The 115343-nt window shown below is 57.1% G+C and carries 99 protein-coding genes and 1 CRISPR repeat array (1 of these 100 running past the window's edge); of the genes, 52 read left to right on the top strand and 47 right to left on the bottom strand.

Annotated features, from left to right (window positions below; translation table 11 throughout):
* The 3 genes from B1C80_RS00485 to B1C80_RS00475 form a co-directional block, all read right to left on the bottom strand.
* On the bottom strand, positions 1-266 hold the 5' portion of the coding sequence (locus B1C80_RS00485; RefSeq protein ID WP_077919090.1) for a hypothetical protein. It extends 235 nt beyond the left edge of the window; 266 of the gene's 501 nt are visible here — the first part of the coding sequence; the start codon lies at positions 264-266; its stop codon lies beyond the left edge, outside the window.
* 74 nt (positions 267-340) lie between these two features.
* A complete protein-coding gene (locus tag B1C80_RS00480; protein WP_077919089.1) occupies positions 341-790 on the bottom strand; it encodes a DoxX family protein in 450 nt (149 codons plus the stop codon).
* A 26-nt stretch (positions 791-816) separates the two neighbouring features.
* A complete protein-coding gene (locus B1C80_RS00475; RefSeq protein WP_077919088.1) occupies positions 817-1302 on the bottom strand; it encodes a YHS domain-containing (seleno)protein in 486 nt (161 codons plus the stop codon).
* Between the two features lie 364 nt (positions 1303-1666).
* Between B1C80_RS00475 and B1C80_RS00470 the strand changes: the two genes are divergently transcribed.
* Both B1C80_RS00470 and B1C80_RS00465 read left to right on the top strand, forming a co-directional pair.
* Entirely contained in the window at positions 1667-4015 is a 2349-nt protein-coding gene (locus tag B1C80_RS00470) for an ATP-binding protein (protein WP_236648541.1), read from the top strand.
* A complete protein-coding gene (locus B1C80_RS00465; protein WP_077919086.1) occupies positions 4012-5526 on the top strand; it encodes a sigma-54 dependent transcriptional regulator in 1515 nt (504 codons plus the stop codon). Before B1C80_RS00470 ends, B1C80_RS00465 begins: the two co-directional genes overlap by 4 nt.
* 111 nt (positions 5527-5637) lie before the next feature.
* Here the strand turns inward: B1C80_RS00465 and B1C80_RS00460 are convergent, their stop codons facing one another.
* Both B1C80_RS00460 and B1C80_RS00455 read right to left on the bottom strand, forming a co-directional pair.
* The gene (locus B1C80_RS00460; protein WP_077919085.1) at positions 5638-6645 is read right to left on the bottom strand and encodes an NmrA family NAD(P)-binding protein; all 1008 of its coding nucleotides are present in this window, start codon (positions 6643-6645) and stop codon (positions 5638-5640) included.
* Between the two features lie 94 nt (positions 6646-6739).
* Positions 6740-7324 (bottom strand): Crp/Fnr family transcriptional regulator, encoded by a 585-nt coding sequence (locus B1C80_RS00455; protein WP_077919084.1) that lies wholly within the window; start codon positions 7322-7324, stop codon positions 6740-6742.
* A 204-nt stretch (positions 7325-7528) separates the two neighbouring features.
* Between B1C80_RS00455 and B1C80_RS00450 the strand changes: the two genes are divergently transcribed.
* The 11 genes from B1C80_RS00450 (at position 7529) to B1C80_RS00405 (ending at position 15489) form a co-directional block, all read left to right on the top strand.
* A complete protein-coding gene (locus B1C80_RS00450) occupies positions 7529-8413 on the top strand; it encodes an AraC family transcriptional regulator (RefSeq protein ID WP_077919083.1) in 885 nt (294 codons plus the stop codon).
* Between the two features lie 63 nt (positions 8414-8476).
* Positions 8477-9022 (top strand): YceI family protein, encoded by a 546-nt coding sequence (locus B1C80_RS00445; protein ID WP_077919082.1) that lies wholly within the window; start codon positions 8477-8479, stop codon positions 9020-9022.
* Positions 9019-9627, top strand: coding sequence for an SDR family NAD(P)-dependent oxidoreductase (locus B1C80_RS00440; protein ID WP_236648540.1), 609 nt, complete (start codon positions 9019-9021; stop codon positions 9625-9627). The genes B1C80_RS00445 and B1C80_RS00440 overlap by 4 nt, the downstream gene beginning before the upstream one ends.
* Entirely contained in the window at positions 9587-9940 is a 354-nt protein-coding gene (locus B1C80_RS28605) for a hypothetical protein (protein ID WP_236648538.1), read from the top strand. Before B1C80_RS00440 ends, B1C80_RS28605 begins: the two co-directional genes overlap by 41 nt.
* 159 nt (positions 9941-10099) lie before the next feature.
* Positions 10100-10822 carry an NRDE family protein gene (locus tag B1C80_RS00435; protein ID WP_077919081.1) on the top strand — a complete coding sequence of 241 codons (723 nt, stop codon included), beginning with the start codon at positions 10100-10102 and terminating at the stop codon, positions 10820-10822.
* Positions 10809-11918, top strand: a complete 1110-nt coding sequence (locus B1C80_RS00430) for a hypothetical protein (protein WP_077919080.1) — start codon at positions 10809-10811, stop codon at positions 11916-11918. Before B1C80_RS00435 ends, B1C80_RS00430 begins: the two co-directional genes overlap by 14 nt.
* 52 nt (positions 11919-11970) lie before the next feature.
* Complete coding sequence (locus B1C80_RS00425; protein ID WP_077919079.1) at positions 11971-12666, top strand: phosphopantothenoylcysteine decarboxylase; 696 nt, start codon at positions 11971-11973, stop codon at positions 12664-12666.
* Between the two features lie 23 nt (positions 12667-12689).
* A complete protein-coding gene (gene msrB, locus B1C80_RS00420; RefSeq protein WP_077919078.1) occupies positions 12690-13199 on the top strand; it encodes a peptide-methionine (R)-S-oxide reductase MsrB in 510 nt (169 codons plus the stop codon).
* Between the two features lie 12 nt (positions 13200-13211).
* On the top strand, positions 13212-13856 hold the full coding sequence (msrA, locus tag B1C80_RS00415; protein ID WP_077919592.1) for a peptide-methionine (S)-S-oxide reductase MsrA: 645 nt from the start codon (positions 13212-13214) through the stop codon (positions 13854-13856).
* Between the two features lie 99 nt (positions 13857-13955).
* Positions 13956-14630, top strand: coding sequence for a Crp/Fnr family transcriptional regulator (locus tag B1C80_RS00410; protein ID WP_077919077.1), 675 nt, complete (start codon positions 13956-13958; stop codon positions 14628-14630).
* Between the two features lie 34 nt (positions 14631-14664).
* The gene (locus tag B1C80_RS00405; protein ID WP_236648537.1) at positions 14665-15489 is read left to right on the top strand and encodes a hypothetical protein; all 825 of its coding nucleotides are present in this window, start codon (positions 14665-14667) and stop codon (positions 15487-15489) included.
* Positions 15490-15604: 115 nt separating this feature from the next.
* Here B1C80_RS00405 and B1C80_RS00400 read toward each other — a convergent pair whose 3' ends face one another.
* Together B1C80_RS00400 and B1C80_RS00395 are read right to left on the bottom strand one after the other, a co-directional pair.
* Positions 15605-16666, bottom strand: coding sequence for an NAD-dependent epimerase/dehydratase family protein (locus tag B1C80_RS00400; RefSeq protein ID WP_077919075.1), 1062 nt, complete (start codon positions 16664-16666; stop codon positions 15605-15607).
* An 84-nt stretch (positions 16667-16750) separates the two neighbouring features.
* Positions 16751-18694: a KUP/HAK/KT family potassium transporter gene (locus tag B1C80_RS00395; RefSeq protein WP_077919074.1), complete on the bottom strand. Its 1944-nt coding sequence runs from the start codon at positions 18692-18694 to the stop codon at positions 16751-16753.
* Between the two features lie 197 nt (positions 18695-18891).
* Between B1C80_RS00395 and B1C80_RS00390 the strand changes: the two genes are divergently transcribed.
* Positions 18892-19614, top strand: a complete 723-nt coding sequence (locus B1C80_RS00390; RefSeq protein ID WP_077919073.1) for a DUF2064 domain-containing protein — start codon at positions 18892-18894, stop codon at positions 19612-19614.
* A gap of 465 nt (positions 19615-20079) precedes the next feature.
* Here B1C80_RS00390 and B1C80_RS00385 read toward each other — a convergent pair whose 3' ends face one another.
* From B1C80_RS00385 to B1C80_RS00345, 9 genes are all read right to left on the bottom strand, one after another.
* The gene (locus tag B1C80_RS00385) at positions 20080-21345 is read right to left on the bottom strand and encodes a glycosyltransferase family 1 protein (RefSeq protein WP_077919072.1); all 1266 of its coding nucleotides are present in this window, start codon (positions 21343-21345) and stop codon (positions 20080-20082) included.
* A 395-nt stretch (positions 21346-21740) separates the two neighbouring features.
* Positions 21741-22262 (bottom strand): hypothetical protein, encoded by a 522-nt coding sequence (locus tag B1C80_RS28280; RefSeq protein ID WP_077919071.1) that lies wholly within the window; start codon positions 22260-22262, stop codon positions 21741-21743.
* A 13-nt stretch (positions 22263-22275) separates the two neighbouring features.
* Entirely contained in the window at positions 22276-22629 is a 354-nt protein-coding gene (locus B1C80_RS00375; protein WP_077919070.1) for a PadR family transcriptional regulator, read from the bottom strand.
* Between the two features lie 189 nt (positions 22630-22818).
* A complete protein-coding gene (locus B1C80_RS00370; protein ID WP_077919069.1) occupies positions 22819-23622 on the bottom strand; it encodes a metallophosphoesterase in 804 nt (267 codons plus the stop codon).
* Positions 23619-24689 (bottom strand): ACR3 family arsenite efflux transporter, encoded by a 1071-nt coding sequence (gene arsB, locus B1C80_RS00365; RefSeq protein ID WP_077919068.1) that lies wholly within the window; start codon positions 24687-24689, stop codon positions 23619-23621. The genes B1C80_RS00370 and arsB overlap by 4 nt, the downstream gene beginning before the upstream one ends.
* A gap of 9 nt (positions 24690-24698) precedes the next feature.
* A complete protein-coding gene (locus B1C80_RS00360) occupies positions 24699-25787 on the bottom strand; it encodes an ArsO family NAD(P)H-dependent flavin-containing monooxygenase (RefSeq protein WP_077919067.1) in 1089 nt (362 codons plus the stop codon).
* Between the two features lie 31 nt (positions 25788-25818).
* A complete protein-coding gene (locus tag B1C80_RS00355) occupies positions 25819-26715 on the bottom strand; it encodes an arsenite methyltransferase (protein ID WP_077919066.1) in 897 nt (298 codons plus the stop codon).
* Positions 26716-26762: 47 nt separating this feature from the next.
* Positions 26763-27089: a helix-turn-helix transcriptional regulator gene (locus tag B1C80_RS00350; protein ID WP_077919065.1), complete on the bottom strand. Its 327-nt coding sequence runs from the start codon at positions 27087-27089 to the stop codon at positions 26763-26765.
* Between the two features lie 378 nt (positions 27090-27467).
* Positions 27468-28802 carry an Nramp family divalent metal transporter gene (locus B1C80_RS00345; RefSeq protein WP_077919064.1) on the bottom strand — a complete coding sequence of 445 codons (1335 nt, stop codon included), beginning with the start codon at positions 28800-28802 and terminating at the stop codon, positions 27468-27470.
* Positions 28803-29008: 206 nt separating this feature from the next.
* Between B1C80_RS00345 and B1C80_RS00340 the strand changes: the two genes are divergently transcribed.
* From B1C80_RS00340 to B1C80_RS00305, 8 genes are all read left to right on the top strand, one after another.
* The gene (locus B1C80_RS00340) at positions 29009-29662 is read left to right on the top strand and encodes a metal-dependent transcriptional regulator (protein ID WP_077919063.1); all 654 of its coding nucleotides are present in this window, start codon (positions 29009-29011) and stop codon (positions 29660-29662) included.
* Between the two features lie 205 nt (positions 29663-29867).
* Positions 29868-30944, top strand: coding sequence for an LptF/LptG family permease (locus tag B1C80_RS00335; RefSeq protein ID WP_077919062.1), 1077 nt, complete (start codon positions 29868-29870; stop codon positions 30942-30944).
* A 96-nt stretch (positions 30945-31040) separates the two neighbouring features.
* Positions 31041-31958, top strand: coding sequence for a DMT family transporter (locus B1C80_RS00330; RefSeq protein ID WP_077919061.1), 918 nt, complete (start codon positions 31041-31043; stop codon positions 31956-31958).
* A gap of 10 nt (positions 31959-31968) precedes the next feature.
* The gene (locus B1C80_RS00325) at positions 31969-33411 is read left to right on the top strand and encodes a DUF6056 family protein (protein ID WP_129600231.1); all 1443 of its coding nucleotides are present in this window, start codon (positions 31969-31971) and stop codon (positions 33409-33411) included.
* Positions 33412-33415: 4 nt separating this feature from the next.
* Positions 33416-35137, top strand: a complete 1722-nt coding sequence (locus tag B1C80_RS00320) for a hypothetical protein (protein ID WP_077919060.1) — start codon at positions 33416-33418, stop codon at positions 35135-35137.
* A gap of 40 nt (positions 35138-35177) precedes the next feature.
* Positions 35178-36146, top strand: a complete 969-nt coding sequence (locus tag B1C80_RS00315; protein WP_077919059.1) for a glycosyltransferase — start codon at positions 35178-35180, stop codon at positions 36144-36146.
* A 109-nt stretch (positions 36147-36255) separates the two neighbouring features.
* Positions 36256-37773: an MBOAT family protein gene (locus B1C80_RS00310; RefSeq protein ID WP_077919058.1), complete on the top strand. Its 1518-nt coding sequence runs from the start codon at positions 36256-36258 to the stop codon at positions 37771-37773.
* A gap of 41 nt (positions 37774-37814) precedes the next feature.
* Positions 37815-38780, top strand: a complete 966-nt coding sequence (locus tag B1C80_RS00305) for a glycosyltransferase family 2 protein (RefSeq protein ID WP_077919057.1) — start codon at positions 37815-37817, stop codon at positions 38778-38780.
* Positions 38781-38953: 173 nt separating this feature from the next.
* On the opposite strand, the gene B1C80_RS28600 is transcribed toward B1C80_RS00305, so the two are convergent.
* The 8 genes from B1C80_RS28600 to prmC all read right to left on the bottom strand — a co-directional run bounded on the left by B1C80_RS28600 (position 38954) and on the right by prmC (position 48457).
* Positions 38954-40042, bottom strand: a complete 1089-nt coding sequence (locus B1C80_RS28600) for a RagB/SusD family nutrient uptake outer membrane protein (RefSeq protein ID WP_255376553.1) — start codon at positions 40040-40042, stop codon at positions 38954-38956.
* Positions 39997-40722, bottom strand: a complete 726-nt coding sequence (locus B1C80_RS28595) for a RagB/SusD family nutrient uptake outer membrane protein (RefSeq protein WP_139361562.1) — start codon at positions 40720-40722, stop codon at positions 39997-39999. Before B1C80_RS28595 ends, B1C80_RS28600 begins: the two co-directional genes overlap by 46 nt.
* On the bottom strand, positions 40707-41387 hold the full coding sequence (locus B1C80_RS00295) for a RagB/SusD family nutrient uptake outer membrane protein (RefSeq protein WP_236648534.1): 681 nt from the start codon (positions 41385-41387) through the stop codon (positions 40707-40709). The genes B1C80_RS28595 and B1C80_RS00295 overlap by 16 nt, the downstream gene beginning before the upstream one ends.
* A 105-nt stretch (positions 41388-41492) precedes the next feature.
* A complete protein-coding gene (locus tag B1C80_RS00290; protein ID WP_077919056.1) occupies positions 41493-44831 on the bottom strand; it encodes a TonB-dependent receptor in 3339 nt (1112 codons plus the stop codon).
* A 78-nt stretch (positions 44832-44909) separates the two neighbouring features.
* Positions 44910-45794, bottom strand: a complete 885-nt coding sequence (locus tag B1C80_RS00285) for a hypothetical protein (protein ID WP_077919055.1) — start codon at positions 45792-45794, stop codon at positions 44910-44912.
* A gap of 211 nt (positions 45795-46005) precedes the next feature.
* The gene (msrB, locus tag B1C80_RS00280) at positions 46006-46518 is read right to left on the bottom strand and encodes a peptide-methionine (R)-S-oxide reductase MsrB (protein ID WP_077919054.1); all 513 of its coding nucleotides are present in this window, start codon (positions 46516-46518) and stop codon (positions 46006-46008) included.
* 32 nt (positions 46519-46550) lie between these two features.
* Positions 46551-47528, bottom strand: a complete 978-nt coding sequence (locus tag B1C80_RS00275) for a MoxR family ATPase (RefSeq protein WP_077919053.1) — start codon at positions 47526-47528, stop codon at positions 46551-46553.
* Positions 47529-47608: 80 nt separating this feature from the next.
* Positions 47609-48457, bottom strand: coding sequence for a peptide chain release factor N(5)-glutamine methyltransferase (gene prmC / locus B1C80_RS00270; protein WP_077919052.1), 849 nt, complete (start codon positions 48455-48457; stop codon positions 47609-47611).
* Between the two features lie 149 nt (positions 48458-48606).
* Here prmC and B1C80_RS00265 point away from each other — a divergent pair, with 149 nt between their 5' ends.
* A complete protein-coding gene (locus tag B1C80_RS00265) occupies positions 48607-48993 on the top strand; it encodes a hypothetical protein (RefSeq protein WP_077919051.1) in 387 nt (128 codons plus the stop codon).
* A 77-nt stretch (positions 48994-49070) separates the two neighbouring features.
* On the opposite strand, the gene B1C80_RS00260 is transcribed toward B1C80_RS00265, so the two are convergent.
* Positions 49071-49544, bottom strand: coding sequence for a hypothetical protein (locus tag B1C80_RS00260; RefSeq protein ID WP_077919050.1), 474 nt, complete (start codon positions 49542-49544; stop codon positions 49071-49073).
* A gap of 103 nt (positions 49545-49647) precedes the next feature.
* Here B1C80_RS00260 and ribD point away from each other — a divergent pair, with 103 nt between their 5' ends.
* Positions 49648-50679 carry a bifunctional diaminohydroxyphosphoribosylaminopyrimidine deaminase/5-amino-6-(5-phosphoribosylamino)uracil reductase RibD gene (gene ribD, locus B1C80_RS00255; protein ID WP_077919049.1) on the top strand — a complete coding sequence of 344 codons (1032 nt, stop codon included), beginning with the start codon at positions 49648-49650 and terminating at the stop codon, positions 50677-50679.
* A 264-nt stretch (positions 50680-50943) separates the two neighbouring features.
* On the opposite strand, the gene nagA is transcribed toward ribD, so the two are convergent.
* Positions 50944-52122: an N-acetylglucosamine-6-phosphate deacetylase gene (nagA, locus tag B1C80_RS00250; protein WP_077919048.1), complete on the bottom strand. Its 1179-nt coding sequence runs from the start codon at positions 52120-52122 to the stop codon at positions 50944-50946.
* Between the two features lie 121 nt (positions 52123-52243).
* Between nagA and aroA the strand changes: the two genes are divergently transcribed.
* The 3 genes from aroA to B1C80_RS00235 all read left to right on the top strand — a co-directional run bounded on the left by aroA (position 52244) and on the right by B1C80_RS00235 (position 55119).
* The gene (gene aroA, locus B1C80_RS00245; RefSeq protein ID WP_077919047.1) at positions 52244-53521 is read left to right on the top strand and encodes a 3-phosphoshikimate 1-carboxyvinyltransferase; all 1278 of its coding nucleotides are present in this window, start codon (positions 52244-52246) and stop codon (positions 53519-53521) included.
* A 144-nt stretch (positions 53522-53665) separates the two neighbouring features.
* Positions 53666-54010 carry a DUF4260 domain-containing protein gene (locus tag B1C80_RS00240; protein WP_077919046.1) on the top strand — a complete coding sequence of 115 codons (345 nt, stop codon included), beginning with the start codon at positions 53666-53668 and terminating at the stop codon, positions 54008-54010.
* A gap of 221 nt (positions 54011-54231) precedes the next feature.
* Complete coding sequence (locus B1C80_RS00235; RefSeq protein ID WP_077919045.1) at positions 54232-55119, top strand: hypothetical protein; 888 nt, start codon at positions 54232-54234, stop codon at positions 55117-55119.
* Positions 55120-55184: 65 nt separating this feature from the next.
* Here the strand turns inward: B1C80_RS00235 and B1C80_RS00230 are convergent, their stop codons facing one another.
* Together B1C80_RS00230 and B1C80_RS00225 are read right to left on the bottom strand one after the other, a co-directional pair.
* Entirely contained in the window at positions 55185-56237 is a 1053-nt protein-coding gene (locus B1C80_RS00230; RefSeq protein ID WP_077919044.1) for an AraC family transcriptional regulator, read from the bottom strand.
* Entirely contained in the window at positions 56237-56986 is a 750-nt protein-coding gene (locus tag B1C80_RS00225; protein ID WP_077919043.1) for a helical backbone metal receptor, read from the bottom strand. Before B1C80_RS00225 ends, B1C80_RS00230 begins: the two co-directional genes overlap by 1 nt.
* A 120-nt stretch (positions 56987-57106) precedes the next feature.
* On the opposite strand from B1C80_RS00225, the gene B1C80_RS00220 reads away from it, so the two are divergent.
* Genes B1C80_RS00220 through B1C80_RS00210 form a run of 3 tightly spaced genes read left to right on the top strand, consistent with a single transcriptional unit; the run spans position 57107 to position 61665 of the window.
* Positions 57107-57991 carry a GLPGLI family protein gene (locus B1C80_RS00220; protein WP_077919042.1) on the top strand — a complete coding sequence of 295 codons (885 nt, stop codon included), beginning with the start codon at positions 57107-57109 and terminating at the stop codon, positions 57989-57991.
* Positions 57992-58050: 59 nt separating this feature from the next.
* Entirely contained in the window at positions 58051-61011 is a 2961-nt protein-coding gene (locus tag B1C80_RS00215) for an outer membrane beta-barrel family protein (protein ID WP_077919041.1), read from the top strand.
* Between the two features lie 45 nt (positions 61012-61056).
* The gene (locus B1C80_RS00210) at positions 61057-61665 is read left to right on the top strand and encodes a hypothetical protein (protein ID WP_077919040.1); all 609 of its coding nucleotides are present in this window, start codon (positions 61057-61059) and stop codon (positions 61663-61665) included.
* Between the two features lie 128 nt (positions 61666-61793).
* On the opposite strand, the gene B1C80_RS00205 is transcribed toward B1C80_RS00210, so the two are convergent.
* From B1C80_RS00205 to B1C80_RS00195, 3 genes are all read right to left on the bottom strand, one after another.
* Complete coding sequence (locus B1C80_RS00205) at positions 61794-63413, bottom strand: hypothetical protein (RefSeq protein WP_077919039.1); 1620 nt, start codon at positions 63411-63413, stop codon at positions 61794-61796.
* A gap of 33 nt (positions 63414-63446) precedes the next feature.
* Positions 63447-64157 (bottom strand): hypothetical protein, encoded by a 711-nt coding sequence (locus B1C80_RS00200; RefSeq protein ID WP_077919038.1) that lies wholly within the window; start codon positions 64155-64157, stop codon positions 63447-63449.
* A 303-nt stretch (positions 64158-64460) separates the two neighbouring features.
* On the bottom strand, positions 64461-65531 hold the full coding sequence (locus tag B1C80_RS00195) for a M42 family metallopeptidase (protein WP_077919037.1): 1071 nt from the start codon (positions 65529-65531) through the stop codon (positions 64461-64463).
* A gap of 191 nt (positions 65532-65722) precedes the next feature.
* Here B1C80_RS00195 and B1C80_RS00190 point away from each other — a divergent pair, with 191 nt between their 5' ends.
* On the top strand, positions 65723-67009 hold the full coding sequence (locus B1C80_RS00190; protein WP_077919036.1) for a sialidase family protein: 1287 nt from the start codon (positions 65723-65725) through the stop codon (positions 67007-67009).
* Between the two features lie 84 nt (positions 67010-67093).
* On the opposite strand, the gene B1C80_RS00185 is transcribed toward B1C80_RS00190, so the two are convergent.
* From B1C80_RS00185 to B1C80_RS00165, 5 genes are all read right to left on the bottom strand, one after another.
* Positions 67094-69454 (bottom strand): TonB-dependent receptor, encoded by a 2361-nt coding sequence (locus tag B1C80_RS00185; protein ID WP_077919035.1) that lies wholly within the window; start codon positions 69452-69454, stop codon positions 67094-67096.
* A gap of 68 nt (positions 69455-69522) precedes the next feature.
* On the bottom strand, positions 69523-71457 hold the full coding sequence (locus B1C80_RS00180) for an STN domain-containing protein (RefSeq protein WP_077919034.1): 1935 nt from the start codon (positions 71455-71457) through the stop codon (positions 69523-69525).
* Between the two features lie 60 nt (positions 71458-71517).
* Positions 71518-72555, bottom strand: a complete 1038-nt coding sequence (locus B1C80_RS00175; RefSeq protein WP_077919033.1) for a FecR family protein — start codon at positions 72553-72555, stop codon at positions 71518-71520.
* Complete coding sequence (locus tag B1C80_RS00170) at positions 72555-73136, bottom strand: RNA polymerase sigma-70 factor (RefSeq protein WP_077919032.1); 582 nt, start codon at positions 73134-73136, stop codon at positions 72555-72557. The genes B1C80_RS00175 and B1C80_RS00170 overlap by 1 nt, the downstream gene beginning before the upstream one ends.
* Positions 73137-73251: 115 nt before the next feature.
* Complete coding sequence (locus B1C80_RS00165) at positions 73252-73662, bottom strand: helix-turn-helix transcriptional regulator (protein WP_077919031.1); 411 nt, start codon at positions 73660-73662, stop codon at positions 73252-73254.
* Positions 73663-73896: 234 nt separating this feature from the next.
* On the opposite strand from B1C80_RS00165, the gene B1C80_RS00160 reads away from it, so the two are divergent.
* The 8 genes from B1C80_RS00160 (at position 73897) to argB (ending at position 81728) form a co-directional block, all read left to right on the top strand.
* Entirely contained in the window at positions 73897-74574 is a 678-nt protein-coding gene (locus B1C80_RS00160) for a ClpP family protease (protein ID WP_077919030.1), read from the top strand.
* 383 nt (positions 74575-74957) lie between these two features.
* Complete coding sequence (clpX, locus tag B1C80_RS00155) at positions 74958-76190, top strand: ATP-dependent Clp protease ATP-binding subunit ClpX (protein WP_077919029.1); 1233 nt, start codon at positions 74958-74960, stop codon at positions 76188-76190.
* A gap of 164 nt (positions 76191-76354) precedes the next feature.
* Positions 76355-76960, top strand: a complete 606-nt coding sequence (locus B1C80_RS00150) for a hypothetical protein (protein ID WP_077919028.1) — start codon at positions 76355-76357, stop codon at positions 76958-76960.
* 191 nt (positions 76961-77151) lie between these two features.
* The gene (locus B1C80_RS00145) at positions 77152-77775 is read left to right on the top strand and encodes a hypothetical protein (protein ID WP_077919027.1); all 624 of its coding nucleotides are present in this window, start codon (positions 77152-77154) and stop codon (positions 77773-77775) included.
* 71 nt (positions 77776-77846) lie between these two features.
* Positions 77847-78578, top strand: a complete 732-nt coding sequence (locus B1C80_RS00140; protein ID WP_077919026.1) for an alpha/beta fold hydrolase — start codon at positions 77847-77849, stop codon at positions 78576-78578.
* Positions 78579-78693: 115 nt separating this feature from the next.
* Positions 78694-79833, top strand: coding sequence for an aspartate aminotransferase family protein (locus B1C80_RS00135; protein WP_077919025.1), 1140 nt, complete (start codon positions 78694-78696; stop codon positions 79831-79833).
* 70 nt (positions 79834-79903) lie between these two features.
* Positions 79904-80863, top strand: coding sequence for an N-acetylornithine carbamoyltransferase (locus B1C80_RS00130; RefSeq protein ID WP_077919024.1), 960 nt, complete (start codon positions 79904-79906; stop codon positions 80861-80863).
* A gap of 79 nt (positions 80864-80942) precedes the next feature.
* The gene (argB, locus tag B1C80_RS00125) at positions 80943-81728 is read left to right on the top strand and encodes an acetylglutamate kinase (RefSeq protein WP_077919023.1); all 786 of its coding nucleotides are present in this window, start codon (positions 80943-80945) and stop codon (positions 81726-81728) included.
* Positions 81729-81778: 50 nt separating this feature from the next.
* Here argB and B1C80_RS00120 read toward each other — a convergent pair whose 3' ends face one another.
* On the bottom strand, positions 81779-82372 hold the full coding sequence (locus B1C80_RS00120) for a C40 family peptidase (RefSeq protein ID WP_077919590.1): 594 nt from the start codon (positions 82370-82372) through the stop codon (positions 81779-81781).
* Between the two features lie 264 nt (positions 82373-82636).
* Positions 82637-83071 carry a cytochrome B gene (locus B1C80_RS00115; protein ID WP_077919022.1) on the bottom strand — a complete coding sequence of 145 codons (435 nt, stop codon included), beginning with the start codon at positions 83069-83071 and terminating at the stop codon, positions 82637-82639.
* An 86-nt stretch (positions 83072-83157) separates the two neighbouring features.
* Here B1C80_RS00115 and B1C80_RS00110 point away from each other — a divergent pair, with 86 nt between their 5' ends.
* Together B1C80_RS00110 and B1C80_RS00105 are read left to right on the top strand one after the other, a co-directional pair.
* The gene (locus B1C80_RS00110; RefSeq protein WP_077919589.1) at positions 83158-83460 is read left to right on the top strand and encodes a DUF4286 family protein; all 303 of its coding nucleotides are present in this window, start codon (positions 83158-83160) and stop codon (positions 83458-83460) included.
* 101 nt (positions 83461-83561) lie between these two features.
* Positions 83562-85625 carry a sialate O-acetylesterase gene (locus B1C80_RS00105; RefSeq protein WP_077919021.1) on the top strand — a complete coding sequence of 688 codons (2064 nt, stop codon included), beginning with the start codon at positions 83562-83564 and terminating at the stop codon, positions 85623-85625.
* On the opposite strand, the gene B1C80_RS00100 is transcribed toward B1C80_RS00105, so the two are convergent.
* The 4 genes from B1C80_RS00100 to B1C80_RS00085 form a co-directional block, all read right to left on the bottom strand.
* Positions 85626-87980: an RND family transporter gene (locus B1C80_RS00100; RefSeq protein ID WP_077919020.1), complete on the bottom strand. Its 2355-nt coding sequence runs from the start codon at positions 87978-87980 to the stop codon at positions 85626-85628.
* 85 nt (positions 87981-88065) lie between these two features.
* Entirely contained in the window at positions 88066-88578 is a 513-nt protein-coding gene (locus tag B1C80_RS00095; protein ID WP_077919019.1) for a DUF2306 domain-containing protein, read from the bottom strand.
* 114 nt (positions 88579-88692) lie between these two features.
* Entirely contained in the window at positions 88693-91404 is a 2712-nt protein-coding gene (locus B1C80_RS00090) for a M4 family metallopeptidase (protein ID WP_077919018.1), read from the bottom strand.
* A 59-nt stretch (positions 91405-91463) separates the two neighbouring features.
* Positions 91464-92798, bottom strand: a complete 1335-nt coding sequence (locus tag B1C80_RS00085; RefSeq protein WP_077919017.1) for an OmpA family protein — start codon at positions 92796-92798, stop codon at positions 91464-91466.
* A gap of 253 nt (positions 92799-93051) precedes the next feature.
* Here B1C80_RS00085 and B1C80_RS00080 point away from each other — a divergent pair, with 253 nt between their 5' ends.
* The 9 genes from B1C80_RS00080 (at position 93052) to wrbA (ending at position 107634) form a co-directional block, all read left to right on the top strand.
* Positions 93052-95064: a histidine kinase gene (locus B1C80_RS00080; protein ID WP_236648533.1), complete on the top strand. Its 2013-nt coding sequence runs from the start codon at positions 93052-93054 to the stop codon at positions 95062-95064.
* On the top strand, positions 95061-95819 hold the full coding sequence (locus tag B1C80_RS00075) for a LytTR family DNA-binding domain-containing protein (protein WP_077919016.1): 759 nt from the start codon (positions 95061-95063) through the stop codon (positions 95817-95819). Before B1C80_RS00080 ends, B1C80_RS00075 begins: the two co-directional genes overlap by 4 nt.
* Before the next feature lie 240 nt (positions 95820-96059).
* Positions 96060-98459 (top strand): glycosyltransferase family 4 protein, encoded by a 2400-nt coding sequence (locus B1C80_RS00070; protein WP_077919015.1) that lies wholly within the window; start codon positions 96060-96062, stop codon positions 98457-98459.
* Between the two features lie 106 nt (positions 98460-98565).
* Positions 98566-100074 (top strand): glycoside hydrolase family 130 protein, encoded by a 1509-nt coding sequence (locus B1C80_RS00065; protein WP_077919014.1) that lies wholly within the window; start codon positions 98566-98568, stop codon positions 100072-100074.
* Between the two features lie 540 nt (positions 100075-100614).
* On the top strand, positions 100615-103878 hold the full coding sequence (locus B1C80_RS00060) for a SusC/RagA family TonB-linked outer membrane protein (protein ID WP_077919013.1): 3264 nt from the start codon (positions 100615-100617) through the stop codon (positions 103876-103878).
* 60 nt (positions 103879-103938) lie between these two features.
* Positions 103939-105429: a SusD/RagB family nutrient-binding outer membrane lipoprotein gene (locus B1C80_RS00055; protein WP_077919012.1), complete on the top strand. Its 1491-nt coding sequence runs from the start codon at positions 103939-103941 to the stop codon at positions 105427-105429.
* A 364-nt stretch (positions 105430-105793) separates the two neighbouring features.
* On the top strand, positions 105794-106345 hold the full coding sequence (locus tag B1C80_RS00050; RefSeq protein ID WP_077919011.1) for a hypothetical protein: 552 nt from the start codon (positions 105794-105796) through the stop codon (positions 106343-106345).
* A 123-nt stretch (positions 106346-106468) separates the two neighbouring features.
* Positions 106469-106921 (top strand): hypothetical protein, encoded by a 453-nt coding sequence (locus B1C80_RS00045; RefSeq protein ID WP_077919010.1) that lies wholly within the window; start codon positions 106469-106471, stop codon positions 106919-106921.
* 101 nt (positions 106922-107022) lie between these two features.
* Positions 107023-107634, top strand: coding sequence for an NAD(P)H:quinone oxidoreductase (wrbA, locus tag B1C80_RS00040; RefSeq protein ID WP_077919009.1), 612 nt, complete (start codon positions 107023-107025; stop codon positions 107632-107634).
* A 54-nt stretch (positions 107635-107688) separates the two neighbouring features.
* On the opposite strand, the gene meaB is transcribed toward wrbA, so the two are convergent.
* The 4 genes from meaB to B1C80_RS00020 all read right to left on the bottom strand — a co-directional run bounded on the left by meaB (position 107689) and on the right by B1C80_RS00020 (position 111094).
* A complete protein-coding gene (gene meaB / locus B1C80_RS00035; RefSeq protein ID WP_077919008.1) occupies positions 107689-108660 on the bottom strand; it encodes a methylmalonyl Co-A mutase-associated GTPase MeaB in 972 nt (323 codons plus the stop codon).
* A 155-nt stretch (positions 108661-108815) separates the two neighbouring features.
* On the bottom strand, positions 108816-109517 hold the full coding sequence (locus B1C80_RS00030) for a 2-C-methyl-D-erythritol 4-phosphate cytidylyltransferase (RefSeq protein WP_077919007.1): 702 nt from the start codon (positions 109515-109517) through the stop codon (positions 108816-108818).
* A 55-nt stretch (positions 109518-109572) separates the two neighbouring features.
* Positions 109573-110616: a tRNA preQ1(34) S-adenosylmethionine ribosyltransferase-isomerase QueA gene (gene queA / locus B1C80_RS00025; RefSeq protein WP_077919006.1), complete on the bottom strand. Its 1044-nt coding sequence runs from the start codon at positions 110614-110616 to the stop codon at positions 109573-109575.
* 112 nt (positions 110617-110728) lie between these two features.
* Positions 110729-111094: a hypothetical protein gene (locus tag B1C80_RS00020; RefSeq protein ID WP_077919005.1), complete on the bottom strand. Its 366-nt coding sequence runs from the start codon at positions 111092-111094 to the stop codon at positions 110729-110731.
* Between the two features lie 101 nt (positions 111095-111195).
* Between B1C80_RS00020 and B1C80_RS00015 the strand changes: the two genes are divergently transcribed.
* On the top strand, positions 111196-112185 hold the full coding sequence (locus B1C80_RS00015; RefSeq protein ID WP_077919004.1) for a gluconolaconase: 990 nt from the start codon (positions 111196-111198) through the stop codon (positions 112183-112185).
* Positions 112186-112283: 98 nt separating this feature from the next.
* On the top strand, positions 112284-113273 hold the full coding sequence (locus B1C80_RS00010; protein ID WP_077919003.1) for a gluconolaconase: 990 nt from the start codon (positions 112284-112286) through the stop codon (positions 113271-113273).
* 84 nt (positions 113274-113357) lie between these two features.
* On the opposite strand, the gene B1C80_RS00005 is transcribed toward B1C80_RS00010, so the two are convergent.
* Positions 113358-114002 carry a DUF1080 domain-containing protein gene (locus tag B1C80_RS00005; RefSeq protein WP_139361561.1) on the bottom strand — a complete coding sequence of 215 codons (645 nt, stop codon included), beginning with the start codon at positions 114000-114002 and terminating at the stop codon, positions 113358-113360.
* Between the two features lie 98 nt (positions 114003-114100).
* Positions 114101-115326: a CRISPR direct-repeat array (repeat unit 30 nt; unit sequence ATTTCAATTCCACTCAGGTACGATTAGAAG).
* Between the last annotated feature and the right edge of the window lie 17 nt (positions 115327-115343).

The raw sequence follows: 115343 nt of genomic DNA, 5'->3' as shown, positions 1-115343 counted from the left end.
GACCGGTCGATCGAGCCAATGCGCCGGATGGCTTCGTCGGGGTTTACTTCGAGCCGCAGGTCGCGCTGCCGTTGGTCATAGTTGAGCAGGCCCGTTCGGGCGCTGTTGACCAGCAGTTCGTAGAATTCCAGAATGTGCCGAACGTGCTTGCCGATGGTGTTTCCCGACAGTACGGACAGTGGGCGGGCGTAGTCATGATCGGTTAATTGGCCGATTACGTCGGCGAGTTGCATCATAATGTCGGTACTGGCAGATTTCAGACACATGGTAAGAAAAGCGGATGGGTGAATGAATGAGGTGTTTGTTGATGAGGCACTACGGCTATACCAGGCGGCTGCGTTTACATAAACTGCCTGACGCGGGCTCCCCCGACGGTTTTCTTGCCAGGGGCGTTGCCCAGTAGAGTGAACACGATGGGCACCCACTGCTGACGGGTCAGGAGGAGGATAACGACACAGCTTACGGCCACGACGACCCCCAGAAAGAACAGATACCCGCCGTCGCCCAGAATGTCGATACCCAGCACCGTCAGGTGCGACAGGATAGCGCCCGCCATGACGCCCAGGCCAATACTGGCTCCGATCCAGCTCGTGCGGGGAATCAGGATGAGTAGAGCTGCAACCAGCTCAACAACGCCCGACCCGATGCGGCCCCAGGGCTCGACGCCCAGCTTGGCGAAGATGTACACGGATTCGGCTTGTGCGCCAAACTTGAAATACAGCGTCTGGAGCAGGATGATGGCGGCTAGCAAACGAGCGGCCCAAAGGACATAAAGAGTGATGGTGTTCATGATTGATAAGGGGTTTACGAATTGTGTTAGGACTGGATGAATTTCGACCAGCTGGCGTCGGCTTTCCGGTGCAGCGCTGGCTCGTCTTTGTTCCACTTGGTGAGGGTGTTGTTGATGAAGGTGTGGTAAAACAGGAAAAGCTTACCGTCGGTGATTTTGAAGGTTTCGGGGTCGACCTCAACTTTTTCACCCGCGGCCCCCATGGCGTAGGCGCACCAGCCACCATATTGCGGTTCGTACTGGCCGGGGTTCTCCTGAAACGCCTTCAGGTTGGCGGCTGAAGCGAAGCGGTACGTTACATTTCTGTGCGTGAATGTGTGGGCGGCCGACCCCTTTACGGCCTTGTTCTGGGTGAAGTAAGCCACTGGATCGTAGCCCTGAATGGCGACCCCTTTATCGAGGTTGAAGTGCTTTTTACGAACAGTCGGGTCCGATTGAACCAGGCCCGACCCGGCCTGGCTCGGCTGCATAAAAAAGGCGAAAGCGATGAACAGTATTGAAAGCGTTTTCATGATCTTGTTTTGACGATTGATGGTCGAGTGCTTGGCGCAAACTCCCTGACTCAATTGCCAAATACCGTTCCAGCCGTGCCAGGCCGGCCAAAAACGCGCTCACTGGCCGGAAAACGCCTAAAACGCGCAGAGAGCACGCTTCCTTGCCAGCGGGTAAGTCCCGATATTTCGTAACTTTCACGAAATGACCGGGACTTACCCGCCCGTTATGTGTCAGACCCGTGATGAGTATGGCGCAAAAGGGCCCAATCTGGCTCATATAGCTGTTAATCCCGGCCAGCGGGCCATTCGGACCAGGAATTGCAGGCGTACTTATCGTGTATGAGCCGGTCAACGGCATACCGCAACGACTTTTCACCCGATCATGATGGAAAACGAAACCGCTGTCATCTCCCCCAAGGTGCTTCGACTGTCGCACTTCACCGTCGAAAACGCCCTGGAACCCATTCTTCTTTTCGACCAGCGCGGTCAGGTGAAGCGGGCCAATGCAGCGGTCTGCCGGCAACTGGGCTATGGCCCTGACCAATTCAGCACCCTGCATTTTTGTGCCATTCACCCCGACTACAGCCAGGAGCAATACGCCGACCTATGGCAGCGGCTGAAACAGGCGCAGACACTGACGCTGGAGATGAGCCAGCTCCGGCAGAATGGGACGCTACGACAGGCTGAGATTGGCATGAACTTTATCCAGCTCGACGAACAGGAATACCTGTGCTGTTTCGTGCGCGACGTGACCGAACGCTCGCAGCTGGACGATACGCTCCGCCAAATCTCGGAAGGAACGGCTGCCAACATCGGCATCGACTTTTTTCAGTCGCTGGTGCAGCAACTGACTACCACGCTGAACGTGCAGTTCGCGATGGTGACCGAGTGCACCAACGTCGAAAAGACCCGCGTCCGGACCCTGGCCTTCAGCGTACATAATGCGCTGCACGAAAACGTCGAATACGATCTGGCCGGTACGCCCTGCGACATTGTCATGAAGGGCCGCGATTTGTACTTTCCCACCGATGTAGCCGACAATTTTAGTAAAGGTGTCGGCCTCGAATCGTACCTGGGGGTGCCGATCTACGATAAACTGGGTGAAGTAGTTGGCCACCTGTCGGTGAGTGACACCCGCCCGATGGCCGACCACCACAAGTACATCGGTATTCTGCGGGTACTGGCTGCCCGCTCGGGGGCCGAAATTGCCCGTAAGGTGGCCGAAGAGCGGCTGCTGCGTATTCAGGAGCAGCTCGAAGCCACCGTCATCGAGCGAACCCGCGAACTGGCCGAAGCCAAGGAAGAAGCCGAAGCTGCCAACCGGGCCAAGAGCGATTTCCTGGCAACGATGAGCCACGAACTACGCACCCCCCTCAACGGTATTCTGGGCTATACCCAGCTGTTCAAACGGGACCCGATGATGACCGAAAGCCAGCAGAAAGGCGTGAAAATCATGCACGACTGTGCCGAGAGCCTGCTCTCGCTTATCAACGACGTGCTGGATCTGTCGAAGATCGAAGCCCGCAAGATGGACGTGCTGTCGGAGGTGTTCTACCTGCCCGAGCTGTTGCAGCATATTGCGCAGCAAACGCAGGTTCGGGCCGAACAGAAGGGGCTTCGATTCGAGACGCACCTGTCTGACAACCTGCCGGCATGGGTGGTAGGCGACGAGCGTAAACTCCGGCAGGTGCTGTTGAATCTGCTCGGAAACGCGGTGAAGTTTACGCCAACGGGTACAATTACGTTCCGGGCCGAGTGGAACCCCGACCGGCTGGATCACGCCCGTCCGGAAACACCGTCCCCCACCATCCGCTTCATGATCGAAGACACCGGCGTGGGCATTGCCAACGAACAACTGTCCAGTATTTTTCAGCCGTTTCAGCAAATCCGCGAATCGAACGACTTTGTGGAGGGCACCGGCCTCGGCCTGTCCATCACCGACCAGCTGGTCCGGCTCATGAACGGCGATCTGTACGTATCGAGTCAGGCGGGGCAGGGTACCCAGTTCCGCCTGTCGCTGACCTTGCCCGAGGCCACCGGTGCCCCCGCTTTGGGGCAGAGCACCCAGTCCGATCAGCCGATCATTGGGTACGAAGGGGCGCGCCGAACGATTCTGGTGGCCGACGACGGCTGGGAAAACTGCTCGGTGCTGACCAACCTGCTGACCCCCTTAGGCTTTACGGTTATCGAAGCCCGCAACGGTCGCGAAGCCGTTGAGCAGGCTATGCTGCACCAACCGGACCTGATGCTGCTGGATCTGGTGATGCCGTATCTGGATGGGTTTGGCGCCCTGAAGCAGATTCGAAGCAATCCGGCTACGAGTCAGGCCACCGTGTTTGCGTTTTCGGCGAAGGTGTTTGAGCAGGATAAGCAACGGAGCCAGCAGGCCGGATTCGATGATTTCGTGCCCAAACCCGTTCAGCTGGATTCGCTGCTGACCAAAATCGGCAGGCATCTCAACCTGACGTGGCAAACCCGGCCCGGCGCGGACCCGGCAGCCGCGCCAAAGGCGGGTGGCGCGCCGACGCAACTGCCCGAACCGACCCAGCTGGAAGCGCTGTATGAACTGGCCCGCCTGGGTGATATTCAGGGGGTATTGACGATGATTGCGGAGGTTGAAAACGCCAACCCGGCCCACCAGCCGTTTGCCGACCAGATCCGACAGGCCGCCAGTGAGTTCGATACGCGCCGGATTAAAAAATACCTTCAAACCTGTTTAGAAACGGTATGAGCGCGCTCATTACGAACCACGCGGCTACGGACGACATGGACAGCATCGGCACCGGCCGCACCATCCTCATCGTAGACGACATGCCCAACAACATCAGCGTGTTGTACGAAACCCTGACCCGGTTCAAGTACAAAGTGCTGGTGGCCCGCGACGGCAAAAGTGCCATCGAGCAGGCGCAACTGGCCCAGCCCGATCTTATCCTGCTCGACGTGATGATGCCCGGTGTGGACGGCTTCGAAACCTGCCGCCGACTCAAACGGGCAGACACCACGCAGGCTATTCCGGTGCTGTTCATGACAGCCCTGGCCGAAACGATCGATAAGGTCAACGGCTTCAACATGGGCGCGGTGGATTATATCACCAAACCCTTTCAGCTGCAGGAGGTACTGGCCCGCATCAACACGCACCTGGCCCTGCGCGGGTTGCAGCACGAACTGCAGGTTGCCAACGCCCTGCTCGAACAACGCGTTGCCGAACGAACCGAGTCGCTCTCGAAAGCACTGGCCGAAGTCGAGCAGCTGAAAAACAAGCTACAGGCCGAGAATACGTACCTGCGCGAAGAAATCAAGCAGACCAGCAACTTCGAGGAAATCGTCAGCCAGAGCAAAGCCTTCGGGAAGGTGCTCCGGCAGGTCGAGCAGGTTGCCCCCACCACAACGTCGGTCCTGATTCTGGGCGAATCGGGTACGGGCAAGGAGCTACTGGCGCGGGCCGTGCACAACCGGAGCAGCCGCCGGAATAAAACGCTGGTGAAAATCAACTGCGCTGCCCTGCCCGCCACCCTGATCGAGAGTGAACTCTTTGGCCACGAGAAAGGCGCGTTCACCGGGGCCACCGCCCAGAAAATCGGTCGCTTCGAACTGGCCGACGGGGGAACGATTTTCCTGGACGAGATCGGAGAAATGCCGATCGATTTGCAGGCTAAACTACTGCGGGTGTTGCAGGAAGGCGAACTGGAGCGGGTGGGGGGCACAAAAACCCTCAAAGTCAACGTGCGGGTCATTGCCGCTACCAACCGTGATCTGGACAAAGAAATCAGCGACGGCCGCTTTCGGGAAGATTTATACTACCGGCTCAACGTATTCCCTATCCAAAGCCTGCCCCTGCGCGAGCGTAAAGAAGATATTCCGCTGCTGGTCCGCCACTTCTGCACCAAACACGGCCCCGGTATTGGTCGCCAGATCGACGTTATTCCACCAGACGTGATCGATACCCTGATGGAGTACCACTGGCCGGGCAACATCCGCGAGCTGGAGAACGTCGTCGAACGCTCACTGATCATCTCGTCGGGCCGGAAACTGGAACTCGGCGACTGGCTCCGGCGGAAACAATCGGTCCCCAAACCCACCGGACTCATAACCATGGAAGAAGCCGAGCGCAACCATATCCTGGCCGTGCTGGAGCACACCCGCTGGAAAGTCAGCGGCAAAAACGGAGCCGCCGAAATCCTGGGGATGATACCAACCACGCTGGACTCGCGCATGAAAAAACTGGGTATCCAGCGGCCGTAGACAGTGGCCCCCGGTCGTTTACGCCAGGATTTCGACGTGGCGGCCGACAGGACAAAGTTGCCAACCAAAAGCAACCAGAGGATGGTTGAGGGGCATGCGGTGGTGCTGCGCTCAGGGTTGGTTCAACGCGGCAAGCTGCCGTTTGGTGGGCAGGGCTGTAAAGGGCATTGTCATAAACTTCGTGACGGCCGAGAGCCAGCGGGAGAAACTGCGTTGTCGGTAAGGCGACTGCTCGATGAACCGGCGGGCAATGGTCTCAAAATCTTCGGGTTCGCGGCCGGTCAGTTCCTTAACAACGGTGGTTGGCCCGCCCACATCGAATCGGTTTAGTCGGAACTGCCGGTTGTAACAATTAGCCTGAACAATGCTGAACGCGTCATAGCCGAATTCCTCTCCGGTCATGAAGCCGGCTTTCAGAAACAGCTGGTCGGGCAGGGGCAGGAGTCTGACTTTCCGACCACGGATTCTGGAAAAAATGGCCGCCATCTGCTCCGCCGAAACCGACTCCGGACCCGTCGGGTGTATTTTCAGGCCGACGTAGGGGGCCGGATTCCTGAGCAAAGCCGCAGCTGCCGCCCCCAGATCCCGACTCGAAACCCAGGGACATTTCCCGGCCCCGTACGGCGAAGGCATAATACCCAGCTGAATAATAAATTCGAGAAACGGGATAACCACCTCCGCAAAGTATCCCGGATTGAAATAGATGACAGGCAGACCGGAGTCTTCGAGCAGCTGGTAAGCCGTTTTAATGTCGTTGGTGAGCCGGCTTTCCTGATCGGCAAATTCGGCCAGCCACTGTCCCATAAAGACAACGGCCTCCAGTTGGGCTTCCCTGGCTGCCCGGATAAACAGGGCTACGTTCTGCGGCATACCAGGCATGATCGGGTAACAGTAGTACACCCGCCTGACGCCTTTTAGCGCCTTCGCCAGCGACTCGTACTGGCTAAACGCACCGATGGCCACCTCGGCCCCGCGTTTTTCCAGTTCCAGCGCCCGTCTGTTGCGGGATCGGACAAAGATCCGGACGGCATATCCGTCGTTCAGCAACTGAAGGGTGGTTTCGTAACCCGTTTTTCCCGTCGCTGACGTTATCAATACTGGCTCATTCCTTTGTATCATAATCGTGTCTGTTTACGATACAAAGGACGCGGGCCAGGGCTGGGCGCAGCTTCGCAAATGGAAAGAACGTACTTGCCAAATGGCAAGAAATGGGTCAGCCCTTTTTGGCGTATTCGCGCCGGATTCGGCTCAGCGATGTGTCGGTAATGCCGAGGTACGAAGCAATGTGCTTCAACTGGGCGTATTGAAAGACCTCCCGGTTGGTGCGGATGAGATCGGCATAGCGTTCCTCGGCGCTTTGGTTAATCAGGGCCAGCGTGCGTTGTTTGAAGGCCGCAAATTCCCGGGCCAGCATCGCCCGCCCAAACTCCCGAAATTCGGGCATGGTATGGAATAGCTGGTTTAACTTGTCGAAGGTCAGCACAAAGCCCCGGCAGTCGGTCAGGGCCTGAATGTTTTCGTCGGAAATCCGACGCATAAAAAACGATGACACCTCGAACACGACCCGGTTTTTAACGTAAAATCCGGTGGTCACTTCCCTGCCGTCGGTATCGAGGGTAAAGGCCCGCATAACGCCATCGGTCAGGAACAGATAGTCATTGCTGACTTTACCCGCCCGGACGAAGTACTCATTTTTGGCAAACACACTATCGTCAAACTGGTTGGCTATGCGTTCGACCGTTGCCCGGGAGATGGGCAGGATTTGCTCAATAAACAGGATTAATGGTTCTTTATCCATCGGTTGACAACCAGCAGCCTGGGAGCGTTAGCCAACAACAGATCGACTCCCAAACCGGTGAAACGCTAAGTTAACCGACCGAACCGCAGAAAACACAGACCGGCTACACAAGACGCTTCTCAACCGGAGGCAGAGACGGCCTGACCCGCGCGCCAGCCACGCTAAACCCGCGCCTGAAAAAACTAGGCACCCAGCCACCGTACTATGCAAACTACTTTCCCACTCTATTCCATTGGTCACTTTATCAACCAGCCCGAGAACCGGACTGAGTTCGAGATTCTGCGGTTTGAGCAGATGGAGGAGCCCGACGTTGATGATCCGCACAAACACACGTTCTACGAAGTTATCTGGATTGATTCGGGAAAAAGTCGTCAGACCATCGACTACACCGATTATGAATTAAGCCCGCAATCGCTGTTTTTCATCTCACCGGGGCAGCTCCATTTTTTTGAAGAGTGGGAGCCGCTCACGGGCGGAAGTATCCTGTTCACCGAGAGTTTTTTTCTGCTCAATCATCAGGATAAGGATAAGCTGTTCGAGCTGAGTTTTCTGGATAACTTCTATGCCAATCCACTGCTGAAGCCGAGCGCCGGGAACTTTGCCGACATCCGGCACACCATTGACCTGCTTTGCCGGGAACAGAGCCGAAACGACCGGTCAACCGCCATCGGGCAATCGCTGCTGCACGTGTTGCTCGCCCAGATTCAGCGGTGCGTCGATGGCCAGACAGAACAGGCATCGTCCCGGAAATACGTGATTCTGTACAAGAACCTAAAGAACCTGCTCGATCAGCACTTCGCCCAGAATTGGCCGGTTAGTTTCTACGCCGACCAGCTGAATATTACGCAACACCACCTCAACGTGGTTTGTAAACAGGTAACCGGAAAAACGGCCAGCGACGTTGTCCGGTCGAGAAGTATGCTGGAGGCCCGGCGCCTGCTTACCTTCTCCGACCTGACCATTACGGAAGTAGCCACGCAGCTCAACTTTCTCGACTCGTCTTATTTCGCCCGCGTTTTCAAGAGCGAAACGGGGCTGTCACCTGCTGCCTTCAAACAGACAATGTCCGAAAAGTACCGGGTAAAGTAAGTCCCGTTCTAACCCCGTCGGGTAGGGGCAGGATACCTTTGTGTCCGTCAAATAACTACCATAATGACACAACAGGAACAACGCACAAAATGGGTTTTTGAACCTGCACACTGCAAAATTGGCTTCTCCGTTACCCACTTCGGCATCACCGAAACCGAAGGCCATTTTACCCGGTATGATGGAACCGTTACGGCCGAATCCGACGACTTTTCGGATGCCACCGTGACGATGCACGTTGATGTAAGCAGCGTTGATACGCTGGACAGGCAGCGGGATGACCACCTGCGCTCGGCCGACTTCTTCCACGCCGAAAAACATCCGCAAATGACCTTCGTCAGCACCGGTATGCGCGTCGTGGAGAAAAATCGGTACAAAATGGCTGGCGACCTAACGCTGCTGGGCATCACACGACCCGTTGAACTGGATGTTCAGTTCATGGGCATCGTACTGAAAGATCCGTTTGGCAACACCAAAGCGGGGCTTAAAGTAACGGGCGCTATCAACCGCAAGGATTGGGGCATGACCTGGAACAATATCATGGATTTTGGCGGTCTGGCTGTTGGAGAGACGGTCAGAATTAGCTGTCAAATCGAGTTGCTGAAGCAGTGAAGACAAGCGATCAACTCAAAATCTGGTTCATCACAGGCGTATCCAGTGGCTTAGGGCAGGCCCTGGCCGAAGCGGTGATGAACAGCGGAGACGTTGTGATCGGTACGTTCCGTCAGCAGGCCCAGGCCGATGCATTCAGCGCAGCAAACGCGGGCAAAGGAATCGGGATGCTGCTGGATGTAACCCAGCCGATGCAGCGGGAAGCGGTTGTACGCATGGTTCTGACGCAATTCGGCCGCGTTGATGTGCTGGTCAATAATGCGGGATTCGGGTTTGCAGGTGCCGTGGAGGAAGCGTCAGACGAGGAAATTCGCGACGTGTTCGAAACCAACTTCTTCGGAACAACTGCCCTGACACAGCTGCTGCTGCCCCAGTTTCGGCAACAACGCAGCGGGCACATCATTCAAATGTCGTCGCACGGGGGTTTTAAAGCGTTTGCGGGCTTTGGTATTTACAACGCCAGTAAGTTTGCGCTGGAGGGACTCAGCGAAGCCCTGGCCGGCGAGCTGGCTCCCCTGGGTATTCGATTGACGATTGTTGAGCCGGGCCCCTTCCGAACCAACTTTGCCGGTACCGCCTTCCGGGAAGGTAGACGTCGGCGTTGATCCACCGCTCCGGCAGACTGACTTCCGAACCAACTTTGCCGGTACCGCCTTCCGGGAAGCCGTGCGTCAACTTGCCGATTATCAGCCAACGGCGGGCCTCTTTCGTAACCGGATGAAACAGGGGAACGGCCAGCAGGAAGGAGACCCGGCGAAGGCGGCCGAAGCCATTATCCACATCGCCCGGATAGATAACCCACCGCTGCGGTTACCACTGGGCCGCATCGCCATCCAGACCATCAGCACCAAACTGGACAGTGTTCAGGCTGATCTAAACCGCTGGCGCGAGGTTGCCGAGAATGCCATTCTGCCATAGCATGTTACGGCTTGCCGGAAATCTCACGAAATATCGTAACCGGCCTGGCTGGTCTATGCAAAATCAAGAAGCCCAAACCGCTGTAAACCAGTTGTTTGGGCTTCGTGCAAAGGCTGGTACGTTGCTTGACTATAAAACAGATAATCAAGCAGCCCGATCATGTGTACCGCCACCTATGTACCCCTTGCCACCAACGGCTTTATCCTGACTCACAGCCGGGACGAGAAAGCGATTCGGCCGGCCGCGCGACCACCCAAAGCGGTTTCGATTGGCGACCAGGCCGTAATCTTCCCGCAGGACCCGCAGAGCCAGGGTACCTGGATTGCCAGCTCAGCCCGAACCACCGTTTGCCTGCTTAACGGTGCCTTCGTACCGCACCAGGTGCAACCGGCCTATAAACAGAGCCGGGGGCTGGTTATTCCGCACTTCTTCACTTATCCGTCCATCAACGCGTTCTCGGCCGCCTACGACTTCGACCACATCGAGCCGTTTACCCTGCTGGTTGCCGAAGCAGAGCGTCTGACCGAACTCCGCTGGACTGGACAGCGGCTGTTCACGCACGAAAAAGACCCCAACCGCGCCCACATCTGGTCGTCGGTGACCCTCTACACGCCCGACATGATCAAGAAGCGCGAAGGCTGGTTTGGAGACTGGCTACCGCAACATCCCAACCCGACGGTTGATGACATCCGGCATTTTCACCAGTCGGCCGGTGATGGTGACGCCGAAACCAGTATCCGTATGAATCGGCAGCATGCGTTGCTGACCATCAGCCTGACGAGCATCGTGCAGCAGGACGGGGACGCCGAGTTTATCTACGAAGATTTTACGCAGTCTACGTTCAGCCAGCAAACCATCCGACCCGCTTATGCAATCGCTTAGTTCACTCGACCAACGCCCCGGGGTGTCTGCCTCGCTCGGGCAACCGTTGCGGGCCCGGTTAGCCCGGCTGCGGCCTGCTACCCCGTTTTTTATCCGCCTGCGGTCGTGGGAGTACTGGCCGTTTGCGGTGGTGTATTTCCCGGTATTCATCTACCACATCTGGCTGTCGATTAGGGCCCGGTCGCTGTTTTTCTTCTCGGCTGCCAACCCATCCATCGAAACGGGTGGGCTGCTGGGTGAGTCGAAGGTCGGTATTCTGGACCGCATCAGCGCCGAATTCAAGCCGAAGACGCTGTTCGTTCCGGCCTCCACGCAGCTTGATACCGTTTTTGCGCAGATGGCCGATCAGGGCCTGACCTACCCCTTAATTGCCAAACCTAACGTGGGTGAACGCGGCTGGCGGGTCGAGACGATCGGGGACTGGGAGAGCCTGGTCAACTACAGCCAGAGCAGCCCCGGCGATTTTCTGATTCAGGAATATGTCGACGAACCACTCGAACTGGGGGTGTTTTACTACCGGTTTCCCGGGCAGCTACAGGGAGTAATTTCGTCGATTGTTCAGAAAGAATTTCTGACCATTCGGGGGAACGGACGCGACTGCATCGAAGCCCTCATCCGACAAAACGAGCGGGCCATTCTGCAGCTACCCGCCCTGACGGCCCGCTACGGTAACCGGTTCCATGAGATACCGGCCCCGGGCGAACTGATGACGCTGGTGTCTATCGGCAACCACAGCAAAGGAACCAAATTTCTGGATGCCAACCACCTCATCACGCCTGAGCTAACCCGCGTATTCGACCGCATCAGCCAGCCCATTGAGGGGTTCTATTATGGCCGATACGATCTGCGCTGCCGGACTGTGGCTGATCTGTACGCCGGTCGGCACATCCGGATTCTCGAGCTGAACGGGGCCGGTGCCGAACCCGCACACATCTACCAGCCCGGCTTCTCGCTGTGGGAGGCCTACCGGGTGCTGTTTCACCACTGGCGTGTGCTGTATGACATCAGCCGCGAAAACCACCAGCGGGGTGTCGCCTATATGACCCTTTGCGAAGCCGTCGGCATCTGGAAACGGACTCAGCACGATAAACAATAAGCGCCTGGTCTCACGGGCCTGGCCCCGTCAAACACGCATAACCAACAAACGAATGGACTCTTTATTTGCACCCATCAACACAAGCCTGACCGGCCTGAACGTCCTGCTCACGGCCGGACCCACCCAGGAAGACATCGATCCGGTCCGGTACATCAGCAATCATTCGACGGGCAAAATGGGGTACGCCCTCGCCGACGTGCTGGCCGAACGCGGGGCCAGCGTAACGCTCGTGAGCGGTCCTACCCACCTGACCGTTGCGTATCCAACCATCCAGGTGGTGCACGTTCGCTCGGCGGCCCAGATGTACGCAGCCTGTCTGGACCACTTCCCAACGGCCGCCATCACGGTACTGGCTGCGGCCGTGGCCGACTACACGCCTAAAGTAGTAGCCGACCGGAAAATCAAGAAGAAAGAGCCGGACTTTAGCCTGGAGCTTGTCAGGACCGTCGACATTGCGGCCAGCCTGGGTGCCCGGAAGCGCGACGATCAATGTATGGTTGGTTTTGCGCTGGAAACCGACAACGAACTGGCTAACGCCCGGGCCAAACTGGTTCGTAAAAACCTCGACCTGATTGTTCTCAATTCGCTCAAAGATGCCGGAGCTGCCTTTGGCCACGACACCAACCAGGTAACCCTCATACACCGCAACGGCGCGATCCACCGCTTCGGGCTGAAGTCCAAGCGAGCCGTGGCGCACGACATTGCCGATCAGGTAAGCGTGCTGCTACCCGTCTCGGTATTGTATTAATTCCATGAACAAACCCATACATCATGCATCGACAACTCATATCGAAACGCTTAGCCGTACTGCTCCTGATCGGTTTTGTCGGGCTGCTGGCATCCGCTTTTGGGCCGGTAGCCTATAGCGTCTACGATGGTAAACCGCCCCGGCGGTACGAAAAGACCGAGGCTGAGTGGCAGAAGGTACTGACGCCCGCTCAGTTCGCCGTCATGCGCAAACGCGGAACCGAGCGCGCCTTTACGAGCGCGCTGGCCAGCAACCATGCGCATGGCGTATATCGCTGCGCGGGTTGCCACGAGCCGCTCTTTAGCTCCGACACCAAATTTGAGTCAGGAACCGGCTGGCCCAGTTTCTACAAACCGATCAGTAAATCCATCGTGAAAGACGTAAGTGACACCAGCTACGGCATGGTTCGGACCGAAGTGCAATGCGCCGTGTGCGATGCTCACCTGGGGCATGTTTTTGACGACGGTCCGGCGCCCACCGGTCTGCGGTATTGCATAAACGGGGTGGCGCTGGAATTTGTCAGAAAACCATAAATGGCTTATACCATGCGACTTAGGCAATTAATTATACTGGGGTTTTGGCTCGCGAGTCAACCGGGCTGGGCCCAGGAGCCGGACGCAGCACCGGCGGGTTTGCCCAGGCTTAAACCCGGCGAAGCCGTCGCCACGTTTGCGGGTGGCTGCTTCTGGGCGCAGGAAGAAGGCTTCGAGCAGCTGCGGGGTGTTCGAGAGGTAGTGTCGGGCTATTCGGGCGGTCATGTGGCCAATCCGACCTATCAGCAGGTGAGTACCGACCAGACGGGTCATGCCGAATCGGTGCAGGTGTACTACAATCCCGACCTCATTAGCTACCACGATTTGCTGGATGCATTTTTTGCGGGCCACGACCCAACGACGCTTAACCGCCAGGGGCCCGATGTGGGGCGGGATTACCGGTCAGTGGCGTTTTATCGCACTCCCGCCGAGAAGCAGGAGATTCTGGCGGCCATTCAGCGGGTCAATGCGGCTCAGCACTACGCTGGCCAGGTTGTAACGGAGGTTGTCCCCTTCGCCGTGTTTTACCCCGCCGAGCGGTATCATCAGAATTACTGCAAACGGCATCCTAACCAGCCCTACATTCAGCGCGTATCGATGCCCAAAGTCGAGAAGCTCCGCCACGCCATGCACGGCAAACTGAAACGGGAAGGGTAAGCCCTGCCGTCTGAACCGATTACTAAACCAGGTGCAGCTGTATGTCTTGCCGGTACGTGTCTGGCAGGCAACCAGCTCAGCTGTTAACCGATCTTCATTATGACTTTTGAAGCAAAATACTGGTACTTACACAATCATCAGCTTTTCGATGAATTGTCACGTAATCACCTGAATGAACTGACCTACCTCAGCCACTTTCGTACTGGTCGTAAAGGCGACGTGATTACCCTTCCGCAGGAAGAAAAACGCATTTTCACCATTAAAGTGGGGATACTGAAGCTGGTTGAGCTGGACAATGACGGAGACGAACAACTGATTGAGATTCTACGGCCGGGCGATCTGTTCGGTCAGTTTACCCTAACCCCCCACGCCAGCAATCAGTACGCCGTAGTGCTGTCCGATTATGTTACGTTCTGTAGCTTTCTGGTGTCTGATTTTGAACAGATCATGCGGCAGAACCCGGCGCTCGGCATCCGGTATACCAAACTGATTGGCCTGCGTTTTCGGCAGCTTCAGAATCGGTACGCCAACCTGATGTTCAAGGATGTGCGGACGCGGCTGCGGTTGTTTCTGAAAGAGTGGGCCGACAAAGACGCCAAGCCGGGCCAGCCAAATGTGCTTACCAATTACCTTTCGCACAAGGATATATCCCGGATGATTTGCAGCAACCGGCAAACCGTTACCGAGCTTTTCAACGAGTTTCGGCTGGCGGGCATGCTGGAATACGACCGTAGCCAGATCCGGATTACCGACCCGGCTTTGCTCAATGTGTAACGGCCAGCGCGCCACTGCCCCAATGATCGTACCAATGAATGCGGTAAACCAGGCGGACCAGACCCTGCACAGCCTCGCCCAGCTCCTGGCGCTGACGGCTATGCAGTGGTTGCCGTCCCGACCCGACGACAGCCAGACGAACCTGTGCTGGAACAGCGACCGGCACCGGCTCGAAGGCCGGCCCTTTACCCACAACGGGCACCAGCTACGGCTGGTCATTGACATGAACACGTTTACGTTGCAGTTCATCGACGAACGGGAACATATCTCGGCAACCTTCTCGCCCGAAAACCGAACCCCGGCCGACGCCCTGATTTGGTGGACGAGTCAGATGCAGGCCTGGGGTATGGCTGGCGGCAACCCGCTCAACTACCAGCTGGATCAGCCGCCCGTTGCCGCACAGGCCGTTTACAAACGACCCGCTGAGTTGCTGACTTGGGCGCATTGGCGAACAACCGCCAACGCAGCGTTAAAGACCCTGAACGAATGGAGCGGTCGGGAGAGCGACATTCGGATTTGGCCGCACCACTTCGACACGGGTGTGTACTACGCCCAAATCGACCCCGACGGACGCGAAAAAGCAGCCATCTGGGCCGGCTACGCCATCGCCGATTCGGTGTGCAGCGAACCTTATTTTTACCTGTCGGACTACCAGCGTGGGCAAGCCGTCGGGTTCAGGGCCGCACCGGCGCTTTCGGCAGGCCAGTGGCGCGACGGGCCGGACTGGCAGGGGGCGCTGTTGCCTATTTCAGAGGCCGCCGATACCGCCCAGATCGCGCTGTTTTTTCGGGAGAGCTACAGCTGGCTTGCAGAAACAGGACTGCCAGACTGGATCAACAGCGTCGAAAACAGGAAATAATTGGTCGTTATAATCAGAGAAGGCCTTGGGCGTGATCACGCTCAGGGCCTTCTCTGATTATAGTGTGCTAATCTGAACCAGTTGTTGTGCTGCCCAAGTAGTAATAGCCGAAGGCTTAGCGCAGAATGGGTTCCAGAGCGGCCCGGTTTTCGTTGAGCCAATCGTGGATGTCGGTGACAATCTCGCGGATGCCTAATTCGGGCTTCCAGCCGGTCAGGTTCGTTACTTTCGTATTGTCGGTGATGTAAAGCCGGATGTCGGCGGCCCGGTTTTCGGTTACGGCGTTGATGGGAATGGTTTTGCCCGTTACTTCCTGACAAATCGCTGTCAGCTCCTGCAGGGAAGCCGAGCTTTCGTTGCTGCCGCCGGCGTTCAGTATTTCGCCGTTGACGGCGTCGAGGTTGTGCAGCTCCCAGTCCACCAGTCGGTAGAGATCGGCGATATGGAGCATGTCGCGGGTTTGTTTGCCGGTGCCACCGTACCCTATATACGCCAGCTGCTGTTCGAAGTAATGTTTGGCAATCCAGAGCACCATGACGCCCTGATCGACCTTGCCCATCTGCCACGGACCGGTAATGACGCCACAGCGGTTAATAACGGTTTTCAGCCCGTAAAACTCGTTGTACTCCTGAATGAGCAGTTCCGAAGCTAGCTTGGTTGTTCCGTAGAGCGAGCGCGCCCCGTCGAGCGGGAAATTCTCGGCGATCCCTTTCGACGAAACGCCCGGAACCGGCTGATCGTCGGTCAGCACGAAGCGGGTTTCGGCTTCGGCAAAGTTTAAGGTTTCGATCGTTTTGATCGGGTATACGCGGCTTGTTGACAGAAAAATGAAACTGGCTTTATGTTTCAGCGCGTAGTTGAGGCAATTGACTGTACCGAACAGGTTGGTATTGATGAGGTAGTCGGGCGTACCGTCGAGGCCGGCCAGTACACTCGGCTCGGCCGATGCTTCAATGACCGCATCAACAGCAGGCAGGGCGTCGAAGTCCTCTTTGTTGCGAATGTCGCCGTGTAAAAACTCGATACCAGCCGCTTTCAACCGCGCCAGACTCAGCTCGGAGCCGCGTCGTTTGAGGTTGTCGAGGGCAAAAATCTGGTAGTTGGGGTAGTTCTTTTTTAGCGAGATGGCGATCGAGGAGCCAACGAAACCGGCCCCGCCGGTGATGAGAAGTTTCATAAAATTGACTAAAATGACCGGGTGGAAGGGCAAACGAGCGGTTCGTACGGGGCTCGTTCACCCTTCCACCCGGTCGTTCTGTAGTTAGGATGCAATGCGTTTGAGTTTCACGTTTTCGACCGGGCGAATAACGAGGGGGACTTTTTCTACCTTGACCGAGCTGCTGTCCAGACCAAACCAGCGGTCTTCGGGCGTGGTGAAGCCCTTAATGGTGAAGTAAATGTTCATGATCAGCCGTTCGCGGGCGGGCAGCTCATTTTCGAACGACAGGAATTTCTCGAGTACTACGAACCGGAAATCGCCGATTACGTTCTGCCGGCTGAGCGATTCGTAGCGGCTGGTGATGTCCACTTCCTTATTCTTCACCATGTCTTCGATTACCTTCCTGAAGAACAGATTGATCCGCTGCTCGACCCGGAACCCCAGTTTAAAGGTGATTTTATAGGCGTCGTCGGGAGCGATCGTGTTTACCTTGTACTCCATCGTATACGGATCATCGGTCGTATCGACGTGTACGAACCAGTAGATATCGGCCCGTTTCGGCCGCTTCTGAAAGATCGAATAAATGATTTTCGACTCGATCTCCGACTGACGGGCCGCGTTGCTCATGAATACCAGATGGGTGGCATATTTGGGAATGCTGATGTCGCGGCTCAGCTCCTTGATGGCCTGAATGTACTGGTCGATACGAACGTACTCCGTCAGGCGAAGTTTGATCTGGAACGCCTGCAGCCAGATGTACATTACGCTGGCAATCGAAGCGCCGATGAATACCGATACCCAGCCTCCGTGCGGGAATTTGATCAGGTTGGCAATCAGGAACGACCCTTCAATACCCAGATAAACCGTTAAAAAAAGTACTACTCCCCACGCCTGGTACTTGTGCGTATACAGATAGTAGGTCATCAGCAGGGTTGTCATCAGCATGGTCAGCGTGATGGCCAGCCCATAGGCGGCTTCCATGTTGCTCGACTCCCGGAAGTACAGAACGACCCCCACGCAACCCGCCCAGAGCAATAAGTTGACACTGGGTACGTACAGCTGCCCTTTCTGGACGCTGGGGTAACGCAGCCGTACCTTGGGCCAGAAGTTGAGCCGGATGGCTTCGCTGATCAGCGTAAACGAACCACTAATCAGCGCCTGGCTGGCAATAACAGTGGCCATCGTGGCAATGCCAATGCCAATTGTCAGGAACCAGCCGGGCATCACCTGGTAAAAGGGAATGCGTTCGGAGAGCTTCTGCCCTTCGATGCTCAGCAGCCAGGCTCCCTGACCGAAGTAGTTCAGGAGAAGGGCCGTTTTGACGAACACCCAGCTCACACGGATGTTGGAGCGGCCGCAGTGGCCCATATCTGAATAGAGCGCTTCGGCACCGGTAGTACAGAGGAACACCGATCCCAGCAGCCAGAATCCGTCCGGGTATTGAGTTAGCAGCCACCAGGCGTAGTAGGGGTTAAGGGCAATCAGAATCCCCGGAGCCTGTACCAGCTGAGCAATACCCAGCACGGCCAGCATCGAAAACCAGATCAGCATGATCGGACCGAAAGTCGTACCGACCACACTGGTGCCGAAGGCCTGAATCAGGAATAGTATTGTCAGAATCGCAATGACGATCGGAATGGTTTCTATATTGGGGTAGAGCTGCCGCAGGCCTTCGATGGCAGAAGACACGGAGATAGGCGGGGTAATGATCCCATCGGCGAGCAGGGCCGATCCGCCAATGATAGCCGGTAAGGTAAGCCAGCGGGCATGCCGACGAACCAGGGCGTACAGCGCAAAGATGCCACCCTCACCCCGGTTGTCGGCCCTCAGGATCAGGATCACATACTTGACGGTGGTTTGCAGGGTAAGTGTCCAGAAAATACAGGATAAAGCGCCGTATATAACATCAGCCCGGATAACATTATCGGCGCCGATAATAGCCCGAAGCGTATACAGGGGCGAGGTGCCGATGTCGCCGTAAATGATACCCATCGCCACCAGTAGACCGGCGGCCGTTACGGTGTCTGAATGCTTCTTATCTTCCATAAAACAGGCTTACGCCTTTCGTTACAAGAACGGAATAAAACGGGGCAAAGATAGCCGATGTTTAGTTTGATTGACGTCAGGCCGAACTGAAAGTTACCCGCCGAGGAAGGCGAATAAACTACCGTTGCCTAGGTTTGTCGGGCAGATGATATAATTTACAGATTTACATCGTTGATTTGTGGCCTTTATTTGTTCACATGCCTGTTTTTCCGTTGTCAACAGCCGTTTTATTGTTCTCGCGCCCGGCGTGCTGGACGGCTGCTGGCAAGAAGCTGGCCGGAAGCCGTATGGCTCGCAACCAGCGGCTGTGGGAGCGTATGACGGAACTGACCGGGGCCAAGATACAGGCGGCCGGTCTGGTGTGCGTTCGATCGGGTACCCTGCTTACCGCAGCCGACTACACCCGTCCGTTCGGAGAGCAGCTTCAGCTGGCTATGTCAAGAACCCTGGCCAGGGGCTATAACCAGCTTATCATTGTGGGTGACGACTGCCCCGATCTGCGGGTAAGTGATCTGCTGACGGCTGCCACGCGGCTACAGCAGGGGCAATTGCCGATTGGGTACGACCGTCGCGGAGGTATTTACCTGCTGGGTGTTGATCAGCGGTTTCTGAACCCGGACTCATCCGAAGGCTTCAGTGCGCTGCCGTGGCAGAACGAAGGGCTGGCGTCGGCGCTGACCCATTTTCTGACCGACCGCTTCGGCCCCGTAGCCGAATTGGCAGCCGTCTGGCGGGACTGGAATGAACGGACCGATGTTCATGTTGGGCAATGGCTGTCCGGCTCATTCGCCTATTTAGCGGGTCCAATCTGGTCGTTGCTCATATCAATCCGAACCCATTATTTTTTGCCGACCCGGTACGTAATCACAGGCCGTCTTGTACAAGGCGCTCTCCGGGCTCCACCGGGTTTTGGGCGCTGACACCTCATCACGCATCCCGATACTACCTGATAAGAAGCAGGCTGTGCGTCAGCTGCTACCCCTGTCTTTCTTGGGCCATGCCAACTGAAACATTTGGTGCCTCCCTGATATTATATCATTATACACCCTACAGAATGAGATGAATCAAAGATGGGTGGGGTGCGCAAGCCGGGTTTGCGGCATAGGCAGACCGGAACCTCAGCGCCTAAGAAAATTATAAGGTCGTACCGATGACTCTGAACGCACGAACTCGTCTGATAAGACCCGACTGAAACGGTCTTGGTAAATCAGCTGTTAAATCGAGGGAGCAAAGTCGGAATTGCTTTAGTCTACTGAAATCGAAGAGATAGTTTTTAACGTAGGTATAGCTTAGTGCCAATCATGCCTACCAGGATTTGTTTAATTAGGTGTGTTTAGCAGACGGCCCGCTCATTGAGTGGGCCGTCTCTTTTATAAGCGGGTAAATTAGCTTGCTATCCGCCGGTACAGGGCTACATGCTCGGCTACGAATCGGCTCCACGAAAACAGGCGAGCCCGCTGCAGGCCCTGCTGAGCCAGATCGGCGCGGAGGGTATCCGAACTGACCAGCTTCACCATAGCCTGGCATAAATCATCGGTATCGGTGGGGGAGACGTACAGGGCAGCCTCGCCAACTACCTCCCGAATGGCGGGTATGCGGGAGGTGATAACCGGCAAACCGCATTGCATCGCTTCCAGCGGAGGCAGTCCAAACCCTTCATACAGCGACGGGTAAACAAACCCCGTTGCCCCCGAATACAGGGAGGCCAGCTCGGCATCAGGAACGAACCCGGTCACGACGATCCGGGATTGCAGCGCCTGGTGACTGGCCAGTTCGTTCAGAATCTGATCCAGTTTCCAGCCCCTGGCGCCAACGAGTACCAGTTTGACCTCGGCCGGTAGATCACCACTTTGTGCTGTTGTTACAAAAGCCCGAATCAGCCGATCCAGGTTTTTTCGGGGCTCGAACGTGGCCAGGCTAAGCAGGTAAGGGGCATCGCCCAACTGATAGCGCTGGCGAACGCGTTGCCGGGCGTCAGGATCCGTGACGGGGTAAAACAGGGCCGGAGAGGCCGCCAGATGAATGGGAGTTACCCGCGCCGGGTCTGTTCCGGTATGCTGGCAAAAGTCATTACGGGTTGCTTCCGATATAGTGACAATATGGGTTCGGGGGTTCAGCCGGGCCAGCATACTCCGCACACTGTTATCGCCAGCGGGAAACCATTCGGGATGAAAAATCGGAATCAGGTCATGGATCGTCTGGACGCTCTGTACTGCCCGGCTTTGCGCAATGGCTTCCGGAATTTCGTAGAAAGGGCTGTGATAGATGCGGCCCTGCCAGGACCGGGTGTCGAATCGGGCAGTATGGGAGCCGGTACGTTTCCGAAGCTTGTACGCGCCCGCCCGAATAGCTTTGCTGGGTACACTGCCAACAGGAAACGGGCTCAGTACCCCGTTCTCTAGCCTGGCTACCGTTCGTTCGGCCGGGCGATTCACGAAGGCGGGGGCTGATGGGCCAAAATGCGCCCGGGCGTAGCGCATTGCTTCGGGCAGATGGGTAGGAGCCGCCAGGGAAAGCTGGATGTCGTCGGTCTGCCACAGACCATCAAGCAGTTGTTCGGCTACGCGACTTACGCCCGTCTTGGCCTGTCTGTGATAAAAGCCAATGCCCAGCATGCTGACGTCCAGAATAACGTTCAGGTTAGAATTCATGAGGCTGTATAAAAACAAATCGGGTATATGAATCGGCGGCAGGTAGTCCGGAGCGTTGAAACCACGACGACCAACTCCGGTTGGCTGACTGTCGAAAATGACTGGGTGAGACCATCAGATGGCTGGTAGGATTGGTGACCTGTCAATAAGCCTGGTCAGTAGAAAAAAGTTGGCTAGTGGGCAAAAAACTCGTAACCGGTAGGTTGATCTGCTCCGTTTAAGCCGGTAATAAACCAAAATTACGGCAGGTAGGCAACCCAAAACCGGCAATCGGCAACGCCAAAAAGCCTGACCCATGAGGGGGCAGGCTTTTTGGCGGGTGGTAAACGGCTGGCTACCAGCCAAGAGAGGAAGACATCGATGCCCGATTGAACGAACGGGCGTTTAGCTGTTGATTACCCAAGCTGAATGCGCTGGCGTTCGTTTTCCAGGTACCAGCTTAAACTGGCCAGGGTAACCGCAACGAGGCCACCGAGCCAGAGCGCCCCCCAGATGCTGAAATAGGAAAACGAACCCCGACCGATCATGTGCATCAGCCCGATCAGCATCATAAACAGGCCCAGCGTCAGACCAAAGGCATTGCGCAGCGCCGTGGGGTAGGCCTGCCGGAGGTAATAGGCTCCGTAGGCCTTGTTGCGGAACTGGAAGAGGATGTCGTCCTTGCTGGCTGACTCAAGTTGCAGACCGCTCAGGCTTAGTTCCCGCTGGTAGGTCTGGCGCAGGGTCTGAACCGCATTGACGTCGGCTTCCATCAGTGCTTTGTCCATGGCCGACTCGAACGGCAAACCAAGCCAGATGTAGTATTCGACTTCGCAGGCGAGATGGTCGAGTAGTTCAGAGAGCAGGTCGGTATCCGTGCCGGAGCGGACCAGGTGGTCGTAGAGCCGGGCAACCTGTTGTGGGTTTAGCTTTTCCATAACCGAGATTCGTTTATAAGTTGTTAAGGGCCAGTTTAGGCGAAGGAAGGAGTAAGCGCATCAAGGAAACAAATCGTTCGAACTCAGAAACTTTTTGCTGGGCCGCCTGGGTACCGCTGGGCGTGAGCGAATAATACTTGCGCAGCCGGCCTTCTACTTCCACCGATTCGGTGATGAGCAGCCCCTCCTGCTCCAGCTTGTGCAGAACGGGGTAAAGCGCGCCAAAGGTGAGCACGAGCTGCCCCCGCGTACGCTCTTTCACGGCCTGCGTTATTTCATAGCCGTACATGCGTTCCTGGTTCGTTAGCAGCGTCAGCACGATTGTCTTGAGCGTTCCGCGCAGAAATTCACTCTGGGTTGGTTCCATATAAACTCATGAAGCACGGTTAGTAATAAGCGAATGTATATATAAGAAAGCTATATATGCAAGAAGGATACTGTATTTTTTTCATGTGTCATATCCACCGGCTTCGATTCCCTGACTTTGCGCCCAAAAAAAGCCCCGTTCGGCGCAGGAGTGCGTCAGAACGGGGCCTGGGTATGAACAGAGAATGGATTAGCGCGCTGTACGCAGCATGTCGGCGTAGGGGTCAGGCAGGATGCTATCCTCAACGGCGCGGGCTGCTTGTTCAACGTCGTATTCGACCCGTACAAAGTCGACCTGAATGCCTTCTTTAGCGCCCGGCCGGGCCGTTTCGTCGATGGTCAGCAGGACATAGCCGGCGCGGGGGTCGCCATCTTTCGGCTTACCCACCGACCCGATATTGATGGCATGCCGAAAATAGGTTTCCTGGCCTTCGGGTTCGCCACTGACTACTTTATAGAACGGTTTGTGGGTGTGGCCAAAGCAGAGGACGTCGGCTCCGGCCCCTTCCAGTACCCGGCCCAGACTGCGGTCGCCCCGGTCGGCAAACAGGTATTCATTGACGCGCCGGGGGCTGCCATGTACCAGCATCACGACAAAGGGCGTTTGCTGATGCCAGAGCTGATCCGGGTTGAAGCCGAGTTCAAACTCGAGCCGGATGTGGGTGGGCAGGGTGCGCAGGTACTGGCGTTCGCTGGCACCAACGACCTGGTTGGTGTAGCTGATGGACACGTTGCCCATCGCTTTTTCTGCGTCTTCGCGATAGGCGCAGCCGCAATCGTCGCTCTGCCGGCCAATACCGTAGTCGTAGTTGCCGGCAATGGTGGGAATACCCCGCTGGCGGATGGTGTTGATGACCTCGTTGGGCCAGACATTATAGCCTACCAGGTCGCCCAGGCAATAGACGGCATCGACGGCCTGCTGGTCAATATCGGCCAGCACCGCTTCCAGCGCGGGCAGATTGGCATGAATGTCGGAGAAAAGAGCAATTTTCATTGGGATACCGGGTTAAACGAAGCGCGTTGTTTAAGGGCTACATGGACGAGTAAAATCAGGACGGGGACTTCGATGAGGGGACCGATTACGGCCGCGAAGGCAACCCCCGAGTTGATGCCGAAGACGGCAATGGCCACGGCTATGCCCAGCTCAAAGTTGTTACCGGCTGCGGTGAAGGCCAGTGAGGTGCTTTTGGCGTAATCGGCACCGGCCCGCTTGGCCAGGTAAAAGGCCATAAAAAACATCAGCACGAAGTAAATGACCAGGGGCAGCGCAATCCGCAGCACATCGCCCGGAATCTGTACGATCAGCGTTCCCTTCAGGCTGAACATGAGCACAATCGTGAACAGTAGCGCCACCAGCGTAATAGGACTGATGAAGGGCAGGAAACGGGTCTCGTACCACTCGGTACCGAACAGCCGGGTTAGCAGGAGCCGCGAGAGCAGCCCGGCCAGGAACGGAATACCCAGGTAGATGGCCACACTTTCGGCAATCTGCCCGATACTGATGGCTACCGTGGCGCCGGGCAGGCCAAACAAAGGCGGCAGCACCGTTACGAATACATACGCGTAGACCGAATAGAACAGGACCTGGAAGATGCTGTTGAACGCTACCAGCCCCGCTACGTATTCCCGATCGCCGAGGGCCAGGTCGTTCCAGACGATGACCATCGCGATGCAGCGGGCAATGCCGATCATGATCAGGCCCGTCATGTAATCCGGCTTGTCGGGCAGGAGCAGAACGGCCAGGCCAAACATCAGCACCGGGCCAATGAGCCAGTTCTGCACGAGCGACAGCGTCAGGATTTTCGTGTTTCGGAATACCGCTGGCAGTCGATCGTAGCGTACTTTGGCCAGGGGCGGGTACATCATCAGAATCAGTCCGATGGCCAGCGGCACATTGGTAGTTCTGGACTGGTAGGCACTGAGCGACTGTTCGATTTGCGGAAACAGGTTTCCCAGCAGCACGCCCAGCGCCATGGCGCCGAAAATCCACCCGGTTAAAAAGCGGTCGAGAAACGACAGGCGGGGCGGCTGGGTCGTTTCTGTTACAGAAGGGTTGTCCATACGAATGGGTTAAATGGATGGTTGAGGCTGGGGTAGATACGCGTTAATTTCTTCGGCGGTCTGCCGGGCCGACCGGCCAACGCCGATCAGGGTGGCCGAGGCAAAGCCTGTCCAGTTGCCGTACCCCACCAGCCAGAGACCCGGTGCGTCGATAGCCCGGGTTCCGTCAGTAGCCACACGTCCCTCCCTGTCTACGATCCCCAGCGGACCGAGCAGGTCGGTGGCCGGGCGGAAACCCGTGCACCAGATGATGGTATCGAACGACTCTGACTGACCGTCTGGCCAGACAACCCCCTGGGTCGTTATCCGAACAAAGGGCCGACGTGCCTGCAATACGCCCCGACTACGGGCGGCCTGCACCGAAGGAACCATGACAATATCGCCGAGACGACCGGTCGGCGCCGGCGACTGGCCAGCCTGGGTGGCATGATACCGCTCCGTAGCCCGGCTAAACAAAACCCGCCCATCGACGTCGTCGGGCAGGAACGTTGGCTCGGTCAGGGTTACCCAAACGGTATGGGCTACCTCCGATACCTCGGCCAGAATCTGGGCTGCCGAATTACCGCCCCCGACAATCAGCACCCGCTGGCCAGCCAGCGATTCGGGCGAGTGGTAATGGGCCGAATGAAGTTGCAGGCCTCTGAAATCGGCCTGACCCGGATACGCCGGTAGAACGGGATTTGTCCAGGCGCCGGTGCTGCAAACCACGGCCGGTGCCCGCCACGTACCCTTGTCCGTCCGGATTGTGTATCCGTCGGTATGGCGCGTAAGCTGTTCTACCCGGACAGGGCGCCGGAGGGGTAGCTTGTAGCGGGCTTCGTAGGCGTCCAGGTAGTCGATAACCTGCTGCCGGGCCGGGAAACCGGCATCGGGGCCCGCCGGTCGCGGCATAGGCCAGCCGGGTAACGACGAGGCTTCGGCCGGTGAGAACAGCCGGAGCGAGTCCCAGCCGTGCAGCCAGGCACCCCCCGCCCGTGGCTGGTCGTCGAGAATAACGAATGAACGACCGGTCCGGCGCAGGAAATAGGCGACCGACAGGCCGCTTTGTCCGCCACCGATCACCACGATGTCGGTTTCCTGAATAGGTTCTTCAGCCATACGATAAAGAGCGGGTGAGCAGCTGAATCTGTTACCCGTTGCAGCAGGTTGGTCCGCAGCAGGACTCAGCCGATGGGCTGGCCGGTTTCGGGTCGGTGAGTGGTTTGCGGGCAAAGACGGTGATGCTGTAGATACCGCGGCCATCCTGTCGGTACGCAGCCAGCTCGTCGGCGGTGATGTAGGTCCGGAGTAGCTCGGTCGGCAGGTTGATTTCTTTCTTCTTCTGTACCTGCAGGGCCGTAAAACCCGACCGGGTAACGATATCAAGGTAGTCGCGCTCCTGGATGGCTCCCGATACGCAACCTGCATACAGCTCGGCGTCCCGCTGCAGCCCCTCGGGCAGGTCGCCCACGAGGACGATATCGGAGATGCTGAAATGACCACCGGGTTTCAGAATCCGGTACGTTTCCTGAAAGGCGCGTGCTTTGTCGGGCACCAGGTTCATAACGCAGTTGCTTACTACAACGTCGGCCAGGTTATCGGGCAGGGGTATGTCTTCGATGTCGCCATAGACGAATTCGACGTTCGTGTAATTCAGGGCTTTCGCGTTCTTCCGGGCCCGGTCAATCATACCCGGGGTCATATCCAGCCCGATAACCCGGCCGGTTTCTCCGGTTTCGGCGCGGGCTACAAAGCAGTCGTTGCCCGCGCCGGACCCGAGGTCAACGACGGTGTCGCCGGGTTTTATCTGCGCAAACTGGGTCGGCAAGCCGCAGCCCAGCCCCAGATCCGCATCGGCCACGTAGCCGTCGATGGTTTGGTACTCGTCGTTCATCAGAATGCTGTACGAGGCATCCGTAGCGGCCGGACCACAACAGGACGAAGGCCCGCAGCCACCATCGACCGTTACGCCCTGGGTTTCTTCCTGACGCGCGATGTCGCCGTATTTCTGACGGACAATCGCTTTGAGTTCCTCGGCAGTAGTCATGCTCTTATTGGTTTAATGTAATATTGCGATTGGATCGGGTAAAAAAATCAGCAGCAGGTGTTCTGGGTGAATGACGCGAGCAGATCGCCGAAGGTAGCCCGGGCTTCTTCCCAAACGGGTTCGTTGATGCAGTAGCACACGCGCGGGGGCTGTACGTTTCCTTTGATGATCCCGATCCGGCTCAGCTCTTTCAAATGTTGGGAGACGGTAGCCTGAGAAAGGGGCAGTACATCGACCAGATCACCACACACGCAGGCCTTCGTTGCAACCAGGTACTGAAGAATAGCTACCCGGGCCGGATGCGCAAAGGCTTTGGCCAGGTCGGCAATCCGGTTCTGCTCCGTTGTAAATACTTCTGTTTTCGTGACGCCCATATCGCAAAGGTATACATGAATTGGTTAATCGCAATATTGCGATGATTAATTTTTTTCGCGCCTATTGCACGGGAGACGCCAGGGGCCGGACGGTCGCGTTTCTGCACCGTAGTCCGTGTTCTCACAGGCTATTTCTGCCGGTCGTTGTTGCTGTCGCGCGGGAGACGCGAGGGGTCGGGGAGACGCGAGGGGTCGCGTCTCTACATGTCGTGGTCCGTGCGATCGTCACAGCGGTCTGTGCCCTCACCGAGACGCGTAGTCCGGGACGCGTAGTCCGGCCACCCGCGCGGCAGCAAAAGCCATCGGGACAGGAGACGCCAGGGCCGGGCCGCTGTCGCGTCTCTACGCCGTAGGCGGACCATTCGTTAGGGTAGAGGCTTAGAAAACTGTGTCCCAGAGAAGATAGCCGTTCAGGGCGATGATGATGCTGGCTACGGCCCATGACGTGATGCGAACCCAGGCGGGGTTGACAAAACGGCCCATTTTCAGCTTATCGTTCGTGAAGGTGACCAGCGGTACAACCGCGAAACTTAGCTGTAAGGACAGGATAACCTGACTCAGTACCAGCAGTTCGGACGTGCCCCGCTCGCCGTACAGAATGGCTACCGTCAGGGCCGGAACAATAGCTACGAGCCGCGTAATGATTCGGCGGAGCCAGGGTTTTAGCCGCAGGTTCAGGAAGCCTTCCATAACGATCTGCCCCGCCAGGGTACCGGTCACGGTAGAGTTCTGGCCAGACGCCAGCAACGCAACGGCAAACAGAATACCGGCCACTTTGGTACCCAGCAGCGGGTCGAGTAGTTGGTGGGCGTCGGTGATGTCGGCCACGTGCTGATTGCCGGAATAGTGGAACGTAGCCGCCGACAGCATCAGAATGGCTGCGTTGATGAAGAAAGCCAGAAACAGCGATACCGTTGAGTCGATGGTGGCAAACTTGATAGCCGATTGCCGACCTGTATCGTCGCGGCTGAAATCGCGGGTTTGTATGATGCTGGAGTGGAGGTACAGGTTGTGGGGCATAACCGTGGCACCCAGGATACCAATGGCGATATAGAGCATACCCGGATTGGTGACGATTTCGGGGCGGGGTAGTAATCCGCCCATCACCTCGCCCAGGTCGGGCCGGGAGACGAGCAACTCGTAGCCGAAGCAGGCCAGGATCAGAAAAATCAGGCTAGCCACGATTCGTTCCAGTACCCGGAAGCCTTTGTTCTGCAGGTACAGCAACAGCATGACATCAACGGCCGTGATCAGGATACCGATCGTGAGCGGCAGACCGAACAGGAGGTTCAGCGCAATGGCCGAGCCAATGACTTCGGCCAGGTCTGTAGCGGCAATGGCAATTTCGGCCAGTACCCACAGGCCAATACCCACCGGGCGACTGTAATGGTCGCGGCAGGCCTGGGCCAGATCGCGGCCGGTAGCGATACCCAGCTTGAGCGCCAGGTGCTGCAGCAGCATGGCGAAGAGATTCGAGATCAGCACAACGGACAACAGCCGATAACCGAACTGAGCCCCCCCGGCAATATCGGTGGCCCAGTTGCCGGGGTCCATGTAGCCTACTGCTACCATAAGCCCGGGGCCGACATAAGCCGCCAGGGTCTTGAAAAAACCAGCGTTTCGGGGTACATGAACTGACCCATGCACATCGGCCAGCGACTTTGACGATGGGTCCTGACGCCAGCCTTTCATAAATGTATTGGTTACTTCCATTCGTTAGTTGAGCATGCTAACCCCACCGTTAACCGACGGGGGTACCTACCTGCCGCTGTCATTGAGCGGTCTGCTGAAGCAAAGGTAATAATAGTTGAAATAAAAATTTAGACTAGTCTAAATTTTTAGAAAGTTTAACATAAAAACTATCTTTGCCACCAAACTGTTTGCCTGATTTTAGATGTTTTATCGGGTAGCTGTCGCCTATGCAGTCATTCACGGAAGAGAACTATCTGAAGACCATCTATTACCTCGCCACCCGTCAGGAAGGGGAGGTGACAACGAACGCGCTGGCCGAAATGACGGCCACCCGGGCGGCTTCGGTTACGGATATGCTGCGGAAGCTGGCCGATAAACAGTTGATCCATTACAAGAAATATCAGGGCGTTCGGCTCACCGAAGAGGGTGAGCGGCTGGCGTTGCAGATCATTCGCCGGCATCGGCTCTGGGAGGTGTTTCTGGTCGAAAAGCTGGGTTTTGGCTGGGACGAGGTGCACGACATTGCCGAAGAGCTTGAGCATGTGCGGTCTGAGGAGCTGGTAACACGTCTGGATACGTATCTGGGCTACCCGCAATTTGACCCGCATGGTGACCCGATTCCTACGCCGGCCGGTCAGATGCCGGAAACCGGATACCGGAAACTGTCGGAAGCGGGGCCTGGCGATAGCATCCGGCTGATGGGTGTACTGGAACACTCGACGGAGTTTCTGCAACACCTCGACCGGTGTAACCTTACGTTGGGGTGTCTGGTAACCATAGCCGAGATCAACGCCTTCGATAAGTCGGTGCTGGTACAGATTGAAAGCGGCCGACCGGTATTCGTGAGCCACGAAGTCGCCAAAAACTTGCTGGTAAACTGAGGAACCGGTTTATCCTGCCAATGAGTTTGCAGGCGCAAATGCGTGAGGCTACGGACCATGGGTGTAGAGACGCAACCCTTGCCGTCTCCTGTCCGAATGGCTTTTGCCGTCACCTTAGTCTGTGGGGACACGGACCACGGTGACGACCATACCAACTACAGTAAGCAGGACCACAGAAAACGTAAACAGACTAGGATAAAGACCCATGAAATTACTCGACTGGTACATACTGAAGCGTTTTTTGCAGACCTACATCTTCGTGGTGCTGGTCATTGTGCTGGTCGTGGTGATGATCGACTATACCGAGAAAGTTGACAACTTTCACAAGCACAATGCGCCCGGCAGCAAAATCCTGTTCGACTACTACCTGAACTTCATTCCGTACTGGGCCAACTACATCAGTCCGCTGATGGTCTTCATCGCCACCGTATTCCTGACCTCCCGGCTGGCGGCTCGTACCGAAATTATTGCCATCCTCAGCAGCGGGGTCAGCTTTATCCGGCTGCTGTTCCCCTATGTGCTGGGGGCGTCGGTGCTGGCGGTGCTGACCTATTTCATGGTCAACTACATCATTCCGAAGGCGAACAAAACCCGGATTGCGTTCGAGGTGGCTTACATCAACGAAGCGTATACCTATACCGGTCGGAATGTGCACATCAAAATTGCGCCCGACACCTACGCCTACCTCGAAAGCTATAACAACCTGAGCAACACCGGCTATAAATTCACCCTGGAGCAGGTGCAGGGCAATCAGCTCCGGCAGAAACTCTCCGCCGACCATATCGAGTGGGACGCCAAGAAGAAGAAGTGGACCGTCTACGATTACAAGATCAGAAGCATCGACGGCCTACGCGAAACCCTGACCCCCGGTACCCGTATCGATACCACGCTGAACCTGAAGCCCGACGACTTCAGTTCCGATTTCAACCTCTACGAAACTCTGACCCTGCCCGAGCTGAACCAGCATATCGACCTGCTCCGCAGCCGGGGGGCCGACGGCGTTGAGGTATACCTGCTCGAGAAGTACAGCCGCGATACCCGCCCGTTCGCCATCCTGATTCTGACCGTTATCGGCGTGATCATGTCGGCTCGCAAAAGCCGGCGGGGCGTGGGCTGGCAGGTAGCGCTGGGCTTCTTCCTGGCCTTTACGTACCTGCTGTTTTTCATGCTGGCCAAAGGCATCGCCGAATCCGGTAACCTGAATCCTATTGTGGCGGTCTGGCTTCCGAACGCTATTTTTGCGGCCATCGGCGTCTTGCTGTACAATACAATACCTCGATGACAGTGATGAGTGAAGAGTTAGGAGCGATGAGCATAGCCGTTTTGGGTAACACATCGATACGACATCATTCATCATTCATCGCTCATCGCTCTCTGCATGAAGCCTTCCCTTACTGATTATTTTCAGCTTCATTTCATTGTCCTGATCTGGGGATTCACGGCCATTCTGGGTAAGCTCCTGGCTCCGCTCGACTCGTCGGCGCTGGTCCTGTACCGGACGGGGCTGGCCGTGCTGGGCATGGGCGCCGTGTTGTGGTTTCGGAACCAGTCGATCGGCGTACCCGCGCGCGACCGCTGGCGGCTGCTGGCAACGGGGGGGATTATTGCGCTCCACTGGGTTTTGTTTTTCTGGGCTGCGCGCGTGGCCAACGTGTCGGTCTGCCTGGCTGGTATGGCTACCAGTTCGCTCTGGGCCAGTGTGCTGGAGCCGATCCTGCTGCGTCGGCGGATGCGGGCTATTGAAGTCATTCTTGGCTTCGTGGTCATGGCCGGGCTGTATCTCATCTTCCGCTTCGAGTTCGATAAAGGCATGGGACTGGCGCTGGCGGTGTCGTCGGCCATGCTGTCGGCGCTGTTTACGATCATCAACAGTCGATTTACCCAACGGTACGACGCCCTGGTTATCTCCCTCTATGAGATGATGGGCGCCTTTGTCGGATCGGCCGTGCTGGTGGGGGTATTTTGGGCTCTGGAGCCTGATTCGGCCCTTTTTTTATACCCGACGCGCCCGGCCCAGTGGCTGTGGCTGCTGGTGCTGTCGCTGGTCTGTACGGTCTATGCGTACTGGGTAGGGGTTCGGCTGTTGCGTAAGTTTTCGCCGTACTTAGCTATCCTGACTGTAAATTTGGAGCCAGTCTATGGAATTGTGCTGGCGGTGCTGATTTTTGGCGACGACGAGCGCATGACCCCGGGCTTTTATATCGGTACGCTCGTCATACTGGCGGCTGTGCTGATATACCCGTTTTTAAACGACCGACTGACCAAAGCGCAGACCCACCTGCCTACATCGACTTAACCGTGTCAACATGATTCGTTCCGCACCGTTGCTGCGTCTTGTTACTCTTGTTTTAGCTTCTCTGTCGCTGGTGCTGACTGTACCACTGGTGGCTCTTTCCTTCTATAACCATCCATCGCCCGCCGACGATTATTGTTTTGCCAACACGGCTATGCAGTACGGCTTCTGGGAGGCCCAGCAGTTTTATTACGACGGCTGGAGCGGTCGTTTCTTCCATAATTTCGTTGTTCACTCCAGTCCGCTGACCATTGGCTGGTATACCGGCTACAAAGTATACCCCATTCTGTTGCTGGCGCTGCTGCTGCTGAGTTTCTACGCCCTGGCGCGGCAGTGGGTGGCCGATAACGCATCGGGCGGCTCGGGTCGGCAAACGGCTTCGCTGGCGCTGGCTGCCGGCCTGTTTGTGGGGTTCATAGCCTCGCTGGCGGGTTTGCCTGAGTTCATGTACTGGTATGCCGGTATGGCCTGCTACAGCATGTCGGCGGTGTTTTTTCTGGCTCTGCTGGCAACGCTGATCGCGCACCAGCGGCAGGGGTTTGGCCTTTTGCCGGGTTATCTGCTGGCCGAGAGCCTGCTCATTGCGGGTATCGTGGGGTCGAGCGAAACGAGTATGGTCATGGTTATGTCCGTGTTGGGGCTGATTGCGCTGGGTGAGCTGATTCAGCGTCGGCGGTTGTCGGCCACGGTCCTGATTCTGCTGGGGGTAGGCGCCGTGAGCTGCTATTACCTGATGGCCGCGCCCGGCAATGCGGTGCGGATGGCGTCGAACCCCAACAGCAGTAATATTCCGCATACGGTGCTGTCGTCACTGCGGTATGCGGTGGGGTATTTGTCGCATCAGCTGCTGAAAACGCCACTGCTGCCGCTGTCGCTGCTGTACCTGCCGCTGGCCTGGCAGCTGACGGCCAAACCGCTTCCGGCCTACCTGAGGCTGCATCCGATCTGGGGGCTGCTGCACGGTGGCGCTACGGTACTGGTGCTGATTTCGCTGCACTTTTACGGCGTTGGCATTCCGCCCGTTACGCGCCTGGTCAACCTGATCAATCTGCTGTTCTGGTTAAGCTGGGGTTACAACCTAACGTTATTGATGGTAGTTTTGCGCCACCGCTTTGCGACCAGCTTCCCGAAATCATATGCGCAGCCGCTGGCTGTGGCCGCGCTGGGCTGGGTACTGATCGCAACGGGTGTATGGTCTGTGATGCCCGTAGCCTATGGCGACTGGCTGAGTGGCCGGGCCGCCCAGTATGACCAGGCCATGCAGCAGCGCTACGCCCAGTTTGCGCAGACCGACGCTACCAACGGTCAGGTGGCTCCGCTGCCCGTTTATCCGGCTTCGTTATTTCTGGAAGACGTTAAAAACGATCCCAAACACCTCTGGAACCGGTGCTGGGCCGATTATTATCACAAAAAAACAGTTGTACTGACCGATCACTCAACCGAAGCGGTACAATAGCTTTATGAAATCAACGCTTACTGCTGAACCCCAGGTCCTGGCCCCCGATCGATATCGAACACTGGCTCGTGTTGGCGTTCTGGTTCCCGTACTTTGCTTTGCGCTGCTGCTATGGACCTATGCCGTCAACATCCCCTGGATGGACGATTTCGACGCGTTTTTCCGGTTCATGATCAACTACGCCGACGGTAAAACCGTGGGTGATAAGATCTACTGGCTGCTGGCGCCCAACAACGAGCACCGGATCCTGACAGCCAAGCTGGCCACGCTGGCCCTGTATAACCTGACGGGCGAAGTCAATTTCCGATGGCTGATCTTTGTGGCCTACGGGTTTCAGTTCGGCATCTTTGCGATAGTCTACCGGGTGTTTCGGTCCATGAAACTACCGCTGATTGCCTTCGTGCCCGTTGCGTTTATTTTCTGGCAACCCCAGTACCACCTGACCAGCGTATGGGCCCTGACGGGTTTACAGCACGAGGTGTCGATCTTCGAGATTCTGTTGTCGATCTACCTGCTGTCGGCTAACGAGCGCAACCGGTTTGGCGCGGCCGTTGGTGTACAGCTGCTGGCGTCGATGTCGATGGGGAATGGGGTATTTGGCTGGGTGGCCGGTGCGGTTGTGCTGTTCGTACAGCGGCAGTGGCTGCGGCTGGGTATCTGGCTCGTGATGGCGGCTGCGGCTATCAAGTTTTACTTTCACGACTTCCCCGACCTGCAGGGCAACGAGAGCAGTGTCGATTTTTTTCTAAAATATCCGTACCTGGTTTTCTCGGGCTTCTTTACGTTCTCCGGTGCGCTGATGGACTTCCTGCCCGACGCGCCGATTTTCTGGCGGAGTGTGCTGCCCACCCTGTTTGGGCTGGTCATTATCCCGATTATGGTGTGGCTGCTGTGGCGCATGAACTGGCCACTCTGGCAGAACAGCCGGGCCCCGATGACCCCGGCTCAGCGCCGGCGGTATTTCTTTACGGGCTGTTACGCCTTCCTGATGGTCAACGCCGTCATTATTGCGTTTCTGCGCCCGCGCATGGGCTACTGGGTCATGATGGTGAGCAACTACATGATCTACCCGGCCGTGCTGACGGTGCTGATCTACCTGAATGGACTGAGCGAGCTGAGCGCAACGAAGGTGCCCACCCGCTGGCTGCGCATCGGCCTGGGGCTGGGGCTGGTGGTCTGGACGCTCTCCTACACGGTACACTGGCCCAAAGTCGCTTTCCGGAAGCAGATGTTGCTGACGTCGGCCTTCAACCACCGGCTGAACGACATTGGTCTGGGCCCCAGCTGGGGGACGCCCTTCGCCGATTTTGCCCGTCAGATCATGCGCGAGACCATGAAACGAGGGCTGTACCATTACCCGGAAGGGTATTTTAGCCCCTACGAAACGCAGATACGGCAGGCCGCTGCGGTACCCACCGAACCGGCCCTGTCGATCCGTCTCAACAAAGGGGGCTACAGCACCCTGGCCGACTTGCCGCCGGGCAGCCTGCCCGAACCGATCGGGCAGGGCGCGGTGCTGGTACAGTCGGATCGGCATGTATTTCTGTTTCCGTCCGAATCGCCGTTTACGTTCGGCGCGTTTTACCTGAATCGTCCCGTACAGGAAGTGCAGGGCGAAATTCTGAATGCCACGCTGGCGCCGGGTACCTATCGCGTTGGGGTACTCGCCCCGCCGGGCAACGGTCGCCCGATCCGGATCAGTAACCAGCGCCTGTCGTTCCCCTAAAATCGCCTGCGTGCCATTCGCCATTTAGCTGCCATCATTCATGACTACCCAATCCAGTGAGCTTCCCGATCGTATCAATATCGTCATCCCGCTGTTCAACGACTGGCAGGCCCTGAGCCTGTTGCTCGAGCGCATCCGGGCGGTTGTCGATCCGGCGCTGGTGAGCCGACTGGCGTTCCTGATCGTCGACGACTGCTCGGCCACGAACTACGAAACCCTGCCGCAGGGCATCGGTCAGTCGCTGTCGGTGCTGCGGTTGTACCGGAACGTCGGCCACCAGAAAGCCATAGCGCTGGGCCTGTCGCACCTGGCCTCGCTGCCCGATCAGTACCCGGCTATCGTGATGGACTCCGACGGAGAAGACCGGCCCGAAGATATTCCAACGCTGGTGCAGACCGGTGCCGCCCATCCGGGCCGGGTCGTGTTTGCCCACCGCTCCAAACGGCACGAGGGGCTCGTTTTTCGGGTGTTTTATGAAGTGTACAAGACCGTTTTCCGAATCCTGACCGGTAAGGTCATTACCTTCGGCAATTTCAGCCTGATACCGGCCAGACAGCTGCGGAAGCTGGCCCATGTGTCCGAAATCTGGAATAACTACCCCGGTGGGGTAATCCGGTCGCGGCTACCCTATACGGCCGTACCGCTGGAGCGGGGGCGCCGGCTGGCGGGTGAGTCGAAGATGAACTTTGTTTCGCTCGTGCTGCATGGCCTGAGTGCGGTGTCGGTCCTGATGGATACTACGGCCGTCCGGCTGGCGCTGTTCTGCGTCATTATGGCCGGGGCCGCCAGTCTGGGTATCGGGGTGGTGCTGGCCCTGAAGTTCTTTACCAACACGTCGGTACCGGGCTGGACCAGCTATCTGGTGTCGTCGTTCCTGATCGTGATCTTACAGGCTTTTTTGATTTCGCTGTTGCTGGTGTTCATCGTGCTGTCGTACCGAACCCAGCCGCAGTTCATCCCGGCCCGGCAATTCAGCGATTTTGTTGAGCGGGTCGAGGAAGTTTATTGAGGTATTCGATTTTTCGTTTTCGACTGTCGGCCTGTTGCTACCACCGGCGTCGGCTACCCGAAACCGATTACTGAAAACCGACTAAAAAGTACCGGATACCACCAAACCAATGCTATTTAACTCCGTCCAGTTTTTACTGTTCTTTATTGTTGTCACGCTCAGCTACTTTGGCTTGAAATGGCAGGGGCGGTGGATGTTACTGCTGGTAGCCAGCTGCTACTTTTACATGGTGCTGAAGCCGCAGTACATCCTGATTCTGCTGCTGACCATCATTATCGACTACATAGCCGGCATCTGGATCGAGAAGACCACCGGCCCGGCCAAACGCTGGCTGCTGATCATCTCGCTGATTTCGAACCTGGGTATTCTGGCGTTTTTCAAGTACCTCGGCTTTTTCACCGAAAACCTGTCGCTGCTGTTCGATCAGCTCAGCATGCCGGGGGTGGCGCAGAAAGTGATGGCCATTGGGAACCGACTGTTCGTGGGGGTGCTGCACCTGTTCGGCGAGAGCGGTGTCTCGTCGTTCAAAGACAACAAGAGCATTTTGCCGGTTGGGCTGTCGTTCCATACGTTTCAGGCCATGAGCTATACCATCGAGGTATACCGGGGCAACCAGAAAGCCGAGCGGCACTTCGGCATCTACTCGCTCTACGTCATGTTCTACCCGCAGCTGGTAGCTGGCCCGATCGAGCGTCCGCAGAACGTGTTGTGGCAGTTTCATAAAACCTTTCCCTTCGACGCCGAGAACGTAAAAGCGGGCCTGATGCAGATGGCATTCGGCCTGTTCAAGAAAGTGGTCATTGCCGACCGGCTGGTCATGATGACCGACTACGGCTTCAACGACCCGGGGCAGCATAACGGCCTGACGCTGCTGGTGGCCACGTTCTTCTTTACCTTCCAGATATACTGCGATTTCTCGGGTTATTCGGACATGGCCATCGGAGCCGCCCGGGTGATGGGCTTCACGCTTATGGAAAATTTCCGTACGCCCTACATCGCCCAGTCGGTGTCGGAGTTCTGGCGTCGGTGGCACATCTCGCTCTCGACTTGGTTCCGTGATTACCTCTACATTCCGCTCGGCGGTAACCGGAAGGGTAAGGTGCGGCAGTACATCAACATGCTGATCGTGTTTCTGGCCAGCGGCCTCTGGCACGGACCCAACTGGACCTACGTGATCTGGGGCGGTCTCAACGGGTTGTATCAGGTGCTGGCGGTGCTGCGCGACCGGGTGCTGGAAAGGCTGGGTTTCGCGCCGAAAGTATCGACGGCCGAGCGGCTCGAAGCCCCCGTTTCGCCCCTGCGGGTGGTGGGCAACGTGCTGTTTACCTTCGTGCTGATCATGCTCACCTGGGTATTCTTCCGGGCCCGTACCGTTGGCGATGCATTCCTGATTCTGCAGCGCATTGCCACCCTCTCGTTCGATCAGCCGGTGGGTAGCCCGATGAACGCGACCGAAATGGGTTTCAGCGTGTTTCTGATCGCGTTCCTACTGCTGAAGGAATATTTTTACCTGTACATTCCTACCCGCAATACGGCCCGCTTTACCATTCTGTTTGTGCTGATCACCTTTGCCACCTACCTGTTCGGGGTGTTCTCGTCCAACCAGTTCATTTATTTTCAGTTCTGAGCCGTTATCTTTAACCAGCGATGCGCCGGTACCTGTAGCCCATGAATGCACATTCCATCTCTGTCATTATTCCCTGTTTTAACGAACAGCAGGTCATTCGCGAAACGTACATGCGCCTGACCCGGGTGATGCAGGCCAACTTTTCGGCCTACGAACTGCTGTTCGTCAACGATGGCAGTCGGGACTATACCCTGTCCATCCTGAAAGAGCTTGCCAGCCAGGATGAGCACGTGCATATCATCTCGTTATCGCGCAATTTCGGGCACCAGCCCGCGGTATCGGCCGGTATCGAAAACTGCACCGGCGACCTGGCTATCATCATCGATGCCGATCTTCAGGACCCGCCCGAGCTGATTCCGGATATGGTGCGTATGTACGAAGCCGAGGGGTGTAACGTAGTCTATGCCGTTCGAAAACAGCGGCAGGGCGAAACCGTCTTCAAACGCGTTACGGCCAAATGGTTTTATCGCATCATCAACTACCTCTCCGAAGTGCCGCTGCCGGTCGATACGGGCGACTTCCGGCTCATTGACCGGAAGGTGATCGACGCGTTCAACCGGCTCGAAGAACGCAACAAATACATTCGGGGCCTGATCAGCTGGGTGGGTTTCAAGCAGGTGCCGATTTATTACGAGCGGGCCGAACGCTTTGCCGGCGAAACCAAGTACCCGCTCTCGAAAATGCTGAAGTTTGCCCGGACGAGCCTGCTTTATTTCAGCAATAAACCGCTGCGACTGGCCTCATCGATCGGTATTTTTTCGGTCATCATAGCTCTGTGTCTGACCATGTGGGTGCTCTACACGACTTTCTTCCTGCCCGACCGGCTGGTTCAGGGCTGGTCGTCGACGCTGATCGTGGTGATGTTCTTCGGGGGGACGCAGATGCTTACCGTCGGAATTCTGGGCGAGTACCTGGGCAGTATATTCAACGAGATCAAGAAACGGCCGGAGTTCATTGTCGATGAGAAAGTGAACACTAAACCGTTAAAATCAAACCCACCGGCCTAGCCGGTGGCGATGAGGGACCCCCTCTTGGCTACAGGCAAACAGCCCCGGCAGGAGCGACATGTATAAGCGAATCAATGCCTGTACATATCGCCCTTACCGGGGCTGCGATTTTCCTGCTAATCAGGTTCCTGCGCGTTTGGTCTGACGCCCTTCGTCAGCAGATACGCGCCAGATCAGTACCCCGGGTTCTGGTACATGCGCTCGGGGTTGAGCTTGACCTCATCGAACGGGATGGGGTAATAGTAGTCCTTGGGGCCGAAATTCGAGACGCGGGCGGCTCCGTAATCGGCCTGTGGCTTCGCCTGGAAGTAGGCTACCAGCTCGGCCGGGCTGAAGAATCGCTGCAGGTCGAACCAGCGGTGGTTCTCGAAGGCCAGCTCCACGCGCCGTTCGTGCAGAATAGCCTGCCGGAGGGTCGGATACCGGGCGCTGTAGGTGGGGTTGGCCCTGGCTGCGTTGTACAGGGGCAACTTGGCCCGCTCGCGTACCTGATCCAGAAACCCGATAGCCGACGCTTCGTCGCCCAGGTACAGGTTCACCTCCGCCAGCATCAGGATCACGTCGGCATACCGGATCAGCAGCCAGTCGTTGCCACCCCAGCCGTTGGTACCGGCCGCCGGGCTCGGGTCGCGGAACTTGGTGATGAAATAATCCCGCACGTTGGCCGCACTGGCGTATTTGATCGAGTACTCTTTGCGGAGATCCCCTTCTTCATAGTCTTTCACCAGATCGGGCTTTACGTTGCCGCCAACGCCCGTGGTGGTCCGCAGCGAGTTGATGGTTTCGCCCTGGGCCTGGTTACTGGCCGCAATACCGGACGAGAAGTTGACGTCGCCCTGCCGGTACACGATCTGGAAAATGGCTTCGGGATTCGTGGTCTTTTTCGCCACATCGAACACGTCGGCATAGGGAATGTCTTTCAGCGTGCCGAAGGTTCGTTTGGTGTAGGCGTTGGTCAGGTAGGTCTTGGCCTGGTTGAGGTTAGCCGCCCGGTTGGCCTGGTCGAGCGTGGTGGCCATGGTCAGGTAGACCTGCCCCAGCAGCGCATTTCCCGCCACTTTCGAGACCCGACCTTTCTGAGCGGCTGGCTGTATGTCGGGCAGTGGGCTGTTGATAACCTCGGTCAGATCGGCCACAATCTGCTCGTAGACTTTCTCTTTCTTCTCGCGGAAGGTATTGGTCCGAACGGCTTCGGCGGAGTTGAGCGGTTGGGTCACTAGCGGCACATCGCCCCATTTCCGGACGAGGTGAAAATAAGCCAGCGCCCGAATAAAGCGGGCTTCGGCCTGATACTGCGCTTTCGTCTTTTGACGAGGTGAAAATAAGCCAGCGCCCGAATAAAGCGGGCTTCGGCCTGATACTGCGCTTTCGTCTGCGGGTTGCTGAAGGTCAGCGTTTCTGTACCAGCCAGCACCTGGTTGGCCCGGGTTACGATCTGATACAGCGCCAGCCAGTGACTTTTCAGGTAGGTGTTGCTCGGCAGGATTGAGAAGTCGTTGAACTGAAACGGCTCGCCCGCGTTCGACTGGTTATCGTTCGTGCCGGTATTGTCGGAGCGTTGCTCATTGAAGAGACCGCTGCCTTCAGCCAGACCATTGTTGTTGCGCAGGGCCTGATACGCGCCGTTGAGCCCCAGCAGCGCATTTCCCGCCACTTTCGAGACCCGACCTTTCTGAGCGGCTGGCTGTATGTCGGGCAGTGGGCTGTTGATAACCTCGGTCAGATCGGCCACAATCTGCTCGTAGACTTTCTCTTTCTTCTCGCGGAAGGTATTGGTCCGAACGGCTTCGGCGGAGTTGAGCGGTTGGGTCACTAGCGGCACATCGCCCCATTTCCGGACGAGGTGAAAATAAGCCAGCGCCCGAATAAAGCGGGCTTCGGCCTGATACTGCGCTTTCGTCTGCGGGTTGCTGAAGGTCAGCGTTTCTATACCAGCCAGCACTTTTCATTTCCCGCCACTTTCGAGACCCGACCTTTCTGAGCGGCTGGCTGTATGTCGGGCAGTGGGCTGTTGATAACCTCGGTCAGATCGGCCACAATCTGCTCGTAGACTTTCTCTTTCTTCTCGCGGAAGGTATTGGTCCGAACGGCTTCGGCGGAGTTGAGCGGTTGGGTCACTAGCGGCACATCGCCCCATTTCCGGACGAGGTGAAAATAAGCCAGCGCCCGAATAAAGCGGGCTTCGGCCTGATACTGCGCTTTCGTCTGCGGGTTGCTGAAGGTCAGCGTTTCTGTACCAGCCAGCACCTGGTTGGCCCGGGTTACGATCTGATACAGCGCCAGCCAGTGACTTTTCAGGTAGGTGTTGCTCGGCAGGATTGAGAAGTCGTTGAACTGAAACGGCTCGCCCGCGTTCGACTGGTTATCGTTCGTGCCGGTATTGTCGGAGCGTTGCTCATTGAAGAGACCGCTGCCTTCAGCCAGACCATTGTTGTTGCGCAGGGCCTGATACGCGCCGTTGAGCCCCAGCAGCGCATCGTTTTCGCTCTGGTAAAAGTCGGCAGCGGCAATGGCATTGGGGTCGGTTTTGACCAGAAATTCCTGTCCGCAGGAGGCCATCGACAGCGTAGCGCTCAGGAGTAGGATTCGTACGTATGTTGGGTTCATGATTGACTGATTTTGCAGGCCTGATGAGTGCTGGACGGCTCGCGGGGACCGCCTGTGGAGGTCGGTTCAGCCACGATTCATCAGGCCCTGTTCATTAGTTTATGCCTAGAAAGAGATGCGGGCGCCGATGTTGTAGCCACGGGCCAGCGGGTACATGCCATAGTCGACGCCCGGGGTCAGGTTGACGCCAGCGTTATAATCGACTTCGGGATTGTAGCCTTTGTATTTGGTGATGGTGAAGGCGTTGTTCACGTTGGCGTAGACCCGCAGGCCACCCACCTTCACCCGACTCAGGAGCGACGCGGGCAGGTTATAGCCAATGGTCAGGTTGGTGCAGCGGAAATACGACCCGTTTTGCAGGTAGAAGGTAGACAGGCGGGTGCTGTTGCTCTGCGTACCACCGCGGGCAGCCCGGTATACCTGCCCGTTGCCCGGCTGCGCTTCGGAGCGGTAGCGTTCGTCGATAACGGCATACTGGTTGCCCGATGCTTCCATGTTGAAGACGTAGTAGTCCTGCCCGTCGAGCACCTGGTTGCCCTGCGAGCCGTTGAACGATGCGTTGAAGTCGAGCGCTTTGTAGCTGGCGGTAGCCGACAGACCGTAGGTGAATTTGGGATAAGGACTGCCAATGACCCGTTTGTCGGCATCGTTAACTACGCCGTTGCCGTCAACATCCTCAAAAATCAGGTCGCCGGGCCGCAGCGGGTTGCTCGATGCCGTAGAGCGGGCGGGGCCTTTCCGAACGTAGCCGGGAGCAAAACTCTGGGTGGCGGGGTTGTAGTTGGCGTTATCCTGCGCAATGGCTTCCATGTCGCTTTCCCGCACCATACCGACGACTTTGAACCCGTAGAACATACCGACCGGCTGGCCTTCCTGCGTCGTGTGAGTAATGTATTGCCGCTCGGCACCGACGGAGAAAATGGCGTTCGAGCCGCCCATGTCCAGCACCCGGTTCTGGTTAGTGGCAATGTTGCCGCTCAGGTTGACCTTGACATCCTGCGTCGAAACAATCCGGCCATCGATCTGTAACTCGACCCCCCGGTTGCGGATGCGTGAGTCGCGGAGGTTGGTCAGGATCGACGACGTGCCCGAAACGGCCGAAATCGGCTGGTTGAACAGCAGGTCATACGAGTAGCTGAGGTAGCCGTTGGCAATGATGAGGAGCCGGTTGTTGAGCAGGCCGACATCCAGCCCCGCGTTGAACTGCGACGTAGTTTCCCAGCCCAGCGCCTGATCCCGGATGGCCCCGGCCCAGTAGGCAGTGTTGATGGTGTTGGTGCCGAAAACAACCCCGCCCGGGTTGGCCATCGTTTGCAGGAAGCTGTAGTTCCCGATATTGTAGTTACCGGTCAGGCCCCAGCTGGCCCGCAGTTTCAGGCTGGAAGCCGCCCCCAGCCAGTCGCGGTAAAACGGCTCGTTGGACACGGTCCAGCCCGCCGACAGGGATGGAAAACTACCCCAGCGGTTGAGCGGCCCGAAGCGCGACGAGCCGTCGGTACGGAAAGCCGCCGTCAGGAAGTAGCGCTCATCGAAGCTGTAGGTGGCCCGGGCCAGGTACGACAGCAGCGTTTCTTCAAACTTACCCGTGGCGAGTTCGCTGCCACCGGTATTCAGGAAAAAGTTGGTCGGGTCGGCACCCCGTCCCGTAATTTCCTGAACGCGGTCATTCTGAAACCCCTGCGCCGACACGCTGATGCGGTCGCCGGTAATCCGCTGGGCCGTATAGCCACCCAGCAGATTCAGGTTGTGCAGTCCGAACTGACGGCTGTAGCTGGCCGTAAACTCGCCCAGCACGTTCTGCGTCGTGGTGGTCTGGGCGGTGGCGCGGGCGGCCGCAATAGCCTGGGGCGAGTAGGGCGGGTTGTTCCCGTTACTAAGGCTGGTGGGCAGGTAGTATTCGTACTTTTCGTTGAAGGTCTGCAGGCCCAGGTTCGCCCTGGCGATGAGCCCCGGAATGATCTCGTAGCTGGCGGTTCCGTTGTAGGTGCCGCGCAGCCCTTTGCGGGTGATGTTGGTCTCCTGCGCCAGTGCTACCGGGTTTTCGATGGTCTGGAACCCAAAGGTCGGCTGCTGCGACGCGGCTTCGTTCTTGATCAGTCGGCCGTTGTCGTCGTAGGCCCGGAAAATAGGCGGAAAAATCAGCGCGCCCAGGATCGGGCCCTGGTTGAACCGGCCTTCCTGCACCTCGCGGTTGTTGGTCGAGGTAACAAAGAAGCTGGCCCCTACCTTGAGTTTCGCGCTCAGGTCGGCGTCGATGTTGGCGCGCAGGTTTACCCGTTGCTGCTTCGTGGCCACGATGATCCCCTGCTGATCCTGGTAGCCCGCGCTGAGCAGGTAGCGGAGGTTGTTGGCCCCGCCCGAAAACTGAACGTTATGCCGGTTGAGGGGGGCGTTGCGGTAGAGCGCATCCTGCCAGTCGGTGTCGTACTTCGGGGCGATGGCCCGCTGGCTGGCAAAATCGTAAAATTCGGTCGGGATGCTGACCGAGCCGGCGTTCCCTACGTTGGCAATCCGGGTGGCGTTGGGGTCCGAGAAGTTGGCGTTGGTGAAGGGCTTCCCGGCGTTCTGCATCAGGTCGCGGTAGGTATTGTTGCGGGCGTCGATGAGCAGGTCGACAAACTGGGTCGAGTTCAGCAGCTTCACCTTTTTGGCCAGCTGATTGATGCCGAACTGGTATTCGTAGTCGAGCTTTCCCTTGCCGTCTTTGCCGCGTTTGGTCGTGATGAGCACCACGCCCCCCGAGGCCCGCGACCCGTAAATAGCGGCCGAAGCGGCATCCTTCAGGATGTCGATACTCTCGATGTCGTTCGGGTTGATGAACACGTCGTTCCCGGCCGGAAACCCGTCGATGACATAGAGTGGGTCGGAGCTGGCGTTGATCGAGCCGATACCCCGCACCCGGATCTTCGTACCGACATAAGGCGCTCCGCTCACCTGAGCCACCTGAACGCCAGCTAGTTTGCCAACCAGGGCCTGACCAAGGGTAGGAGCCGCCAGGTTCAGCTCGCGGGCTTTCACGTTGGCAATGGCTCCGGTTACGTCGCTTTTCCGCAGGGTCTGGTAACCCACCGCCACCACTTCGGCCAGCTGGTTGACGTCTTCTTTCAGGCGGATGGTCAGCGTCGGCTGGGTGCCGACCACGATTTCCTGCGCCATAAAGCCAACCGATGATACGACCAGGGTAGCGCCGGGGGCAACATCGATAGAAAACCGCCCGTTGGCGTCGGTGACGGTACCTTTGCGCGACTGTTTATCGACAATGTTGACGCCGGGAATGGGTTGGTTCTGCTCGTCGGTAACGATACCCGTGACGGTAACGAGCCGATTTTCGCTGGTGCTCCAGCCGGTCGGCAGGCCGCTGACCGGCTGGAGCACCGTTGTGCCGAGGGTCAACGCCAAAGCGCCAGCCCAACGCCGAACGCGTGAGGTTGAGTACTGCTTCATATCAATAGGTTGTCTGTTTGGTATTCGTACAGGAAGGCGCAGACCGAAGGGGCTGGGTGCTTTACCAGGGTGGCCGCTTTACCAGCTGAGGTCTACGAAATGCGCATTGTTCGTGCGCGAGGAGGTGACGGCCAGGCCGGTTGTCTGGTCGTTGAGCAGGGCAAATCCCTCCAGCTCGTCAGTTTTATCGAGGTCGATGGTGCGGAGTACGTGCTCGCGGCCCGTTTCGATGGATTTGCTGAGATCGAGAAAGGTAAACCGCCACCGGCGGCCTTCTATCTGGTTCTGAATCAGGACCAGCACCCCTTTGGCGGGTATCCAGTGGAGATTCTGTACCCAGGGTGAGCAGGTGAATTTTTTGACAACGACACCCGGTTCGCTGGTTTTTTTTGCCGTGGCCAGCCGGGCCGGATCGTACAGGCGTACCTCGTTGGTGCGGTTACCGTAGTCGGCGGTAGCCACGTACCAGCGGTTCTGGTACTGCACGTATTCGGGGCGGGTTCCCTGAATGCAGGCGTCGTCTTCGATGGTGTTGAGCAGGTTCCCGTCCAGGGTTCCGGTGTTGAGCAGCCCGGCCCAGTTGACCGAATAAATAACGGCCCGCCACCGGGTGCCTTCCGGATTTTGCGACGCGTCGCCCGGCCGGATGCTGTTTCCGATGAACGTTGGCCCCAAACCATTATACGCAATGCCGGTGGGATGGTTGATCACATCCTGTCCGCCTTTGGTGAGCCGGATTTCCTGACCTGTGTAACTAAGCGACTTCGGCCCAACGGCATAGGTACGAATCATGCCCACCTCGCGGTCGCCGTAGAGATAGGCCCTGCCGTTCAGAAAACTCACCCCCTGGCACGCGCCCAGCGAATCGACGGTTGTTGCGTGGGTCAGGGTTAGCCCAATATCGGCTCGGTCGAGGAAAAACAGGCTGAGCGAGGAGAGGGAGAGGAGTAACAGTAGCTTCATGCGCATCCGGTTTCGTTGAGAGAACGGTTGGCAGCAAGGCCCGAACGAGGGGCTGCTTTTGCCACCACAAAGGTGGGCTGCGGATGTGATGCGAGTTTTATCCTACTGTTTCCGTAGTGTTATGATTGGCGGTCGTCGGCCAGGCCCGCTTCATACCACGCACGCATTGGGCCGTTGCGGGAGCCGGCAGAACCCGCCTTCCGCTCATCGATCAGCGCGCGGCCGGAATAAACGTCAGCGCTACGCCGTTCATGCAGTACCGCAACCCGGTAGGGGCGGGTCCATCGGGAAAAACGTGTCCCAGGTGGGCGTCGCAAACGGCACAGCGCACTTCCGAGCGGTTCCCGTCGGGTTCGGTATAGACGGCGTTTGACAGGATAGGGGCGAAGAAGCTGGGCCAGCCCGTACCCGACTCAAATTTGGCGGTCGACGCGAACAGGGGGTTACGGCAACCGGCGCAGGCGAAGGTGCCGGGGCGGTGTTCGTGGTTGAGCGGACTGCTGTTTGGCCATTCGGTACCGCGGTCGCGCATGACCCGATACTGAGCAGCCGTCAGGATCTGGCTCCAGTCCGCATCGGATTTTTCGACCCGCCGGTTGCCGGGCGAGGTGGCGCCGGCGGGTCGGCGGTGGGGTGGGCGTGGCGTACCGAAATAGGTGGCGTAGAGCCAGAGCCCCCCGGCAACCAGCACCGCCAGGAGTAAAAAAAGCTGGGTTTGCTTCATACCGGCAGAACACCATCAGGCCCGGCCCGGGTTCATCGGCCAATAGCCACTTTTCGCAGAATGGAGTCGATGACCTGCAGGGGCGTTACGCCATCCGCTTCGGCTTCGTAGTTCAGCATGATGCGGTGGTTGAAGACATCGGGCGCTACTTCCTTGATGTCTTCGGGCAGGACGTAATCGCGCCGGTCGAAGTAGGCGAGGGCTTTGGCGGCTACGTTCAGGTGGATACTGGCCCGGGGCGACACGCGGAACTGAATATAGCGGGCTTCGTCGCGGAGGTTGTACTCCATGGGTCGGCGGGTAGCAAAAACGAGTTCGATGATATGCCGTTCCAGGGTTTCGGAGATGGTGATGCCGTTGATTTCGTCGCGGATGGCCACCAGATCTTCCTTGCCCAGCACCGGCTGCACCTCATAATCGAAGTTCATATTCGACATCCGTCGCATAACGGCCAGTTCGTCGTCTTTGCTGAGATAATCGACAAAGACCTTCATCATGAACCGATCGACCTGGGCTTCGGGCAGCGGATAGGTGCCTTCCTGCTCGACGGGGTTCTGGGTGGCCAGCACCAGAAACGGGCGGTCGAGAACGAAGGTTTCTTCGCCGATGGTTACCTGCTTCTCCTGCATGGCTTCGAGCAGGGCCGCCTGCACTTTGGCGGGCGAGCGGTTCACTTCATCGGCCAGAATCAGATTGGCAAATATAGGTCCCTGCTTCACCTCAAACTCGCTGGTCTTCTGGTTGAAAATCATCGTGCCGATCAGGTCGGCGGGCAGCAGGTCGGGCGTAAACTGAATGCGCTGAAAGTCCAGTTCCAATACTTTGGCCAGGGTGTTGATGGTCAGTGTCTTGGCCAGGCCCGGTACGCCTTCGAGCAGAATATGACCACCTGTGAAGAGGCCGATCAGCAGCCGGTTCAGCAACCGTTCCTGCCCAACCACGACCTGGCTCATCTCGTTGAATACCTCGCGTATTTTAGTGTGGTAGGCAAAAGAAGTGGCGGGCTGCATAGGAAAATAGAGGACTGATTACTGAGTGTTTGGTTCTGTATACGGAGCCGCCAGACCGCCGTGTCGACGGACTGGCCGGGCTAAAACGCAGCCCGAATGCTCCGGTCTTTGCCGTGAATATCTTTATAGACCTGAATGTTCGAGAAGCCCCGTTCGGTGAATACCTGCTGGGTGGCGCTGCCGAATCGTTCGTTAATCTCGACGTAACAAGCGCCGTTTCTGGTCAGGTGGCGGGTGCAGAAATCGGCTACCGCTTTGTAAAATACCAGCGGATCGTTGTCATCGACGAACAGGGCCAGATCGGGCTCGTAGTCCAGCACGTTACGGTCCATGCCGGCCGCTTCGGAGCGGGTTACGTAGGGCGGATTGCTGACCACTACGTCGTACTGCTGCCCAAAATCAGGGGCTACGTTCAGGATATCCTGAATAGCAAACGTAACGTCGGCGTTCAGGTGCCGGGCATTTTGCCGGGCCAGCGCGAGCGCATTTTTAGAAACGTCCCAGCCCGTTACGACCGACTGGGGCAGAAAGCGGGCCAGCGTTACGGCAATACAGCCACTGCCCGTACCGATGTCTACGATGGGTACATCGTCGGTACGGTCGGCAAAATCGTGCATGATCAGGCGCACCAGGTCTTCGGTCTCGGGCCGCGGAATGAGCACGTCGGGCGATACCTCAAACTCCAGTCCGCAGAAGATGGTGGTGCCAATAACGTGCTGGATGGGCTCCTGCCGGTTCAGCCGTTCCAGTATCCGGAACCAGTCCGGTTCGGTGCGATTGGGGGGTAAGGGTTTGTCGGTCAGGACGTCGGTTTTTCGGAGTCCGAAGTAATGATCGAGCAGCATAAAGGCCATTTCGCGCGCTTCCTCAGGCGCGTAGGCGGTAATGTTCTTGCTTAAGCGGTCGTATAGCGGTTTGGCTGTGGCCATTCGGTGTCAAAAGTAATTGAAGTGTAAAACTGGCAAAAAGGCGGGAGAATTCTAACCGTTTTCTAACCCCGAACTAACCCGGTTCTTAGGGGCTTACCCCACCTTTGTACCATCGCAACGGCGATACAGAGTATCAAATTAACAGAACGATGAAAACGACCCTATTGATAGTGACCGGTTTAGTGCTGACTACTGCGGCTGCCATGGCCCAGAGCAGCAGCAGCCGTCATGACCACACATATTCGACGCACAATTACAAACATGCCAATAAAAGTGCTGAGGCCCGTCGCTGGGAGCAGAAAGCCGGAACACCGGTGCTGCTACCGGCTGCACAGGGGGCCGTGGCCAACTATAAACAGCCTGTACCGGGTACGACACCGTCGGGTAGCCTGATGGTAACGGCCAATGAACCGGCTTCGCTGGCCAGCCGCAACTATAAAACCGGCCATGGATCATTCACCACGGCTGATCAGGGCCAGTACGTAAAACGAGCTGGCGATAAGAAAACGGCCGATAAAACGGCCGTCGGGGAATAAGTAAGCACACCTGTTTAACGAGAGACAAATGGCCCGGATCGTTTCCGGGTCATTTGTGTGTTTGGGGAGTTCGATGGTCAGCTCCCGCGCTGGCATTGGCGGATGGAGGTTTCGAACCGCTGCTGAATGGCCTGTATCCGTTTTTCGTCGCGGGTGTTCAGGTCGAATGAGGTGTGGCCGCCGTCGCCTTTTTCGCGCAGCGTTTTCGAGAAAATGCCAACCTTTACTTTCCCTTTTACCTGGTTGGCCGGAACATCCAGGACCAGGGTGTAGTTGCCGTTACTGGCTGCTTTATAACTTACCTTGCGAATTTCTTTCAATGGCCAGTTCATGTCCATTTTTACCCGGATACCTTCTTCTTTTGTGTCTACATTCATGGTCATCAGGCAGTCGTTGAAGTCGAAAACAGGTTTGGCTTCGCTGTTGTCGACGAGCTCGTTCAACTGTTCTTTGAGCCAGGCGGTGTTTTCGGTCAATGTTTGGGCCTGGGTGGTTTTGGCCGTCACCAGGCCAAGACCCAGTAGGAGGGAAGCAATGCATATGCGAAGCATGACGTAATTTGGGTTGGTTGTTAAGAGGTATAGAAAAGCAATATAGTACTATAATTGAATCTGATCGTGTAAGTCAGATGCACTCATTTACAACCTGGTGACAATGAATGAACAATATATGCGTCGTGCGCTCGAACTGGCCGCGCTGGGCCGGGGCCACGTCAGCCCCAACCCGATGGTGGGCTGCGTGATTGTGCACGGCGATCGAATTATTGGCGAAGGCTGGCACGAGCGCTACGGACAGGCCCATGCCGAACGGAATGCCATACGATCGCTGCGTCCTGAAGATGAACCGCTGCTGACCGACAGCACCGCTTACGTAACCCTCGAACCTTGCTCGCATTACGGCAAACAGCCTCCCTGCGCCGACCTGCTCATCGAAAAAAAAATCGGTCGGGTGGTCTGCTGTAACGATGATCCCAATCCGCTGGTTGGCGGGCGGGGATTCGACAAACTGCGGGCGGCTGGCATCCCGGTCGAAACGGGCGTACTGGCCGAAGCGGGTCGACGGCTTAACGCCCGCTTTTTTACATTCATGGAGAAACAGCGGCCGTATGTGATCTTGAAGTGGGCCGAAACGACCGATGGGTATCTGGCGGGTCCGGGTGGTACGCCGGTGCAGATCAGCGGCCCCCTGTCGCAGCGGCTGGTACACCGCTGGCGGACCGAAGAAGACGCGATCATGGTCGGCACCAACACCGCCCACACCGACAATCCCCGGCTTAACGTGCGGCTGGTACCCGGCCGAAACCCGATACGGATCGTTATCGACCGGGCGCTTCGGCTGGATGCGGGACTCCATCTGTTCGACGGGTCGCAGCCGACGTTACGGTACAACCTGATCAAAACGGAAACCGTTGGACAGACGACTCTGGTACAGCTGACGGCCGATGAGCCGGTTCTGCCCCAGCTGCTCGCCGATCTGCGGCAACGGTCTGTTCAGTCGGTCCTGGTAGAAGGGGGAACCACCCTGCTCAACGCCTTTATCGACGCCGGTCTCTGGGACGAAATGCGGGTGTTCCGCAGTCCAATGCTACTGGGCGCAGGTATCGAAGCCCCCACCGTGCGGGGTACCTTTTTCGACTGCGAGCGCGTCGGCGACGACGAACTGACGACGTACCGACGGTTGGATTGATAATGTTGGGGTTTTCCTTGGTCCCGTCGGGAATGGGATTGGTCCCGTCGGCATAAATGCCGACGCTATTCATTGGTCTAACGAATCCGGATCTGGCCCGGGGCGATCCATGAATAGCCCCGGCATTTATGCCGGAGGTTGGTAGCGGTTGGGAATTGGTTGCGTCGGCATGAATGCCGACGCTAGTCATTGGTCTAATGAGCCCGGATATGGCCCGGGGGCGATCCATGAATAGCCCCGGCATTCATGCCGGGGGTTGCCCGATCAAAGCGCCATCAATTCGCCCGAGGCCCATACGCTTTTTGTGGTTAGCGACTGATCGAGCCGAAGCAGGTTGGCGACGTAGCCGGGCTGAATTTTTCCTAACTCGTTGCCCATCCCGATGATCTCCGCCGGAATCGTGCTGGCCATCCGCAACGCATCGGACAAGGCGATGGCGGCCTGATTGACCGCCACCCGAACGCAGTCGATCAGCGTCAGGGCTGATCCGGCCAGTTTCCCTTCGTTGTTGACGTAGCGGCCGGGTCCGTTGGCATCCGGCTCGTAATGAACCACAAATTCACCCAGCGAGAATGTAGCCCGTGGCCCGGGGCGGCCCGGTGAGCTGGCAAACAGGGCGTCGGAGATCAGAAACAGCCGGTCGCCCAGCAGCTTATGGGCAATCCGGATCGTGGCCGGATCGCAGTGGTAGCCGTCGGCAATGATGCTGGCCCGAACCGCCGGGTGGTCAAAAACGGCCCCCACAACGCCCGGCTCGCGGCTCTCGAACCCACGCATGGCATTATACAGGTGCGTAGACAGGGGCGTGAAACCACTGTCGAACGACTGCCGGGCCTGAACATAGGTCGCGTTGGAGTGGCCCAGCGACAGCAGCGTGTTCGTATGTTTCAGCCGCTGGATGGTATCCCGTTGCGAAGGCGTCAGTATCTCGGGGGCCAGCGTCAGGATGCGGATCACGTCGGCGTTGGTACCGAATAGCGTTTCCAGCTCGCCCTCGGCCGGGGTTCTGACGTAGGCGGCACTGTGGGCGCCCCGCTTGATGGGGTTGAAATAAGGCCCTTCTACGTGAATACCCGGCACCCCGAACGGATTCTCGTGCCGAACGGTCTGTACCGCGGCCATTGCCTGCTGCATCAGATCGAGTGAGGTCGAATGAATCGTGGGCAGCAGGGTTGTGGTGCCATTGCGGGCGTGGGTGTCGTATATGTGGCGAACCGTGTCGGGCGTAGGCTGATCGTTGAGGAAACGGTGAGAACCCCCGTAGAGCTGCAGATCGATCAGGCCCGGCACCAGGTAATCGCCGTTGATATCCAGCACATCGGCATCGGAGGCCGTTACGGGATCGGTGGTCAGTTCCTGGATACGACCGTTGGCCAGGCGCACCGACGCACCGGGTAGCCACTCGTTGCCGGTGAAGACAGTGGCGTTGGTAATGTAGTTCATCTGCGTCTCGTAAAGGCTGTTTTTCGTGCGACCAACCGACTGTCGGCCGTAAACATGGCCGGAATCTAGCGGTTATTTCGTTTTTTTGCGAACTAATTCGAGCCATTACCCATCCTGTCTTTTGAACGCCGTTCGTTTATCTCCTGCCCCTGGTCCTGTTCGGGCTACTATCCCGCTGGCTTCGTCGAAGAGCGAAAGCAACCGCGCCCTCATTCTCGATGCCCTGACCGGTTTCCGGTGTGACCTCCAGAATTTATCTACGGCCCGCGATACGCAAACCATGATTCGGCTGCTGAAAGCAGGCGCGTCAACGGGGCTGCCCGACACGGCCGATGTGCTCGATGCGGGTACGACCATGCGGTTTCTGACAGCCTACTTCGCCGTAACGGGGCAGCCGAAGATCATGACCGGAACCCCCCGCATGTGCGAACGGCCCATCGGTATCCTGGTCGATGCGCTCCGAACCCTCGGGGCCGATATTACCTACCTTAACAACGAAGGCTACCCACCGCTGCAGCTGAACGGATTCAGCGCGTCGGGCCAGCATACGCTCAGCATCCGGGGCGACGTGAGCAGCCAGTACATCTCGGCCCTGCTGATGATTGCGCCGGCGCTGCCGCAGGGACTGACCCTGACGCTGACGGGCCCGATCGGTTCGCGGCCGTATATCGAGATGACGATAGCGCAGATGGTTTATTTCGGAGCCGATGTGCAGGCTAACTGGGACGAACGAACCATTACGGTAGCTCCCCAGCCCTATACGCCAAAACCGTATCAGATCGAGTCCGACTGGTCGGGTGCCAGCTACTGGTACAGCGTGGTGGCCTTGTCCGGCGATCCTGATACCACCATCGATCTGCTCGGACTGAAGCCGCAGTCGTTGCAGGGCGACAGCGCTATTGTCGAGATCATGCGGGCACTAGGGGTCGAGAGCACCTTTACCGATCAGGGCGTGAGGCTGACCCGGCGCCCGGCCGAGTCGGCCCTGAGCTGGGATTTTACCGACTGTCCGGATCTGGCGCAGACTGTGGCCGTCTGTGCGGCCGTTAGCGGGGTGGCGCTCACCCTGACCGGCATCGAAAGCCTGAAGATCAAAGAAACCGACCGCGTGCTGGCCCTGCAGACCGAACTTCAAAAACTGGGGGCCGAGCTGGTAGAGGTCGAGTCGAACCACCGCTACGAAGTCCGTTCGCTGGCTGGTGCCACACCGGAGTTACCGACGCCCGTTATCGATACCTACGACGATCACCGGATGGCCATGGCCTTTGCGCCGGTGGCGATGCAGCGTTCTGTCATGATCGAGGAGCCAGGCGTTGTGGCCAAGTCGTACCCCTCGTTCTGGGAAGATATGGCTAAAGTTGTCACGGTGGAGCCGCTGGCCGAAGGGACTAAAGCCTAGCTGCTCATGCCGGGGCTGGTGGGTCGATCAACGACGCTGCGATTTTCGTAATTGGTCAGTAGGATTGCTTTTTTCGTCATCGACCACCCGGTCGGTTCGTCGGACCTTTGTAGGGTACTAAACGTTCGCACGAACACCAATCCAATGAAATACCTGCTCAAAGCCGAAGAATTCGCCCTGTTTCTGGCGTGTGTGTACCTGTTTTCGCAATTGACGTTTGCCTGGTGGTGGTTTCCGGCCCTGCTGCTGCTGCCCGACCTGAGTATGGTGGGGTATCTGATCAACCCGGCCGTGGGCGCGGTAACCTATAATCTGGTTCACCACAAAGCGCTGGGTATCCTGATCGGCATCTGGGGGCTGGCTGTCGGTAATCAATACCTGATGCTGGCGGGGATTATGCTGGTAGCGCATTCGAGCATGGACCGGGTGGCGGGCTACGGCCTGAAGTACGCCGATAGTTTCAAGCACACCAGTTTAGGAGGGCTGTAGAAGCAGCGGGGCTGGCGCAGACAGGCGCCCCCGGTGCGGGCTGACCGGGATGAACTAACTACCCTCCCGACAGGCGATTGGGGTAAGCCGACACCGATGAAACACCGTATGGGGTTAGCGTCTCAGTATCAATTCGGTCTATTCATCATATGAAATAAGTCGACTGCTTTGTTTTGTCAAAAATTCGCCTGTTTTTTGCGTGTCTCTGCATCAGATCCGTTATGAACTACACCGCCCGTTTAACCAGCCTTTTTTTAGGGAGCGCTCTGCTCGCTGCCACCTCCTGCCAGAAACTGGCTCCCATCGACGCTGAGGTTGCCCCGACCCGGCTAACCCTGCCTGCTTCGATCGACTATCATGCCGAGGGTACGCTCGCTCACCTCGTCTATCGGTCTCTTTTTACCTACAACGCGGCCAATCAGCTGGTGTCGGTTCGCGACTCGCTGCTGGCTGCTTCGCCCGGTAACCAACCTGTAAACCAGTGGGTGCGGTTTGCGTATGATAACAACCGTCTGTCTGCTATTTCGATAGACGCGCTTTCTGACGATCGAGATTCGGATTTCTTTAATCAATCCAAGCCGGGTCGCTTCGAACTGGCGTATACCGGTCAAACGATCAATGCTCGTTTGGTGATCGGGGGCCAGACCGTTAAAACGGCCTCTTTTGCCGTCGACCAGCAGGGGTATCCGCTGAAGACAAATGTCAGTCTGGGCCGGCTCTTTCTGGATAGCCGGGGGAACCTGGATGCTGCGGCCGAATCGAGCTGGAACAAGGCGCGCAATCCGAATAACTTTTCCGAGGTTGTAAATCAGCAGTACGATCCGCACCAGAACGTGTTTGCGCAGAGCAAAGAGTATCAGATACTGACGGCGCTACTAGCCGTTTTTAACCGGGGGGTGTTCTCCTCCGGCCTGGTTGGACTGGATAATGCGCTGACGACCAATAACCTCCTGTCCCGTACTATAAAACACTGCACCGCCCTGTACGGCTGCAACACCTATACGCTGGTCAGCGAAACGCAGCAGGTCAACGAGCGTGGATTCCCGACGCAGCGCAACGCTCCGCTGGGCGCTATGGGTAATTTTCAGTATACGATCACCTACAAGTGAACCGAAAAATAAGTCTTCGAGCGCCTGTACCAGACTGAGTCTTGTCAGGCTGCCGAAGCTGGCATCTAGCTGGCGTACAACTGCTGACGATAGGCGCCCGGGGTCTGGCCGGTCCATTTTCTGAACGACCGGAAAAAAACGCTCGGCTCCGCAAATCCCAGCAGGTAGGCAATGTCGGTGGTGCTGAAATGCGGTTCGCGCAGGTGCTTTATCGCCATATCCCGGCGCACCCGATCCAGAATCTGCTGGTAGCTGGTCTGTTCGCTTTTCAGATGCAGCTGTAACGTCCGGATGCCCATAGCGAGCCGGTCGGCAACGGCCGCCAGCGTCGGTTCTTCTCCTTTCATCAATACCAGAATCTCGGTCCGGACCCGCTCGGTCAGGGCCGGGGTTTTCAGGCGTTTCATCGATTCGTCGGCCTGTTGGTCAAACAGGGTAAACAGCCCCGGGCTGGCGTTCAGGATGGGCGTGTCGAGCAGGGCGCTGTCGAGTACCAGGGCCGATTCGGGCGTGTCGAACCGGAGCTGGGCCGGACCGAAAACCCGTTCGTGCTGGCTGGTATCGGTGGGGCGCGGGTAAGCAAACCAAACCTCTCTGGCTACGAGCGTTTGCCCCGTCAGCGCCCGCATGGCCGCCAGGTAGACCGACAATTCTGACTCCACCGCATAGGCCGGAAAAACAATGTCGGGGCTGGTCAGCTGCAGCGACAGCACATAGGCCGACCCTTCGTGCCGACCGCTGGTGCGGATGCCTTCGCAAACAATATCCTGATACTGGATGAGTTTCTGAAAAGCCTGGCCCAGGCTGGGGCAGTGCATCATCACATAGGCCAGTACGCCAAACGACAACGGGTTCACCAGCTCACCGATCGAGAGCGCAATAGACGGATCGCCGGAGCGGCTTACGATTTCCTGCCAGAGGTGCTGCATGGTCCGGATCGGCAGTCGTTCGTCGGGGTTGCGGAGCCGGGCCGGATCGATGCCTACCGCCCGGGCCAGCTCCCCCGGGTCGAGTCCGCGTTGCCGAACCGCAAACAGAACCAGATTGACCGACGCCACCGACAGCCTATGATCAGAAGCCGGCGCTGGGCGGATAGCAGACGAGGCATTGGTAGCCATCAGGGATAGTAGTCTAGTTGGTTGCGTAAGTTCTTAAAATAGTCACCCGCCTGCAACAGTCGGCTGCCGTACCAGGAGAAAATCTCGCCATCGACAATCGCGACCCGGGCCGCCGGACAGAGGGCCTGGAACTCGGCCCGGTGCTTGTCGCTGAAGGGGTAAGGCTCCGACGACAGGAAAATCAGATCGGGCCGGGCCGCCCGCAGCGCGTCGGGGTCCAGCTCGGGGTAACGGCGCTGATGGGCAAAGGCATTCCGGAAGCCTGCTGCGGTGAGCATGGCATCGATGAAGGTACCGCCTGCCGCTACCATATACGGCTTGCGCCAGATCAAGTAAGCAACCGAAGGCGAAGCCGAATCGGACGGAAAAGCGGGCAGGCTGTTCGTGATCCGGGTAATGATGGATTCGGCCTGCCGGCTTCTGCCGACGAGCGTCCCTACCTCGCGGATCATCGACAACGCTTCAGGAATCGTAGCCATGTCGGTAACGTGAACGCGGTACTGCTGCTGCAGCGCTTCGATCTGCGCACGGGTGTTTTCTTCCTTATTCGCCAGGATCAGGTCAGGCCGAAGGTCGTGAATACGGTCCAGATTCAGCGTCTTGGTACCACCCACTATGGGCTTGTTCCGTACCCGGTCGGCAGGGTGGATGCAGAACCTGGTGACCCCCACGATTGTATCGTCAAGTCCCAGATCGAACAGCAGTTCGGTTTGCGACGGAACAACGGAAATAAGGCGTTGGGGACTCATAGAGTGGTATTCAGCGGCACAATTTGGGCATTCGTCTCCTCATTAACGTCTTTTAACAAAATACAATCCGCCAAACCGGATATTTATGCAACATTCAACCGACGAATCGCTCTTTAGGCCATGAAACAGACTCTATTCACCGCGCTCTTATCTACGTTACTGGCAACCTCGGTTGCGCTGGCCCAGACGCCACCTACGGCGGGAAAAATCACCTACGAAGGCATGCGCCGGGTCGACCTGTCGCAGGTACGGATGGTGATCAACGGTCAGGAAGTACGGCCCGGAAGTCCCGGCGCGCCCGATGCGCCCGAAGGAATGCCGGAGGTGATCTCGTTTACCCAGAAGCTGATTTTTTCGGGCACCATGGCCAAGGAAGAACGCGACCGGCCGCAGAACATGATGATTAGCCGGACCATTGGCGGTGGACCCGGCGGGGGCGGTGGCGTTCCCCGCGAAACCCGCATGACGCCCCCGTTTGAGCAGACGACCTTCCTGGATCTGGCCAACCGCCAGCGTATCGACGTCATGACGATCACCAAAGATTCGGTGAAGACCACCTACCGGACGGAACGGCCCATGCCCAAACCCGAAAACTGGCAACCCTCCGACAAAACCCGCAAGATTGCCGGCTACCTCTGCCACAAAGCCACCGCTACGGCCCGTCTGGCCCGCCCCACTATGGGTGGTCGGCCTGGTGATGCGTCGGCTACCGCGCCGGCCCCCGGTGAAGCCGAAACCTATACCGTCTGGTACACGACCGAGCTGCCGTTTACCTACTCGCCCGTAGCCGCGCTGACGCCGGAGCGGGGCGTGGTGCTCCAGATCGAATCGGACAACGAATCCTTCAAAGCCACCAGCGTATCGGCCGAAGCGGTTGCCGATAGCGCCGTACAGCCCCCCGCCGATGCCAAAGCCATTTCGTCGGACGAGATGAACGAGCTACGCCGGAAATCGATGGCTACGTTCCGGCAGCGGATGATGAACGGTATGCCCCCCCGTAACTGAGAAAGCGCTCAAACCCGCTCGGTCAGTGGTGGCAGACCGGCCCGTTCCTCAAACAACTTATGAAACGACTTCTTCTGTTCGTCTTTTTGGTATGTCCCGTCTTCATGCAGGCTGCGCTGGCTCAGTCGGGCAGCATCCGGGGGGCGGTTGTGGACTCGTTAACCCGCAAACCCTTGCTCGAAGCATCGGTATCGCTGCTGTCGGCGCGGGATTCGTCGCTCGTTACGTTCGGAATTACCGATGGCGAGGGGCAGTTCACATTCCCGAAAGTGGCTGCGGGGGCGTATCGGGTGCTGGTTACCTACGTAGGCTACCGGGGTAAGGCCCGCCCCGTAACGGTCTCGTCGGCCACGCCCAATCCGGATGCAGGTACTATCGATCTGGTGGCTACCTCGCAGACCCTCGGCGAAATTCAGGTGCAGGGCGAAAAAGCGCCCATTGCCGTCAAAGGAGACACGCTCGAGTTCAACGCCGATTCGTTCAAGACCCGCCCCAACGCCCAGGTAGAGGACCTGCTCAAGAAGCTGCCGGGGGTTGAGGTCAGTCGCGACGGTACCGTAAAGGCGCAGGGGCAGGAGGTCCGGAAAGTGCTGGTCGATGGGAAGCCCTTCTTCGGTAACGATCCGAAAATGGCCACCCGCAACCTGCCCGCCGACATCATCGACAAAGTACAGCTCTACGATCAGCAGTCGGAGCAGTCGCAGTTTTCGGGGGTCGACGATGGCGACCGGGAAAAGACGATCAACATCACCACCAAAAAAGACAAGCGAAAAGGATCGTTCGGGCAGCAGTCGGTAGCGGCCGGGCCGCAGCCGGGCGAGGACGTTCGGTATTCAGCGCGGGCCAGCCTGAACCGGTTCAACAATGGTCGGCAGATCTCGGTGCTCGGCATGGCCAATAACATCAACCAGCAGGGGTTTACGGCGCAGGACCTGGGCCTGGGCAGTAATTTTGGCGGGGCCGGTCAGGGTATGGGCGGGGGCGGAGGCAGTAACCTGGTTCGGGTTGGCGGGGGAGGCACCTTCGCTGGCGTGGGTAACGGGGGGCAGGTCGGTAATAATGCCATTACCCAGTCGTGGGCCGGTGGACTGAACTACCGCGACACCTGGGGCAAGAAAGTAGACGTGGCCGGGAGCTATAACGCCAGCCATACCAACACCCTGACCGATCAGCGCAGCCGACGCGAGAACGTACTGCCCAACGGCCTATCGGGTACCGGTCGGGCCGACTCGGCCTTTGTAACCAATCGTGAAAACGGCTCCGACAATACCAACACCAACCACCGGTTCAACCTCCGGCTCGACTACCGCCTTGATTCGCTGACAACGATCCGGGTTATTCCGAACCTGTCGTGGCTGAATTCAGGCTTCCAGACCCGGAGCAGCTCGCAGACCCTCGACGGGCAGGGCCGCCCGGTCAACACCAGCAATACCAACTACACCTCGACCGGAACCGGTTTTACCGCTAACAACTCGGTACTGTTGCTGCGTAAGTTTCGCAAGCGCGGGCGAACCGTATCCCTGAACTGGAACATGGCGATGAACGACTTCGATAACGAAGGGGTCAACCGCTCGCTCAACACCTTTGCCCGGCCCAACACCCCCATTTCGACAACGGCAAGCGGACCGGTTAGCCAGACGGCCCCGTTCGAACAGGTCATCAACCAGCGTAACGATCAGGAAACCCAGTCGGTAACCAACAGCATCAACCTCAGCTATACCGAGCCGCTGTCGTTGCGGCAAACCATCGAGTTTCATTACGCCCTGTCGAACAACAACAATACCTCGAACCGGTTCGTCAATAATTTCAACGAGGCCACCGGCCAGTACGACCTGCCCAACGCCCAGCTCAGCAACCGATTCCTGAATACGTTCATGACCAACCGGGCCGGTATGACCTGGCAAACCAACCGGCTCAAATACACCTACGCCCTTGGTTTCGACGCCCAGCAGGCCATGCTGAACTCGGACAACCTTACCCGTGACACTACTGACATTACCCCCGGCTCCACCTTCAGCCGGACGTTTACGAATCTGCTGCCCAATGCCCTGTTTACTTATAACTTCGGGAAAAACCGCCGGCTGCGGATCAACTACCGCACCCGCATCAACGCGCCCAGCGTGAGCCAGTTACAGCCCGTACCGGACAATACCAACCCGCTCAATATCCGGCTCGGCAACGCGGCCCTGCAACCCGAATATACCCATACGCTGTCGCTTAATTTCAACCGGTTTCAGCCAACTACCTTTCGCAATCTGTTCGCGTTCGTGAACCTGAGCCGGACCGATAACAAGATCGTAAACGCCACCCGTTTCAACGAAACCGGCGCGCAGGTGACGCAGCCCGTCAATACCGATGGTTACTATACGGCCAACGGGTCGCTGGTGCTGGGGCAGCCCGTTAAGCTGGGTCAGCAAAAGGCCAATCTGAACCTGACCACCAACCTGACCTACAACCGGGGCACCAGTTTCGTAAACGACCGGGCCAATCTGGCCAACAACTGGCTCGTGGGGCAGGGGCTGAACATCAGCTCGAACTTCACCGAAAAGCTGGACCTGAACCTCGGCGGTACCATCAATTTTCAGTCGGCGCGGTACTCGCTCCAGCCGCAGCAGAACACGACCTTCCTGAACCAGACCGTCACCTTCGATGCGTTCTACCAGCTGCCGGGCGGCTTCACGGTATCGACCGATGTGTACTACAACCACTACGGCGGCTCGTCGGGTGCTTTCAACCAGTCGTTTACCCTCTGGAACGCCACGCTGGCCAAACAGCTGTTCAAGCAAAAGCAGGGCGAGATTCGTTTTCAGGCATTCGATCTGCTGAACCAGAACCGCAGCATCGTCCGGAACGTGACCGACACCTATACCGAGGAGGTGCAGAGCCGGGTCCTGAACCGCTATTTTCTGGTCAGCTTTGTCTACAACCTGCGTAATTTTTCGGGCAATGCGCCCGGCATGAGTCCGTTTAACCGGCAGAGCCCCGGAACCGGTCCGCGGAGCTTCCGCCGGAACGGGTGAGTAAGTCAACGGCCCGATCGGCTTGTAGGAGAAACATACGCTACTATGAAAACGACTCTGCTGACAGTAGGGCTGGTATCGGCTGGCTTCGGGACGCTGGCCCAGCCAACCGACGTGCCACCGGCCGACATCCAGATCAGGACCGCCGTGCTGGCGGCTCCGGCCGATAAGCAGGCCGGCGCTACCGTATACGGCTACTCGGCCAAAAACGAGTTCATGGTATTACGAAAAGGCACCAACGAACTGATCTGCCTGGCCGACGATCCGGCTCAGAAAGGGCTTAGCGTTTCGTGCTACCACCGCGATCTGGAACCGTTCATGAAGCGGGGCCGGGAGCTGAAGGAGCAGGGGAAGAAGCCCGGTGAGATACTGGAAATCCGCGAGCAGGAGGTAAAGGCTAAAAAATGGGCCATGCCAAAGAATCCCTCCTCGCTGTTTGTCTATACCGCCAAACCCGACAACTACGATCCGGCTACGGGCACCGTAAAAGAAGGCTACCTGCGGTCGGTGGTGTACATTCCCTACGCAACGGTCGAAAGTACGGGGCTGCCGCTCAAACCCGAAGCCCCCGGTATGCCCTGGATCATGGACCCCGGCACCCACCGCGCCCACATCATGATCAACCCGCCCGTATCGACCACCAGCGGCAAATGAACCAGCCTCTACCAACTGCAAGCCCGACCAGATTAGTCTGGTCGGGCTTGCGTGTTTAAACGATAAGATGACATCCGGTGATGAACAGGTCCTCCCTGACAAAGCCCGGCGTCGCGGCACCGGATCGGCTAGTTCTTGCAGGCCTGGGTGTATGACTTCAGCACGTACTCGAGCAGGTGTTCGGAGTCCTGGGTGCCGGAGTTGAAATCGACGCTGTAGCCGCCTTCGTAGTAAACGGTGGCGGTATAGCTCGTATTCGGTTTGAGGCCCGTCAGAATCCCTTTACCATTTTCGAAAGTAGCGACCGCAACGGGGGTTTTGCCGGTTTCGCCGTAGTAAACGCTGACGGTGGGGTATACCTCGAAATTCTTCCCGTTTTCACATACCGCCCGCACGGTGAAGGCCGCTTTCAGCTGACCGGTCGGAATCGTAACGTCTACGCCAATATCACCGCAGGGATTGGTGCTGCGGGTCGAGCCGAGCAGGGTGTTGTCGAGCGGATCGTACAGCGCCAGTTCGTAATTACCAGCGGGCACGGTAAAGGAAATACGGCCATCGGTGCTGCTCTGCGAAGCGACAACCTGTCGGGTGCCGCCGAAGCCCTGATCGTACCTGAAAAGCGAATACACGTAGGCGGTACCCGTGGGCAGGTTACGAACCGTATAGGTGATCGAGCAGGTTTCGGCTGCGCGCTGGGTGGTTATGCTGTAGTACGAGAGGTGAGTGATCGGAACATCGACAGCCAGTCCGTTGGTTGCCTGCCGAACGGCTACCTCCCGCTCGAACGTCCAGGCGCCGGTTAGTTCATCGTAGCTGTAGATCTCAAGCCGGTCATTGACGGTGATGGGCCGACCCGTTGCCGGATTGAACGTCGTCGTCGGCACGCTCATCTGAATCATAACCGGCTGGCTGAACGTCGATACGATCTGACCGGCCGGATTCTTCATCTCGATCGCCACAAACCCGATTGGGTTGAAAAGGCCTTTGGCGTCGGTTTTACCCTGAGCACTTTTGGCCACCGGCGCCGTCAGACCACCCGGAAAAGCCTGCAGCGCTTCCGGACTTTGTCCGTTGAAGGCCACGACCGAGGTGGTTACGTTGCCCGTAACCGGGGCGCCTTTGCTGTCTTTCAGGGCCGTGCTGGCCGGAATGGACAGGCTCAGCTGGGTAGACGCGATTGAGCCGCTCGCCGGCGTCGTGATCTCAACCACCCGGGGCGACGTCACCACGCCCGATGCCGACGCCGGGGTCGACAGCGCTTTCGAGGCTGCACCCGTCGGGGGCGCGTCGAACTTGACCAGCCGGATCGTAAACGGATCGTTGAGGGCTCTGGTCAGGGTCAGGTTCATGCTGGAAGCGGTATACCCATCGGCGTCCACGACAATGCGCAGTTCGGCCGGGGTCGCGCGGGTTGGCTCGGCCCCGGTCAGGCCGATGAAGATATCGCCTTTGGGGGCTCGGTAGGTGCTGATGGCCTTACCGTCGAAGGTAATGGCCCGGCTGGCGTCTTTTCCTACGATGTACACCTGGATGGGGATCTGCAGCGGTAAGCCGGTTTTGGCGTCAACAACCAGCCCCTGGATTTGGGTTTTGGCCGGTTGGTAGTTCAGTTTGAACACCACATCCTTGAGCGGATCGATATTCTGAATGTCTTTGAGGTTCTGACAACCCACGGCTAGGCCGATGGTGGTAGACAGCGCCACTGCCTTGAGCAGAGAATATGACGATAACAAACGGAGATTCTTCATAAAAGGACTATACAGTTTGAAGGCTGGTATGGATTATAGTTTGTAGGCCAGGCCAATCGTGACAATCGGATAATACTTGAGGGGCTTCAGGTTATTTTCAATGACGGCACCCTGGTCCGACGATGGCTCCAGCAGGCCGGTCGTTTTGAAGGTGATTTGCGGAGACTGCTGGTAGAAAAAACCAACATCAGCCATGAATTTGAGTCGGCTGCGGGTGTATGGATTCCCGAAACCGAGACCGATGTAAGGCGCAATCTTGTTGAAGTCGGCTCTGCCGTCCAGGGTTCCAACTTCGTCGATGGTGAAGGTAATGTCGTTGAACTTCACGTCTTTGACCGGTTTGCCGAAAAAGCTGATCTGGTTAAGGTTGTAAAAAGCCCCGCCCGTCAGCCGAAACCCGGACCGTTTGAACGGATAATAGTCGAGCAGCAGATTGGTGTTGAGGAGCTTCAGCTTGTAATCGAACCCGATCTGAATGTCGTCGGTGTCTTTGCCGCTTGTCAGCGTACCTGAGTAGCTGAACAGGTTGAGCCCAAGCCGGGCCGCCAGTTGCCGGTTGATGGAGTACCCAACGGCTACGCCACCGCCCGCCGAACCAGCAGAGAGCATGACGGCGAACCCAGGCCGATAGGGGGGCAGCGGCCGGGTCGGGGTGTTGATCTGCCGCTGATCGGTCGAAAGGTCAGTCTGGCAGTAGGCCGACAGAGAGGTAGCCAGCAGCAGGATGAGGTAGCTATATTGCATAGTGTGTTTGTTTATAATTTACGCTAATTTGGTAACAATATGTTATTATAGAATAGATTACGGGTATCTATATTTACTAAGTGGTGGTGAACCTAGTAAAGGGTATATTTCTTAGATAGGCTGAATTCTGATTTGAGGATCAATAAATTATGTATTACCTATAGAAATAATAGTTTTAAAGGCATGGCAACCAGATCATTGCTCGCGGGCGGGCTACCGGCTGGCGTGGGTTTATAAACAAACAGGGAGCTGAACGTCGGTCCAGCTCCCTGTTGCAGGTGCCTTTCGGCCTGCGGGCGTTTTTTATTTGATATACCGGAAATCTTCGTTGCCTTTCAGGGCCAGCAGGGTTTCGTACATGAGTTTGATAACGTTCTGCACGTCCTCTTTATGAACGGTTTCGACGGTGGTGTGCATGTACTTCAGGGGGAGAGAGATTAGCGCCGAGGCAATGCCCTCGGTAGCGTAGGCGAACGCATCGGTGTCGGTTCCGGTCGAGCGGCTTACCGCCTGCCGCTGAAACGCGATGTCCTGAGCCTGCGCCACGTCGATCAGGAAGTCGAGCACGTTGTTCTGCACCGCCGGACCGTAGCAAAGCACCGGCCCCCCTCCGCACTTAAGGTCGCCCTGTTCTTTCTTGTCGTACTTCGGCGACTGGGTGTCGTGGGTTACGTCGGTACAGATAGCCAGATCGGGCTTCAGTCGGCGGGCAATCATTTCGGCCCCGCGCAGTCCGATCTCTTCCTGTACGGCATTCACGATGTACAGCGTGTAGGGCAGGGTAATGTTGTTTTCCTTGAGCAGCCGCGCCACTTCGGCAATCATGAATCCACCCATGCGGTTGTCCAGCGCGCGGCCTACGTAGAAACGATCGTTCAGTTCCATCAGTCCGTCGGAGAAAGTAGCTACCGTGCCGACATGAATCCCCATTTCCTCCACTTCCTGCTTCGTGGCAGCCCCCACGTCGATGGTAAGGTCGGTTACTTTCGGCGCGGCATCTTTGGCCAGGTCGCGGACGTGAATGGCCGGCCAGCCAAAAATACCCGTTACCGGGCCTTTTTTGGTATGGAGCAGCACCCGCATAGACGGCGCAATCAGCGCGTCGGAACCCCCGTTGCGCCGAACATAGATATAGCCGTCGTCGGAGATGTAGTTGACGAACCATGAAATCTCGTCGGAGTGGGCTTCGATAACTACTTTATAGTCTTTGCCCGGCCCGATTACGCCCACCGCCGTACCGTAGGTATCGACAATATACTCGTCGGTATAGGGTTTGAGGTAATCCAGCCAGATCTGCTGCCCCGACGATTCAAATCCGGTCGGCGAGGCATTGTTGAGGTATTGATACAGAAAGTTTTTACTCGATTCGTTCATGGACGTAGAAGGAAAATGGCCTGTGTCTGCGGGCCGTTTCAAAGTAAACGGATCAAATATAAGCGGGTGCCCAACACGGTAAGCAGAATTTTTGCAAACAGCTGAACAAACATGCACGCCATCGTTTACCTTTGCTGTAACTTAGAATTAATATAAATAATACCTGGCCGTGCTGGTCAAATCCCTATCGTATGTGTACCTTTCTTAAGCGAATAACCTTCCTCTTTGTGCTGACTCTCTGTGGGTTGGCGAGCTATGCCCATACGGGCCTCTTCAGCGATACCACCCGCGCCTATGCGGTACCTACGCTATCCCGCACCCCCGCCGGTGAGGTGGCTCTGTCCTGGACCGAAAAAGACAATAATGGTACCATCTATTTCTATTGGGCCAGATCGACGGACAAGGGAAAAACCTTTGGCGACAAGAAGCTGATCTACGCATCGTCGGGCATTGGTAACTCGCGGCTGATGCGACCCAAACTGCTGTTTCGTAAGAATGGATCGCCGGTAGCTGTATTTGCCCTGCGCGGTCCCGAACCCGCCAACGCACAGGCCTCGGCCGCTCCGACCGCTGAGCATAACCACGGCGGACACGAAGGGCAAAACGCCCCGAAGACCGACGCGTCCAAACCGGCCCGTGGTGGTGGTCGGCCACGCGATCTGAGGATTGTTTATGTTACTTCCGCCGATCAGGGTAACACCTGGACCTTGCCCGAGCCGGTTCACGCTGATAAAACACCGAACATTGTACGCGGTTTTTTCGACGCCACCGTGCTGGCCAACGACGAGATAGCCGTAACCTGGCTGAACGATATTCCGGGCAACGAACACGAACAGCGCGATTTGCGGCTGGTAACAACAGCGGGCGGGAAATTTGGCGCCGAGCGCATTCTGGACCCCTACGTTTGTGCGTGCTGCAACATCAGCCTGCTGGTCGACCCCGTCGGCACGCTGCATGTATACTATCGCGAAAATCAGGACAACATCCGCGACATTGCCCGGATGAGCTCGACGGATAACGGAAAAACCTTTACCAAACCCGCCATTCTGTCGAAAGATAACTGGCAGATCAACGGGTGCCCGCACTCGGGCCCAACCTCCAGCGCGGGTGGCGGCAATCCGCTGGTAGCCTGGTTCTCGGGCACGACCGATTCTCCGGGTATCCGGGTGGTGAACGGACAGGGCAAGCGGCTGTTTGTCCTCGACGATCCTACCGCCAAAAATGCGTATCTGGTACCTGCTGCGAAGTCGTCGGTGCTGCTCTGGGAGCAGAGCCAGCCGTCGGAGAGTGGCATGAGCTCGGTAATTGCGTTCCGTACCATCGACGCGGCCGGTGCCGCGGCTACGCAGTACGTCAAAAATGCGCAGAACGGTACCAACGCCAGTGGGGTCGTGGTCGACGGTCAGCTGCTGGTGGCTTACGAAGTGCGGAAGCCCAACAATAAAAACGGTATCGGCTGGGCGTCTGTCAGCCTGTAACTCTAATGGCCTGCGCTTAGCAGCACGCGGAAGTGCCTACCAGAATGGCCACGTCTGACAAGGATCGGACGTGGCCATTCTGTTTTAAAACGCGACGCGGTAGCTCAGCACCGGCAGCAGGCCGTTCTGGTAGCTGGTGCGAATAGTGCCGGTCTGCAAATCGAAGTAGCGCCCGAAGACATTCTGGCGGTTGGTTACGTTCTGCACGTCGAGCGAAAGGGTTCGGGTCGAGCGGGGGCGGTTCTTCTTCCAGCTGAACCGAACATCGGTGCGGAAATAATTGGGCAGCTGAACAGTATAGGCGAGGTCGTCGTAGCGGACCGTTTCGCCCCGTGCCTGCGACGCGGCCAGGTCGACGGGCGTTTCGCGGTAGCCGCCGTAGTAGGTCAGCTTGATATTGAGCCCGATAGTGCCGTTTCGGAACAGGCCCCGGTCGCCGGTTGCTATTTCTTTCCCCGCCAGAAAACTCGTAGCATGACGGCCGTCGAAGCGGCTGTTCCGCCAGACCTGATCCGACCCCCGATACTCGGACCGGTACAGCGAGGACGATAGCAGGAAGTACACGCCTTTATGCAGAAACTGCTCCAGGGTCAGTTCCAGCCCGTAGTTACGCCCCGTACCGCTGTTGATCAGCCGGTCGGTACTCAGCCCGTCGAGGAAATTGATGATGGAGAACGAGTCGGCCGTGTCGGCGCTGACCGGAATGTTGAACAGCGACTGGTAGTAGGTTTCGGCTTTCAGCCGCAGCTGATCGGTCAGGCGACGGTCGTAGGCCAGTACGAAATGATGCGAGCGGGTGAAGCCAAGCGACCGGTTCGACCGCTGACCAGCCCCCGGCGGGGTAGCAAACAGAACGGCCGGGTTTTGGGTCTGGCTGTGAAGGCCGTAGCCCAGGCTGAGCGACTGCCCCGGCCGGAACGACCAGCGTACCGATCCGCGCGGCTCCAGGGCGTCGGACCTGTTCAGGAAAAGCCGCAGGTAATGCAGGCCGGCGTTGACCGTCAGCTGCTCCGACAGCCGGTAATTCCACTGTCCGAACGCCTGTAGCGTAACCGTAGACTGACCAGGTACCCGTACGGTGGTGACGACCCGTTCCTGATCGGCCGCCCATTCTTCGCGGGCGAGGGTATAGCCGATCTGCGACCCGATCAGACCAGCCCGAATGGTGTGCTGGCTCGTCAGCTTGTAGGTCAAGGTGCTGGAGGCAATGGCTTTGCGGATGGTATACTGTTCCCGGTACCGAAGTTCAGGGCGGTATTGCTCGGTCAGGTAATTGCTCTGATAGCGATTCTGGTAACCCGAACCGGAAAAGACCGTTTTGAGAAACGCCCGCGGGCCGAGGTTGATCGAGTGTGTGAGGCCAACGGCGCCGGTATTGGCCGTAAACCGATCGTCATAGCGTTCGTAGCTGGCCACCCAGGCGGTTGAGTCGCGGACGGCATCGGTGTTCTGGCTGCTGAGGCCGCCAAAGCCGAAGAGGGTAAACGTGCCGGCTTTGGCGGTGGGCAGGTAAACATTGAACGAGAGGTCCTGAAAAGTAGTCACGCCCGTGCCTACGTCCAGTCCCAGCCTGCTCAGCAAGCCCAGTGTCGAGTAGCGGTAGTTGAACAGGTACGACCCTTTGTAGCGCTTGCTGAACGGCCCCTCACTCGATACGTCGATCCCCAGCACCCCCGCCTGAATGGTATGTTCCGGCTTCTGGTTGTTGCCCCGGCGCAGCCGCAGATCGAAAACGCCCGAGAGCGCGTTGCCGTACTCGGCCGGAAACGCACCCGTCATGAAGTCGGAATTGGCCAGCAACTGGGCGCTCAGAATCGAGATGCCCCCCGACGCGGTGCCCACGTTGGCGAAGTGATTGGGGTTCGGAATCTCGACGCCTTCCATCCGCCAGAGCAGCCCGTTGGGGGTGTTGCCCCGGATAACGATGGTGTTGTTGCCATCGCTGGCTCCAACTACCCCGGCGTAGGCCGTGGCCATGCGGGCCGGGTCGTTGACGGCTGCGGCAAACCGCTGCGTCTCTTCGACCGAGAATGTACGGGCCGATACCGTTGCCATTTCGTTCAGCGGCTTATCTTTCTCGACGGTGGGGGTTACCGTTACTTCGGCCAGCTGACCAATGGCTTCTTCAAGAGCCACGGTCAGTACCAGTTCTTTCCCGGCATCGACGACTACGTTGGCCAATAGGGCGTCTTTATAGCCGACAAAGGAAATCCGGAGGGTTTGCCGCCCAACCGGAACGCCCGCCAGCCGGAAGGCCCCGTCGGTGTCGGTGAGGGCGCCCCTGGCTGGTGTAGCCGTCTGGAGAACGACCGTGGCGCCGGGAATGGGGGTTTGCAGGCTCTGGTCGACCACGACCCCGCGCACGGTTTGGGTCAGCGGTTGGGCCATGGTGATGAGGGGTAGAAAGAAGCCGGTCAGTAGCGTCGGCAGGAGCGGGAAGCGCATAGCGTGTGTAACATGTTTGCTGCTATGACCGCTTCCCGCCCGGTAACCCCCACGAGGGGGGGCTTTTTTTAGAGACTGTACCGCAGCCCCACCTGCCAGCCCAGCCAGCCCGACCATTCGTCGCGGGTGTTGTCTGGCGCATCGGGGGTCAGGATAGCCGCCGGGAGCGACTGGTTGCGCAGGGGGTTGAGAAACACGTCGTTCGAGTAGTAGCCGTTGAGCGTTGGCCCTGCCGTAATGCCCAGGCCGGTAGCTATCTGTTTGCTGAGCTGGGGAGAGAGCCGCAGCAGCATGTTCAGGTTCTCGATCCGCTCGTCGGTGCGGTTGAGCTGGTGTACGCTGCCTTCCAGCGCTACGGACCAGCCGCGTCGTTCGGCCGTAGCGGTGCCCAGCCCGTAGCCGTAGCTCCAGAAGCGTCCGCCCGGATTGTACCCGGCCGTGAAGAGGTTATAGAACGAGCGAACCCCCGTCCGGAACGTGGCATTGAGGGGCGTGACCTCGTTGGCCGATGCCTCTATGGCCCGGTACCCATTCGTCTGTACGTAGCTGAAAAAACCGATGGGCGCGCGCTCCGACGAGCGGGCCAGGTTGATGAAACCCACCTGCCGGCCACTGACCACGTCGCGGGCTACGTTCAGAAAACCGCTCACCTGCCAGCCCCGCAGCTGGCCCCGAACCACGTTGGTGAACCCGGCCGCCTGGAAACCACCCGCATCGCCCCCCACCACGTTGGCAAAGCCCGCAGCCTGGAAGCCACTTGTGTTGCCGCCTGCTACATTGGCGAAGCCCGCCAGCTGAGCCCCCTGCACACTGGTCCGGTCGGCGTTGAGGAAGCCGGCCAGCTGAAGGCCCTGCACGTCTTTTCGAACCACATTCAGGAACCCGGCCGCCTGCAGGCCCCGAACGGTGCCACCAACGGTGTTGACAAAACCCGCCAGCTGTACGGGGCCAACCTTGCCCTGGGTTGTATTCATGAATCCCGCGAGCTGAACCCCGTGGGTATTGCCCCCGACGAGGTTCCCGAAACCGGCTGCCTGCACGCCCTGTACGTCTTCGCGGACGAGGTTGAACAAGCCGCCAAACTCGGCCTTCCGTACGCCCAGCGAATACCCGATCAGGATGTTGACCGAATAGTCGTTGATGATACGACCGCCCAGCCCCCGGTTCGTACCGATGCCCGGCAGAAACGCGACCTGCCAGGTGCGGTACAGCGTGTCGCGGTCGAGGTTGATATCGGTCAGGAGTTGTCGGGTCGACAGTGCCCAGCGGCCAATGGTTTGCCGGCTTCGGTCCAGAAAGGAAGCGGGCATCGGTACCGCACCCGAATCGGCCGAGGCAAAGACGACGGGCCGCTCCGCCAGGATCGGGCTGGGCCGACTGGCTGAATCGGTCGGTAACGGCCGGGTGTCGAGCGGGCTGACGGCAGCGGGCCGGGGTAGGGGAGTCAGGTAGATATTTTGGGGCTGCGACCGGCGCGACGGAATGGTCAGCGACTGGTTCAGGTAAGCCTGACGTCGTACTTCGAGCCGCACCGCAGGCAGGTCGGCCGGGAGCTTCAGCCGGTAGTAACCGTACTCGTTGGAGAGGGCCGACCGCAGTGAGTTGCGTTCGAAAACGGTTACCGACCCGACCCGTTCGGTGGTTTGCCCGTCAATGACGTAGCCGTCGAGGATAAAGTCTTTGGGCTGTTCGGGTTCGTCGGCGCGGAGCAGAATGACGTGGTTCCCCCGCGACCGGAGCCGGACGGTTCCGCCGAAAAGCTGCCCCAGTACCTCGCGAACGGGCCGGTTGACTACCCGCAGGCTAACGGGGCGGCTCTGGTTCAGGACGACAGGGTTGTATGAAAAGCTGAACTGGCCGGTGCGGCTGATGGTGGTGAGGGCCTGACTGAGTGGTTCGTTGCGCAGGGTAACCGTGATCAGCCGTTCGAGCGGGGGCGTCGGCTGGGCGCGCAGCAGAACCGGGGTGAGAAGCAGAAAAACGAAGATGCGAAGTGAGGTCATAACAAATGCTGGTTTGACCAAAGACCAGTCAGCGGGTTGTTACCCCCATGCCAGGTTACGTTATTGTCCACAGCCAGCGCCGGAGAGTACGCGCGCGTCGCCATCGCGCCGAACGGTTAGCGACAGGGTTTCGGCCACAACCGCCAGTACGGCATCGGCCGATTCGCGGTTGAAGTCGGCCGTCAGCCGGCAGTTGTTGAGGGCGGGCGTGTCGAGCCGGATGTCGGTGCCGTAGACATCGTGCAGTAGCCGCACGACCTCGGCCAGCGAGGTGTTGACAAACGACAGTCGCCCGGTCTGGTAGGCCAGCCGGTTGGCGTCGAGTGGTACGGGTCGGCGGATGGTATCGGCAGCCCGCTGGTAGGTAGCCTGCTGATTGGGGGTCAGCACAATGGCCTGCCGAGGAGCCGACAGCTGTACCCGCCCGGTTCGTACCGCCACCTGCACACTATCGCCCAGCGAGCGCACATTGAACGAGGTGCCCAGTACGCGAACCACGGCGTTTCCGGCCCGTACCCGAAACGGATGAGCCGGATCGTGGGTGACATCGAAAAAAGCTTCGCCCGTGAGCGAAATAGTCCGGCTGCTGTCGGCAAACGTGGCCGGGTAGGTCAGCCGGCTGTTGCGGTTGAGCCAGACCGTCGATCCATCGGGCAGGGTAAACTGCCGCGCGGCCGAGGTGGTGGCTACGGAGAGGAGCGCGGCTGGCTGATCGGCGGGGTTGGGGCGGGTATAGCGCCAGACCGACACCCCTGCCAGCACCGCCAGCGCAAGCATGGCTGCTACCCGGCCGTAGCTGCGCCAGGACGTTTGCCGCACAGGCTGGGGCAGCGGGCGACGAGCGGTTTGGGCGACCGGCGAAGCCGGCTGGTGCATGTGGGTACGGACGCGTTGCCAGGCGGCCTCGGTATTGACGGGTTCGGGCTGGGTAAGCTGAGCGGCTGCGGTCCAGATGCGGACAAACCTATCATATTCGCGCTGGTTGGCGGGGTTGGTCAACCAGCGACGTACCCGTTCGGCCTCGGCTGCGGAGGCTTCGCCCGCCAGAAACTTGCCCAGCAGCGCGTCATCGATCGGTGATTGCGGTTCGGTTGCCATTATGCGCCTGTTCCCCCGGCCAGGAGAAGTAAAAGTGGTAAATAGTCGCTCAATTCAGTACGGAGAATACGCAGTGCTTTGCCAATCTGGTTCTCGACCGTTTTGGTGGCAATGCCCAGCCGGTCGGCAATCTCCCTGTACGACAACTCGTCGAACCGGCTCAGTTCAAACGCCCGTCGGCACTGCTCGGGTAGCCGGCCCATGGCCTGCTGGAGCCGGGTACTCAGCTCGTCGGTCAGCAGATGCTGGGTTGGGCTGGGGGGCTGGCTGTACAGTTCGTCGGCGGCCTGCTGGCGGTGACCCGCCTGAACGGACTGCTGGTTGAGCCGGTTGAGGCAGCGGTTATGAACGGCCCGGTACAGATACGCCTTCAGGGAGGTCGTGATCAACAACGTTTCGCGCCGTTCCCAAACGGCCAGAAACACCGCCTGTACCACCTCTTCGGCCTCGTCGATGTCGCCCAGCATGGGGCGGGCGTACCGGCAGAGGGGCGCGTAATACTGACGAAATACGGTCTCGAACACCGCTTCGTTGCCGATGCGGATCTCACCGATCAGGGTTTCGTCCGGGGTTGTCTGCACAAAGGGAGCCGTTGTTGTCAGAAGATGCGGTGTTTTTCGGTGGTTTTACGCAATGACCACCGAACGCAGGGATACCCCTACGCACCCATGAAAAAAATACGGGGCGCGTCCCGATCTAAAATCCGATTCGTTCGCGGGCTTGCTGAGCCCCTATGCTTCGAACCAGCTCCAGCGCGATGCGGTCGTCGTATTTGCGTTTCCAGTACTCGGCTTCGAGCCGGAGTTTATCGATTTCGATCTGCTGCTTCTCAACCGTCAGCCGCAGCGTTTCGCGCTCGTGTTCCGCATCCTCGTCGGGCGTGTCGACAACCTGAGCCATCAGCGCATCGTCGGACAGCAGGGCCACCGGCGACAGCTCCAGGACCGACGCGATCTGGGTCAGGCGGGTGAGGGTCAGTTCGGTTTTGCCGCGTTCAATATCGCCATAGGCCGTTGTTGACAGACTGAGGAGGTCGGCCATGTTTTCCTGCGAAAGTCCGCGCTGGAGCCTATGCAGCCGTATTTTTTCTTCGACAGAGGTCTTCATCTCAAGTGATACCGATAAAATCTAAACAGAGACCGACAGTGTATTTCGGTTGCATAACGCAATTTTGCATCGTTCGGTGCAAGTTTATGAAGCACAGCGACACAATGGACACGGACGGGCATTAAGTTTAGTGAAGAACGCTATAATCTTTGTGTAGTCCGTCTATGTGTGGTTAATTAGCCCGAAACTAACACCCGCTTATCATCGTTTTATACTAAAGCGTAAATCCAGGATATGAATTTTCAGAACGAATTCCGCAAGTACGCCGTACACCATATGGGGCTGAATGGCCTGACCGTTGACGGCTACATGAACCACACGATTGAGAACATGACCCGGTCGGTCATCGAAGAGCGTCCGATGAACTTCCGCGAAGTCGACGTGTTTTCGCGCCTGATGGCCGACCGGATCATTTTTATGGGTCTGCCCGTCGATGACAATATTGCTAACATCATTGTGGCCCAGTTGCTTTTCCTGGAGTCGGCCGATCCCAAGAAAGACATTCTGATGTACCTCAACAGCCCCGGCGGCTCGGTCTATGCCGGTCTGGGTATCTATGACACCATGCAGTACGTACGGCCCGACGTGGCTACCGTCTGCACGAGCCTGGCTGCGTCGATGGGCGCGGTACTACTGGCCGGTGGCGCAGCGGGCAAACGGACCGCGCTGCCCCACGCCCGCATCATGATTCACCAGCCGTCGGGTGGCGCGCAGGGTCAGTCGGTCGATATTGAGATTACGGCCCGCGAGATCGTTAAACTCCGCGAAGAGCTGTACGAGATTCTGGCCCACCACTCGGGTAAGACCGTTGAGCAGATCGAAAAGGATTCGGACCGCGACAAATGGATGCGCGCCGAAGAAGCCAAAGAATACGGCCTGATCGACGAAGTACTGCGTCGGGAGAAGGCATAGTTACACCACTGCGAATCAGATTGGGGCAGCTGAACAGTCAACCTGTTCGGTTGCCCCTGTCTGTTAATACCGGGGCTACGTATTGACCGGTTTGTCCGGTGATTAAATAGGTATTATAGGCCATTTGGTGCGTTTTTCAGGCAATTCGGGCACCGGTCAATAAATTTGCAGACTACTGCCGACCCCGGTGCGTCCGGGTCGTTTTTTTTATCGAACTTGAGGTAACAAAGACACGCTACGAACCGTTACACAAACCCGGACAAGGCCGAACTGAGTCCCGATTGGGCAGCCAGACAGGCTGCTGAACATAGTCGGGTAATGAGCCACAACAGAGCGGCTCGGCCTTCGTTCGTACAAACCAGCTTAATACACTGCAAACGTTCATGCCACAAATCAGTTGCTCGTTCTGCGGACGACGCAAAAACGAGGTGATGTTGCTGCTCTCGGGAATCGACGCGCACATCTGTAATTACTGCATCGAGCAGGGGCACCAGGTGGTGCTGGAAGAAATGCGCCCGCAACGGAGTGAACCGGCCGAAATCAAGATTAACCTGATCAAGCCCGTCGATATGAAGCGCCATCTGGACCAGTATATTATCGGTCAGGATGAAGCCAAGAAATCCATTACCGTAGCGGTCTATAACCACTACAAGCGGTTGATGCAACCCAAAACCAACGACGATGTTACGATCGAGAAGTCGAACATCATCATGGTGGGCGAAACCGGTACGGGCAAGACCTACCTGGCCCGGTCCATTGCCAAAATTCTGGAAGTGCCGTTCTGCATTGCCGATGCTACGGTCATCACCGAAGCCGGTTACGTGGGTGAGGATGTCGAAACCATTCTGACGCGCCTGCTGCAGGCCGCCGACTATAACGTGGAAGCTGCCGAACGAGGCATCGTCTACATCGACGAGATCGACAAAATTGCGCGCAAGTCCGACAATCCCAGCATTACCCGCGATGTCAGTGGCGAAGGGGTACAGCAGGCGCTGCTGAAACTGCTTGAAGGATCAGTCGTCAACGTGCCGCCCCAGGGTGGTCGTAAACATCCGGACCAGCGCCTGATTGCGCTCAACACCGAGAACATTCTGTTCATCTGCGGGGGCGCTTTCGACGGAATCGAGCGGCACATTACCAAGCGGATCAACACCCGACCCATCGGCTTCTCGGGCGATCGGCGGCTGAACGAAACCTTCGAGCGCGGGCATCTGATGCGGTATATCTCGGCCCTCGATCTGAAATCGTTCGGGCTGATTCCGGAACTGATCGGCCGGTTGCCGGTGCTGACTCACCTGGAGCCCCTCGACCGAACCGCGCTGAAGCAGATTCTGACCGAACCTAAAAACGCCATTACGAAGCAGTATGACAAGCTGTTCCAGATGGAAGGGGTGACCCTGCACTGGGATCATAGCGCGCTCGATTATATCGTTGATCAGGCGCTGCAGTATGGCCTCGGCGCCCGGGGTCTGCGGTCCATCTGTGAGTCGATCATTACCGACGCCATGTTCGAGATTCCGTCGCAGACAGGCATAAAAGAGCTGACCGTCAGCCTCGAATACGCCCGCGAAAAATTTGGCAAGACCGCCCATCAGCAATTACGCTCCGTAGCTTAATCGACGCGGCTTGCCGCCAACAAAAAACCCCGACATCGGACTGATGTCGGGGTTTTTTGTTGGCCAGTTGATCGAATAGTTTTCCGAACTCTCAACAATTGACGGTAGCGCCGGTTTACCCCCTGATAAACAAATCCGTTTGATCATTAAACCAACGTTACACCATGAACACGCTTACACAACGTCTGCTGGTCGGCCTCATGCTGACCATTTTCTTTGCCTCCTGCAGCCGCCCGGTAGCTTACTTCCAGAAAAGCCCCCGCGAGTCGTTTGCGAAAACACCCGCTGCACCGACTCCCGTAGCGGATGCATCGACCCCGGTTAGTGGTGTAAACGAGCCCGTTGTGGCCACCACACCCGCCCAGCCGATTGCTCAGGCCAATGCCGCACTGGATCAGATGGACGCGATGGTGCGCAACGACGCCAAACTGGCCACCGATAAAACCGTACAGAAACGCCTGAACAAGGTGCGGACCATGCTGACCTCGGCTGCTCAGAAAAGCACGCTGACACCCGCTGCGACTACGGCCCCCCAGAAAAAAGCCGGGCTTGTTGAACGGCTGATGATCAAGAAACTGAACAAGAAAATTAACCGCCAGCTGGCCCCCAGCAAGCCCGAAAAAGCGATGGCCAACACGGGCATCCTGGCGGCTGGTGCCGTAGCGGTAATTATCGGTCTGCTCATTCTGCTGCTGGGCGGTTCGGGTACGCTGGGGGTTATTCTGCTCCTGGCCGGTGCTATCGTATTGCTAGTTGGCCTGTTAGCCTAGCGACTAGTTACGGCTGCTTCATATGAAATTTTCGGCAGAAGCTACTGCGCTCATTATCCGGCAATTTCATATGAAGCGCTCCTTCATTCGCTCAGTTTTATGCAAAATTGCCCAGTCGGCAGCAACAAACATTATAGATAAAAGTTGTTTTGTTTGACAAGTCGTTTTATGTATTTTAATCTGTTTTTTCAATGAACACATTTTCCCGGAATCTTTTTGCCGCCCTGATGGGTGCTGCCATTCTCTCCTCCTGCAGCCGTCCGGTTGCTTATTTCCAGCCAAGCCAGCGCGAGCAGTATAAATCGCCCCAGCCCCAGACGGTAGCGGTTGCTACCCCGGCCGAGGTGGCTCAGCCGGCGGTAATTGCTGAAACACCCGCTGCTGAAGTAGCGCCCGTGGCGGCTCCCGCACCGGCCGAGCAGACAGCCCAGGTCCGGCAGGTGATGAGCCAGGTAGAAGCCTATGTTCGCAACGACAGCAAACTGGCTTCGAACAAGAAACTGGCCAAACACATAGAGCGCGCTAACCAGCTGCTGGCGACATCCAACGCCAAAGCGGCTGTAGCTACTACGGCCGGAGCGACGAAGAAAATGTCGCTGATGGAGCGGACGATGCTGAAGAAAATGGATAAGAAGATCAAAAATCACGTAGCTCCCGACGATTCGAAGGCGCTGAACCGCAACACCCGCAATGGTATCATCATCGGGGCCATCGGTCTGCTGCTGTCGCTGATCTTCGGCGGAGTAATCGGCGTAATTGGTCTGATCCTGCTTATCGTAGGTATCGTACTGATCCTGCTGGGTGTACTTGAATAGTAAGTCATACAAGAACTATTACTGAAACCTAAAAGACCGTATGGATCGGTCTTTTAGGTTTTTTTGCTGCTATGAACCAACAACCGCTTATCTGTCTTATCCACGGCCATGGTGTCGACGCTACCATCTGGCAGCGGGTCGATGCCGATCTGTCGGCCGAGTATCCGGTCGTCGTGCCGGACGTGGCGCACGTGGCCACCCACCGCAGCATCGACGAATACGCCGGGCTGATCAGCAAACATCTGGCGGCCGAAGCCGGTGCTGATGGGCAAGTCGTACTGGTTGGCCACTCGATGGGGGGCTATATCGCGCTGGCGTTTGCCGAGCGATATCCGGACCGGGTCAAGGGTCTGGTACTGTTCCACTCTACCGCCTATGCCGACGATGACGCCAAGAAAGAACAGCGCCGGCAAACCATCGGGAAACTCAATACGGCCGGAGCCGAACCGTTTATCGAGTCGACCTTACCTAAAATGGTGGCCCCCGATTACCCCGCCGATCAGCTCAAACCGTATATCGACCGCTACCGCACGCTACCCGCCGATGCGCTGGCGGCCGGTATGGAAGCCATCATGGGTCGCCCTGACCGAACCAGCGTACTGCGAACCGCTTCGTTTCCGGTATTGCTGATACTCGGTAAACAGGACCAGCTGATTGCCTACGACAAAACCGCTACTCTGGCCGGGCTGTCGGATCAGATTAAGCTGGTTACGCTCGACCAGTCCGGTCACCTGGGTATGATCGAAGAACCCGAAGCCGCCGTACAGGCACTCCGGACATTCATTGACGGGCTGCCTGCCTGAAGTCCGGCGTTCCGGAAACACAAAAAGGAGGCTCGACGGCTTCCTTTTTGTGTTTCCGAACCCCATTTCGCCCGATTATCCGTAAACTTGCACCCACGGATTATTGATCGGACCAATGGCTGACTTGTTTAACGTTTACCCCCTCTACGACATCGAACCCGTTCGGGCGGAGGGCAGCTACCTCTGGGATGCCCACGGCACCCGTTATCTGGACCTGTACGGCGGCCACGCCGTTATCTCGGTAGGGCATACGCACCCCCGGTACGTACAGGCGCTGACCGACCAGCTGCACCGGATCTCGTTTTATTCGAACTCGGTAAAGATTCCGCTGCAGCAGGAGCTGGCCGATAAACTGGGCGATTTGTCGGGCCATCCCGATTACGCCCTGTTTCTGTGTAATTCCGGGGCCGAAGCCAACGAGAATGCGCTGAAGCTGGCGTCGTTTCATACGGGCCGCACCCAGGTGGTGGCGTTTACGAAAGCGTTCCATGGTCGTACGGCCGGCGCCGTTGCCGCTACCGACAACCCGGCCATCGTGGCGCCCGTCAACTACAACCAGCACGTTCGATTTTTGCCCTATAATGACGTAGCGGCTGCGGTTGCCGCCATTACCAGCGAGACCTGTGCGGTTATTATCGAAGGCATTCAGGGCGTTGGCGGTATCCACGTAGCCACCGATGAGTTTCTGCAAACGCTGCGCCGTCGGTGCGACGAAACGGGGGCTATACTTATCCTGGACGGGGTTCAGTGCGGATATGGCCGGTCGGGGCGGTTCTTTTCGCACCAGTTCAGCGGTATCGAGGCCGATATCATCTCGATGGCCAAAGGAATGGGCAATGGGTTCCCGATTGGGGGTATCCTGATCTCGCCAAAGTTCCACGCCAGCTACGGGCTGCTCGGTACGACGTTTGGCGGGAACCACCTGGCTTGTACGGCCGCTATTGCCGTCCTCGACATCATGCGCGACGAAGGACTGATCGACAACGCCGTTCGTATGGGCGATTATCTCATGAACGGTATCCGGCAGATTGGTGGCTATAAAGAACTGCGTGGCCGCGGGCTGATGATCGGCATCGAATACGACTACCCAGTCGATGCCCTTCGGAAAGCGCTGCTCTTTGGACACAAGCAGTTTACGGGCGTAGCCGGTAAGAACACCATCCGACTGCTGCCCTCGCTGGCCATCGGTACCGACGAAGCCGATCTGTTCCTGGATGCCCTGCAGCAGGAGGTCAAGCAGGCTGTTTCCTTATAATCTTGTTTTTAGTCCGGCCGGGCTCGCTGCCAGCCGATGCCGATTTGCGCGCTCCGCGTTTCCCTACACTATGACCAACTTTCTTTCTCTCGCTGACGTAACCGACCTCGACGCGCTCATTCAGTCCGGCCGGGATGCCAAAGCCAACCCGTTTGCCGATCAGCTATTGGGTAAGAACAAAACCATCGGGCTGATCTTTTTCAACTCCAGCCTGCGCACGCGGCTCAGCACCCAGAAAGCCGCCCAGAACCTGGGTCTGAACGTTATGATCATGAACGTCGGGCAGGACTCCTGGGGACTGGAGATGGAAGAAGGGGTGCTGATGAACGGCGACAAAGCGGAGCACGTCCGCGAAGCGGCTGCCGTAATTGGCCGGTATTGCGATATCATCGGCATCAGAGCCTTTGCCGAACTGAAAGACCGCGACAGCGACTACCGCGAGCAGGTTATGCAGCAGTTTGCCCGCTACGCCCGGGTGCCGATCGTGAACCTGGAGTCTGCCACGCGGCATCCGCTGCAGTCGCTGGCCGACTGCATCACGATCGAAGAAGCGAAGACCGTGGCCCGTCCCAAAGTGGTACTGACCTGGCTCCCTCATTTCAAGCCGCTGCCCCAGGCCGTAGCCAACTCGTTCAGTGAGTGGATGAACGCCCGGGCTGCGTCGGGTCATGTCGAGTTCGTTATTACCCATCCCCAAGGGTATGAGCTGGCCCCCGAGTTTGCGGGTAACGCCCGGGTCATTTACGACCGCGACGAAGCCTTTGCCGGAGCCGATTTCATCTACGGAAAAAACTGGTCATCCTATACTAACTACGGGCAGGTGCTGACCCAGGATCCGTCCTGGGCCGTTACGATGGACGATATGGTTCGCACCAACGCGGGGAAGTTCATGCACTGCCTGCCCGTTCGGCGTAACCTGAAAGTGGCCGATGCCGTGCTGGATGGGCCGCAGTCGCTGGTGATCGAACAGGCGGCTAACCGGGAGTGGTCGGCCCAGGCGGTACTGAAAGAAGTTCTTAAAACCTATTGATCACAGCCGGTAGGGCGGGGGTACTTTACGCAGCTTAGCTGCGTAGAGCCTGCCCGAACCGGCTGTATGCTAGTCTGGCATGAATAACCTGACCGTAGTAAAAATTGGCGGTAACGTCATCGATAATCCCGACGCCCTGCTGCGTTTTCTGACCGCTTTCGCCGGTTTGCCCGGTGCTAAACTCCTGGTACACGGTGGCGGTAAAATAGCTACCCAGGTTGCCGAGAAGCTGGGCGTTCAGACCACCATGGTAGAAGGCCGGCGCATTACCGACCAGCCTATGCTGGACGTCGTTACGATGGTATACGGCGGTTTGGTCAACAAACAGATCGTGGCAAAGCTTCAGACGCTGGACTGCAACGCCATTGGTCTCACCGGCGCCGATGCCCGAATCGTACTGGCGCACAAGCGGCCGGTCGGGGCCATTGATTACGGCTTTGTAGGCGATCTGGATGAAGTCAATGCCGGGCAGATTCAGTTCTTCCTGCGCCAGAGCCTGACCCCGGTTATTGCGCCCATCAGCTACGACAACCAGGGCGGTCTGCTGAACACCAATGCCGACACCATGGCCTCGGCCATTGCGGTCGATCTGGCCCGGCACGATACCGTAACGCTGGTCTATTGTTTCGAAAAGCGGGGCGTACTGGCCGATCCTGCCAACGATGACAGCGTTATTCCGGCGCTAAACCCGACCTCTTACGCGGACTACAAAGCCGCCGGGGCTATCAATAAAGGCATGATTCCCAAGCTGGACAATGCGTTTCGGGCGCTGGATAACGGCGTAGCCCGGGTGGTGATCTGCCATGCCGACGAGCTGGGGGCTGCCGTAACGGGTGGTGGGGCTGGCACGACCCTAAACAAATAAAGCGGCCCTTAAGCCGCTTTATTTTATAATCAGATAAAGCAGTTACAGTGCTATTTCTCGGCCAGCAGGGTAACAACCCGCCGAACGCCCATGAACCGGCGCTGGTAATAATCGGCGTGCAGGTAGTCATACCGGACGCCCCCGTTCCAGGCCGAGTGGATGAATTTGATACGGTCTCCGATCACTTCCGTAATCAGACCAACGTGACCAATGCGGTTGCCCCCTGAACTGTGTCCTTTAAAGAGAATAAGGTCGCCGGGTTGCGCGTCGGATTTGTCGACGGCATGACCAACGTTACCCTGGGCAGCGCTGGAATGGGGCAGGCTGAGCCCGAAGTGGCTAAAACAAAAGCGGGTAAAACCCGAACAGTCAAACCCGCGTGTGCTGGTGCCGCCAGACCGGTACCGAATGGAAAGGTGCTTTTTAGCGAAGCCGATGACCTCGTTGACGAGCGGAATCTGTTCGTAAAACGATGGAGCGGTTAAGTGAACGGTGGGCTTAGTAGAAGTGACGGTGGGTACAGGGTAAGCTACGGTGGAAATGTCAGGTACGGTGGGTGAATGTGGAGTGACGGTGGGTACGTTTTGTGCCTGAACGATGCTAAACGAGACAGAACATGCTACTGCCAGGAGCATTTTTATCATCATGATCAAAGGTTAGGTACAAATTACTTGATATAAAAGTAGGCAGTTGTGGAATAAATGCCAAATAATTGAGGAAAGATTTCCACACAACTTTTGGCACATACGTAATGCCATAATTTGTAACTAACTGATAGTTAGATGATATAGCTGGGTAGTCGTAGTGTGAAAGAAAGTATGTTTAATACAATTTTAATAATATATCTATAGAAATAATAGAATAAACCCGTCTCCAGCGATGATTCTAGCCGAAGACGGGTTTGTTTTTTAGAACCAGCCGGCGCCCGGAATACGGAACGGCCAGGGAATAGAAGCCAGAATGAGCAGTAGACCAAGACCGTAGAAGATGCCAACCAGCCGCTGCTTCGTGGTGGGGTCAGTTGCCCGTTTTGAGCGGGAGTAACCGATCGTGATCAGCACAATGGCGATCAGCATACCCGTCGTGTGCTCAACGGTATAGAATCGATACAGTTTGTCACTCAGCATACTAAAGTTTACCAACGGGCTAATGAAGTAAAGCACCAGTCCGATAAGCAGCTGGGTATGAACCGCAATCAGCGTAAATAAATACAGTTTGCGGTTACCATCGGTATAGCCGCTGCGACCCTGCCACTTGCCAATGGCAACAGCCACGGCAGCCAGCAGCAGGATGAGCGCAATCCAGCGGAGGCCTGAGTGGGCGTGTACTAATCCGGGATACATAAAAAGTAGGTTTGATGAATCGATTTGTTTCGGCAAAGAAACAACCAAATGGTCAACTTACACTGACCCGCCTGCGTTGAATGGGTATGATTCTTTATAACACAACCTATAGCGTGGCCCAGGAAGTGGCCACCGACTGGCTGCGCTGGATCAAAGCGTTCTATCTGCCAGCCGTTAAAGCAACGGGGCTTACGGTCGATCATCGCCTGCTTCGCCTGCTGACGGAGCTTGACAACGGGGGCGTTACCTATTCCCTACAGCTTAACTTCAACAGCCGGACCGAGTACGAAGCCTATCTGGCCCAACACGCTGAAACCATGCAGCAACGCATTCAGCATCGGTTCGGAGGGCAGTTTGTATCATTTGATACGTTACTGGAAGACAGTTAAGAGAAATAAATAGTTGATAAATAGACCATATAGTAAATAGTGTCTTATAGAGTTGTCTTCCGTCAGATAGAAGCAAATTTTTGTGTCTATTCTGATGAATTATGCCGCTCTATAAGTCCCATGTGATGCTCGGCAAGCGGGTTGGTCTGTCTGGAGTACTTCTGTTAATTGTGTTTGTCTGTAACGCGCAGCTGACAATTACCTTCCCGACGGCCCGGTTGGTGTTTCAGCGCGGCAACAATAACCAGACAACCCTGTCGATCCTGGGGCTTTGTCCGGCGCTGACGGATCAGGTAGAAGCTCGTCTGACGGAGATGAATCCGGGACAGGGGCAGGCTACCGGTTGGGTTCTGCTCGACGCAGCGCCCGCCCAGGGCCATTTTGGGGGTCGGCTGACGGTTAGCGGGGGCTGGTACCGGGTCGAGGTGCGGGCCTGGCGCAGCGGGTTGGTTACGGACGTGGCAGAGGTAAAGCCGGTGGGCGTGGGCGAGGTGTTTGTCGTTGCGGGCCAGTCGAACGGGCAGGGGATCCGGAACCGGGATGCCGTTAACCCGGCCGATGAGCGGGTGGTTGGCAGTCCGCACTTTAACCTGAACGATACCATCCGGCTGCCGATTCCGTTTACCGGAGCGCCCCTGTCGGCTACGGGTACCGTCGGTCCGCGTGGTCAGACGGCCTGGAACTGGGGTCGGCTGGGCGATCTGCTGGCGGCCCGGCTGAACGTGCCGATCCTGTTCTACAATACGGCCTGGTCCGGTACGGCCGTCCGCAACTGGCGCGAAAGCATTACCGTCGATAGTACCGCTACGTCGGGGGGCGATTATTTTCGGCCGGGTATGCCCTACGGCAATCTGAAGCGCGTCGTACAGGACTATGCGCCCCTGACGGGCTTGCGGGCCGTACTCTGGCACCAGGGCGAATCGGAGTTTTACGATACCGACCCGTCGGCTTCCCGGTATGCGGCTGATCTGCAAACGGTCATCGCGCAGTGTCGGGCCGATGCCGGGTTTACCCTGCCCTGGGTAGTAGCGCGGGCGTCGATGGATAACAATCTGTACCTGAATTACCATCTGACGCAGTACGCGCCGGTTATCAACGCCCAGAATCAGGTTATCCAGCAGGTCAGCGGGGTGTATCCCGGCCCGAATACCGACGGCATTCAGATGCCCCGTACCGATGGAGTTCATTTATCCGGCGATGGGCTGCGGCAGGTGGGCGATGCCTGGAACGGCTCGCTGACCGATGCGTTCTTTCAGAACACCCAGCCCCGTCTGCCTTCGGCCATAACGAGTACGGACCTGAGTCTACGCATGTATACCGACCAAACCAGCCCGGCCCTGAACACACCGGTTCGGGTTAGCCTGATGGTCGATAACACGGGGCCACGTACCGCCACGAGCGTCTGGTTGCGGTGTAATCTGCCCCCGGCGCTAGCCTTTATACAGGGGGGAGAGGTGACCCATAAACGGGGGCTGATTCTGATCAAACTGCCGGAAGTACAGCCGTCGGTGCCGCGTTCGGTAACCTTCCTGGTTCAGCCCACGCAGGAAGGGGTTTACCAGCTGGCGGCCGAAATTGTCAGGGCCGATCAGCTGGACGTCGATTCGCAGCCTAATACGAGCATTGGCGATGGTCAGGATGATCTGGCGCAGGTCACGTTTCGAACCCGGGGATCGGCCGGGCAGGTATACAGCGTTCCCGTTTCGGTCAATGCCGACCCGTTGCCTGCCGTTGCTTCGAACCAGCCCGTCCCGGACCCCAACACGGCCGACCTGAGCCTGCAACTGATAACCAGCCGGCTTTCTGTACGAACCGGGGGACTGCTATCGATTAGTCTGGTCGTCACCAACCGGGGCGGCCGTTCGTCGGGGAGCGTTCGGGTGGGGTGTGCGTTACCGGCCGCCCTGTCGTTTCTGGATGGCCCCGGCATGACGGCGGTGAGCGGACTGGTCAGCGGCACCATCAGCGATCTGGCGGCTGGCCGGTCAGCCACACTCTCATTCAGAGTCACGGTCTCAACCCCGCTGGGCCGGGCCCGACTGAACGCAGAGATACAGACCGCAGCCGTCACCGACCCCGATTCCAGACCGGGAAACGGCTATACCAACGGCGAAGACGATACTGCCCAACTGGATCTGTCAATTCATCCGCCAACGCTTCCCTGACTACGACTGGCTCGGCACAGTGGCTTTCCGGCGCTTGTCGACCGTTAGCAGAAAGGCCGGCAGCAGAATCAGATTGGAAGCCATACCCATCAGCAGGGTGATGGACACCAGAATGCCGAGCGCAATGGTTCCCTGAAAGGTCGATGCCGTAAAGATGGCGAAGCCCGCAAACAGGATAATGGCCGTGTAGAACATGCTCAGGCCGGTATACCGAATGGTTTCCGATACGGCCTGCGTCAGCGAGTGTTTCCCATTCCGAAGCTCGTCGCGGTATTTGGTGATGAAATAGATGGTGCCGTCGGAAGATATGCCGAAGGCAATGCTGAAGATCAGAATGGTCGAGGGTTTGAGGTGGATGTCGAAGAAGCCCATGATCCCGGCCGTAACGATGAGGGGGACCACACTGGGCAGAATGGCGATCAGGCTCAGCCGGATATCGCGCAGGAGAATAATCAGGATGACCGAAACCAGCAGAATGGCCAGCATGGTGCTTTCGGCCAGGTTTTTCAGCAGGTAATCGTTGCCGCGGGTAAAAACCACACTGTTGCCGGTGATGCTGACGTCATACTGCTCATCGGCTGCTACGCGCTGGCCCGTTTCGCGGTCTATATTAAAAATCGAATCCACTTTCGGCTGGAGCCGGCTCAGTAGCTCGGTGGTACGGACAGTTCCCACATCGGGCATCTGGAAACTAACGCGCGTATACCGGCGGGTGCTGTCCAGGTAGCCTTTGAAGCGACTTTCTGACCCCTTCAGCTGGGGCGCATAACTGGCCAGCTGTCCCAGTTCGAGCGCGCCGGGCAGCGCATAATACTTGGGGTCGCCCCCGCGGTAGGCCTGGTAAAAAAACTTGACCGCTTCGGCCAGCGACAGCGGGCGCGTAAACTCACTGTACTGGCTGAACTCGCGCTCGAGCAGGCGGATTTTGCTCAGCGTCTGGGGGGTCAGTACCCGGCCGGGCCGTTTGGTGTCGATACTCACCTCGAACGGCATAACCCCTTTAAACCGACTCTCGATCCATTTAAGATCCGCGTAGATGGGATCGTTGGCCGGCAGGTCATCAACCACGTACCCAATGGCATTGATCCGCAGGGTAAAAAATATCGATACCGCCGTTACAACCGCAATGAAGCCATAGATAGCCGTACGACGCGTCCGGACCAGTCGATCGACCCAGCCGAGAAAACTCGTGACCCGACGCCGGTCGAGGTGGCCGCGCTGTTTGGGCGAAGGGGCCGGCAGGTAGCTGAAAATAATCGGAATCAGAATCAGTGATACGGCATAGGTGGTCATGATACCAAAGGCCGCCACCAGCCCGAACTGCAGCAGCAGCGGGCTGGCCGTGAAATAGAAGACGAAGAAGCCGATGCTCGTGGTTACGTTGGCGAAAAAAGTCGTTTCACCTACCTTTTCGATGGCAATTCGGAGCGCGTCGTCTTTCTGATGCCCTCGGTTCAGCTCTTCGTGGTAGCGGTTGAGCAGGAAAATAACGTTCGGAATCCCGATCACGATGATGAGCGGGGGCAGCAGACCCGTCAGGATCGTAATGTCGTAGCCGAAGAGAACAATGTAACCGGTCACCCAGATCACCCCGATGCCTACCACCAGCGCAGCCGCGATCATGACCGTCAGCGACCGGAAAAAATAAACCAGAATTAGCGCCGTAACCACAAATGCCAGCACCATGAAGAGGGTAAGCTCCTGGCTGACCTTAGCCGAAAACTCGGTCCGGATGTAGGGCATGCCCGACTTGTGAACCGTTAGCCTGTGCTGCGTTCCGAAGGAGTCGGCCATGGCCGCAACCCGCCGAACGGTGGCGATACGGCTTTTGGTGTTGATCAGCTTCTGATCGAAGGTAACGGCCATGAGGTGAGCCCGGCCGCTGCTGTCCTGCACCAGCCCGCGGTAAAACGGCAGCCGGGCAATCCGGTCGCGGAGGCTGTCGACCGACGACTGGGCAGAGAGGGGGCGGGGTACCAGCGGCACAATCCGGAATTTTCGGGCCGTATCGTCGCGGACAATGTCGTAGAGGTTGGCGTTGGCGACTACGTCCCGAATGCCTTCGATGGCGTTGATGCGCTGGCTAAGGGCGTACCAGTCGTTGAAGAAATCGAGCTGGTACATACTGTCCGACTCGATGCCCAGTACCATGACGCTGCCATCCTGGCCAAAGCGGCTTTTAAACGTTTCGTACCGCTTGTATTCGGTATCGGAAACAGGCAGGATTTTGGCGAGTTCGTAGGATAACTTAACGTGACTGGCCTGGTAGCCCATGAAGGCCGTGCCAATCAGAACAACGGCTACCAGGGCCAGCCGATGGCGAAGAATAAAGGAGGAGATACGGTGCCAGACCATTCAACTGTATGGCGTTTGGGTTGAGGTTTGACGCAGCAGGCACGTCGAACTTCTCACGCCGAACGCCAAACAATGAAGCCGCAAGTTAAGGAAAAAGGGTGGGCTTGCTGATGGGTGCTGCGGGTCGACCGGTCAGAAACCGATCTTTATGCCGCCGGATCAGGATACTGCCGGTAAGGGTCGTGGCCAGGGTTGCCAGCATCACCACCGGCCAGAACTGCGCCATCGGAAACAGCCGCACTAGCGTTTCGGCCCAGAACGCGGCATAGAGCCCTACTACCGACCAGTTCATGAAAAAGTAGTGATACGACAGCCAGTCCGTAAACCGGCGCCGGAACAGGATCGGAATCATACCGCCCAGTATCGTAACGAAACTAAAGATAGCGGCCACATGGAAAGGGCCAAACTTGCCGAACAGTCGGTAAATCAGAAAGGCTGTCAGGTTAACGAGCAGCATACTGACTACGTAGACGTACCCGATTCGTTTGTGGCCCGTCGTCGCTTTGGGTGTAAGAATAACAAGAGCACCGGTGATCATGGCTACGACGGCGGCTGTCAGGTGGAGGAGGCCGATAGGGGAGTGGACGAGGTTGTTCATGGTGGCTACTGGTTTATGATCACAAACCTAGCCGTCCCCGCCGGGCTGAACTACCAATTTCAGACCAACCCGGCCTGATCACGGACGAATGCCGGTCAGCTGCCGATGAAGCAGCTATTGAAAAACGGGTGCAGTTGAAAAGAGAGCATCAAAATTAACAGGTACGTGCTCGCGGATGTTTTTGATCTTGAACATACCCAGATAATCCAGCGGAAAACCACGCAGCCAGTGGTCGAGGCCGTTACGCATTTGGGTAACGGGTGAGTAAGGGATCATGATCATCAGGTCAGACATCCGCAGCGGAATCCGGGTGGTTGACCACCAGTAAATCCCGTTCTGCATCACGTATTTGCTGGCTTCGTACTTGTTCTCGTATTTCTGGTAGGCTTTGATATGCTGCTTGTCGAAGTTGCGCCGAACCTGGCGGGTTTCCCAGAACGTCATGGCCGAAACTGGTACTTCGCCCTGCTGGAGCGTGTCGAGCGTTTTCTGGGCTTCGGCGCGGCCCTGCTTCAGGTCGCGCAGAAACTTTTCCATCACGGGAATACCCTTGTCGAGGGTGGCCCGGCGTTCGGGCGAGGTGCCGAGGGTATTGCGTTCGGTACGGGCTTTTTCAAGTTCGGCGCTCATTGCCACTTCCAAAGCGGGGAGGGTTTCTTCAACTGCCTGCTTCACCACAGGAGTGATGGATTTGGGAAGTTCAGTTACGTTCACCCCGTCGGTATTTTGTACAACGGCGGTCATGGTAGGGCTGCTTCGGCGGGCAAATGATTTCAGGATGCCGTCGGGAGTGCGGGTAACAGCAACGGCGCTATCGCCCCTGAAATAAAACCGGGTAACTTGCTGCTCAGTACCATTACTGGCTACCATGTCGAAGCTCCAGCCTGAGCAGGGAACCGGCGGGTCATCGAGAACGCCTACAGCATACCACGCCTGTTTGATGGTGTGGGTTCGTTTGCTGCATTCACCGTATTGCCCTTCGGCAGTAGCAATGGTTTCCCGGCAGAAATCGTCATATCCCGATGTGGGCCCCAACTTAGGTAATGTAGTCAGTACCAGTTTGGTGAGCTCATGGATGGGGATGGTCGTTTGAATATCGTAGGAATGCTTGAGGTCGTTCTGGCCTTTGCCCCCGTTGACGAGCAGGTAAAACCAGCGGTTGCCAATGCCTGCGTTGATGTGAACACCGCCCTCATCGACTTTCAGATTGCCGGGGTTGGCCCAGAAGGTTTCGCCGTAGGTATCGGGGTGTTTGAGGGTTTTTGGATCAGACATACTGCGCAGACCGTTGGGTACTACTTCATCCAGAATAACCCAGTTACCGCCCATTACCTGCTGCTCAATGGCGCGGCCCAGCATATCGGCAATACTCTCGTGTAACGCCCCCGGTTCGCCCCTCGCTACAAAATCAGTGTAGTGATCCGACACACCATGGGTAAACTCATGACCTGCTACCAGCAGCGTCAGCAGCGGTTTGCCTTCATACATACCGAAATAAAACTGCTTCGTACTGGGTGAATAGGATGCATTGACCCGGTCGAAGGCTGTGGCCCTGATCGTGGTGCCGGCATCGTCGAAGCTGTTGATTCCCATTGTCTTGAAATAGGTGGCCGCCCGCCGAAGCCCGTAGAGGGCATCGAAATCACCCCGTACCCGTAATTTGGCATCGGTCAGGCTCGTATCCGTATGTTGAGCACTGGTTTCGTTTTCCGGCGACAGAACTACCACTGCTGGGGTTTCGGAGCTGTCGGCCAGGTAAAAGCTAGGTTTATTATTGTAATAAACGGGTTCGAGGGTTACCGCTTTCCGACCGCTGTGAAACGTACTGACCATCCGCCGAACTGCCTTTCTGGGTGCCGGGGGCGTGCAGTCGAACAGCCGATTCTCGGAGGCTACCACGCGCCCGGTCTGGGCATCGAGATACCAGCGAACCACCTGGCCGGGCGTCGTTACCGTAAATGGTCGGGTAAGTACCGTTTGTTTGGCGGTTGGTTCCAGATTTGTGGGAACCCACATCGGCGCTTCGGCCTGAGCGTAGGCTGGTGGGCGTTGGCTGGGGAGAGGGTCCGTCAGCAGGGGCAGGGTGGGTTGTTGGGTAGCCCGACGGAGTGCGAGCAGTAAGGTTTGGGTCGTGGCGGGGCCGGGATCCGGCGCAGTAAGCGCAAACAAGGTGCCGCTGGCCCGGTTCACGTAACCCGTGCTGTCGAGGGTGATGCTGTAGCGGGCCAGTCGGACAACGTACGATTTGTGCAGCTGCTCGTACTGAAGTACCGGTGTCTGTTTGGTGCCAAACCTGCCTTTTTCGCGCAGCGTTACCCCGTATTGCTGGTGCATGAAGGCCACCCATTTTTCCGGCGTCAGTTTGGCTTCAGCATACACCCGAAAAGCCCTTGGTATGTGACTGTACCGGCCTTCCTGCTCATCGTAAATGACCGGAACCGGATGAGTCAGTCGATTTTTCAGCGCGCCTACGGAATTGACTCCCGCTTTGTCAGGCGTATCGGTAGGGGCGGGTTCCGAATCGGCTTGGGTGTTCTGCCGGGCCGCTTCCTGTCGGTTAGCCCGTAGTTGACGGAGGGCGTCGGTTTTGGCTGATTCAAGTGCCTTTATCTGGGCAGGTGTGGTCCCACTCTTTCTGGCTTCCTGAATCTGTTCGTCGAACAGGCGGGCCATGTGGCCGGGGTCGAGTGCTTTGGTAAGTTCGGCTTGTGCCTCGCGGCTTAGGTGTTCCAGTTCAGCCTGCTGAGCCGGCGACAGCTGTTGCGACCAGCTGGCGCCCGTCGCCGATAGACAGAAAAATAGTATGAACAACGATTTGATGGTCATAGCTTTAGTTCCTGGCGTGTGGCTTGTCTATCTGATAAGCTGGTTGGCCTGGCTTTTTGTTACAGTTTCAGGAATTCGACGCGCCGGTTGTTGGCTTTGCCTTCGGGCGTGGTGTTAGGGCCAACGGGCTGGCTTTCGCCTTTCCCATCGGTATCCAGGCGATTAACGTCAACGCCAAACTCAGTGGCCAGTGCCGTTTTCACCGAAGTCGCCCGTCGTTTTGATAGGGCGAGATTGCTGGCGTCGTTGCCATCTGAATCTGTATGGCCAACTATTTTGACGCGTATACCGGCATTCTCTTTCAGCACCTGCCCGATTTCTTTCAATACACCATACGACTCCGGGCGGATCTTGTCGGAGTTCACATCGAACAGAATACCCGTTGTGCTGAATTTGCCTTCCGTAATTAGTTTTGAGCGTGTATCGGGAGCACCCACGGCAACGCGCAGATTGCCGATATACCAGGCCTGGTTTTCAGTCGTAAAGAAATTGCGTTCCAGTACGAGCCGGTACGTTACGGTCGGATCGAAGGCGCGTGGAATATCCCAGATTTTAACTTCGTTCAGGTAGACCCGAAGCCGGGTTTTCTGCCGCCAGACCGATAATCGGGCGGCTGGCTTTTCGCCACTGAGCCACTCTTTTTCGTAGTTTTCGTTGGTTACCCGAATCGTTTCGTCAGCATCCCAGGCTGTAACGCTGGTATACCCACCACCCGGGTGAATATTGAGCTGTACGGTATTTTTTCGGTCTGCCGTAAGCAGATTTTTAGCCGCTTTCCCATCAACGAAGTTCAGCGCCGTGCCCAGGAAGTTGTTATCTAACCCGGGGGTGATGACCATGTCCATTTCCAGCGTAAAGTTTTCGGGTAAAGCCGCGAGAAATTCGGGGTAGAGGAGGCCGTTCTGGGTAACCGCCAGCCACTTTTCTGACCGCCCGTCCAGGGTCACTACTTCACCGCTGGCGTTGGTATTCCATTTAGCGGGGTAATCGCCAACCGCATCCTGACCGAAATCCTCCAGGGCCACTACTTTCTCGCCGGGAACAAAGTCGAACCGGCTGTAAGCTTTTAACGAGCGGGGGGTACCCGTATCTGCCGCTTCGCCCATCGGTGTGCCTGCGGGCTGCTGATTGGCGGGTCCACCGGCCGTTTGTTGAGAGGTGTCATCGGTGGGTTGCTGTCCGCTGGCTTTCTTTTCCTTTTTTTTGAAGATGTTGCCAATGCCCTGCTCTACTTTGTCGAGTCCCCGGTTTATGCCCTGATCTACCCTGCTATTGACCCGATATTCTACATTGCGTTCTACCGTTTGTTTCGGATCTGATACGCGCACCTGAGCTTTGGTTACCGCAGTAGCCACCAGTAAACAAGCCAGGGTTGGTAAAGCGATGTAATTCATACACGGAGTGGTTGATTGCTGCTTTGTGAACGTTTGCGAAAGGTCCGCAGGAGTACCCAGAACCGGACCGGGTAATTCACCAGTCTGGACTTTGGGTTTGTCAGCATCTTATATGAGTGAATACACGAACCAGGAGCGCGTATGGGTCGAAACGCTTGGCTGATAAACTGAAACGCACTGTCTGTTAGCCTGGCTTTACGCAGTCGGGTGCTTTTCGTACTATTGTTACACGGGACTTTGTCGTTGAAAACCTATGGTTCGCTGGCTACTGTTTTTAGGTATGATGCTGTCTGGCCGGTTGTGGGCGGCCGGCTACCCTGATACCATCCGGTTAAGCCAGCTGGACCGCGGGCCAGTTTATCTGCGCGACCGGTGTGTACTGAGCCGTACAGACCGGCAGGCAAGCTGGCTTTCGATGTTTCGGCAGACGGGAGGAGAGCGAGTGTCCTCAAACCTGCCCACTAATGGTCAGCAGGTCTACTGGCTTCGGCTGCTGGTACGGAACGATGCCGATACAAGCCGGACGGTTTATACCTACGCAGCTACCAGTCAGACGGTCGTCTGTTATCGGCTTCTGCCCGACTCGGGACGTCTGATCGATTCGCTGCGGTGCGGCACGATGGTTCCGCGCCGGGACTGGGCTACTCCCGACGATGATCAGTACCTACCCCTCCGGTTCGGGCCCCGTCAGACCACGGTTGTCCTGATCCGCGTCGCTAACCGCCCGGGCCTGCTACCGGCGCTGACCCATTCGGAACTGCCCCGCCCCTCGCTGGGATTGCGGTTCGAATCCGAATCACTTCATTTCCGACAGGCCCTGTTTCAGTACAGGCGCAACCTGCCCGAACTGCAGTACCGGTCCTGGGTGCAGGGAGGGCTGTTGTTTTTCCTGTTGTTTGTGGTGCTGATCTACCTCTATTACCGTCGGCCGCTATACGGCTATTACGCGCTGTACGTGCTGGCGGGCTGTTTGTACGCTTTACTGAAGACCCGAACGTATACACCCATTGGTCAGGTTTTTGCTACCATGCCTCTGCTTCGCTACCATGCGATGGAAAGTATCGTCTGGGCTGGCTGGGGCGCGTATATGTATTTTCTGGTCGAGCTGCTTGACCTGACGCGGACGCATCCGGCAGCGGCCCGCCAACTGCGGCAGTGGGGGCGGTTTGCCATTGCCTACAGCCTGCTGGCGGGAGGGCTGCTGCTATTGACCAACGACGGTGGCCTTTATCAGCTGAGCTACTGGTTTTGCCGGTTGGTGTTTGTGCCGGTACATGTGGCGGTGCTGGTCTGGATGCTCTGGCGGGTGCCCTCCGTACTGACGCGCTATGTGGTGGTGGGTAATGTTCTGCTTACGGTCATCGGCGTACTGGCTTCCCTGCGGGCAGGAGAGATCATTCTGGTGGGTGAGTCGTTGCCGGGCTATGTAGATAATCTGTTGATGTTACCCCTGGGAGTGCTGCTCGAAATCATCGTCTTTGCCCTGGCGCTGGCCCATCGGATCCGAATCATCGACCGCGAACGGCAGGCCAGTCAGGCGGCTTACATCGATGAAATTGAGCAGCGAACAGCCTATGAAAAACGACTGGCTGAAGTAGAAATGCTGGCTCTGCGCAGCCAGATGAACCCCCACTTTCTCTTCAACAGCCTGAACACCATCGAGTATTTCGTGCTGAAAGGGGACGAAGCCAATGCCACCCGTTATCTGTCTAACTTCTCGCGGTTGCTGCGCCTGATTCTCAATCATTCCAACGAAGATACCGTCCGGCTGACCGAAGAGGTAAGCGGACTACAGCTGTATCTTGAACTGGAAAGCAGTCGATTCGATGAAAATTTTCAGTATGTAATCGACATTGACCCGGCTATTGATCAGGATGCGGTGGTCATTCCCCCCTTGTTACTGCAGCCTTTTGTTGAAAACGCAATCTGGCATGGCCTGCAGCACAGTCATCGACCCGACAAATGTGTGTGGCTGCGGGTGCTGATGCTCGACGAAGAAACCATTCAGTTCGAGATAGAAGACAACGGAATCGGGCGCGAGCAGGCGGCCCGGCTGAAAAGCCGCTCGGCCACGCGACAGAAATCACTCGGGATGGCTATCACTCAACAGCGGATCGACCTGTTCAACCGGAATTACCCTTCGCAGCTCAACGTACAGCTGATCGACCTGGCCGATGCCGGTCGCTGCGGTACGCTGGTCCGAATTACTTACCAGCTTCGGCTGACCAGCCCATCTCGGCCACAAACCAGTCACAACCAGTTATGAAAGCGATCCTGATCGACGACGAAAAGCACGCTACCGAGTTGCTCGACATGAAGCTACGCAAGCTCGATATGAACGTACAGGTAATGGCTAAGTTCAATCAGCCCGAAGCGGCCCTTGAGTTTATTCGGCATACGGCCTTCGATGTGCTGTTCCTGGATATTGAAATGCCGCGCATGAACGGCTTCAGTCTGCTTGAGCAAGTCGGTGATTTTCATTTCGATGTAATTTTTACGACGGCCTACGACCAGTATGCTATTCGGGCCTTTCGGTTCAGCGCCCTGAATTACCTGCTCAAACCCATCCAGGAAAACGAACTACGCGAAGCCATCGGACTTTGGCAGCAGCGAAAAGTAAGGCAGTTGCAGCAAACGCAGTATCAGCTGTTTCAGGAACACTACCAGACGCCAGCCAGTCCGGGCCGGACCCGGGTGGCGCTGCCAACGCAGGAAGGCCATGAGATCATCGACGTGAGCGATATTGTTCGCTGTACGGCCGATGCCAGCTATACGCATTTCTTTCTGCAGGATAACTCCAGCCTGCTCATTTGCCGAACGCTGAAAGAGGTAGGTCAGGCGCTGGAGCCCTGTGGCTTTGTTCGGGTACATCACTCGCACCTAATCAACCCGGCTTACCTGCGCAAGATTGTTCGGCAGGAGGGAGGGTATCTGCTCATGGCCGACGGAGCCCAGGTGCCGGTCAATAAGCCAAAGCGGGATTATCTACTTGAGCTACTCGGCAGCATTGAGCGCCGATGATGAATAATTCATTTGTTACCGTTTTGGGAAATATTGTAAAACCAATAATAAATACGGTAAATTGTATAGTATGTAAAATAATATTTGTTTCTGATGCGCCACGGCCAAGGTATGATGCAAATATGTTTTGTTTTTCAAAACAAAACACTGGCTCAAACGATTATTACTATAGTTATATAGATTCAGTAGTATTATCAGGCATGTCGCGGCTCTTTAGCGCGGCAAAACCTTTCAATAATTATGACGACTCCTACCAATCGCGTTTCGCCTGAGCAGGGCGGAACAGCCACAGCGGCATGGCCACACAATCCGAAAAACGTGGCTTTTGTTGGTGATTACCTGCCCCGTCAGTGTGGCATTGCCACATTCACGTCGGACCTGTATACGTCATATGCCCGATTCATTCCAGATGCCCGCCCTATCGTTGTATCCGTAAACGACACACCCGATGGATACGACTACCCCACGGAGGTTCGTTACGACTTTTACCAGCATGATAAAGAAGCGTATCGGCGGGCGGCCGAGTTTCTTAATGCCAAAGATGTGGATGTGGTCTGTCTGCAGCACGAATACGGCATTTTTGGCGGACCAGCCGGCAGTTACATCCTGACGATGCTCCGGAATCTGTCGATGCCCGTCGTTACGACCTTCCATACCATCCTGAAAAATCCGAACGAAGACCAGCTGCTGGTGCTGAAAAGCATCGCCGATCTGTCGGCCCGGGTGGTCTGTATGTCGGAGAAAGGCCGTGATTTCCTGATCAATATTTACGAAATACCCGAAGAGAAAATCGATCTGATTCCGCACGGTATTCCGGATATGCCGTTTGTCGATCCGCACTTCTATAAAGACAAGTTCGGCATGGAAGGCAAGCAAACCCTGCTTACGTTTGGTCTGCTGTCGCCCAACAAAGGCATCGAAAACGTGATCCGGGCGTTACCGCGTATAGTGGAGCAGGTTCCGAACGCGGTTTATATGGTGTTGGGGGCTACTCACCCGCACCTGATCAAACACGAAGGCGAAGCATACCGCGACAGCCTGAAAAAACTGGCCGAAGATCTGGGTGTGCGCGACAATGTGCGGTTCTACAACCAGTTTGTTGAACTCGACGACCTGCTTGAGTACATCGGCTCGGCAGATATTTACATTACGCCCTACCTGAACCCGGCTCAAATTACCTCGGGTACGTTATCCTACGCATTTGGCTGCGGCAAAGCGGTGGTGTCGACGCCCTACTGGCATGCTGAAGAACTCCTGGCCGACGGCCGGGGTGTGCTGGTGCCGTTTGGCGATCACGATGCCATTGCCGATCAGATCATCAACCTGCTGACCGACGAACCCATGCGGCACGCCATGCGGAAGCGGGGCTACCTGATGGGGCGCGAAATGATCTGGGAGCGGTCTATCCAGGCCTATGCCAACTCGTTTGCGCAGGCACGTCAGGAACGCATGAGTACCATTGGCCGACTGGCGCCGTATATGGGGAGCGCCGGTGGGTTCGTGCTGCCCGCTATCCGGCTCGACCATCTGTACCGCCTGACCGACTCGACCGGTATCGTGCAGCACGCGCGGTATCACCTGCCGTTCTACGAAGAAGGCTACTGCACCGACGATAACGCCCGGGCGCTGATTCTGGCCATGACCCTGCGCGATGCGGGGCTGAGCGAACAGAAACTCGACAAAGCCGCCGACGACTACTGCGCGTTTCTGAACTACGCCTACACCGACGAACACCGCCGGTTCCGTAATTTCATGAGCTACGACCGACGCTGGCTCGAAGACGTCGGCTCGGACGATAGCACGGGCCGGGCTGTCTGGGCGCTGGGCACCTGCCTGGGCCGCGACGCCAATAAAAACACGGTAACCTGGGCCATTAACCTGATCGAGAAAGTTCTGCCCAGTATTGTTCATATGCCATCGCCCCGGGCGTGGGCGTTCTCGCTGCTGGGTATCTACGAGTACCAGAAGAAATTCGGCGACGATCGGCTGGCCAAAACCATTCAGCAGCAACTGCTGGGCAAGCTGATGGAGTTATACAACGCTACCGCAACGGAAGACTGGCCCTGGTTCGAAAACGTACTCTCGTACGACAATGCGGTGCTGGCACACGTGCTGCTTCGCTCGGGCGATGAGAAGCTGGTTCAGATCGGGTTGAACGCGCTGCGGTGGCTGATCGAGCTGCAAACGGCCGGACCCCGTACGGCCGACTTCGGCAACCAGGCACCGGGCATATCGACCCGTACCAACCCGGCCTGGGGTAACTTCCAGCCCATCGGGTCGAACGGGTTCTATGTGAAAGGACAGCCCCGCGCTTACTTCGACCAGCAGCCGCTCGAAGCGCAGAGTACGGTATCGGCCTGCCTGGCGGCTTATGCCGTTACCGGCGACGAAGACTGGCACCGTACCGCCCTCCGGGTGTTCAAGTGGTTTACCGGCCACAACGACCTGGGCCTGCCTTTGTACGACGCGCAGACGGGCGGTTGCCGCGACGGCCTGCATATCGACCGGGTCAACCAGAACCAGGGTGCCGAAAGTACGCTGTCGTATCTGCTGGCGCTGGCCGAGCTGCATAGCGTTCAGAAGCAACGTTCCGAAGCAAAATCGGTGAATCTGGCCGTTTCTGCGCTGGTGAATGGGTAATAACTTTAGTAGTTTTCAGTTTTCTGTATACGGTTTTGGGTGATGACTGGCCAAATCGGACGAAATTTGCCGGAAACCGTATACGGACACTGAAAACTTTTCATAAATGAGCATAAAAGCAACCCGAACGGGTATTGTTCTCCGGCCGGACCCGACGCGTGTTTTGTTTCGTCCCTTTGAGCTGGGAAGCGCTACCCGCACGTTAAAGATCATTGCCCGCGTTGGCTCCATGACCGACGACGAAGTGGATCAGAAGCTCGACGAAGTTATTCGGGAGTTTGGCGGTCGGCACTATAAGCTGGAACGGTTTTTACTACAGCGGTTTGAGCAGATCCGGCCCCAGCTCCTGACCGACGAGCCCCTGACGCAGGAGCGCAAACTGCTGCTGGGGGCGTATTTCACCATGGAGTATTCGCTGGAGTCGGCTGCGCTGTTCAACCCCTCCATGATCTGGCACCCCGACCAGACCAACGTACCACCCGGCTATAAACGGTTTATCCTGAGCCTGCGGGCTACCGGCGAGGGCCACGTTTCCTCGATCTCGTTCCGGATGGGGTACATCGACGAAGAAAGCAATATTGTGCTGCGGAAACCATCCCGCTACGTAACCGCCCCCGATATCCTGTCTACCCAGCGGTTTAACCGGACGCAGTTTGAGCGTAAACTCTACGAACTGCGGCTCGAAAACAGCATTCAGGAAAAGATGATGATCGGCCTGGGCGAGGAGTTTAGCCTGACCGAACTCGACGCCCAGATCAAGCGCATCCTGGCGCAGTACCGCTACAACGCCGAATACGAAACCATTGCGAGCAGTTTGCTGGCCCTGGCCAAGTCGAACTACGAAATCGATTTCGACGACGACCAGAGCCTCGATGAGCGCTGTATTTTTCCATCGTCGCCCAACGAAACCAACGGTATCGAAGACGCGCGCTTCGTGCAGTTTACCGACGATAACGGGGAGGTGACCTACTATGCTACCTACACGGCTTACAACGGTCGGGTTACGTTTCCGCAGCTGCTGGAAACCAAAGACTTTTCGCACTTCAGCGTCAGTACCCTCAACGGAGCCGAGGTATCGAACAAGGGTATGGCTCTGTTTCCCCGTAAAATTGACGGGCGGTATGTGATGATCTCGCGGCAGGATGGCGAGAACATCTACCTGATGTACTCGGACGACCTGTATTTCTGGCAAACCAAAGAACTCATCCTGAAACCAACCTACCATTGGGAGTACGTGCAGCTCGGTAACTGCGGCTCGCCCATCGAAACCGAAGCGGGCTGGCTGGTACTGAGTCATGGCGTGGGTCCGATGCGTAAATACGCCATAGGCGCTTTCCTGCTCGATCTGAATGATCCCAGCAAAGTAATCGGGCGAACAACCGAGCCGATCCTGAGTCCCGACGAAAACGAACGCGAAGGGTACGTACCCAACGTGGTATACAGCTGCGGGGGCGTTATCAACGGCGATAAGCTGATTATTCCGTATGCGATGGCCGACTACGCCAGCAGTTTTGCCATGGTCAGCGTCAGTGAGCTACTGGCCGAACTGACCGGCCAGGCCAGCCCCGCCAGAAGCACGACGGCCACCTCGGCCAGTCAGGAAGAAGTAGCCTGAATATACGGGTCGTTGGTTCCGGCCAGTATAACGAACACCAGCCAGTACGCTGGTAAAAACCTGCCTCACGGCAGGTTTTTTTTGTTGGTGCCCGGACAGCAGTCGTAACCGGGGCGGCTGAATATCCGAGAAAAGACGCTGGAGGTAGTGTACTGACTATCTGCATAGTTACTTTCAGTTTACTCAGTGTAGGGCGCCTAAAGTACTTAAGTAAATATGACTAATCTAATATTTTGCCACTTTCCCGTAGGATAGAAAAAGTTGATTTTTCGGTGCGTTTCGTGCGGTAGTACAAACAGTTTATCCGCTAGTGGACCAGGTGTGAGAGCAGAATAGAATTATGATTTCTTAACAAAAAAACGTTGGTTTTGAGGCAGTTATAATTTGGTATTATGAATATTCGCCCGGATGGTACTTTAATATTCTAATAATTCTGTAAAAATTATAGACTACGAAATTTTGTTGTGACAACTATTTTGCACAATTTTGATATTAGAAAAAATGCTGATTCAGCGTTAACCTACACTTAAGATCACTTTTATGAGAAAATTTCTAGTGGTACAGTTCCTGCTGTGCTTGTTCTATCTACCGTCGATGGCGCAGGATATTGCCATCAGTGGAAAGGTAACGTCGTCAGAAGATGGGTCTGATCTTCCCGGCGTTAACGTAGCGGTGAAAGGCACATCGCGCGGCACCAGTACCGATGCGAGTGGTACATACCGACTCAACGTTCCAGCGGGTTCGACGCTGGTTTTTAGTTTTATTGGGTTTACGAGTAAAGAAGTAGCGGTAGGTAATCAAACTTCCATCAACGTAACACTAGTTTCAGACGCAGCCCAATTGCAGGAGGTTGTCGTTACAGCCCTGGGTATCAAGCGCGACGCCAAGTCGGTTTCGTTCGCTACCCAGCAAATCACCCAGGATCAGCTTCAGGTGGTTCGGCAGGCTGATGCCGGTAACGCCCTGGCGGGTAAAGTAGCCGGTCTTCAGGTACTGAGCCAGGCCGGTTCCAAGCTGGGTTCGGGTGCCGTGGTTCGTATTCGTGGGGCGGCTTCGCTGGTCGATAAAAACCCCCTGTACGTTGTAGACGGCACACCCCTGACGGGTGATTCGGATACGCCCCCCACGCTGGACATCAACCCCGACGATATCGAGAACATCTCGGTACTGAAAGGCCCCAACGCTACGGCCCTCTACGGCCAGCGGGGCGATGCCGGTGTGATCGTGATCACGACCAAGAAAGGACTGAACCGCAAAGGCATCGGCATCGACATCAACAGCACCACCACGTTTGACCGCGTGAACGTCATCCCGAAATACCAGAACCAGTACGGTGGCGGTGGATCGGCCGACTGGCGTACGTTTACCTGGGCTCCCGGCAACCCGGTTGAGTGGCAGGCGCTGAACGGCAAGAAATACCACGATTATTCGGATGACGCTTCGTGGGGTCCGCGCATCGATGGCAGCGAATACATCCCCTGGTACGCCTGGTACCCGGGTCATGCCTATTCGTTCCAGACGGCAGCTTTTACGCCCCAGCCCAACAACGTACGCGATTACTACAACACGGGTCGGACGCTCAACAACGGCGTAAGCCTGCGCACGAGCGGCACGGGCTACAACCTGCGCCTGTCGTACAACAACCTCGACCAGACGGGTGTTCTGCCCAATACGTCGCTGAAGCGGAACTACGTTACCGCGGCTACGACCTTCGATCTGGGAGCCAAACTGACGGCCGGTCTGAACATCAACTACACAACCGAACGGCTGGGTGGCGAGTTTGACGATGCCTACTCAAACCTGTCGGGTTCGGGTTCGTTCAACCAGTGGTTCCATCGCGATCTGGACATGAGCAAACTCCGCGAGCTGCGCGCCCTGCGTACGCCTACCGGTGCGCTGGCCAGCTGGAACCATACCAACCCAACGGCAACGACCAACTTCCAGACGGCGACCTTCAACCGCGGTAACTACTGGTACAACTGGTACTCGTACCTCGACAATATCGACTACCAGACCAACCGCGACCGGATTTTCGGGGATGTGAACCTGACCTATAAAATCAACGACAAGTTCCGGGTACAGGGTTGGTTGCGCCGTAACCAGCGGAACACGAACTACGAGAACAAGATCCCGAATATTCTGGAGACCAGCGCGTCGCAGACGGGTCTGAAAGCCGAATACGCCACCGGTCAGATCACCGACCGCGAAGACAACTACGAATTCCTGGCTACCTACGACGATAGCTTCGGCGAAGACTTTACGCTGAATGCCAACGTAGGGGGTAACATCCGGGATAACCGCTATACGCGCGTTGACCTGGCTACCACGGGTGGTCTGTTCGTACCGGATCTCTATACGATCGGTAACTCGATTGGTTCGTTCAGCCAGACCAACAACCGCTTCAGCAAAACCGTACGCAGCCTCTACGCCCGCGCATCGCTGGGCTGGCGTGACCTGGTGTTCCTGGAAGTAACGGGTCGTAACGACTGGAGTTCGGCCCTGCCTGCCAACAACAACTCGTACTTCTACCCATCGGTAGGCGGTAGCTTCGTATTCTCGGAGCTGACCCGCAACGCGCTGCCGTTCCTGTCGTTCGGTAAACTGCGGGGTAGCTGGGCGCAGGTCGGTTCTGACCTGAACCCGTACCAGCTGGCACTGACCTATCAGGTAAACCAGTTCAAGTACAATAACACGAACAGCCTGATCACGACCCCGAACCTGCTGACCAACGCCAACATCGTTCCGTCGCTGTCGTCGGCGTTCGAAGCCGGGGTCGATCTGCGCTTCCTGAAGAACCGGGCCGGTCTGGCGTTCACGTACTACCGGGAAAACAAGATCAACGAGATCCTGAACGTAGACGTAACGACCGTCAGCGGCTTTACCCAGCAGGTTATCAACGCCGGCCGGATCGAGCGCGACGGGATCGAGATTCAGCTGGATGGTAAGCCCATCGTTGGCAAGGATTTCAACTGGGATATTACCCTGAACTTCGCCCGTAACAACTCGCGGATCATCAGCCTGGCACCGGGTATCAACTCGATTCAGGCTACCTCGTCGACACCCTTCGGCGCTACCTCCGGATCGTTTACGACCAATGACCAGTTCGGTTACGCCTACGTCATTCACTCGACCGGTGTCGACAACGGTGGCAACAACCGCTGGGGTCAGCTGCGCGGTAACGGTATCGTGTACCAGAACGGCCAGCCGGTGCTGAACGAAGACGGTACGTACGTGTTCGCGCCGAACCAGTATTTTGGCTCGGTACTGCCTGATTTCACGGGCGGTCTGGTCAACACGCTGCGGTACCGGGATTTCTCGCTGGGTCTGAGCCTTGACTTCCAGCGCGGGGGCAAATACTTCTCGCTGTCGAACTTCTGGGGTACCTACTCGGGTCTGTACGCCGAAACGGCCGCTACCAACGACAAAGGCATGAACGTTCGGGACGACGTAGCCAACGGCGGTGGCGTTCGGGTACAGGGCGTGAGCGAAACGGGCGAGGCTATCGATACCTACGTACCGGCTTACGATTACTACCACCAGTTTGGTAACAACAGCATCATCGACAACTCGGTATTCGATGCGTCGTACATCAAACTGCGGGAGGTGAGCTTTGGCTACACCCTGCCTATCAAGCCAAACAAATACATCCAGGGCGTAAACCTGAGCGTAGTGGCTCGTAACCCCTGGCTGATCTACGCTTCTAACCCGAACATCGATCCGTCGGAGCTGGCACAGCGCTTCGGCGAAAACGGCCAGCAGCCAGGCACCCGCTCGCTGGGCTTCAACGTTCGTTTAAGTTTCTAAGAGCCATGTACCCACGCGACCCGCACTACGGGGTGGGTCGCGTACTCAATTCAAACACAAATGACTACCGTTAAAAATAGATTCATGACGCTCGGTCTGCTAACCGGACTGGGCCTGATGGCGAGCTGCAGCGACTTTGGTGATCAGAACATAAACCCGAACGCTGCCGTAACGCCGGTAACCTCGGCGCTGCTGACCGAAGCCATGCTGGGCGTACCGCCAACCACGGCAACCGGCGCTTTGCTGGAAGGTATTGCCGGCCGGCTGACCACGCTGGCGCCTGAGCCGCGGCTGTTCGCGCAGTACTGGTCAGAGAGCCAGTATCCCGAGAACTCGCTATACGCAACCACGTTTGCTGACTGGAATCGCTACTACGCTGTAACCCTGCAGGATTTGCAGACCATCATCGATTATAATACCGATGAGTCGACCAGAGCCTACGTAGCGCAGTTTGGTTCGAACAATAACCAGCTGGCTACGGCCCGGATCCTGAAGGCGTATGTGTTTTCGGTGGTGACCGACCGCTGGGGCGATGTGCCTTACTTCAATGCGCTCAAGAAGCAGACGCAGGTAGAATATGATCCGCAGCAGGCGATCTACGCCGATCTGTTCAAAGAGCTGAAAGAAGCCAGTGCGCAGTTCGACAACGGCCGGGCGTTCGACGGCGATATCCTGTTTGCGGGTAACGCCACCAAGTGGAAGAAGTTTGCCAACTCGCTGCGGATGATCCTGGCGCTGCGCCTGACTAAAGTAGACCCTGCCACGGGCCGTACGGAGTTCACCGCTGCCTACAACGATGCGGCTGGCTACATCAGCACCAACGCCGACAACGCAACCATTCGGTACACGGACGTGAACCAGTTCCGGAACCCGGACAATGCCCTGTTCGATGGCCGTAGCGATTACGGTGTCAGCGATGTGCTGGTCAACAAGCTGGAAAGCCTGAGCGATCCGCGTCTGCCGGCCTACGCTACCCCAACCAGCACCGGCGACTTCGTGGGTCTTCCTTACGGACTGACCCGCGACCTGCTCATCGACTATACGAACGATAACCCTGAGTATGCCCTGCCCAGCGCGAAAGTGCTGGCCAAGACGCAGCCCAGCTACATCATTACGGCGTCTCAGATGCTGCTGGCCAAAGCGGAGGCATCGGTCCTCGGCTGGATTTCTGCCGATGCGAGAACCGCTTACAATGACGCGATTCGTGCGTCGTGGGAGCAGTGGGGTGTCTATGATGCCGCCAAGTACACGGCCTACATTGCCAGCCCGAACGTAGCGCCTACCGCCGGCGACATCCTGGCTAAAATTGGTGATCAGCGCTGGATCGCGCTGTATCCGAACGGATCGGAAGCCTGGACCGAATGGCGTCGGACGGGGTACCCGAACTTGCAGCCTACGCCGTACGCGGTGAACGAAAGCAAGCAGATTCCGCGCCGGTACGGGTATCCGAACACGGAGCCAACGCTGAACACCGCTGCGTACGAAGCTGCCGTAGGCCGTTTGTCGAACGGCGACAAAACCAGCTCGCGCGTGTGGTGGGATAAACCCTGATCCAGACGGACAAATACTGAAAAATCAAAAAAGCGGGTCGACAATGTCGGCCCGCTTTCGGTATTACGCTTTATCCAACTATTAAACTCTTTTATATCGAAGACTGCCCAAAACGTAAGTAAGAGGCAGTCGTATAGTCTGTATAATATAGACCCTGAAAAGGGGCATTTAGTTGCAGCAAAGTAAAGATTTTTGCTGGCTTACATATACAAATGTATACACTCAAATGAACCTTCGGACATAATGTATATTTATCGGTACAAATATTGATTTTTCGGTAGGTTGGGCTGATGAGCGGTTACAGAGGTGGGATAACCTTTTATCAGAAATCCAGTTATTCTATGTATTGAATAAGCCCAACGCTATGAAAGACGAAAAGGATGTAGAGCGCGACGACGCGCAGATAATTGGCCGCACAGAAGGCCCTTTTGGCTCGGATGACGCTGATGCCGACGTCTACAAACAGGATAATAAGCACCGGCCGGAAACCGAAAACTCGCCCAACGGTCTCGACAGTGAACAGGTTCGGGGTGGTCAGGATGGCCGCAACAACCGGGCCATGGGCAGCACCGATATGGACAGCGAAAACGGCGTCCTGCGCCTGGGCGACATGGACAATAGTACCATGGAAGTGACCGAAGAGGGCGCCCAGAACGCAGCCGCCGGTGCCGACAAAACCAACACCGCCATGGTCGACGTAACGACCCACGGTCCCGACGATTACGCATCGGCCGACCGCGTTGGTGTTCCCAACGCCCAGAAAGCCGCCAAAGCCCAGCAGGAGCCTGATGGGGGCGAGGACGACGATACGGAAGCCGATCGTACCGACGCAGACGATACGGACGAAACCGATCAGTCGCGCGAGGAAGAGGTAGCCGAAACAGGCACCGACCTCAGCAACCAGCCTACGTATTAATCGGTCTATGGCCGGTACCGTCTGCCTTTGTCGGAGGGAGTGCCCAACCGATCCTCCAGTGCGTTCGGGCGCACCGGCTATCAACCATTCTATATTCCGTTAACCGATAAACCAACCAACGTTATGAGCGTAAGTAGCAATTCCCGCAAAGAAAGCACCGAGTCCAATGCGGCCAAGCAAATGCGCAGCACCATGGGTATTCACCCCGAACTGGCGCAACTGAACGATAAGAATCTGGACAGTGAACTGCCCTCGCGCGTCGCTGAAATCAGCGATACTGACGTGCCGGGAGATGTGACCCAGGCGGCCGCCCTGGCCAGCGACGACGAGAACGATGACATGTCGGCCGAGCGCATCGGCGAGTCGAAGCGGGCTTCGTGGGGACAGGAGCCGCTGCCTATGAACGCCGAAGATGCATCGACGGACGAAGACAACCCCATGACGGCTTACCAGAACCCAGACGCCCTCTCTACCGATGAGAAAGTGGCCGACGCTGACTGGAACCGCAGCACGCAGGAAGGCGCTATCCCGGCCACCCGGGCTAATGAGCCAGACCGTACGCTGGGTAACTCCTAAGCTGTAGACAGGCCCCTGGCCGGTTCAGACGCATGAACGGACCAGGGGCTTTCTTGTAGCCCTTTTCGTGTATATACATTTATCTTTTCCAACAAGAGCGCATGACAAAAGTTGCCATCATCTATTACAGTGCCACGGGTACTACCTACAAAATAGCCCGCGCCATCGAAGAAGGAGCCAGACAGGCCGGCGCCGAGGTGCGGCTGCTGAAAGTGAAAGAACTGGCTCCCGAAGAAGCCATTGCATCGAACGAAGGCTGGTCGACTCACCGGCTCGAAACCCAGGATGTGCCCGAGGCTACGCTGGCCGATCTGGAATGGGCCGATGCCATCATCCTGGGCGCACCCACGCGCTACGGTATGCCGGCTGCACAGCTCAAGCAGTTCATCGATTCAACCGGTCCGCTCTGGGGGCAGGGCAAGCTCGTGAACAAGATCGGGTCGTCCTTCACCAGCGCGGCTACGGCCCACGGTGGCCACGAGTCGACGCTGTTGAGTCTGAACAACACCTTTTACCACTGGGGCAGTATCATTGTTGGTCCGGGCTACGCTGATCCGATTCAGTTCCAGTCGGGCAACCCCTATGGTACCTCCCATACGAGCCAGAACGGTACGGTGCCACCCGACGAGGTCGCCCTGGATGCGGCCCGGTTTCAGGGTAAGCGCGTAGCCGAAGTGACGGCTACTTTTGTCGGGCAGCCGCAGCATGCGTAAGCTTTTTTTCTTCTATCCCACATCTGGAGCCACTGCGTTGAGCGGTGGCTTTTTTTAGTGCAGAAGCTGGCTGATGGCGGGGCCGGGGAGGAGGGTGCCGGTCCGAACCTGCTCTTCGATATGGGCTAGCCGCTCGCGCATACCGGGCTGCTCGTAAAACATACCCTCGAGTCGCTGCCGCAGCAGGGCCCTGAACCAGGTAAGCTGCTGCTCCTGCCGACGCTGGTTGCGGTAGCCGTTGGCCGTTGTTAGTTGCTGCTGATCCCGGATGGTTTGCCAGACTGTGTCCACGCCTTCGCCGGTGAGGGCTGAGCCGGTCAAAACGGGCGGAAACCAGCCGGTGCCGGTAGGCGGAAACAGGTGCAGCGCGTTCTGGTACTCGACCCGCGCCCGGTCGGCCGCGGCCCGGTTGTCGCCGTCGGCTTTGGTGATACAGAGCGCGTCGGCCAGCTCCATGATGCCGCGTTTCATGCCCTGCAACTCGTCTCCGGCACCCGCCAGCATGAGCAGCAGGAAAAAGTCGACCATGCCGTGCACCACCGTTTCGGATTGACCCACGCCTACCGTTTCGACCAGAACGACGTCGTAGCCAGCGGCTTCGCAGAGCAGGATGGTTTCGCGCGTACGGTGCGCCACACCCCCCAGCGAGTCACCAGCCGGGGAGGGGCGGATGTAGGCGTTCGGGTCCATCGAGAGCGTTTCCATCCGGGTTTTGTCGCCGAGCAGGCTACCGCCCGACCGCTGGCTGGTGGGGTCTACGGCCAGTACGGCCAGTCGATGACCCTGCTTGGTCAGGTAGCGACCGAAGGCTTCGATGAACGTACTTTTTCCGACGCCCGGCACCCCCGTAATGCCGACCCGGATGCTGCGTCCGGTGTTGGGCAACACCCCTTCCAGGACTTGTTGCGCCAATAGCTGATCGTCTGACCGACGGCTCTCGACGAGGGTAATGGCGCGGCTGAGCGTAAGCCGGTCGCCGTTCAGGATACCATTGATGTAGTAATCGGGCGGAAAGCGGTGACGCATGAAAGCGGGTTAAACGAACGATCGGACCAGCAAGTTACGGAATCTAACGCCACAGGACGCCAGCCCCGGCAGGGGAGGAATAGTAACAAAAGCCGTCGCTTACACCCAGCCCCGGTAAGGGCGATATGGATAAAATACCTGGCTTACCTGGCTAGCTACCCCCGGTGCCCCAGATCGTCGGGGGTCGTGATCTTGATGTTTTCGTAGGCACCATCGATCAGCGCGATGGGGAAACCGGCATGTTCGAGCACACTGGCGCAGTCGGTGAAGTGAGGCTGTTCATCGGTAGCGAACGCCTGCCGGAACCAGTCGAGCCGAAACGTTTGTGGTGTCTGTACAAGCCGGACACTAGCCCGGTCAATGGCCCGGCTCATGCCGTCGGCCCCGACAATCCGAACGGAATCCTTGGCCGGTACGCAGGTCACCGCCGAACCCAGGCGGGCAGCCGTCTCGAAGCTGGTCCGGATAATATCGGGCGCAATGAACGGCCGAACCCCGTCGTGTACCGCCACAACGCCACCATCGACCGACAGGGGAAGCGCCTGCAGGCCGTTGCGTACCGACTGAAAGCGCGAGGCTCCGCCGTCAATCACCCGCACCGGTGCCTGAAAGCCGTACTGCCCGCACAGCGACAGCCAGGTCTGGCGTTCGCGGGCGGGCAGTACGAGTATGATCTGTTCGGCGGGCAGTACCACCAGAAACTGGTCCAGTGTATGTTGCAGGATCGGCTTGCCGTTCAGCAGCAGAAACTGCTTGGGAATGTCCGATTTCATCCGGCTACCACTGCCACCGGCAACGATAATGGCAAAACAGGCCGGGCTGGCCGGGGAGGACGTCGGTTGGTCGTGGGTTGTCATGCGAAGGATAAACTGACGCAAAACTACAAACGACAACCCACTATCGGGCGCGGGCCTACAGAATCAGCATGGCATCGCCATAGCTGAAGAAGCGATACTTCTCCTTGATGGCTACCTGATACGCTTCCTTGATCAGCTCATGACCGCCAAACGCGCTCGTCATCATGATCAGGATCGACTCGGGCAGGTGCAGGCTGGTCAGCAGCGAATTGGCGATTTTAAAATCGTAGGGGGGGAAGATAAACTTATCCGTCCAGCCCTCTACCGGCTTCAGGCGGCTATTGGCCGACACCGACGATTCGATGGCTTTGAGCGAGGTGGTACCTACCGCACAGACCCGTTTGCCGCCATCGAGCGCGGTATTGACGATCTGGGCCGCATCGGCCGGAATCCGGTAGTTTTCCGAATCGGTTTTGTGCTTGGTGAGGTCTTCTACGTCTACCTGACGAAACGTACCCAGGCCAACGTGCAGCGTAATCGGCGCAAAGTGAATGCCTTTGATCTCCATCCGCTTCATCATGGCGCGGGTAAAGTGCAGACCGGCCGTAGGAGCCGCTACAGCGCCGACGTGCTGGGCAAAAACGGTCTGGTAATGATCCCGGTCGGCCAGTTCGGCTTCGCGCTGCATCTCGCGCGGGATGGGGGTTTCGCCCAGTTCATCCACCGCTTTCATAAACTCCTCGTGGTTGCCGTCGAACAGGAAACGGATCGTACGGCCGCGCGAGGTGGTGTTGTCGATAACTTCCGCTACCAGATCACTGTCGCCGAAATAGAGTTTGTTCCCAACGCGGATCTTACGGGCCGGATCGACCAGTACGTCCCAGAGTTTCATTTCGCGGTTCAGCTCCCGCAGCAGGAAGACTTCAATTTTAGCGCCGGTTTTCTCTTTGTTGCCATACAAACGCGCCGGAAACACTTTCGTGTTGTTGATGACCATTACATCACCATCGGTAAAATAGCTGAGTATATCCGAAAACTGTTTATGCTCAATGGTTTTGGCTTTACGGTCAACAACCATCAACCGCGATTCACCCCGCTCAACCGGGTATTTAGCAATGAGACTCTCGGGTAAATCAAACTTGAATTCGGATAATTTCATGATCTATCAGCACGAATAACAACAATCTTTTTTCTGTAAAGGGCGCAAATATAGCGAAAAGCCCGGAAAATTGAGTATGTTCCGGGCTTTTTTCTTGCAAATATGACAAAAATCAATTATCGCCGACGGGCAAACCATCCATCGGCTGCACCGCGCCGTCGGTGTTGACGCCTGCGCGGTCCGATACGTTGAACTTGGCCATCAGTTCCGACGAGGCCTCGTTGGAGTAAGTGCCCTGGGCCGATACAAAGACGCCTTTCATGCCGTTGGCAGCCGTAATGGCGTATAACGTCATCTCATCGCCGGGGTCCGACGTGCCCTCGAACCGGTGGAACTCGTCCACGTTGAACTCATCGCTTTTGAGTTTGGTCTCGGTGCTTTTCTCTTCCAGATAATCGCTTTTCGGGCCGAATTCGTGGGTGTAGCCGCGTTCGCGCAGGGCTTCCATGGCTTCGGTTAAGGTGGTGAAATGATTCATGACGTTGGTAGTATTACGTTTTTAGTGTAAACCCAAAACAAAACGGATAGTTTTTCGCTATTTTATGGAATCCGTTGTCTCACCGAGTAAACCGTTCGCTTATGTTCCGGTATCTGCTACGCCTTCCCGTTCTTTTCCTGGCCGGTATGTGGGCCTGCAACACGCCCGACAGCGAGTTCGATGCGGCCGTATTTCCCGAGCGAATTGCGTTCCAGGCTGACCGGCTCTATCCCGAAGGCATTACCTATTCACCCGCTCTCGACCGGTTTCTGGTCAGCTCCATTACGCAGGGAAAAATAGGGACCGTTGACCTCAACGGGCGGTATGCCGACTTCCTCACCGATACTGGACTCATCAGCGGCATCGGGCTGAAAATTCGCGGCAACCTGCTGTACGTCTGCAACGCCGATCAGGGGGTATCGACCAAAAGCACTGTCCAGACCACCCTCAGGACGGCCGGGTTGCTGGTGTTTAACCTCACGACCCGCGCCCGGGTGCAGGCCGTCCGGCTCGACTCGCTGCTGCCAGGGGTCCCCCATTTTGCCAACGACCTGGCCTTCGATCCGCAGGGGAACGCCTACATCACCGACTCGTTTGCGCCGGTGATCTACCGCGTTACGCCCGACTATAAGCCCGCTATTTTTATCAATAGCCCCCTGTTTGCCGGGGCGCAGGGGTTCAACCTGAATGGTATCGTTTACCACCCCGGCGGTTACCTGATCGTGGTGAAATCGAACGAAGGCAAACTGTTTAAGGTCAGCGTGGCCAATCCGAATATCATCACCGAAATTACGGGCGTAACCGTAGCGGGGGGCGATGGCCTGACCCTGCTGGACAATGACCTTTATGTCGTGAACGAACGGCGGAAAGTATCCCGGCTGAGAAGTACCGACGACTGGAAAACCGCCACCCTCGTCAGCGCAGACACCACGGGCTACGAGCAGGCCACCACCAGCGTGGCCGTGGGCAGTCGGATCTATACCCTCAACGCCCGCATCGGTGAGGTGAGCGCAGCGGCCGGTAACCCCGCCCAGCTTCAGGCCCGCGACTACAGCATCCAGCAGTTTCGGCCGGCCGTTCCCATTCCGTAATATAGAGAAACAAAGTGACTTGACACATACTTAGTGGAAAGGGCGTGCCGGTTGGTCGTCTTGTTCTATATTTTTTATCTATTGTTAAGTCCTTCGTTATGAAAACATCGTGTATCGTCTCCGGCGTTCTGCTGGCCGCTTCTGCCTGCCTGACGGGCTGCGAAGATCACCGCGACAGTCCCAATGCCGTTTTCCCGGATCGGATCGAGTTTACGGCCACCCGCCAGTACCCCGAAGGAATTGCGTACTCCGCGCAGCTGGATCGGTTCATTATTACGTCGATCACCCAGGGGAAAATCGGCACTGTGTCGACAACGGGCGTGTACGAAGACCTGCTCACCGACCCGGCCCTTGTCAGCGGCATCGGGGTGAAGGTAGGGAACGGCCGGATCCTGGTCTGCAACGGCGACCAGGGCGTTTCGGTCAAGAGTAAACCCGAAACCGCTTTTCAGCTGGCCGAACTGCTGGTGTTCGACCTGACCACCCGCCAGCTTACCAACCGCGTCGACCTGGACAATCTGTTGCCGGGCGTTCGTCATTTTGCCAACGATCTGGCGGTCGATCCGCAGAACAACGTCTACGTAACGGATTCGTTTGCCCCGGTGATTTATAAAGTAGCGCCCGACGGAACTCCCTCTATTCTGGTGAACGACACCCGCCTGGGCGCGCCCATGGGCATGTTCGGCATGAACGGCATCATCTATCACCCCGGTGGCTACCTGATTGCCGTAAAAACCAGCGAAGGCAAGCTCTTCAAGATCGATCTTAACAACGGCAACGCCATCACCGAAGTGGGCGGACTGACCCTGCAGGGGGGCGACGGCATTACCCTCGTGGGGACGACCGATCTATATATCGTGACCAACAGCGGCAGTCAGGTATCCCTGGTTCGCAGCACCGACAATTTTGCCACGGCCAGCCTGATCCGGAACGATACGAACGGCTATGCGCAGGCTACCACCAACGTGCTGGTCAACAACAGTATCTTCACCCTCAACGCCCGGATCGGTGAGGTAGGCGCAGCGGCCATGGCCATGAACCCCGGCCAGCTGCAAAGCAACCAGTACAGCATCCAGAAATTCAGATAGCCTGTGACTCGGAATATACGGACGGTCGGTTCGGGGGCGTAGTTAGGCGCCCGAACCGACCGTTCGTGCTGAAAAGGGAGCCGATCAGTCGGGCAGCACCCGGATCATAATGTCTTTGTAGAGTACTTTGCTTTTGGGGTCATGTCCCTGCAGCGCCACGGTGCCGCTGCTGAGCCGGCGGGTGGCGTTATCGCCGGTGCGTTCGGCATTGTCGGGTTCGGTATATTCGTTGATGACTTTGCCGTTGATGCGGACGGTCACTTTTTTACCCTCGACCGTAATCTGTTCGGTATACCATTCGTCGTCTTTCACGAAGGTTTCTTTCACATCCTGAAACGAGTACACGCTGCCGGTTTTTCGCCAGTCGGTATGGGTCTGGTTCACCTGAATTTCGTAGCCGTTGACGGGCCAGCCGGTATCCTGGTAGGTGGTATGGATGAACATGCCGGAGTTGGCGCCGGGCATCGTTTTCACCTGCGCTTTCCACTCGAAGTTCTTGAACGAATGGTTGTTGACGGGCCCGTCGTAGAACAGGTGCGCCCGTGGGCCGAAGACTACAATGGCCCCATCCTGTACGCTAAAGGTGGCCGGGTTTTCGGCGGCCCGCCAGCCGGTGAGGGTTTTTCCATCGAAGAGGCTGGTCCAGCCATTGGCCTGTTGGGTGGTGTTAGCGCCGGAGCAGCCCGCCAGCACGACCGCTGTAGCCAGCGCAATGAGGTATGATTTCATAGTTAGCATCAGGCATTATGGAGTACCTTCATCAACCAAAGAACCAACCCCCCAAATCCTAACGGACCAACCGCCGTAACTCAACCAACTCCCCGCCCACTTCAATTCCACTCAGGTGCGATTAGAAGTCTTCCTAGCCGTCGTTATCCTTGCTGTTGACGTCGAATTTCAATTCCACTCAGGTACGATTAGAAGAACCAGACCGTTAAGAACACCCCGGAGGCTATTAAATTTCAATTCCACTCAGGTACGATTAGAAGGTAGCGAGCTCGGAGGCCGGTCGGACCTGGTTCTTTGATTTCAATTCCACTCAGGTACGATTAGAAGTCACCAACGTGCTCCCTGTATAGTATTTCTCCAGATTTCAATTCCACTCAGGTACGATTAGAAGTCGGCCGAGACGTTCACCAGGTTAATAGTTTTCAGCATTTCAATTCCACTCAGGTACGATTAGAAATGGAAAGCCTGCGAACGACGCTCAACGGGTTGAACAATTTCAATTCCACTCAGGTACGATTAGAAGGCCATCGCCTGTTCGTATTTCATATCGACAAATTGCATTTCAATTCCACTCAGGTACGATTAGAAGAGTGAATACCTGTTCGGTGTCCAGCGTCAGCTGCGCCATTTCAATTCCACTCAGGTACGATTATAAGAAAGCTGACAAATACGCTTGATTTTATCCTGAAATAATTTCAATTCCACTCAGGTACGATTATAAGTGGCTGCTGTCGTGCGAAACGAGGCCAGGAGCTCCCATTTCAATTCCACTCAGGTACGATTAGAAGAGTTTTCGCTGTGCTTAATGCGTAGAAGGACATCAAATTTCAATTCCACTCAGGTACGATTAGAAGCGGACGTAAAGGTATGCTTGTCACCGAGATAGCCATTTCAATTCCACTCAGGTACGATTAGAAGGAGTATGTCTTTGAAACCGTCGATTACCGCGATCAATTTCAATTCCACTCAGGTACGATTAGAAGACGAGTGCCTAGTGGTGATTGCCTGAACTACTTCAAAATTTCAATTCCACTCAGGTATTTTTTTTTTTTTGAAGACGAGTGCCTAGTGGTGATTGCCTGAACTACTTCAAAATTTCAATTCCACTCAGGTACGATTAGAAGGCCAGTCCGTCCTGACTTGTTTTGCTCAGTCCTTTCATTTCAATTCCACTCAGGTACGATTAGAAGGAGTATGTCTTTGAAACCGTCGATTACCGCGATCAATTTCAATTCCACTCAGGTACGATTAGAAGACGAGTGCCTAGTGGTGATTGCCTGAACTACTTCAAAATTTCAATTCCACTCAGGTACGATTAGAAGGCCAGTCCGTCCTGACTTG

Source organism: Spirosoma sp. 209, assembly GCF_002006735.1.
GTDB classification, from domain to species: Bacteria; Bacteroidota; Bacteroidia; order Cytophagales; family Spirosomataceae; genus Spirosoma; species Spirosoma sordidisoli.
Note: the sequence above shows the minus strand (reverse complement) of the source record. Positions and strands in the feature narration are given on the sequence as shown.

Bases quoted from the DNA above. Each gene is read 5' to 3' on its own strand.
- B1C80_RS00480 (WP_077919089.1), bottom strand. From the start codon at position 790: ATGAACACCATCACTCTTTATGTCCTTTGGGCCGCTCGTTTGCTAGCC.
- B1C80_RS00475 (WP_077919088.1), bottom strand. From the start codon at position 1,302: ATGAAAACGCTTTCAATACTGTTCATCGCTTTCGCCTTTTTTATGCAG.
- B1C80_RS00470 (WP_236648541.1), top strand. From the start codon at position 1,667: ATGATGGAAAACGAAACCGCTGTCATCTCCCCCAAGGTGCTTCGACTG.
- B1C80_RS00465 (WP_077919086.1), top strand. From the start codon at position 4,012: ATGAGCGCGCTCATTACGAACCACGCGGCTACGGACGACATGGACAGC.
- B1C80_RS00460 (WP_077919085.1), bottom strand. From the start codon at position 6,645: ATGATACAAAGGAATGAGCCAGTATTGATAACGTCAGCGACGGGAAAA.
- B1C80_RS00455 (WP_077919084.1), bottom strand. From the start codon at position 7,324: ATGGATAAAGAACCATTAATCCTGTTTATTGAGCAAATCCTGCCCATC.
- B1C80_RS00450 (WP_077919083.1), top strand. From the start codon at position 7,529: ATGCAAACTACTTTCCCACTCTATTCCATTGGTCACTTTATCAACCAG.
- B1C80_RS00445 (WP_077919082.1), top strand. From the start codon at position 8,477: ATGACACAACAGGAACAACGCACAAAATGGGTTTTTGAACCTGCACAC.
- B1C80_RS00435 (WP_077919081.1), top strand. From the start codon at position 10,100: ATGTGTACCGCCACCTATGTACCCCTTGCCACCAACGGCTTTATCCTG.
- B1C80_RS00430 (WP_077919080.1), top strand. From the start codon at position 10,809: ATGCAATCGCTTAGTTCACTCGACCAACGCCCCGGGGTGTCTGCCTCG.
- B1C80_RS00425 (WP_077919079.1), top strand. From the start codon at position 11,971: ATGGACTCTTTATTTGCACCCATCAACACAAGCCTGACCGGCCTGAAC.
- msrB (WP_077919078.1), top strand. From the start codon at position 12,690: ATGCATCGACAACTCATATCGAAACGCTTAGCCGTACTGCTCCTGATC.
- msrA (WP_077919592.1), top strand. From the start codon at position 13,212: ATGCGACTTAGGCAATTAATTATACTGGGGTTTTGGCTCGCGAGTCAA.
- B1C80_RS00410 (WP_077919077.1), top strand. From the start codon at position 13,956: ATGACTTTTGAAGCAAAATACTGGTACTTACACAATCATCAGCTTTTC.
- B1C80_RS00405 (WP_236648537.1), top strand. From the start codon at position 14,665: ATGAATGCGGTAAACCAGGCGGACCAGACCCTGCACAGCCTCGCCCAG.
- B1C80_RS00400 (WP_077919075.1), bottom strand. From the start codon at position 16,666: ATGAAACTTCTCATCACCGGCGGGGCCGGTTTCGTTGGCTCCTCGATC.
- B1C80_RS00395 (WP_077919074.1), bottom strand. From the start codon at position 18,694: ATGGAAGATAAGAAGCATTCAGACACCGTAACGGCCGCCGGTCTACTG.
- B1C80_RS00390 (WP_077919073.1), top strand. From the start codon at position 18,892: ATGCCTGTTTTTCCGTTGTCAACAGCCGTTTTATTGTTCTCGCGCCCG.
- B1C80_RS00385 (WP_077919072.1), bottom strand. From the start codon at position 21,345: ATGAATTCTAACCTGAACGTTATTCTGGACGTCAGCATGCTGGGCATT.
- B1C80_RS28280 (WP_077919071.1), bottom strand. From the start codon at position 22,262: ATGGAAAAGCTAAACCCACAACAGGTTGCCCGGCTCTACGACCACCTG.
- B1C80_RS00375 (WP_077919070.1), bottom strand. From the start codon at position 22,629: ATGGAACCAACCCAGAGTGAATTTCTGCGCGGAACGCTCAAGACAATC.
- B1C80_RS00370 (WP_077919069.1), bottom strand. From the start codon at position 23,622: ATGAAAATTGCTCTTTTCTCCGACATTCATGCCAATCTGCCCGCGCTG.
- arsB (WP_077919068.1), bottom strand. From the start codon at position 24,689: ATGGACAACCCTTCTGTAACAGAAACGACCCAGCCGCCCCGCCTGTCG.
- B1C80_RS00360 (WP_077919067.1), bottom strand. From the start codon at position 25,787: ATGGCTGAAGAACCTATTCAGGAAACCGACATCGTGGTGATCGGTGGC.
- B1C80_RS00355 (WP_077919066.1), bottom strand. From the start codon at position 26,715: ATGACTACTGCCGAGGAACTCAAAGCGATTGTCCGTCAGAAATACGGC.
- B1C80_RS00350 (WP_077919065.1), bottom strand. From the start codon at position 27,089: ATGGGCGTCACGAAAACAGAAGTATTTACAACGGAGCAGAACCGGATT.
- B1C80_RS00345 (WP_077919064.1), bottom strand. From the start codon at position 28,802: ATGGAAGTAACCAATACATTTATGAAAGGCTGGCGTCAGGACCCATCG.
- B1C80_RS00340 (WP_077919063.1), top strand. From the start codon at position 29,009: ATGCAGTCATTCACGGAAGAGAACTATCTGAAGACCATCTATTACCTC.
- B1C80_RS00335 (WP_077919062.1), top strand. From the start codon at position 29,868: ATGAAATTACTCGACTGGTACATACTGAAGCGTTTTTTGCAGACCTAC.
- B1C80_RS00330 (WP_077919061.1), top strand. From the start codon at position 31,041: ATGAAGCCTTCCCTTACTGATTATTTTCAGCTTCATTTCATTGTCCTG.
- B1C80_RS00325 (WP_129600231.1), top strand. From the start codon at position 31,969: ATGATTCGTTCCGCACCGTTGCTGCGTCTTGTTACTCTTGTTTTAGCT.
- B1C80_RS00320 (WP_077919060.1), top strand. From the start codon at position 33,416: ATGAAATCAACGCTTACTGCTGAACCCCAGGTCCTGGCCCCCGATCGA.
- B1C80_RS00315 (WP_077919059.1), top strand. From the start codon at position 35,178: ATGACTACCCAATCCAGTGAGCTTCCCGATCGTATCAATATCGTCATC.
- B1C80_RS00310 (WP_077919058.1), top strand. From the start codon at position 36,256: ATGCTATTTAACTCCGTCCAGTTTTTACTGTTCTTTATTGTTGTCACG.
- B1C80_RS00305 (WP_077919057.1), top strand. From the start codon at position 37,815: ATGAATGCACATTCCATCTCTGTCATTATTCCCTGTTTTAACGAACAG.
- B1C80_RS00295 (WP_236648534.1), bottom strand. From the start codon at position 41,387: ATGAACCCAACATACGTACGAATCCTACTCCTGAGCGCTACGCTGTCG.
- B1C80_RS00290 (WP_077919056.1), bottom strand. From the start codon at position 44,831: ATGAAGCAGTACTCAACCTCACGCGTTCGGCGTTGGGCTGGCGCTTTG.
- B1C80_RS00285 (WP_077919055.1), bottom strand. From the start codon at position 45,794: ATGAAGCTACTGTTACTCCTCTCCCTCTCCTCGCTCAGCCTGTTTTTC.
- msrB (WP_077919054.1), bottom strand. From the start codon at position 46,518: ATGAAGCAAACCCAGCTTTTTTTACTCCTGGCGGTGCTGGTTGCCGGG.
- B1C80_RS00275 (WP_077919053.1), bottom strand. From the start codon at position 47,528: ATGCAGCCCGCCACTTCTTTTGCCTACCACACTAAAATACGCGAGGTA.
- prmC (WP_077919052.1), bottom strand. From the start codon at position 48,457: ATGGCCACAGCCAAACCGCTATACGACCGCTTAAGCAAGAACATTACC.
- B1C80_RS00265 (WP_077919051.1), top strand. From the start codon at position 48,607: ATGAAAACGACCCTATTGATAGTGACCGGTTTAGTGCTGACTACTGCG.
- B1C80_RS00260 (WP_077919050.1), bottom strand. From the start codon at position 49,544: ATGCTTCGCATATGCATTGCTTCCCTCCTACTGGGTCTTGGCCTGGTG.
- ribD (WP_077919049.1), top strand. From the start codon at position 49,648: ATGAATGAACAATATATGCGTCGTGCGCTCGAACTGGCCGCGCTGGGC.
- nagA (WP_077919048.1), bottom strand. From the start codon at position 52,122: ATGAACTACATTACCAACGCCACTGTCTTCACCGGCAACGAGTGGCTA.
- B1C80_RS00240 (WP_077919046.1), top strand. From the start codon at position 53,666: ATGAAATACCTGCTCAAAGCCGAAGAATTCGCCCTGTTTCTGGCGTGT.
- B1C80_RS00235 (WP_077919045.1), top strand. From the start codon at position 54,232: ATGAACTACACCGCCCGTTTAACCAGCCTTTTTTTAGGGAGCGCTCTG.
- B1C80_RS00230 (WP_077919044.1), bottom strand. From the start codon at position 56,237: ATGGCTACCAATGCCTCGTCTGCTATCCGCCCAGCGCCGGCTTCTGAT.
- B1C80_RS00225 (WP_077919043.1), bottom strand. From the start codon at position 56,986: ATGAGTCCCCAACGCCTTATTTCCGTTGTTCCGTCGCAAACCGAACTG.
- B1C80_RS00220 (WP_077919042.1), top strand. From the start codon at position 57,107: ATGAAACAGACTCTATTCACCGCGCTCTTATCTACGTTACTGGCAACC.
- B1C80_RS00215 (WP_077919041.1), top strand. From the start codon at position 58,051: ATGAAACGACTTCTTCTGTTCGTCTTTTTGGTATGTCCCGTCTTCATG.
- B1C80_RS00210 (WP_077919040.1), top strand. From the start codon at position 61,057: ATGAAAACGACTCTGCTGACAGTAGGGCTGGTATCGGCTGGCTTCGGG.
- B1C80_RS00205 (WP_077919039.1), bottom strand. From the start codon at position 63,413: ATGAAGAATCTCCGTTTGTTATCGTCATATTCTCTGCTCAAGGCAGTG.
- B1C80_RS00200 (WP_077919038.1), bottom strand. From the start codon at position 64,157: ATGCAATATAGCTACCTCATCCTGCTGCTGGCTACCTCTCTGTCGGCC.
- B1C80_RS00195 (WP_077919037.1), bottom strand. From the start codon at position 65,531: ATGAACGAATCGAGTAAAAACTTTCTGTATCAATACCTCAACAATGCC.
- B1C80_RS00190 (WP_077919036.1), top strand. From the start codon at position 65,723: ATGTGTACCTTTCTTAAGCGAATAACCTTCCTCTTTGTGCTGACTCTC.
- B1C80_RS00185 (WP_077919035.1), bottom strand. From the start codon at position 69,454: ATGCGCTTCCCGCTCCTGCCGACGCTACTGACCGGCTTCTTTCTACCC.
- B1C80_RS00180 (WP_077919034.1), bottom strand. From the start codon at position 71,457: ATGACCTCACTTCGCATCTTCGTTTTTCTGCTTCTCACCCCGGTTCTG.
- B1C80_RS00175 (WP_077919033.1), bottom strand. From the start codon at position 72,555: ATGGCAACCGAACCGCAATCACCGATCGATGACGCGCTGCTGGGCAAG.
- B1C80_RS00165 (WP_077919031.1), bottom strand. From the start codon at position 73,662: ATGAAGACCTCTGTCGAAGAAAAAATACGGCTGCATAGGCTCCAGCGC.
- B1C80_RS00160 (WP_077919030.1), top strand. From the start codon at position 73,897: ATGAATTTTCAGAACGAATTCCGCAAGTACGCCGTACACCATATGGGG.
- clpX (WP_077919029.1), top strand. From the start codon at position 74,958: ATGCCACAAATCAGTTGCTCGTTCTGCGGACGACGCAAAAACGAGGTG.
- B1C80_RS00150 (WP_077919028.1), top strand. From the start codon at position 76,355: ATGAACACGCTTACACAACGTCTGCTGGTCGGCCTCATGCTGACCATT.
- B1C80_RS00145 (WP_077919027.1), top strand. From the start codon at position 77,152: ATGAACACATTTTCCCGGAATCTTTTTGCCGCCCTGATGGGTGCTGCC.
- B1C80_RS00140 (WP_077919026.1), top strand. From the start codon at position 77,847: ATGAACCAACAACCGCTTATCTGTCTTATCCACGGCCATGGTGTCGAC.
- B1C80_RS00135 (WP_077919025.1), top strand. From the start codon at position 78,694: ATGGCTGACTTGTTTAACGTTTACCCCCTCTACGACATCGAACCCGTT.
- B1C80_RS00130 (WP_077919024.1), top strand. From the start codon at position 79,904: ATGACCAACTTTCTTTCTCTCGCTGACGTAACCGACCTCGACGCGCTC.
- argB (WP_077919023.1), top strand. From the start codon at position 80,943: ATGAATAACCTGACCGTAGTAAAAATTGGCGGTAACGTCATCGATAAT.
- B1C80_RS00120 (WP_077919590.1), bottom strand. From the start codon at position 82,372: ATGATAAAAATGCTCCTGGCAGTAGCATGTTCTGTCTCGTTTAGCATC.
- B1C80_RS00115 (WP_077919022.1), bottom strand. From the start codon at position 83,071: ATGTATCCCGGATTAGTACACGCCCACTCAGGCCTCCGCTGGATTGCG.
- B1C80_RS00110 (WP_077919589.1), top strand. From the start codon at position 83,158: ATGATTCTTTATAACACAACCTATAGCGTGGCCCAGGAAGTGGCCACC.
- B1C80_RS00105 (WP_077919021.1), top strand. From the start codon at position 83,562: ATGCCGCTCTATAAGTCCCATGTGATGCTCGGCAAGCGGGTTGGTCTG.
- B1C80_RS00100 (WP_077919020.1), bottom strand. From the start codon at position 87,980: ATGGTCTGGCACCGTATCTCCTCCTTTATTCTTCGCCATCGGCTGGCC.
- B1C80_RS00095 (WP_077919019.1), bottom strand. From the start codon at position 88,578: ATGAACAACCTCGTCCACTCCCCTATCGGCCTCCTCCACCTGACAGCC.
- B1C80_RS00090 (WP_077919018.1), bottom strand. From the start codon at position 91,404: ATGACCATCAAATCGTTGTTCATACTATTTTTCTGTCTATCGGCGACG.
- B1C80_RS00085 (WP_077919017.1), bottom strand. From the start codon at position 92,798: ATGAATTACATCGCTTTACCAACCCTGGCTTGTTTACTGGTGGCTACT.
- B1C80_RS00080 (WP_236648533.1), top strand. From the start codon at position 93,052: ATGGTTCGCTGGCTACTGTTTTTAGGTATGATGCTGTCTGGCCGGTTG.
- B1C80_RS00075 (WP_077919016.1), top strand. From the start codon at position 95,061: ATGAAAGCGATCCTGATCGACGACGAAAAGCACGCTACCGAGTTGCTC.
- B1C80_RS00070 (WP_077919015.1), top strand. From the start codon at position 96,060: ATGACGACTCCTACCAATCGCGTTTCGCCTGAGCAGGGCGGAACAGCC.
- B1C80_RS00065 (WP_077919014.1), top strand. From the start codon at position 98,566: ATGAGCATAAAAGCAACCCGAACGGGTATTGTTCTCCGGCCGGACCCG.
- B1C80_RS00060 (WP_077919013.1), top strand. From the start codon at position 100,615: ATGAGAAAATTTCTAGTGGTACAGTTCCTGCTGTGCTTGTTCTATCTA.
- B1C80_RS00055 (WP_077919012.1), top strand. From the start codon at position 103,939: ATGACTACCGTTAAAAATAGATTCATGACGCTCGGTCTGCTAACCGGA.
- B1C80_RS00050 (WP_077919011.1), top strand. From the start codon at position 105,794: ATGAAAGACGAAAAGGATGTAGAGCGCGACGACGCGCAGATAATTGGC.
- B1C80_RS00045 (WP_077919010.1), top strand. From the start codon at position 106,469: ATGAGCGTAAGTAGCAATTCCCGCAAAGAAAGCACCGAGTCCAATGCG.
- wrbA (WP_077919009.1), top strand. From the start codon at position 107,023: ATGACAAAAGTTGCCATCATCTATTACAGTGCCACGGGTACTACCTAC.
- meaB (WP_077919008.1), bottom strand. From the start codon at position 108,660: ATGCGTCACCGCTTTCCGCCCGATTACTACATCAATGGTATCCTGAAC.
- B1C80_RS00030 (WP_077919007.1), bottom strand. From the start codon at position 109,517: ATGACAACCCACGACCAACCGACGTCCTCCCCGGCCAGCCCGGCCTGT.
- queA (WP_077919006.1), bottom strand. From the start codon at position 110,616: ATGAAATTATCCGAATTCAAGTTTGATTTACCCGAGAGTCTCATTGCT.
- B1C80_RS00020 (WP_077919005.1), bottom strand. From the start codon at position 111,094: ATGAATCATTTCACCACCTTAACCGAAGCCATGGAAGCCCTGCGCGAA.
- B1C80_RS00015 (WP_077919004.1), top strand. From the start codon at position 111,196: ATGTTCCGGTATCTGCTACGCCTTCCCGTTCTTTTCCTGGCCGGTATG.
- B1C80_RS00010 (WP_077919003.1), top strand. From the start codon at position 112,284: ATGAAAACATCGTGTATCGTCTCCGGCGTTCTGCTGGCCGCTTCTGCC.
- B1C80_RS00005 (WP_139361561.1), bottom strand. From the start codon at position 114,002: ATGAAATCATACCTCATTGCGCTGGCTACAGCGGTCGTGCTGGCGGGC.